101 protein-coding genes and 2 pseudogenes (2 of these 103 cut by a window edge) are annotated in these 115343 nt (G+C 62.1%); 66 read left to right on the top strand and 37 right to left on the bottom strand.

The features are described 5' to 3' along the window. A protein-coding gene (rapA, locus tag GYM54_RS19275) for an RNA polymerase-associated protein RapA (protein WP_197445478.1) crosses the window boundary here: on the top strand, positions 1 to 488 show its final stretch. 2362 nt of this gene lie to the left of the window's left edge; only the last 488 of its 2850 coding nucleotides appear in the window; its start codon lies beyond the left edge, outside the window; its stop codon occupies positions 486 to 488. Positions 489 to 767: 279 nt separating this feature from the next. On the opposite strand, the gene GYM54_RS21800 is transcribed toward rapA, so the two are convergent. Continuing rightward, a complete protein-coding gene (locus GYM54_RS21800) occupies positions 768 to 5525 on the bottom strand; it encodes a DEAD/DEAH box helicase (protein ID WP_231752205.1) in 4758 nt (1585 codons plus the stop codon). Between the two features lie 391 nt (positions 5526 to 5916). Here GYM54_RS21800 and GYM54_RS19260 point away from each other — a divergent pair, with 391 nt between their 5' ends. The 6 genes from GYM54_RS19260 (at position 5917) to GYM54_RS19235 (ending at position 13954) form a co-directional block, all read left to right on the top strand. Next, entirely contained in the window at positions 5917 to 6228 is a 312-nt protein-coding gene (locus GYM54_RS19260; RefSeq protein ID WP_131651109.1) for a hypothetical protein, read from the top strand. Positions 6229 to 6242: 14 nt separating this feature from the next. Then, positions 6243 to 6938 (top strand): SDR family oxidoreductase, encoded by a 696-nt coding sequence (locus GYM54_RS19255; RefSeq protein WP_131651108.1) that lies wholly within the window; start codon positions 6243 to 6245, stop codon positions 6936 to 6938. 301 nt (positions 6939 to 7239) lie between these two features. Further along, the gene (egtB, locus tag GYM54_RS19250) at positions 7240 to 8535 is read left to right on the top strand and encodes an ergothioneine biosynthesis protein EgtB (protein WP_197445479.1); all 1296 of its coding nucleotides are present in this window, start codon (positions 7240 to 7242) and stop codon (positions 8533 to 8535) included. A gap of 2 nt (positions 8536 to 8537) precedes the next feature. After that, complete coding sequence (gene egtD, locus GYM54_RS19245; RefSeq protein ID WP_181101855.1) at positions 8538 to 9503, top strand: L-histidine N(alpha)-methyltransferase; 966 nt, start codon at positions 8538 to 8540, stop codon at positions 9501 to 9503. Continuing rightward, positions 9500 to 11257 carry a S8/S53 family peptidase gene (locus GYM54_RS19240; protein ID WP_197445480.1) on the top strand — a complete coding sequence of 586 codons (1758 nt, stop codon included), beginning with the start codon at positions 9500 to 9502 and terminating at the stop codon, positions 11255 to 11257. Before egtD ends, GYM54_RS19240 begins: the two co-directional genes overlap by 4 nt. A gap of 588 nt (positions 11258 to 11845) precedes the next feature. Next, on the top strand, positions 11846 to 13954 hold the full coding sequence (locus GYM54_RS19235; protein ID WP_197445481.1) for a glycoside hydrolase family 5 protein: 2109 nt from the start codon (positions 11846 to 11848) through the stop codon (positions 13952 to 13954). A gap of 50 nt (positions 13955 to 14004) precedes the next feature. Here GYM54_RS19235 and GYM54_RS19230 read toward each other — a convergent pair whose 3' ends face one another. Next, a complete protein-coding gene (locus GYM54_RS19230; protein ID WP_197445482.1) occupies positions 14005 to 14382 on the bottom strand; it encodes a transcriptional regulator in 378 nt (125 codons plus the stop codon). 152 nt (positions 14383 to 14534) lie between these two features. On the opposite strand from GYM54_RS19230, the gene GYM54_RS19225 reads away from it, so the two are divergent. Further along, a complete protein-coding gene (locus tag GYM54_RS19225; RefSeq protein ID WP_197445483.1) occupies positions 14535 to 14828 on the top strand; it encodes a hypothetical protein in 294 nt (97 codons plus the stop codon). 48 nt (positions 14829 to 14876) lie between these two features. Here the strand turns inward: GYM54_RS19225 and GYM54_RS19220 are convergent, their stop codons facing one another. Beyond that, positions 14877 to 16223, bottom strand: coding sequence for a DEAD/DEAH box helicase (locus tag GYM54_RS19220; RefSeq protein WP_197445484.1), 1347 nt, complete (start codon positions 16221 to 16223; stop codon positions 14877 to 14879). Positions 16224 to 16438: 215 nt separating this feature from the next. After that, positions 16439 to 16768 carry a 3-phosphoglycerate kinase gene (locus GYM54_RS19215; RefSeq protein ID WP_197445485.1) on the bottom strand — a complete coding sequence of 110 codons (330 nt, stop codon included), beginning with the start codon at positions 16766 to 16768 and terminating at the stop codon, positions 16439 to 16441. A gap of 64 nt (positions 16769 to 16832) precedes the next feature. On the opposite strand from GYM54_RS19215, the gene GYM54_RS19210 reads away from it, so the two are divergent. Both GYM54_RS19210 and GYM54_RS19205 read left to right on the top strand, forming a co-directional pair. Further along, the gene (locus GYM54_RS19210; protein ID WP_131651099.1) at positions 16833 to 17777 is read left to right on the top strand and encodes a LysR family transcriptional regulator; all 945 of its coding nucleotides are present in this window, start codon (positions 16833 to 16835) and stop codon (positions 17775 to 17777) included. Continuing rightward, positions 17774 to 18325, top strand: a complete 552-nt coding sequence (locus tag GYM54_RS19205) for a peptidylprolyl isomerase (protein ID WP_131651098.1) — start codon at positions 17774 to 17776, stop codon at positions 18323 to 18325. The genes GYM54_RS19210 and GYM54_RS19205 overlap by 4 nt, the downstream gene beginning before the upstream one ends. A gap of 51 nt (positions 18326 to 18376) precedes the next feature. Here the strand turns inward: GYM54_RS19205 and GYM54_RS19200 are convergent, their stop codons facing one another. From GYM54_RS19200 to GYM54_RS19165, 8 genes are all read right to left on the bottom strand, one after another. Continuing rightward, a complete protein-coding gene (locus GYM54_RS19200; RefSeq protein WP_197445486.1) occupies positions 18377 to 19273 on the bottom strand; it encodes a CHAD domain-containing protein in 897 nt (298 codons plus the stop codon). 52 nt (positions 19274 to 19325) lie between these two features. After that, positions 19326 to 20591: an Hsp70 family protein gene (locus GYM54_RS19195; RefSeq protein ID WP_197445487.1), complete on the bottom strand. Its 1266-nt coding sequence runs from the start codon at positions 20589 to 20591 to the stop codon at positions 19326 to 19328. 148 nt (positions 20592 to 20739) lie between these two features. Next, positions 20740 to 22086: an MFS transporter gene (locus GYM54_RS19190; protein ID WP_197445488.1), complete on the bottom strand. Its 1347-nt coding sequence runs from the start codon at positions 22084 to 22086 to the stop codon at positions 20740 to 20742. Positions 22087 to 22211: 125 nt separating this feature from the next. Beyond that, the gene (locus GYM54_RS19185) at positions 22212 to 22994 is read right to left on the bottom strand and encodes a hydroxypyruvate isomerase family protein (RefSeq protein ID WP_197445489.1); all 783 of its coding nucleotides are present in this window, start codon (positions 22992 to 22994) and stop codon (positions 22212 to 22214) included. Further along, complete coding sequence (locus tag GYM54_RS19180; RefSeq protein WP_197445490.1) at positions 22991 to 23878, bottom strand: NAD(P)-dependent oxidoreductase; 888 nt, start codon at positions 23876 to 23878, stop codon at positions 22991 to 22993. The genes GYM54_RS19185 and GYM54_RS19180 overlap by 4 nt, the downstream gene beginning before the upstream one ends. A 55-nt stretch (positions 23879 to 23933) precedes the next feature. After that, positions 23934 to 24257: a protealysin inhibitor emfourin gene (locus tag GYM54_RS19175; RefSeq protein WP_131651092.1), complete on the bottom strand. Its 324-nt coding sequence runs from the start codon at positions 24255 to 24257 to the stop codon at positions 23934 to 23936. A 14-nt stretch (positions 24258 to 24271) separates the two neighbouring features. Continuing rightward, positions 24272 to 25327 (bottom strand): M4 family metallopeptidase, encoded by a 1056-nt coding sequence (locus tag GYM54_RS19170; protein ID WP_197445491.1) that lies wholly within the window; start codon positions 25325 to 25327, stop codon positions 24272 to 24274. A gap of 99 nt (positions 25328 to 25426) precedes the next feature. Further along, positions 25427 to 25744: a hypothetical protein gene (locus GYM54_RS19165; protein ID WP_181101886.1), complete on the bottom strand. Its 318-nt coding sequence runs from the start codon at positions 25742 to 25744 to the stop codon at positions 25427 to 25429. A gap of 210 nt (positions 25745 to 25954) precedes the next feature. Here GYM54_RS19165 and GYM54_RS19160 point away from each other — a divergent pair, with 210 nt between their 5' ends. The 4 genes from GYM54_RS19160 (at position 25955) to phnE (GYM54_RS19145) (ending at position 29322) form a co-directional block, all read left to right on the top strand. Next, complete coding sequence (locus GYM54_RS19160; RefSeq protein ID WP_197445492.1) at positions 25955 to 26806, top strand: putative selenate ABC transporter substrate-binding protein; 852 nt, start codon at positions 25955 to 25957, stop codon at positions 26804 to 26806. 64 nt (positions 26807 to 26870) lie between these two features. After that, positions 26871 to 27731, top strand: a complete 861-nt coding sequence (locus GYM54_RS19155; RefSeq protein WP_197445493.1) for a phosphonate ABC transporter ATP-binding protein — start codon at positions 26871 to 26873, stop codon at positions 27729 to 27731. Continuing rightward, positions 27725 to 28558 (top strand): phosphonate ABC transporter, permease protein PhnE, encoded by an 834-nt coding sequence (gene phnE, locus GYM54_RS19150; protein ID WP_131651087.1) that lies wholly within the window; start codon positions 27725 to 27727, stop codon positions 28556 to 28558. The genes GYM54_RS19155 and phnE (GYM54_RS19150) overlap by 7 nt, the downstream gene beginning before the upstream one ends. Beyond that, positions 28555 to 29322 (top strand): phosphonate ABC transporter, permease protein PhnE, encoded by a 768-nt coding sequence (phnE, locus tag GYM54_RS19145; RefSeq protein ID WP_197445494.1) that lies wholly within the window; start codon positions 28555 to 28557, stop codon positions 29320 to 29322. The genes phnE (GYM54_RS19150) and phnE (GYM54_RS19145) overlap by 4 nt, the downstream gene beginning before the upstream one ends. Positions 29323 to 29385: 63 nt before the next feature. Here the strand turns inward: phnE (GYM54_RS19145) and GYM54_RS19140 are convergent, their stop codons facing one another. Then, entirely contained in the window at positions 29386 to 29703 is a 318-nt protein-coding gene (locus tag GYM54_RS19140; protein ID WP_197445495.1) for a DUF2288 domain-containing protein, read from the bottom strand. A gap of 199 nt (positions 29704 to 29902) precedes the next feature. Here GYM54_RS19140 and GYM54_RS19135 point away from each other — a divergent pair, with 199 nt between their 5' ends. The 7 genes from GYM54_RS19135 (at position 29903) to GYM54_RS19105 (ending at position 37691) form a co-directional block, all read left to right on the top strand. Beyond that, the gene (locus GYM54_RS19135; protein ID WP_131651084.1) at positions 29903 to 31021 is read left to right on the top strand and encodes a branched-chain amino acid ABC transporter substrate-binding protein; all 1119 of its coding nucleotides are present in this window, start codon (positions 29903 to 29905) and stop codon (positions 31019 to 31021) included. A gap of 255 nt (positions 31022 to 31276) precedes the next feature. Next, positions 31277 to 32200: a high-affinity branched-chain amino acid ABC transporter permease LivH gene (livH, locus tag GYM54_RS19130; RefSeq protein WP_131651083.1), complete on the top strand. Its 924-nt coding sequence runs from the start codon at positions 31277 to 31279 to the stop codon at positions 32198 to 32200. Then, entirely contained in the window at positions 32197 to 33453 is a 1257-nt protein-coding gene (locus GYM54_RS19125) for a high-affinity branched-chain amino acid ABC transporter permease LivM (protein WP_197445496.1), read from the top strand. Before livH ends, GYM54_RS19125 begins: the two co-directional genes overlap by 4 nt. Further along, complete coding sequence (gene livG / locus GYM54_RS19120) at positions 33450 to 34217, top strand: high-affinity branched-chain amino acid ABC transporter ATP-binding protein LivG (protein WP_131651081.1); 768 nt, start codon at positions 33450 to 33452, stop codon at positions 34215 to 34217. The genes GYM54_RS19125 and livG overlap by 4 nt, the downstream gene beginning before the upstream one ends. A 2-nt stretch (positions 34218 to 34219) precedes the next feature. Then, complete coding sequence (locus GYM54_RS19115) at positions 34220 to 34921, top strand: ABC transporter ATP-binding protein (RefSeq protein ID WP_131651080.1); 702 nt, start codon at positions 34220 to 34222, stop codon at positions 34919 to 34921. Positions 34922 to 35258: 337 nt separating this feature from the next. Next, positions 35259 to 36614, top strand: a complete 1356-nt coding sequence (locus GYM54_RS19110; RefSeq protein ID WP_197445497.1) for an 8-oxoguanine deaminase — start codon at positions 35259 to 35261, stop codon at positions 36612 to 36614. Positions 36615 to 36875: 261 nt separating this feature from the next. Beyond that, on the top strand, positions 36876 to 37691 hold the full coding sequence (locus GYM54_RS19105) for an outer membrane protein OmpK (RefSeq protein ID WP_197445498.1): 816 nt from the start codon (positions 36876 to 36878) through the stop codon (positions 37689 to 37691). 75 nt (positions 37692 to 37766) lie between these two features. On the opposite strand, the gene GYM54_RS19100 is transcribed toward GYM54_RS19105, so the two are convergent. From GYM54_RS19100 to GYM54_RS19065, 8 genes are all read right to left on the bottom strand, one after another. Next, the gene (locus GYM54_RS19100; protein WP_197445499.1) at positions 37767 to 38714 is read right to left on the bottom strand and encodes a PDR/VanB family oxidoreductase; all 948 of its coding nucleotides are present in this window, start codon (positions 38712 to 38714) and stop codon (positions 37767 to 37769) included. Further along, the gene (locus GYM54_RS19095; RefSeq protein ID WP_131651076.1) at positions 38711 to 40147 is read right to left on the bottom strand and encodes an amidohydrolase family protein; all 1437 of its coding nucleotides are present in this window, start codon (positions 40145 to 40147) and stop codon (positions 38711 to 38713) included. The genes GYM54_RS19100 and GYM54_RS19095 overlap by 4 nt, the downstream gene beginning before the upstream one ends. Before the next feature lie 252 nt (positions 40148 to 40399). Next, the gene (locus tag GYM54_RS19090; protein WP_177493064.1) at positions 40400 to 41128 is read right to left on the bottom strand and encodes an ABC transporter permease; all 729 of its coding nucleotides are present in this window, start codon (positions 41126 to 41128) and stop codon (positions 40400 to 40402) included. Between the two features lie 85 nt (positions 41129 to 41213). Continuing rightward, positions 41214 to 42053 (bottom strand): ABC transporter ATP-binding protein, encoded by an 840-nt coding sequence (locus GYM54_RS19085; RefSeq protein WP_131651074.1) that lies wholly within the window; start codon positions 42051 to 42053, stop codon positions 41214 to 41216. Continuing rightward, positions 42047 to 43069: an isopenicillin N synthase family oxygenase gene (locus GYM54_RS19080; protein WP_131651073.1), complete on the bottom strand. Its 1023-nt coding sequence runs from the start codon at positions 43067 to 43069 to the stop codon at positions 42047 to 42049. Before GYM54_RS19080 ends, GYM54_RS19085 begins: the two co-directional genes overlap by 7 nt. 1 nt (position 43070) lies before the next feature. After that, entirely contained in the window at positions 43071 to 44096 is a 1026-nt protein-coding gene (locus GYM54_RS19075; protein ID WP_197445500.1) for an ABC transporter substrate-binding protein, read from the bottom strand. 106 nt (positions 44097 to 44202) lie between these two features. After that, positions 44203 to 45228, bottom strand: coding sequence for an aromatic ring-hydroxylating dioxygenase subunit alpha (locus GYM54_RS19070; protein WP_197445501.1), 1026 nt, complete (start codon positions 45226 to 45228; stop codon positions 44203 to 44205). Between the two features lie 74 nt (positions 45229 to 45302). Beyond that, positions 45303 to 46325 carry an ABC transporter substrate-binding protein gene (locus GYM54_RS19065; RefSeq protein WP_197445502.1) on the bottom strand — a complete coding sequence of 341 codons (1023 nt, stop codon included), beginning with the start codon at positions 46323 to 46325 and terminating at the stop codon, positions 45303 to 45305. A gap of 703 nt (positions 46326 to 47028) precedes the next feature. Between GYM54_RS19065 and GYM54_RS21795 the strand changes: the two are divergent. From GYM54_RS21795 to guaD, 18 genes and pseudogenes are all read left to right on the top strand, one after another. Beyond that, positions 47029 to 47145: pseudogene (locus GYM54_RS21795) on the top strand (hypothetical protein); the annotation flags it as partial. A gap of 120 nt (positions 47146 to 47265) precedes the next feature. Further along, positions 47266 to 47967 carry a TetR/AcrR family transcriptional regulator gene (locus tag GYM54_RS19055; RefSeq protein WP_197445503.1) on the top strand — a complete coding sequence of 234 codons (702 nt, stop codon included), beginning with the start codon at positions 47266 to 47268 and terminating at the stop codon, positions 47965 to 47967. A 9-nt stretch (positions 47968 to 47976) separates the two neighbouring features. Beyond that, positions 47977 to 48906 carry a LysR family transcriptional regulator gene (locus GYM54_RS19050; RefSeq protein WP_131651067.1) on the top strand — a complete coding sequence of 310 codons (930 nt, stop codon included), beginning with the start codon at positions 47977 to 47979 and terminating at the stop codon, positions 48904 to 48906. Positions 48907 to 49019: 113 nt separating this feature from the next. Next, positions 49020 to 49976 carry an isopenicillin N synthase family oxygenase gene (locus GYM54_RS19045; protein ID WP_197445504.1) on the top strand — a complete coding sequence of 319 codons (957 nt, stop codon included), beginning with the start codon at positions 49020 to 49022 and terminating at the stop codon, positions 49974 to 49976. Next, complete coding sequence (locus GYM54_RS19040; RefSeq protein ID WP_197445505.1) at positions 49969 to 50718, top strand: alpha/beta fold hydrolase; 750 nt, start codon at positions 49969 to 49971, stop codon at positions 50716 to 50718. Before GYM54_RS19045 ends, GYM54_RS19040 begins: the two co-directional genes overlap by 8 nt. A 47-nt stretch (positions 50719 to 50765) precedes the next feature. Beyond that, positions 50766 to 51743 carry an ABC transporter substrate-binding protein gene (locus GYM54_RS19035; protein ID WP_131651064.1) on the top strand — a complete coding sequence of 326 codons (978 nt, stop codon included), beginning with the start codon at positions 50766 to 50768 and terminating at the stop codon, positions 51741 to 51743. Between the two features lie 4 nt (positions 51744 to 51747). Next, positions 51748 to 52551, top strand: coding sequence for an ABC transporter ATP-binding protein (locus tag GYM54_RS19030; RefSeq protein WP_131651063.1), 804 nt, complete (start codon positions 51748 to 51750; stop codon positions 52549 to 52551). After that, positions 52538 to 53338, top strand: a complete 801-nt coding sequence (locus tag GYM54_RS19025) for an ABC transporter permease (protein ID WP_131651261.1) — start codon at positions 52538 to 52540, stop codon at positions 53336 to 53338. The genes GYM54_RS19030 and GYM54_RS19025 overlap by 14 nt, the downstream gene beginning before the upstream one ends. A 126-nt stretch (positions 53339 to 53464) precedes the next feature. Continuing rightward, positions 53465 to 53935, top strand: a complete 471-nt coding sequence (locus GYM54_RS19020; RefSeq protein WP_197445506.1) for a nucleoside deaminase — start codon at positions 53465 to 53467, stop codon at positions 53933 to 53935. A 225-nt stretch (positions 53936 to 54160) separates the two neighbouring features. Next, positions 54161 to 55711, top strand: a complete 1551-nt coding sequence (locus tag GYM54_RS19015) for an ABC transporter ATP-binding protein (protein WP_197445507.1) — start codon at positions 54161 to 54163, stop codon at positions 55709 to 55711. A 12-nt stretch (positions 55712 to 55723) separates the two neighbouring features. Beyond that, positions 55724 to 56827 carry an ABC transporter permease gene (locus GYM54_RS19010; RefSeq protein WP_131651060.1) on the top strand — a complete coding sequence of 368 codons (1104 nt, stop codon included), beginning with the start codon at positions 55724 to 55726 and terminating at the stop codon, positions 56825 to 56827. 59 nt (positions 56828 to 56886) lie between these two features. After that, the gene (locus GYM54_RS19005) at positions 56887 to 57813 is read left to right on the top strand and encodes an ABC transporter permease (protein ID WP_197445508.1); all 927 of its coding nucleotides are present in this window, start codon (positions 56887 to 56889) and stop codon (positions 57811 to 57813) included. A 184-nt stretch (positions 57814 to 57997) separates the two neighbouring features. Beyond that, the gene (locus GYM54_RS19000; RefSeq protein WP_197445509.1) at positions 57998 to 59080 is read left to right on the top strand and encodes a BMP family ABC transporter substrate-binding protein; all 1083 of its coding nucleotides are present in this window, start codon (positions 57998 to 58000) and stop codon (positions 59078 to 59080) included. A gap of 108 nt (positions 59081 to 59188) precedes the next feature. Beyond that, a complete protein-coding gene (locus GYM54_RS18995) occupies positions 59189 to 60163 on the top strand; it encodes a 2-oxoglutarate and iron-dependent oxygenase domain-containing protein (RefSeq protein ID WP_197445510.1) in 975 nt (324 codons plus the stop codon). A gap of 166 nt (positions 60164 to 60329) precedes the next feature. Next, positions 60330 to 61802, top strand: coding sequence for a xanthine dehydrogenase small subunit (gene xdhA, locus GYM54_RS18990; protein ID WP_197445511.1), 1473 nt, complete (start codon positions 60330 to 60332; stop codon positions 61800 to 61802). After that, entirely contained in the window at positions 61795 to 64191 is a 2397-nt protein-coding gene (xdhB, locus tag GYM54_RS18985) for a xanthine dehydrogenase molybdopterin binding subunit (RefSeq protein WP_181101935.1), read from the top strand. The genes xdhA and xdhB overlap by 8 nt, the downstream gene beginning before the upstream one ends. 169 nt (positions 64192 to 64360) lie before the next feature. Further along, positions 64361 to 65209 carry a xanthine dehydrogenase accessory protein XdhC gene (gene xdhC / locus GYM54_RS18980; RefSeq protein WP_181101937.1) on the top strand — a complete coding sequence of 283 codons (849 nt, stop codon included), beginning with the start codon at positions 64361 to 64363 and terminating at the stop codon, positions 65207 to 65209. Between the two features lie 133 nt (positions 65210 to 65342). Then, positions 65343 to 66647, top strand: a complete 1305-nt coding sequence (gene guaD, locus GYM54_RS18975; protein ID WP_181101939.1) for a guanine deaminase — start codon at positions 65343 to 65345, stop codon at positions 66645 to 66647. 173 nt (positions 66648 to 66820) lie between these two features. On the opposite strand, the gene GYM54_RS18970 is transcribed toward guaD, so the two are convergent. Continuing rightward, the gene (locus tag GYM54_RS18970) at positions 66821 to 67576 is read right to left on the bottom strand and encodes a GntR family transcriptional regulator (protein WP_181101941.1); all 756 of its coding nucleotides are present in this window, start codon (positions 67574 to 67576) and stop codon (positions 66821 to 66823) included. A 368-nt stretch (positions 67577 to 67944) separates the two neighbouring features. Here GYM54_RS18970 and GYM54_RS18965 point away from each other — a divergent pair, with 368 nt between their 5' ends. Further along, the gene (locus tag GYM54_RS18965) at positions 67945 to 69291 is read left to right on the top strand and encodes an NCS2 family permease (protein ID WP_181101943.1); all 1347 of its coding nucleotides are present in this window, start codon (positions 67945 to 67947) and stop codon (positions 69289 to 69291) included. 554 nt (positions 69292 to 69845) lie between these two features. On the opposite strand, the gene uraH is transcribed toward GYM54_RS18965, so the two are convergent. After that, a complete protein-coding gene (uraH, locus tag GYM54_RS18960) occupies positions 69846 to 70199 on the bottom strand; it encodes a hydroxyisourate hydrolase (RefSeq protein ID WP_131651050.1) in 354 nt (117 codons plus the stop codon). A 347-nt stretch (positions 70200 to 70546) separates the two neighbouring features. Between uraH and puuE the strand changes: the two genes are divergently transcribed. From puuE to GYM54_RS18925, 7 genes are all read left to right on the top strand, one after another. After that, positions 70547 to 71479 carry an allantoinase PuuE gene (puuE, locus tag GYM54_RS18955; RefSeq protein ID WP_131651049.1) on the top strand — a complete coding sequence of 311 codons (933 nt, stop codon included), beginning with the start codon at positions 70547 to 70549 and terminating at the stop codon, positions 71477 to 71479. Beyond that, the gene (gene uraD, locus GYM54_RS18950; protein ID WP_197445512.1) at positions 71476 to 71991 is read left to right on the top strand and encodes a 2-oxo-4-hydroxy-4-carboxy-5-ureidoimidazoline decarboxylase; all 516 of its coding nucleotides are present in this window, start codon (positions 71476 to 71478) and stop codon (positions 71989 to 71991) included. Before puuE ends, uraD begins: the two co-directional genes overlap by 4 nt. A gap of 136 nt (positions 71992 to 72127) precedes the next feature. Continuing rightward, positions 72128 to 72652 carry an ureidoglycolate lyase gene (locus tag GYM54_RS18945; RefSeq protein ID WP_131651047.1) on the top strand — a complete coding sequence of 175 codons (525 nt, stop codon included), beginning with the start codon at positions 72128 to 72130 and terminating at the stop codon, positions 72650 to 72652. A 141-nt stretch (positions 72653 to 72793) separates the two neighbouring features. Beyond that, entirely contained in the window at positions 72794 to 74041 is a 1248-nt protein-coding gene (locus GYM54_RS18940; RefSeq protein WP_131651046.1) for a urate hydroxylase PuuD, read from the top strand. Between the two features lie 168 nt (positions 74042 to 74209). Next, positions 74210 to 75559 (top strand): nucleobase:cation symporter-2 family protein, encoded by a 1350-nt coding sequence (locus tag GYM54_RS18935; RefSeq protein WP_197445513.1) that lies wholly within the window; start codon positions 74210 to 74212, stop codon positions 75557 to 75559. A 335-nt stretch (positions 75560 to 75894) separates the two neighbouring features. Further along, positions 75895 to 77394, top strand: a complete 1500-nt coding sequence (locus GYM54_RS18930) for a uracil-xanthine permease family protein (protein WP_131651044.1) — start codon at positions 75895 to 75897, stop codon at positions 77392 to 77394. 75 nt (positions 77395 to 77469) lie between these two features. Then, positions 77470 to 78285 (top strand): outer membrane protein OmpK, encoded by an 816-nt coding sequence (locus GYM54_RS18925; RefSeq protein ID WP_131651043.1) that lies wholly within the window; start codon positions 77470 to 77472, stop codon positions 78283 to 78285. A gap of 130 nt (positions 78286 to 78415) precedes the next feature. On the opposite strand, the gene GYM54_RS22150 is transcribed toward GYM54_RS18925, so the two are convergent. Together GYM54_RS22150 and GYM54_RS22145 are read right to left on the bottom strand one after the other, a co-directional pair. Continuing rightward, on the bottom strand, positions 78416 to 79144 hold the full coding sequence (locus GYM54_RS22150) for a methyl-accepting chemotaxis protein (protein WP_371924087.1): 729 nt from the start codon (positions 79142 to 79144) through the stop codon (positions 78416 to 78418). 129 nt (positions 79145 to 79273) lie between these two features. Beyond that, positions 79274 to 80302: pseudogene (locus tag GYM54_RS22145) on the bottom strand (cache domain-containing protein); the annotation flags it as partial. Positions 80303 to 80535: 233 nt separating this feature from the next. On the opposite strand from GYM54_RS22145, the gene GYM54_RS18915 reads away from it, so the two are divergent. Next, positions 80536 to 81996 carry a diguanylate cyclase gene (locus GYM54_RS18915; protein WP_197445514.1) on the top strand — a complete coding sequence of 487 codons (1461 nt, stop codon included), beginning with the start codon at positions 80536 to 80538 and terminating at the stop codon, positions 81994 to 81996. 17 nt (positions 81997 to 82013) lie between these two features. Here GYM54_RS18915 and GYM54_RS18910 read toward each other — a convergent pair whose 3' ends face one another. Continuing rightward, on the bottom strand, positions 82014 to 82832 hold the full coding sequence (locus GYM54_RS18910) for an ABC transporter substrate-binding protein (protein ID WP_197445515.1): 819 nt from the start codon (positions 82830 to 82832) through the stop codon (positions 82014 to 82016). Between the two features lie 254 nt (positions 82833 to 83086). Here GYM54_RS18910 and GYM54_RS18905 point away from each other — a divergent pair, with 254 nt between their 5' ends. The 3 genes from GYM54_RS18905 (at position 83087) to GYM54_RS18895 (ending at position 87011) form a co-directional block, all read left to right on the top strand. Next, entirely contained in the window at positions 83087 to 83710 is a 624-nt protein-coding gene (locus GYM54_RS18905) for a TetR/AcrR family transcriptional regulator (protein WP_197445516.1), read from the top strand. Between the two features lie 492 nt (positions 83711 to 84202). Continuing rightward, a complete protein-coding gene (locus tag GYM54_RS18900) occupies positions 84203 to 86263 on the top strand; it encodes a bifunctional diguanylate cyclase/phosphodiesterase (RefSeq protein ID WP_231752206.1) in 2061 nt (686 codons plus the stop codon). Between the two features lie 64 nt (positions 86264 to 86327). Further along, positions 86328 to 87011 carry a spermidine synthase gene (locus GYM54_RS18895; RefSeq protein WP_197445518.1) on the top strand — a complete coding sequence of 228 codons (684 nt, stop codon included), beginning with the start codon at positions 86328 to 86330 and terminating at the stop codon, positions 87009 to 87011. A gap of 70 nt (positions 87012 to 87081) precedes the next feature. Here the strand turns inward: GYM54_RS18895 and GYM54_RS18890 are convergent, their stop codons facing one another. Beyond that, positions 87082 to 87930: a GIDE domain-containing protein gene (locus GYM54_RS18890; protein ID WP_197445534.1), complete on the bottom strand. Its 849-nt coding sequence runs from the start codon at positions 87928 to 87930 to the stop codon at positions 87082 to 87084. Between the two features lie 38 nt (positions 87931 to 87968). Continuing rightward, positions 87969 to 88541, bottom strand: a complete 573-nt coding sequence (locus tag GYM54_RS18885; RefSeq protein ID WP_197445519.1) for a LemA family protein — start codon at positions 88539 to 88541, stop codon at positions 87969 to 87971. Between the two features lie 186 nt (positions 88542 to 88727). Here GYM54_RS18885 and GYM54_RS18880 point away from each other — a divergent pair, with 186 nt between their 5' ends. From GYM54_RS18880 to GYM54_RS18850, 7 genes are all read left to right on the top strand, one after another. Next, complete coding sequence (locus GYM54_RS18880) at positions 88728 to 90071, top strand: imelysin family protein (protein ID WP_197445520.1); 1344 nt, start codon at positions 88728 to 88730, stop codon at positions 90069 to 90071. 172 nt (positions 90072 to 90243) lie between these two features. Then, a complete protein-coding gene (locus GYM54_RS18875; protein ID WP_197445521.1) occupies positions 90244 to 91659 on the top strand; it encodes a di-heme oxidoredictase family protein in 1416 nt (471 codons plus the stop codon). 35 nt (positions 91660 to 91694) lie between these two features. Next, on the top strand, positions 91695 to 92768 hold the full coding sequence (locus GYM54_RS18870; protein WP_197445522.1) for an imelysin family protein: 1074 nt from the start codon (positions 91695 to 91697) through the stop codon (positions 92766 to 92768). A 1-nt stretch (position 92769) separates the two neighbouring features. Then, positions 92770 to 93864 (top strand): DUF1513 domain-containing protein, encoded by a 1095-nt coding sequence (locus tag GYM54_RS18865; protein ID WP_197445523.1) that lies wholly within the window; start codon positions 92770 to 92772, stop codon positions 93862 to 93864. Positions 93865 to 94567: 703 nt separating this feature from the next. After that, entirely contained in the window at positions 94568 to 95611 is a 1044-nt protein-coding gene (locus tag GYM54_RS22140; protein ID WP_374105200.1) for a methyl-accepting chemotaxis protein, read from the top strand. 298 nt (positions 95612 to 95909) lie between these two features. Continuing rightward, positions 95910 to 97064: an efflux RND transporter periplasmic adaptor subunit gene (locus GYM54_RS18855; protein ID WP_197445525.1), complete on the top strand. Its 1155-nt coding sequence runs from the start codon at positions 95910 to 95912 to the stop codon at positions 97062 to 97064. A 24-nt stretch (positions 97065 to 97088) separates the two neighbouring features. After that, the gene (locus GYM54_RS18850) at positions 97089 to 100118 is read left to right on the top strand and encodes a multidrug efflux RND transporter permease subunit (protein WP_197445526.1); all 3030 of its coding nucleotides are present in this window, start codon (positions 97089 to 97091) and stop codon (positions 100116 to 100118) included. A 25-nt stretch (positions 100119 to 100143) separates the two neighbouring features. Here the strand turns inward: GYM54_RS18850 and GYM54_RS18845 are convergent, their stop codons facing one another. The 6 genes from GYM54_RS18845 to GYM54_RS18825 all read right to left on the bottom strand — a co-directional run bounded on the left by GYM54_RS18845 (position 100144) and on the right by GYM54_RS18825 (position 104507). Next, entirely contained in the window at positions 100144 to 100443 is a 300-nt protein-coding gene (locus tag GYM54_RS18845) for a DUF2845 domain-containing protein (protein ID WP_181101986.1), read from the bottom strand. Positions 100444 to 100497: 54 nt separating this feature from the next. Beyond that, positions 100498 to 100728: a hypothetical protein gene (locus GYM54_RS21790; protein ID WP_231752207.1), complete on the bottom strand. Its 231-nt coding sequence runs from the start codon at positions 100726 to 100728 to the stop codon at positions 100498 to 100500. 232 nt (positions 100729 to 100960) lie between these two features. Next, on the bottom strand, positions 100961 to 102610 hold the full coding sequence (groL, locus tag GYM54_RS18840) for a chaperonin GroEL (RefSeq protein WP_181101988.1): 1650 nt from the start codon (positions 102608 to 102610) through the stop codon (positions 100961 to 100963). Between the two features lie 58 nt (positions 102611 to 102668). Continuing rightward, positions 102669 to 102962: a co-chaperone GroES gene (locus GYM54_RS18835; RefSeq protein ID WP_181101990.1), complete on the bottom strand. Its 294-nt coding sequence runs from the start codon at positions 102960 to 102962 to the stop codon at positions 102669 to 102671. A 249-nt stretch (positions 102963 to 103211) separates the two neighbouring features. After that, positions 103212 to 103676, bottom strand: a complete 465-nt coding sequence (locus GYM54_RS18830; protein ID WP_181101992.1) for an FxsA family protein — start codon at positions 103674 to 103676, stop codon at positions 103212 to 103214. A 126-nt stretch (positions 103677 to 103802) separates the two neighbouring features. After that, positions 103803 to 104507 (bottom strand): HugZ family protein, encoded by a 705-nt coding sequence (locus tag GYM54_RS18825; RefSeq protein ID WP_181101994.1) that lies wholly within the window; start codon positions 104505 to 104507, stop codon positions 103803 to 103805. Positions 104508 to 104610: 103 nt separating this feature from the next. Between GYM54_RS18825 and GYM54_RS18820 the strand changes: the two genes are divergently transcribed. Continuing rightward, complete coding sequence (locus GYM54_RS18820) at positions 104611 to 105369, top strand: SDR family oxidoreductase (protein ID WP_197445527.1); 759 nt, start codon at positions 104611 to 104613, stop codon at positions 105367 to 105369. A 91-nt stretch (positions 105370 to 105460) separates the two neighbouring features. On the opposite strand, the gene GYM54_RS18815 is transcribed toward GYM54_RS18820, so the two are convergent. After that, a complete protein-coding gene (locus GYM54_RS18815) occupies positions 105461 to 106465 on the bottom strand; it encodes a DUF481 domain-containing protein (protein WP_197445528.1) in 1005 nt (334 codons plus the stop codon). A 141-nt stretch (positions 106466 to 106606) separates the two neighbouring features. Between GYM54_RS18815 and GYM54_RS18810 the strand changes: the two genes are divergently transcribed. Further along, positions 106607 to 106966 carry an MGMT family protein gene (locus GYM54_RS18810; RefSeq protein WP_197445529.1) on the top strand — a complete coding sequence of 120 codons (360 nt, stop codon included), beginning with the start codon at positions 106607 to 106609 and terminating at the stop codon, positions 106964 to 106966. Positions 106967 to 107000: 34 nt separating this feature from the next. Continuing rightward, positions 107001 to 108701, top strand: coding sequence for an AmpG family muropeptide MFS transporter (locus GYM54_RS18805; protein ID WP_197445530.1), 1701 nt, complete (start codon positions 107001 to 107003; stop codon positions 108699 to 108701). A 42-nt stretch (positions 108702 to 108743) separates the two neighbouring features. Here GYM54_RS18805 and GYM54_RS18800 read toward each other — a convergent pair whose 3' ends face one another. Together GYM54_RS18800 and GYM54_RS18795 are read right to left on the bottom strand one after the other, a co-directional pair. Further along, positions 108744 to 109568, bottom strand: coding sequence for a mechanosensitive ion channel family protein (locus GYM54_RS18800; protein WP_181102004.1), 825 nt, complete (start codon positions 109566 to 109568; stop codon positions 108744 to 108746). Between the two features lie 87 nt (positions 109569 to 109655). Then, a complete protein-coding gene (locus GYM54_RS18795) occupies positions 109656 to 110135 on the bottom strand; it encodes a YajQ family cyclic di-GMP-binding protein (RefSeq protein WP_181102006.1) in 480 nt (159 codons plus the stop codon). Positions 110136 to 110279: 144 nt separating this feature from the next. Here GYM54_RS18795 and GYM54_RS18790 point away from each other — a divergent pair, with 144 nt between their 5' ends. The 5 genes in view from GYM54_RS18790 to GYM54_RS18770 are tightly spaced (at most 42 nt apart) and all read left to right on the top strand, a layout consistent with a single transcriptional unit that may run on beyond the window. Further along, complete coding sequence (locus GYM54_RS18790) at positions 110280 to 111245, top strand: response regulator (protein ID WP_131651016.1); 966 nt, start codon at positions 110280 to 110282, stop codon at positions 111243 to 111245. Then, positions 111245 to 112162, top strand: a complete 918-nt coding sequence (locus GYM54_RS18785; protein WP_181102008.1) for a putative 2-dehydropantoate 2-reductase — start codon at positions 111245 to 111247, stop codon at positions 112160 to 112162. Before GYM54_RS18790 ends, GYM54_RS18785 begins: the two co-directional genes overlap by 1 nt. Positions 112163 to 112204: 42 nt before the next feature. Then, positions 112205 to 114208 (top strand): ATP-binding protein, encoded by a 2004-nt coding sequence (locus GYM54_RS18780; protein ID WP_181102010.1) that lies wholly within the window; start codon positions 112205 to 112207, stop codon positions 114206 to 114208. Positions 114209 to 114229: 21 nt separating this feature from the next. Further along, on the top strand, positions 114230 to 114820 hold the full coding sequence (locus GYM54_RS18775; RefSeq protein ID WP_181102012.1) for a cob(I)yrinic acid a,c-diamide adenosyltransferase: 591 nt from the start codon (positions 114230 to 114232) through the stop codon (positions 114818 to 114820). Continuing rightward, positions 114813 to 115343, top strand: the 5' portion of a protein-coding gene (locus tag GYM54_RS18770; protein ID WP_181102014.1) for an ion transporter. Its footprint extends 498 nt past the window's final position; only the first 531 of its 1029 coding nucleotides appear in the window; its start codon is at positions 114813 to 114815; its stop codon lies beyond the right edge, outside the window. The genes GYM54_RS18775 and GYM54_RS18770 overlap by 8 nt, the downstream gene beginning before the upstream one ends.

Here is a 115343-nt window from a genome sequence, read left to right as displayed (position 1 = left end):
AGAACAAGGCCCTCAAGCCCGGCACCGTGTTGCTGGAATTGCTGTTCGTCAGCGAAGTGGTGGCGCCGCGTGCGTTGCAGCTCAACCGCTTCCTGCCGCCGCTGGCACTGCGTTGTCTGCTCGATTCCAACGGCAACGATCTGGCACCGAAAGTAGCCTTCGAAACCCTCACCGATCAGCTGGAAAGCGTGCCTCGGGCCAGCGCCAACAAGTTCGTGCAGGCCCAACGCGACGTGCTGTCGGCGCAGATTTCCGGTGCTGAAGCCAAGATCGCCCCGCGTCACAGCGAGCGCGTAGCCGAAGCACAGCGCCGGTTGAAAGCCAACCTCGATGAAGAACTGGCGCGTCTGACCGCGCTGCAAGCGGTCAACCCCAGCGTGCGGGACAGCGAGATCGAAGCTCTGCGCAAACAGCGTGAAGAAGGTCTGGCCATGCTGGAGAAAGCAGCGCTGCGCCTGGAGGCGATACGCGTATTGGTTGCGGGGTGATTGGTTGACGGTCTTGGGACGCTCAGGTCGTTGGCGTTGAGCTGAAGGCCTGAGGCTGGAGGCTGGAGGCTGGAGGCTGGAGGCTGGAGGCTGAGAGGTTCAAGCCTCCAGCCTCCAGCTCACATCAGACCTTACCGCCTCACATTGTCTGCACCCCGCTTCGCCCCGAGGGCGGGCCTCCTACGAAAGCAGCCGGTGCACACCGTGCCAAGTGGGAGGCGCGACCCGCGGCGAATGCAGACCGCAGGGCTGCGCTTTTAGCCAGAAGCCCAAATCTCACTAACGCCGCGCCACCGCCAGCAGTTGTCGTGCTTTGCGCTGATCCTCTTCGTCCAGTTCCGTCAGTAGTTCTGGCTTGCCGGCGATCAGCAATCCCAGCGGTACACCGTCGCGATAGAGGATGCGATTGCCTGCCACTGCCGGCACGCGCTCGCCCGGCAGCAGGGTACCGAGCTGGTTCAGCGGATCGACCGCCGAGACTGCGATCATCTCGCCCGTGAGCGGCCGCTTGCGTATCTCGCGCAGCAGGCCGACCGCTTCTGGCAAAGCGAACTGTTCACCCGGTACGCCCGCGACGAAACGCCCGCCACGAATCTCGCCACGCGCTTCGAGCCGGTGGTAGACGCGCAGCAGGTCGCGCCAGGGCGGCAGCCAGTCCGCTTCCCGATCCAGTAACCGCCAGAACACCACGCCGTAGCGGCGCAGCAGCGTCATGGCGATGTGTTCCAGCGCTTCGGGATCGAGCGCAGGCGAGCGCGACGTTGCGGTTTCGACCGGCGCCTTCGCACCCTTGCGGACCAGCGCCCAGCGTCCCGCATCGGCCATGCCACCGATGAAGGCACCGCCGCGACTCTGCCGGCCAATGCGTGAACGCTTAGCGGCGGGCGCCAGCAAGGCGCGCAGGCCGGCAAAGCTGTCGGCGTTGACCAGCCCGACCGCGACCAGCTCACCGAGCGCATTTTCCAGTTCGCTGCGCAGCAGATGCGCGTCCTGCTGCAGCTCATCGAAGAACAGCGCGCCCTGCCCTTGCAGCGTCTCGAAAACCCGCTGCGCCCGTGACGAAAGCTCTGGCTGCGGTGCGTCGCCAGCCAGCGCATACCAGGCCACGAGGTGTCGACGCGGCAACAGCACGATAGGTGTGCCACGCACCGGGCCGCTGTTGGCCTTGATCCGCCCGGCCAGGCGCGTCCAGACGATGCGCCCGGTTTGGCAGAATTCGTCCAGCCAGGTGCGACCGTAGTCCTCCAACCGCGCAGGCAGCAGGTCGCTCTCCCAGGCCCCGGCGGCGGCCTGAAACCCTTCTAGTTGTTCGACCACCGTGCCGAGCGCGTCGCGGCCCTGCATCCGCGTCGCTTCGGACAGGTGCTGCCAGTCGAACAGAAAGCGCATGAAATCCGCGCGTTCCACCGGTTCAATCTCGCGGCGCAAGCGTTTGACTGTGTAACGGTGGATGCGCGCCAGCAAATGCCGCTCGCACCATTCGTCTTCGCTCGCGCCGGGTGTGAAGCGACCACGCAATACATACCCTTCGGATTCCAGACGGATCAGGGCCTGGGCGACAGCAGAGGCCGGCATGGCCAATGGCCGAGCGATCAGCGAGACCGGCAAGGGGCCGAAACCGGTCAGCCGCGCGCGGATCAGCTCGGCCAGCGCCTCATCCTCGTTCGACTGCTGATCGAAGCCGGGCAGCGGCGCCAGCGCCGGCTCACAACGAGCGTTGGGATAGATCGACCGCAACAGCGCCAAGCGTTCGATGGGCAACCAGAGCGCACGATCCTGCGCAATCTGCATTCGCGTGGCGCGACCGCCACGGGCCAGTTCACCCAGCCAGCCAAGCCAATCCTGCTCGGCCGATGCCTCGCTCTCGGCTATACCGCCAAGGCCGACCAGTGCCTCATGCAGCTCATCCGGATTAAGCGCGTGCGGCCAGGCTTGCTCGCGCACCGCTTCGATCGCAGCGGCATCCAGCGCGCCCAGATCGTCACTGGACTCGGGATCGGTCCAGCGTCGATTGAGCACCGCCTGGGTGCGGCGCTCTTCCAGCGGCGCGTCGTCGAGGAAGGCATAGGGACGCGCGCCCAGCACTTCCATAGCCAGCGGTGACGGCGCCGGCAGATTGCGCGCGAGCAGCTCGACTTCACCCGCCTCGATGCGCCGCAACAGCGCCAGCCAGCCTTCGCTGTCCATAGCATCGTGCAGGCAGTCGTCGAGCGTCTGCGCCACCAATGGGTGTTCGGGAATCTCGCGTTCGCCGACGATATTTTCCAGGCAGGCGACCTGATCGGGGAAGACGGTGGCGAGCAGGTCTTCGCTCTTCATCCGCTGTAACTGCGGCGCCACCTTGCGTCCGCCGGCCATGCGGGGCAGCGCTAGCGCAGTGGTCGCGTTCCAGCGCCAGCGCACGCCGAACAACGGCGCGTCGAGTAGCGCCTGGATCAGGACCGCCTCGGCGCTGTTTGAATGGAGGTAGCGCCAGACATCGTCGAGGGGAAAGCTGTGGCTGGTGGACAGCGAAAAGATGATCGCATCCTCTGTCGCCGCAGCCTGCAGTTCGAAGTTGAAGGTGCGGCAGAAACGCTTGCGCAAGGACAGCCCCCAGGCGCGGTTGATCCGGCTGCCGTAGGGCGAATGAATGACCAGTTGGGTGCCGCCGGATTCGTCGAAGAAGCGCTCCATGATCAGCCGGCTTTGCGTGGGCAGCCCGCCCAGCGCCGAGCGGGCGCGGGCCAGGTATTCGACGATCTGCCGGGCGGCGGGGTCTGGTAGGCCGAGGGTGTCGGTTAGCCAGGCGATGGCGAAGGTCAGGTCCAGCGTGCGCACCGCCTCCCCCTCACCCCAGCCCTCTCCCGCAAGGGGAGAGGGAGACAAGCCTGCGGCCATCGGGCGCGACGGGAATGCTCCAGCCCTTGCACCAGACCTCAAGTCACTCGCATTCGATTCACCCCACTCGGATTCCCCCCTCGCCCCTTTGGAGAGAGGGCTGGAGTGACGGGCGTCGGTGTTCAGCCGATCATCAACCTCCCCAAGCGCTCCGGCCACTTCAGCCGCCAAGCCAACACCATCAGCTTCACCCCGCTCGGACCGCCCCATCTCCTTCTCGGAGAGAGGGTCGGAGTTAGGGGCAACGGAGCTCAGCCAAGCATCAACCTCCCCACGCGCTCCTGCCACATCAGCAGCCAAGCCAACACCATCAACTTCATCCCGCTCGGACTGCCCCCTCGCCCCGTTGGGGAGAGGGTTGGGGTGAGGGGCGACGGTGTGCAGCCGATCCTCGATCTCCTGCCGCAACCTCGCCACCGCAGCCGATAATTCATCGCTACGCCCCGGCGCTTCGCCCAGCCAAAACGGGATGTTCGGCGGCTGGCCCTGGGCGTCCTCGACCCGTACCCGGCCAGGTTCGATCTTGAGGATGCGGTAGGACGTGTTGCCCAACTGGAATACGTCGCCGGCCAGGCTTTCCACCGCGAAGTCTTCGTTCACCGTACCGATGTTGAAGCCTTGAGGTTCGAGCAGCACCCCGTAGTCGGCGTTGTCCGCAATGGTGCCGCCCGACGTCAGCGCGGTCAGGCGCCCGCCGCGTCGGCCTCGCAGGCTGCGGCTGACCAGATCGCGATGCAGATAGGCGCCGCGTGCGCCGTGGCGGGTGGTGTAGCCCTCGGCGAGCATCGCCAGCAGTGCCTGATAGCTGGCCTCGCTCAAATCGGCGTAGGGCATGGCGCGGCGAATCAGCGCCAGCAGCGCATCCTCCTGCCATTCGCGGCACGACACCTCGGCGACGATCTGTTGCGCCAGCACGTCCAGCGGCGCCACGGGAATCGTCAGCGTGTCCAGTTCGCCACGGCGCACGTTGTCGAGCAAGGCGGCGCATTCGATCAAGTCGTCGCGCGAACTGGGGAATAAACGCCCCTTGGACACGCCGCCAACCTGATGCCCGGCACGGCCGACACGTTGCAGAAACGCCGATATCGAGCGCGGCGAACCCAGCTGGCAGACCAGCTCGACGTCGCCGATATCGATGCCCAGCTCCAGCGAGGCAGTGGCCACCAACACCCGCAATTCGCCACGTTTGAGCCGCTGCTCGGCGTCCAGCCGCTGCTCGCGCGCCAGGCTGCCGTGATGGGCGGCGACCATGGCATTGCCGAGGCGCTCGCTCAGATGTCGCGCGGCGCGTTCGGCCATCCGCCGCGTGTTGACGAAGACCAGCGTCGTGCGGTGTTCGCCAGCCAGCGCCGCGAGTCGGTCATACACCAGTTCCCACACGGCATTACTCATCACCGCTTCCAGCGGCACCGGCGGCACGTCCAAGGCCAGATCCCGCGCACGGCCATGGCCGATATCGACGATTTCACAGCGCCGCCCGACGCCGACCAGGAAGTCCGCCACCGCTGCGATGGGCTTCTGCGTAGCCGACAGTCCGACACGCACCAGCGGACGCTGGCACAGCGCTTCCAACCGCTCCAGCGACAACGCCAGATGGCTGCCACGCTTGTTGCCGGCGATGGCGTGGATCTCGTCGACGATCACGCTGCACACGCCCGTCAGCATCTGCCGACCCGATTCTGAACCCAGCAGTACATAGAGCGACTCCGGCGTCGTCACCAGAATATGCGGCACCCGCTTGCGCATCGCCGCCCGCTCGGCCTGCGGCGTATCGCCGGTGCGCACGGCGGTGCGGATCTGCAGCGCCGGCAGGCCGAAACGCTCCAGTTCGGCGGAGATGCCCAGCAGCGGTTGCTCGAGGTTCACCCGGATATCGTTGGACAGCGCCTTGAGCGGCGAGACGTAAAGCACGGCCGTTTCGTTCGCCAAGCCGCCCTCAGCCACGCTCTGCCGAACCAGTTGATCGATCGCGGCGAGAAAGGCCGTCAACGTCTTGCCCGAGCCGGTGGGAGCGGCGATCAGCGTCGATTGACTGGAACGGATCAGGGGCCAAGCGGCAATTTGAGCCGGAGTCGGCGAAGGGAAGCTGCGGCCGAACCAGCCAGCTACCGCTGGATGGAACGCAGCGAGTGCGTCGTGCACGGGAGTCGGTTTCATACGAACGAATATGCTGCCGCCTTGGCGCAGCCACAAGGGCAGACGCTCGCAGCCCGTCGTTTACTCGGAAACAGCCGCTCGCCATAGGGTCTGTTGACGTTTCGTACGCGGCCGCGCCGGAGCCTGTTTTTGCGCGAGGCAAGGCACGAGGAGTGAAGCTTGGTCGTTCCAAATAAACGACGAGAAACGCCGAATCGCGCAAAAACAGGCCCGGCCCAAAGGGTTGCGCGGCAAATGGCGCCATGCGGCGTTGCGGGACTTGGCAAGGGAACAACCATTACCTGTGTCCCGCGCCTGGCCTGGTGCCATTTGGCGCAGCAACGCGGCTCGCGACGAAACGTCAACAGACCCTAGCGGTCAACTTGGAGACAGCCCGCCAATGGAGAGCACCATGAACACTCAACCCCTGACACTCGACGATGCGATGCAGCTGGTCACCGAAGCCTTTCTGCCGTGCGGCTGCGTGACCAGTGCTAACCCGGACGACGACAGTTTCGGTTTTACCGTGATGTCGAGCAGCGGTGCCGAGATGCTACGCGTGCCCAGCGTGCCGCGTGACGAATACAGCAGCGCGCAGCGGCTCGGCAGCGTCATCGAGCAGGCGCGGCTCGACGTTGAAGACAAGGATCAGCGCCTCGAGCCCTGGACCATGCCGGTACTGGCCGACGACACCGGCATCCCGGAAACCCCACCAAACTATTGAGTCTGGAGGTGACCATGAGCGATCCGGTTCTGCTGATCACCGGTGCTTCATCCGGAATCGGCGCGGCCACTGCACGGCTCGCCGCTGAAGCCGGTTACCGCGTTGCGCTGGCGGCGCGTTCCGAGCACAAGCTCGCGGAACTGGTAAGCGAACTCGGCGGCTCGGAGCGCGCATTGGCGATCCGCTGTGATGTGAAGGAATACGCCGAGCAGCAGGCCATGGTGCGGCAGGTGCTGGAGCATTTCGGCCAGCTCGATGCGGTCTACGCCAACGCCGGAATACCCGGCAGCGAAGGCGGCTTCAGCGGCGCCGACCCTGAAGTCTGGCGCGAGATGCTGCTGACCAATGTCTACGGCGTCGGGCTGACCCTGCGCTGCAGCATCGAGGCGCTCAAGGCCAGTCGCGGCCACTTGCTGTTGACGGGCTCGGCCGCAGGACGCTTCGTCATACCCGGCTCGATGTACAGCGCCAGCAAATGGGCCGTGACCGGCATGGGCCTCAGCGTGCGCGAGGAATTGCGCGGCACTGGCGTGCGGGTCACGTTGATCGAGCCGGGCATGGTCGACACGCCGCTGTTCGACGAACCTCCGGCGTACGCGATGCAACCGGACGACATTGGCCGAGCAGTGGTCTACGCGCTGTCGCAGCCGGCACACGTGGACGTCAACGAGATCCTTATCCGCCCTACTCCGCCGGTCGAAGAACGCTAAGGCCTGTTCCAAACGTTCTGAACGCGCAGGTCCGTAGGGCCGAATTTATTCGGCCGCACATTTTTGCGAAGGCCTAACAAGATCGGCACCACGGCTAGCGCAGCAAAGCGGTAACAGCCGTTAGCCGGACATCGTTCAGTACCTAACGCAATCGGGCTTTACATCACAGGCGAAGCGAAGCCATTGCAGCGCTCTCGCATCCGCATCGCAGAAACTTTTGCGCCTCGCTTCGGGTCGCTATAGAGGCGGTTTTCGGCCGCTCCCGGTCTCGAACTAGCCGGGCATAAACAAGGGGGACGCCATGGGCAACCTGGCAGAACGGCGAAACCAGCAACTGGCGCTCGCCGAACCAGATCACCTGCTGCAACGCTTCCGGCAGGTACGCGCCACCAGCGAAGCGATCTGCGCACCCTTGCAGATCGAGGATTACGTCATCCAGAGCATGCCCGACGTCAGCCCGCCGAAATGGCACTTGGCGCACGTCAGCTGGTTCTTCGAGGCGTTCGTGCTCAAGCCGTATCTGGCTGGCTACACACCGCTCGATCAGGCTTATGACCACCTGTTCAATTCCTATTACGAAACCCACGGCACGCCTTTCCCACGGGCCCAGCGCGGGCTGATTTCACGGCCCGGCGTGGACGATGTCTATCGTTTCCGCCATTACGTCAATCAGGCGATGGGCGAGCTTCTGGCCAATCCACCCCAGCAGCATGACGCTGAAATCCTGCGCCGGGTCGAGCTGGGTCTCGAGCATGAACAGCAGCATCAGGAGCTGCTGCTGATGGACATCAAGCACATCCTGGCGCAAAACCCTTTGCACCCTGTTTACCGGAACGATCTGAAACCGGCACCGACACTGCATAACGACCGCCTGCGCTGGCACGACTATGGCGGCGGGGTGCGCCACATCGGCCACGACGGCAACGGTTTCGCCTTCGATTGTGAGACACCGCGACATCGGCAGTTCATCGAAGATTTCCAGCTGGCCGATCGATTGGTGAGCAATCGCGAATACCTGTCGTTCATCGCCGACGGCGGTTACGCGCGCAGTGAACTCTGGCTGTCCGATGGCTGGGCACATATCCAACAGCACGGCTGGAACGCCCCGCTGTATTGGCACCGCGACGACGGCGCCTGGTACGAAATGACTCTTGGCGGGCTGCGGCCGCTGGATCTGGAGGCGCCGGTCTGCCACGTCGGTTTCTACGAGGCGGATGCCTACGCACGCTGGGCCGGCGCCCGGCTGCCCAGCGAAGCCGAGTGGGAGATCGCCGCTGGGGAACAGCCACTGCGCGGCAACTTCCTGGAGAACGATCATCTGCAGCCAGTCGCGGCGAGCGCCCCCCATGACGGGCCCGCGCAGTTGTTCGGACATGTCTGGGAATGGACGGCCAGCGCTTACCTCCCCTACCCCGGCTTCCGCCCGCTGGAAGGCAGCCTGGGCGAGTACAACGGCAAATTCATGTCCGGCCAGATGGTGCTGCGCGGCGGTTGCTGCGCCACGCCGCAAAGCCATATCCGCGCCACCTACCGCAACTTTTTCCAGCCGGCCATGCGCTGGCAATTCGCCGGGCTGCGCCTGGCCAGGGAGCTATGACGATGGCGTTAGCCGTGCATTTCCATGACCAGACCCAGCAACCTCACGAGGCCTCGCTGCGTGACGAAACGTTGGCCGCCTTCGCCGCCTCGCCGAAGCATATTTCGCCGAAGTTCTTCTACGACCGGCGCGGATCGGAGCTCTTCGAGCAGATATGCCTGCAGCCCGAGTACTACCTGACCCGTACCGAGGAACGAATTCTCGCCGATGCGGCGAACGATATCCGTGAGATCGCCGGACCGCAGACCGACCTGATCGAGCTGGGCAGCGGCGCCAGCCGCAAGGTGCGCCTGCTGCTCGAAGGGTTGCGGCCGGTCAGTTATCTGGGCATCGACATCTCGGAGCAGTTCCTACTGACCAGCACTCAGCGCCTGGCCGCCGACTATCCTTGGCTGGAAGTACATGCCGCCTGTGCCGACTTCTCCGATGAGCTGGCGCTGCCGGACGACTTCACCATCCATCACCCGCTGGTGTTCTTTCCCGGCTCCAGCATCGGTAATTTCACGCCGTTGCAAGCGCGCAAACTGCTTGGGCATCTGCACGATATCCTTCCGCCCAGGGGCGGTGTGCTGATTGGCGTTGACCTGGTCAAGGACCGCGACGTGCTCGAAGCGGCGTACAACGACCGTGCCCATGTCACGGCGGCGTTCAACCTCAACCTGTTGCGACGTATCCGAGAAGAACTGAACAGCGATATCGACCCGTCACGTTTCGCTCACCGCGCCTTCTTCAATGAAAATGACTCGCGAATCGAAATGCATCTGATCAGCCGTGAGGCGCAGGACGTGACCGTCGACGGCCAGCGGTTTCACTTCGATGCCGGCGAAAGCCTGCACACCGAGAATTCCTACAAGTACACGCTGGAGTCCTTCGCCAATCTCGCCAACAGTGCCGGCTTCGATTGCAGCGGCCAGTGGACCGACTCCGCTGAGCTATTCAGCGTCCACTATCTGCAGCGTCGACAATGAAGGCAGCTCATCTCTGCGTATCGATCGGGCTTGCGCTGGGCCTGCTGAACCCAAGCCTGGCGATGGCTGAATCGACTCCGCTGCGGCTCAAGGATATGCAGCGTTGCGGCGATCTCTTCTCGGACGATCAGTTGACCTTCTGTCTGCGTGCGACCGGGCTCGATGACGGCGACGTCAGGCTGATGCTGCGCGGCAAACCGGTCCAAGCCACCCGCTCAGATGACGGCAAGCTGCGGCTGTCATTGCGCAAGTCCGAGCACGAGAGCGGGCCGCTTTGGCTGGAGCAAGGCGAACGCCGCAGCAACCCGGTGTGGCTGACGATGAACGGGAGCCACGTGCTGGCAGCCGGCCCTGACGAAGTGACCAAGAACATGGACGGGCTGAACACCTATGTCGATTTGATCAGCCTGATCATCGAGGAAAACCTCGACGGCCTGGAGAAGTCGCAGCAACTGGCCAAGAAATACGGAGCCGAAGTGGTCGGCGCCATCGCACCGCTCAACATCTATCAGTTGCGCCTGCCGGTAAAGAACCTGACCGAGCGAGACGCCATGGTGCTGCGCCTGGGAAACGAGGTAGGCGTAGACGCGGTGGTGATCGAAGAATCTGGCGCCGAGGAGCCGCTGGAACAGGACAAGGAGCCCAAGCCGCGCCACAGTGAGTGGGTCGCCAATCGATTCCTGGACGCCGTCGACTATTACCAGCACCGCGTGCCGTCCAAACAAGCCCCTGTCGAGGCGCACCCCGTGCGAATCGGCATCGTCGAGCGCAACGTCGACTTCGACGCCCCCGAGTTCGCTCCTTATTTAGGCGATTGCGATCCACGAGAGCCGCGCACATGCGTGTATGCCAGGGATGCCGAGGCGCCGGACGAACACGGCACCACCGTTACTGGAATACTTGCGGCGCGTAGTGTTGAGCCAAGCGACAGCGGTTTTCTAAGTGCCCTGGAGCCAGCCAGCGCCGGCTTCGAGGTGATCGTCGAGCGCAATTCCGATGCCGGCATCACCGCCAATGTGGCCGCATCGGTCAACCTGGTCGAGGATGGCGTACGCGTATTGAACTGGAGCTGGGGCATCCACCGCATCGGCACGCGGGATGTGGAGGGCGAGGAAGTCGACTCGCTGATTCGTTCAGGCATCGCCATGAGCGGCTATGAGGAGTTGCTCGAAGAGTTCTTCCTCTGGTTGCGCCGTGAGCATCCCGACGTACTGGTGGTGAATTCCGCCGGCAACGGTTCGGCGCGCTCCAGTCTGGATGACTACCGCCTGCCGTCCTCATTCATCACCGAGCAATTGTTGGTCGTCGGCGGCCACCAGCGCAACGACAAGCGCGACGTACCGGTGGAGCATCCGGAATACGTCACCAAGCGGCCTTCATCGAACGTCGACATGCGCGTCGACATCACCGCCTCGGCCTGCACGCGCGCCGCAACGCTGGAACCCGACAAGCGCGGCGAGGTGCATTGCGGCACGTCATACGCCACCCCGATGGTGACGGGCATTATCGCGACGATGCTCTCGATCAACCCGCAGCTGGCGCCGGAGCAGGTGCGGGAACTGTTACGTCGCAGCGCACTGACCATCGGCCGAGACAGCGATTTCGAGCCGGTCGAAGCCGACGACCTGACCGCGCCGATTCTGCCTTCCGAGCGCAACTATCAGATGAACAATCAGGACATCGGTCGCTCGGCCCGCCTGGACATGCGCAAGGCGTTGGAGCTCACCGTCGACAGCCTGGATCAGGTGCGCTGACCTAGCGTGATCCGACGCCGCTTCGGCGAGTCAGTCGTCCTGGTCTGATTCGACGTACCTGCATCAGCTCTTCTAGCCGAGCTATCAATCTGCCATCTAACAGCGTTTATCTTTCAATGAACGAGCTAATTACGTTTCGCTTGTTAACCGCGTATGTGTTTTAGAAATATTCTGCAATGAACAGATTAGCTACTTTTATGCGCTGACAAACTAACAAGCGAAACGGTAATTATCTAAACCAGCGCCAAGCCTGTTTCCCTAGGAAATAATAATTACTTATTAATCAACAAGTTGCATTATTTGAAATTAGTAGCTTATTGCTATCAAATAATATCAATATGAAACCACATAACTAAAGCCAAGGTTTATGCCGACTTACCGGCGCCAAAATAATTTTACTGTCTGCTATTCCTTCTATATAAAGCCTATCCATTCAAAGCGAGCCCAACGGTGTTGCCGTTTCGCTGCTTTGTTGTGAGTGGGTGGCGTCGTCGGCAGTGCTTCGTTTGTTGCATCCCCCAATGAATGCTTCCGCAATTTTTTAAAGGGCACGCGTGCCTTTTGTCGTATTAAGTTCCGGAGATATCAATGTTCCTCAAAGCAGTCTCGGGCGCACCACGAGCAGTACTCGGCGCCTTCATGCTTACCGCGATGTTTGGCCTCACTACGGTCCAGGATGCCAACGCAGCAGCTACCTCGTCCGCTGCAAGCGCGACGAGGGCCATCGCCACCGCGCAAGTCAACGACTTCACCAGTCCTGAGTGGAACAAGGGGACCTGGCGTAAATCGGCGGGGTTTTCCATCCCGGCGACAACGGCTAACAAAGCCGCATTCAAAAAAGGCGCACAGGTAAAGCTGGCGAACGGCGAGATTCGTTCGGTGAAGGTCGTCTATTTTTCCGGTGCGCATATGAGCGTGATGCTGTCGGGCGCAACGCTCAACGCCGCAGCCACCGGTTACCCGAAAACGGTTTCGGCGCTGGGCTCGGATACAGGCGCGCCGGCAATCGCCGCACCGCAGCCGGCACCCTCGGCCAGTACGTCCAGCCATAGCAGCGCCATCAACAATTACACCAACAGCGATTGGCAGAATGGTGTGTGGCGCAAATCGGCGGGCTATTCGATCCCACTGACCACGACCAATCGTTCGGCATTCAAGCCTGGCGCCTCGGTGAAGCTCGCAAATGGCGAGACTCGCGCCATCACTGCGGTGTACATCTCCGGCAACAACATGAGTGTGATGCTTTCCGGCGGCAAACTCAGCAGTTCGCTCGGCCATCCCAACAAGCTGTTCACCGCGACCAGCAAGCCGAGCACGCCTGCGGCTCCAGCTCCGGTTGCACCTAGCCAGCCCTCCAAGCCTGTAGCCACCCCGCCGTCGAACAGTTCGTCCCCATCCCTGACGACTGCGCTGAATTCCTTTAACGGTGGCGACTTCGTTAACGGTGTCTACACCACCAGCAAGTTCGTAGGCATTTCAGTCAAGGCGACCGCACAGAACAAGGCAGCATTTCACAAGGGCGCAAAGGTCAGGTTTGCCGATGGCCAGGTACGCACTATCAACCTGATCTATTACTCAGGCGGCAATATGACGGTGATGATGGACGGCGGCGCCATCAACGGGAAGGCCGTGGGCTATCCGCGAACCGTGTCGGTTAGCAGCACCGGTTTCAGTCAGGCAAGCCCGAGCACCGGAACTAACGCTCCAGCCAACGACGCACCAGTGGCAAACCCCATCAACCTGGTCGGCATCAACCTGGCCGGTGCCGAGTTTGGTGCTGACGTCGCCTTGCCGGGGACATACCTAAAGCACTACATCTATCCGGGCGAAGCTGACTTCAAGCGCTACGCCGAACGCAACCTGAAGCTGGTACGTTTGCCATTTCGTTGGGAACGGATTCAACCGAGGCTCAACGGCGAGCTGAACAGCGCCGAGCTGGCGCGAATGATGGCGACGCTTGACTATGCAAAGAAGTACAACATGCAAGTCGTCCTCGACATGCATAACTACTATCGCTACTACGGCAAGATGATCGGTTCCAATGAAGTGCCCGTTAGCGCTTTTGCCGATGCCTGGCGCCGCATTGCACAAAAGGTTGCCAACCACCCGGCAGTTTATGGCTATGGACTGATGAACGAGCCACACACCACAAACGGCAAGTGGCCCACCGCTGCCTTGGCTGCGGCGAAGAGCATCCGTGCGATCGACTCCAAACGCTGGGTAGTCATTGCCGGCGACCGCTGGTCCAGCGCATTCCACTGGCCGTCCTATAACACCCAGCTGGTCAACGACGCTTGGATGCGTGATTCGAAAAACAATCTGGTATTCGAAGCCCACCTGTATTTCGACAAGGATTATTCGGGCTATTACACCAACAGGAAAGAGGTCTACGACCCAATGATCGGCGTCAATCGGGCCAAGCCTTTCGTCGAGTGGCTCAGGAAAAACAAGCTGCGTGGCTTCATCGGTGAACACGGCGCGCCGGACTTCTCGTCCTCAGCAATCGTAGCGACGGACAACCTGTTGAAGTATCTCAACCAGAACTGCATCCCAAGCACCTACTGGGCTGCCGGTCCATGGTGGGGCGACTACGCGCTGTCGCTGGACGTGAAGAGTGGAAAGCCACGTCCGCAGCTGCCAGTTCTGCAAAAGCACGCGGCGAACAAATCCTGCGGGACCATCGGCCCACTGCTCTAATCGGCCTGTATCGCTAACTCTGCGCCCCGCCTTAGCGGGGCGTATTTTTTTCAGCCCGTCGCCAAGGCGTCGAAGATTTCCGGCGTCAGCGCGGCCTCGCCTTTGTCATCCAGGCGCTGGCGGTACGCAGTGCCCGCAATGTCGCCTTCGAGCATCTCAAGTAGCCGTGAACCCCGCTCGGTCAGGACGAAATTCTCACCATTACCGCCCTGCTCTTCCGGGCGCGTCACCAGAAACCCCCCTTCGAACAGCAGGCTCTCGTAGTTCTGCGCTTCAGCCTTGAGCGAATCGAGATTAGGCAGTGGCTGGCCGGCATCCTCCATGGCAATCGCATGCTCATCGGCATATTGACGCGGCGCGAAGGCCTCGTTGCCAGGCTTTTGCGCTTCGCGCAGCAGACGCAGCATTAGATCCCAGTCATAGGTCATGTCGTTCTCCTGTTGCACCGCGTCAGAACGCGGCTCTTGCTAATACGGACCGTGCCGGCTGCGGCATGGTTCGATCATCAGCACAACGGGAAAGGCTGAACCAAAGCGCTCGCATGGCATCCACCGAACAGGTCTTAAAGGAGCGCACCACCATGAAATACCTGTTGATACCCCTCGCTGCCGCCCTGCTGGCCAGCCAGCCGGCACTGGCCGAATGCACCACGGACCAGATAAACGCCAAGGCCCGGCAGCTGGCCGAACGCGTCAATCAGCTAACCGAAAGCGACCCCGAGCGTGCTGCCGAGATCAACGAGCAATTGCGGGAGATGGAGGTCAAGCAGACCGCTGACCAGCTGGGCGACGAATGCCAGGCCTATGACAAGCGCCTGCAGCACGTCGAGGAAGCGGAGAAAAAAGCTGATATCGCACCAGCGGAGAAGCGCTGACGGACACGAATGACCGGGGCTACGACGCCCCGGTGTGTCGTGGAGACCTTATTCGGCGGCGGGCTTCTTGCGGCGCAGCGGTGCCATGCCGTCCTGACTGACGACCTGCGAGGCAGGCGCTTCACGCTTGGCGTTCTTCGGTCGCTTGGCCGTCGGTTTTGATGCCACTTTGGTCTTCTTGTCGGTGGCCTTCTTCTTGTCGTCCTTTTTCTTCTTGGTGCCGGCGGCCTTGCCCGATGCCTTGAGGTTCTTCGGGCCCATGTAGCCGCCCTTCAGCCCTTTGATGACACGATGCTCGAAACGCTGCTTGAGGTAGCGTTCGATACTCGACATCAAGTTCCAGTCGTTATGGCAGATCAGCGAGATCGCCAGGCCGTCGGCGCCGGCGCGCCCGGTACGTCCGATGCGGTGAACGTACTCATCACCCGAGCGCGGCATGTCGAAGTTGATCACCAGATCCAGACCTTCGATATCCAGACCGCGCGCCGCCACGTCGGTGGCTACCAGAACCTTCACGCCACCTTCCTTGACGCGGTCGATGGCCAGCTTGCGCTCCTTCTGATCCTTGTCCCCGTGCAGCACGTAAGCCTTGACGCCCTCGGCCACCAACCGTCCGTAAAGACGGTCGGCCTGCACGCGGGTATTGGTGAAGATCACGGCCTTCTTGTAGGTCTCGTTGGCCAGCAGCCAGTGCACCAGCTTCTCTTTATGCTCGATGTTCTCGGCGGTGATGATCTGCTGACGGGTGCCCTCGTTCAGCTCGCTGACGCGGTTGAGCTGAAGGTGCAGCGGATCGCGCAACACACTTGCCGCCATCTCGCGCAAGGCGGCGCCGCCGCTGGTGGCGGAGAACAGCAGCGTCTGCTGACGCTTGGCACATTCGCCGACCAGCCTCTGTACGTCGTCGGCGAAGCCCATGTCGAGCATGCGGTCGGCTTCATCGAGGATCAGCAGTTCGACGTCCTTGAGGATCAGCGTGCCGGCATTGAGATGCTCGATCATCCGTCCCGGCGTGCCGATGAGGATGTCCGGGACCTTGCGCAGGATCGCCGCCTGGACCTTGAAGTCCTCGCCACCGGTGATCATCGCCGACTTGATGAAGGTGAACTGCGAGAAGCGCTCGACTTCCTTGAGGGTCTGCTGGGCCAGCTCGCGGGTCGGCAGCAGGATCAGCGCGCGCACGTCGGTGCGCACCACCGCATCGCCGATCAGCCGGTTGAGCATCGGCAGCACGAACGCCGCCGTCTTGCCGCTGCCGGTCTGCGCCGTTACCCGCAGGTCGCGCCCTTCCAGCGCCGGGGGAATGGCCGCCACCTGCACCGGCGTCGGCTCGACGAATTTGAGTTCGGCGACCGCCTTGAGCAGGCGTTCATGCAGGGCGAATTGGTCAAACAAGGGGGATACCTCAAGGTCGAAAAACGTCGCATAGATTAACGCGTCCGGCCGGTGGAAAGGCGGCTTTATCAGCGCGACGATCGACCGGATCGTTGATCGAACCCGAGGCGGGCGGATCGACAGTGCGGACGCGACTAACAATTGAACATTAGCGACGCGCTAAGCCGAGCCTTGGAAGCCGGCCACCGCGTCCCGATCGGCTCACCGCGCGAACCTCACTGCGGCTCGCAGGTCAGCTTGATACGCAGCCGGATCACATCGCGCTTGAACTTGGCGGTCAGCGGCTTGCGCTCGCCAGCGTCGAGCGTGGTGCGGCGGGTGCGTGGTACTTCCGGGCCGTTGCGGAACACCGCTGAGCAGCTCACCGGGCGTTCGCCGAAGTTCTGCAACAGCAGACCGGCCATGTCCCGGTCGATGGTTTCGGTGGTAGCCAGCACTTCGGCGCCATTGAGCTCTTGCTCCAGTTCCACCGGATAGCTGACGGCCAGGGCGCTCAGTGGGATGATTGCGAGCGAAGCGAGCGCGGCGAAGCGTATTTTTTTCATTTTATGCGGGCTCCTCGTGAAGGCGTGCCAGCGTACCAGACAGACGCGACAGGAAAACAATGGAATGAAAGTGCCACGCGTAACCCTCGATCAATGGCGAACCCTGCAGGCGGTGATCGATCACGGCGGCTTTGCCCAGGCGGCGGAGATGCTGCATCGCTCGCAATCGTCGGTCAGCTATACCGTGGCGCGCATGCAGGAGCAGCTCGGCGTTCCGCTGTTGCGCATCGATGGTCGCAAGGCAGTGCTCACCGATGCAGGCGAAGTGCTGCTGCGCCGCTCGCGGCAACTGGTGGTCCAGGCCGGGCAGCTCGAAGAACTGGCCCATCACATGGAACAGGGCTGGGAAGCCGAAGTACGCCTGGTGGTGGACGCCGCCTACCCCAACGCCAAGCTGATCCGCGCGTTGACGGCTTTCATGCCGCAGAGCCAGGGCTGCCGGGTGCGTTTACGCGAGGAAGTCCTGTCGGGCGTTGAAGATGTGCTCAGGGACGGCACTGCGGATCTGGCAATTACCAGCCTGGACATTACCGGCTACCTCGGAGCGGAGCTGAGCACTGTCGAATTCATCGCCGTCGCCCATGCCGACCATTCGCTGCACCAGCTGCAGCGCAAGCTGAGCGTGCAGGACCTGCAGAATCAGATGCAGGTCGTGGTGCGCGACTCCGGCCAACGTCAGCCGCGAGACGCCGGCTGGCTGGGCGCCGAGCAGCGCTGGACGGTCGGCAGCCTGGCCACCTCGGTCGCCTTCGTCAGCAGCGGGCTGGGTTTCGCCTGGCTGCCGCGTCACATGATCGACCGCGAACTGGCCGAAGGCGTGCTCAAGCCGCTGCCGTTGATCCAGGGAAGCATTCGCCGCCCGTTGTTCCATCTCTACACTAACCCGGACAAACCGCTCGGCCCGGCAACGCAGATTCTCATCGACCTGATCAAGACGTACGATGCGCAAACTCAACCTGCCGATGGCCGACCGGCCCAAGCTTCCACCCTCAACAGGACTACACCATGAAACGACTCGTACTCGCCGCCTGCTCGCTGCTGCTCGCCGGAAACCTCCTGGCGGCAGACAACCCACGCGTGCTGCTGAACACCAGCATGGGCGAAATCGAAATCGAGCTTGAAGCCGAGAAGGCGCCGATCAGCGTGAAGAATTTCCTCGGCTATGTGGAAAGCGGCTTCTACGATGGCACCGTGTTCCACCGCGTGATCCCTGGCTTCATGATCCAGGGCGGCGGTTTCAACGAAGGCCTGGGCCAGAAGAAGACCGGCGAGCCGATCAAGAACGAAGCCGACAATGGCCTGCACAACGTTCGCGGAACCTTGGCGATGGCCCGTACACAGAACGTCAACTCGGCCACCAGCCAGTTCTTCATCAATCACCGCGACAATGACTTCCTCGACCACGGCGGCCGCGATTTCGGCTATGCGGTGTTTGCCAAGGTGGTGCGCGGAATGGATGTGGTCGATCAGATCGCCCAAGTGCCCACCGGCAACCGCAGCATGATGCAGAACGTCCCGCTGCAGCCGGTGACGATCGTTTCCGCGAAGAAGCTGTAACCTCGATTCTCCTGCCGCTGGCGTACGGTCTTATGACCGTGCGCCAGACAGTCAGACCTCGGCCGTTTCCCAGTAGCGCTGCCAGCGCGCCACCAGATCCCGAGGCGCCTCCAGATAGATCTCATTACCCAGCGCCAACGCTTCGCGCTGCATTTCGCCGCGCCGTTGCACGATCACGCGATCGAGCCGCTCACGCAACGACTGGTCACCGACTAAAGGCGGCTGCGCCTGCATCAGCTGCTGCATCATCGCCAGATCATGATCGTCGCCGAGCAGATCGGCCAGACGCTTGAGCGAGTCGCTGCGCACCTGCATCAGCGTCGGCCAGCTAGGAGTCAGTAGCCGCGTCTGATACCAGTGATCCTTAACCCGTTTGCGCCATTCATGGAACTGCTCGTCGCTCGGTTCGAGTTTGACCTTGGCCAGCTCGGCACAACCGTCGGCATAGGTGCGCTCCACCCCGGCGGCCAACAGCTCGAAACCCTCGGCGCTCAATGGCCAGCTGTCGATACAGGCGCTGGCATTGCTCAGTTCATTGATCGCCTGGGCAATACGGGCATCGAGGTTAGTGGCATCGCCTTCGCCCTGCCTGGCTCTTGCCTGCAGGCGCCGACGGATCTGTTTGAAGCCCGCCTCGGCGAACAATTTGGGGAACCGTGCGCTCAGCAGATCCCAGCTTTCCAGCATGGCGGTGGCGTCGCGAGATTCGGCCAGCGCACGGCCAAGATCGCGCAGGCGCTGATTCTCGCGCTTGAATTCAGCACCCAAGGGCTTTCGCACCAATCGCAGCAACGCGCGCAATTCCTTGAAGCGCTTGCGCGCCTGATGCACACCCTCGGCTCGCTCGGCAGCCGGCACGCTCAGTGCCTCGATGGCTTTGTCGATGCGCTGTCGAGCGACCTTGCGCACCTCGGCGACAGGGTCTTGCGGACGAAGTTTGTAACCCATGAAAACTCCCCAACAGGCCCGCGAGACATGCCGGACAGGCGCTCACGGGAAATCAACCGTAGCGTTTCTTCGCTTCGATGGCCAAGCCGCTACCGATACTGCCGAAGCGGTTGCCTTCCACATGACGGGCGCTTGGCAGCAGTGCTGCGATGCTCTGGCGCAAGGCCGGAATCGCGCTGGAACCGCCGGTGAAGAACACCGTATCGATGTCGTCGTGCTTGAGCCCGGCGCTTGCCAGCAATTGACTGACGTTGCCGCGGATTCGTTCGAGCAACGGGTCGATGGCCGTTTCGAAGCCGTCGCGGGTCAGGCTCGCCTGCAATCCCGCTTCGATCCGCGCGAAGTCGATGAGATAGCGGTCCTGCTCGGTCAGCTCGATCTTGCCCTGCTCCACCTGCATCGCCAGCCAGTGGCCAGCGCGTTGCTCGATGAGACTGAACAGCCGGTCGATCCCGGTGGGGTCGACGATGTCGTAGCGCATGCTCTGCAGCGCACGCAGCGAAGCCGGCGCATAGACCGCGTTGATGGTATGCCAGGTGGCGAGGTTGAGATGGGTGCTGGTGGGCATCGGCGCGTCGCTTTTCATCCGGCTGCCATAGCCGAACAAAGGCATCACGCCCTGCAGGCTGAGCTGCTTGTCGAAATCGGTGCCGCCGATGTGTACGCCCGAGGTGGCGAGAATGTCGCTCTGACGGTCATCGATCTGGCGCCGCTCCGGCGACAGCCGCACCAGGGAAAAGTCGGAAGTACCGCCGCCGATATCGACGATCAATACGCGCTCTTCCCGCTCGATGCGCGACTCGTAGTCGAAGGCTGCTGCGATGGGTTCGTACTGGAACGAGACGTCCTTGAAACCGATCTTCTTCGCCGCTGCAGCCAGGGTGTCGGAAGCTTCCTTGTCTGCCTGCGGGTCGTCGTCGACGAAGAACACCGGGCGACCCAGTACCACCTCGTCGAACGCTCGACCGGCACTGGTTTCGGCGCGCTGTTTGAGCGTCCCGAGGAACAGGCCGAGGATGTCTTTGAACGGCATGGCACTGCCCAGTACCGTCGTTTCGCTCTTCAGCAGCTTGGAGCCCAACAGGCTTTTGAGCGAGCGCATCAACCGCCCCTCGTAGCCTTCCAGATATTCGGCCAGGGCTAGCCGGCCATACACCGGACGGCGTTCCTCGACATTGAAGAAGACCACCGAAGGCAGGGTGTGCTGATCGTCCTCGAGCACGATCAGCGGCTCGCTGGCGGGACGCCACCAGCCGACGGTCGAGTTGGAGGTGCCGAAATCGATGCCGCAGGCGCGGGCGGGAGACGGAGTGTGCATGTGCGGTCCGGACTGCCAAAAACGGCCGCGCAGTTTATGCGAGCCTGCCGGCAATTGCTGGCCAATCGTCGCCCAGTCGGCAAGCAAGTCAGCAGGCGTCAATCGGTGCCGTCGACAGTACCCTGCGGCACTGTCGACGGCGAGGCGATCAGGCCAGAGCGGCCTCGGCGTCGCTGGCGGACTGAGTCATGCCATCGGTCATGCGTTTGGCGTCATGGCAGAACGTCCGCGAGGCCTGGAACAGGAACACCATGGTCAGCAGCAACGATGCCGGGATCAGGTACATCGCCCCATGCAGCCCTTCCGCGCGGAACGCTTCGCTCATCTCGCTGGCCCCTGCGGCGAGCATCGCCGACTCGGCAAAGTGATCGGACAACAGCCCCACCACCACCGTACCCATGCCACCGCCAAGCAGATAAAGCCCCGCGAAGAACAGCGCCATGGCAGTGGCGCGCAAACGTGGCTCGACCACGTCTTGAATCGCGGTGTAGACGCAGGTGTAGAAGTTGTAGGAGAACAGCCAGCCGATGCTGAAAATCGCGACGAACACGCCGACCTCGATGCGCCCGGCGAGTAGCGCGTAACCGGTGGCGAGCGTGGCGATGACCATGCTCACCGCCGCGAAGATCAGCCGGCCACGGGCGAAACGCTGATGGATCTGGTCGGCCACCCAGCCGCCAAAGGTCAACCCAATCAAGCCGGTCAGGCCGACGATCACACCGGTGGCAATCGATGCCTCAACCAGCGGCACCGCGTGATAACGCATCAACAACGGCACCATGAAGGCGTTACAGGCGTAGGTCGCGAAGTTGAACGCCAGGCCGGCCAGCACCAGCCACCAGAAGGTACGGATCGCCAACACCTTGCGCACGGGCTGTTGCACGCGCTCCTGGGACACCTTCACCGTCTCGGCGGCGCCACGCTGCGGCTCCTTGACGAAGAAGATGAACACCGCCAGCACTAATCCAGGCACGGCAGCGATGAAGAACGGCGCGCGCCAGCTGCCGAAATACTCGACCATCGAGCCGATGGTGAAAAACGCCAGCAGCAACCCAAGCGGAAGGCCGAGCATGAAGATTCCCATGGCACGAGCGCGCTTGTGTGCCGGGAACAGATCGCCGATCAGCGAGTTGGCCGCCGGCGCGTAGCTGGCCTCGCCGATGCCGATGCCCATGCGGATCAGCAGGAAACTCCAAAAATTCCAAGCGAAGCCGTTGACGGCAGTCAGCCCACTCCAGGCGGTCAAACCCCAGCCCATGATCTTGCGGCGCGAGCCGATATCGGCCATACGCCCCAGCGGCACCCCGGCTATCGCATAAACGATGGTGAAGGCAGTGCCGATCAGGCCGAGCTGGAAGTCGTTGAGGCTCCACTCCAGACGAATCGGCTCGGCGATGATGGCGGGAATGGTGCGGTCGAAGAAGTTGAACAGGTTGGCCAGAAACAGCAGAAACAGGACACGCCAGGCGTTCGCGGCTTGGTTGGTTGGCTGCATGACGTCGCTCTCGATTTATTGTTATAGGCCGACCATGGTGTCAATCGGCTCTCCCGCGAATGACTCTAGAGCTCCTTCACGCTTCTGTCTGTCAACATCATTCCCGCTTATGCCGGGCGATGGCATCAATGCTGCCGCCACTCCGCCAACCAGCCCAGGCCTGCTGCGGTGTCCTGCCCATCGGGCCGATACTCCGCTGCCAGCCAACCGTCGTAACCCGTCCCACGCAGCGCTTCGATCAGACTCGCGAATGCCACCTCGCCGCTACCCGGTGCGCCGCGCCCGGGGCAGTCGGCGAACTGCACATGGCCGATGCGCGGACCCAGAAGCCTGATCCCGGCGGCGATATCGAGCCCTTGTCGCGCCATGTGGTACAGGTCCAGCTGCGCTTGGCAGTTGGGGTGATCAACGCGCTCCAGCAAGGCGTGCAGATGCTCAGGGGTATTGATCAGGAAACCCGGCATATCCAGCGGGTTGATCGCCTCGCACACCACGCGCACACCGAGCAACGCGAAGGCTTCGGCACTCTTGCGCAGATTCTGAACCAGCGTTTCCAACGCCTGCTCGCGCGTGACGCCCTCGGCCAGCCGCCCCGGCAACACGTTGACGCACGCCGGTCGCGCCATCGCCGCGTAGGTCAGGGCTTCCTGCAGCGCCGCATCGAAGTCCTGCTGACGCGCCGGGGCCGCAGCCAGACCGGCGCCTCCCTGCATGAAATCGCCGGCTGGCAGGTTGATCAGCACCAACGGCAAGCCGGCACGCTCGAGCACCTCCTTGAGGTGGATCGCCGGCAGTTCGTAGGGAAACTGAATCTCCACGCCATCGAAACCGGCAACACACGCCGCCATGATGCGTTCGGCCAGCGGCAGCTCGTTGAACAGCATGGACAGGTTGGCGGCGATTTTCATTGGCTCTGCTCCCGGTACATCCGCACCAGGGTCGCCGGGTCCTGCTCGAGATGACCCTGACTGCCATGCAGGCGCATCAGCTGCGCGGCCAGCCCGGTCATTGGCGTGGCGCTGCCCTCTTCGCGGGAAAGCTGGACGGCGGTGTCGAGGTCCTTGAGCAGGGTGCGCACGTGCCATTTGATCGGCTCGAACTCACTGCTGGCCATCTGCGGGGCGAGAATCTGCAGCGGCTTGGAGTCGGCGAAACCGCCAGCCAGTGCCGGCGCGATCAGACTCGCATCGACACCGGAACGCTCGGCCAGCGCCACGACTTCGGCGATGACCAGCGCATTGCAAGCGACGATCATTTGGTTGCAGGCCTTGGTCACCTGCCCCGCACCGACCCCGCCCATGCGCGTCAGTCGCTGCCCCAGCTGCATCAGGATCGGTCGGACCCGCTCGACGTCCTCGTCACGCCCGCCAGCCATGATCGCCAGGCTGCCCGCCTCGGCGCCAGCGGTGCCGCCAGATACCGGCGCATCGATCCAGCGCATGCCGCCACGCGACTCCAGCTCGGCGGCCATGGCGCGCGTGGCCGCCGGTTCCAGGCTGGAATGATCGACCAGCACTTGCCCCGCTCGCGCCCCTTCAACGATGCCACCCGCGCCGAACACCACCTCGCGCACGACTGAGGTATCGGCCAGACACAGCAACACCACATCAGCAGCCGCGCAGAGCTCGGCCGGCGTGCTCACCTGCCGCGCACCGGCTTCGACGAGGGGCGCGCATTTTTCCGGCGAACGGTTCCATACCGTTAGCGGATAACCGGCGGCAATCAGCCGGCGACACATACGCAGACCCATCAGGCCGATGCCGGCAAAGGCGATGGAAGGCAGTTCGGACATGGTTTGGCTCCTGAATGAGAGAGGGCCGATTCTAGCCCGGGCGGCCAAGTCGCGCTCAGAGCACCTCACCCTTGTCCCAGAGCCGCACCAACTCACCGGGTGCCCGCTCCTCCGGCACCTGGATCACCATTTCGTCGTCGTTGTCATGCTGCCTGAAGCGCAATTCGATCTGGTAATAGCGGCGGTCGCCTTGCCCGCTGGGAGAAGTCGCCAACGGCAGGCAACCTTCGAGAACGGAGCAGATTTGCTGGCGCTGCTGCTCGTTACAACTGGCGAAGTCTATTTCGCGTGGACGGCTGAGCGCCTGTATCGCGGCAAAGCCGCCTTGCCGCGACAGGCGAATGGTCGCGTCCGAATCCAATGCCGGTAACTGTTTCATGCACGTCTCCTCAATCAGGGATTCACGCCCACAGCCGCCCAAGCCTGCACGACAGCCCGCTCTTCGTTACCGCCCGCGCCGAAACGAACGGTCGCGTTGTCCACGGTCAACTGGGCAAATGCGGAAAAATCCGCGTCGTTGGCCAGGCGCCGGTCGCACAGCGTGTCGTACCAGATGCGTCCGGCCTTCTCCCAGGCGTAGCCACCCAGGGCGGTCGCGGCCAGATAAAACGCGCGGTTGGGGATGCCGGAGTTCAGATGCACGCCGCCGTTGTCGTCACGGGTGTCGATGAAATCATTCATGTGCCCAGGCTGCGGGTCCTTGCCCAGCAAAGGATCGTCATAGGCGCTGCCGGGATTGGCCATCGAGCGCAGCGCCGAGCCTTGCACACGATCGGTCAGCAGCTCGGCACCAATCAGCCAGTCGGCCTGATCCGCCGTCTGCTTCAGGCTGAACTGTCGTACCAGCACGCCAAACACATCCGAAACCGATTCGTTCAGCGCGCCCGACTGATTGAAGTACACCAGCCCCGCCTCGCTTTCGGTCACGCCATGGGCTAGCTCATGAGCCACTACATCCAGCGAGAGGGTGAAGCGATTGAAGATTTCGCCATCGCCATCCCCGAACACCATCTGCGCGCCATTCCAGAAGGCGTTCTCGTAATCGACGCCATAGTGCACCGTGCCGATCAGCGGGAAGCCGTGGTTGTCGATCGAGTCCCGGCCAAACACCTGCCAGAAAAATTCGTGGGTCGTGCCGAGCGCATCGTAAGCCTCGTCCACCGCCGCATCGGCGACCGGCGGCTGGCCTTCGATTCGCGCGAGCACACCAGGCAGCACCATCTGTTGCTGGGCATCGTGAACGCTGCGCCGCGGCTCGCCTGGCCGGCCACGCTCGGGCAATACGCTGGCCATCGGCTGGCGATTGGGCGGCCCCGGATTGGGCAACAGGTTGCGCACGTGAGCCAGCGTCCCCAGCGCTCGATCACGCTGGCGCTGCGAGCCGTTGTCGACGATGCGCCTGAGGATATAGGGCGGGATGAAGCCGTGGTGCGAGCTCCGAACGAACATGCAAAACCCCCTTTAATACGACACGAACGCAGGCTGCATCCGTGCATATCTGATCAGGCCCTGTCCGCTACGTTTCGTTGCCTGGATATTTTCTTGAGTCTAGCCGTCGTTCGCCGGCTCCGACGCCATCACGACGGCCTCGTTCTCCAGCGCACGGATCGCTTCATCCAATTGTTGAATGCACAGATCGATCGCCATCTGCCGCAGGGCATCCGGCCACTGGTGATCGGTGAGCGGCTCGACCAGATCGAGCAAGCCGGAATGGCCGACGAGCATCCCGTGCCTGACCTTGAGCGTCTGGCCTTCGCTGACCAGCGTCACCGGATCACGCGCGATGATCGTCGCACCGGTCGCTAGGAGTTCGTCGATGTGTTTGCGAAGAGAGTGAAGCGTACGTTTGTCTCGTTGCTGTTCCATAGCAATAAGCCATCATCCGAGGAGGGCGCGGATTCTAGTGCAACGGAGAACTGAATCACAAAATTTCCTTAGCCAGACAGTCGCGATGCTTACAGGCGGTGCGAGCGACCAGGCTCGTCGCAGCCAGCCAACTGCCAGACACTTGCCCCTGCGCATCGGTCTAGCTCTATAATCCGCGCGCTTTTTCCGCTATTGAACCGGAGAACCACAATGTTGAAGCGCTCCCTGGCAGCCGTCGCCGGCCTTGCCATTTCCCTGTCTTTTGCCACCTCACATGCCGCCGAAACCCTTCGTGTATCGGCGATCCCCGATGAAGCGCCGACCGAGCTGATCCGCAAGTTCGAGCCGCTGGGCCAATACCTCGAAAAACAGCTGGGCATGCCGGTGAAGTTCACCCCGGTGTCCGATTACGCCGCCGTGGTCGAATCCCTGGCTGCTGACCGCCTCGACCTGGCCTGGCTTGGCGGGTTCACCTTCGTCCAGACCCGCCTTAAGACCGGCGATGCGATTCCTCTGGTGCAGCGTGAGCAGGACGAGAAATTCACAAGCAAATTCATCACCGCCGATCCCGAAGTGAAAACCCTGCAGGATCTCAAGGGCAAGACGTTCGCCTTCGGCTCCGTGTCGTCGACGTCCGGCAGCCTGATGCCGCGCTATTTCATGATCAAGGACGGCATCGATCCCGAGCAGTTCTTCAAGCGCATCGCCTACTCCGGCGCACATGATGCCACCGCCGCCTGGGTTGAGGCGGGCAAGGCCGATGCCGGCGTGCTCAACGCCTCGGTCTGGGACAAGCTGGTCGCCGCTGGAAAGGTCGATACCGACAAGGTCCGCGTGATCTCCACGACGCCGCCTTACTACGACTACAACTGGACGGTGCGCGGCAACCTCGATACAGAGCTAGTCGAAAAGATCAAGACCGCATTCCTCGAACTCGATCCGGCGAATCCGGAGCACAAGAAAATTCTCGACCTGCAGGCTGCCAGCCGCTTCATCGAGACCCGCCCGGAAAACTACAAGGGCATCGAGGAAGCAGCGCGCGCCGCTGGCCTGCTGAAGTGAGCCTTGCCGGCCGTTCTGCAACGGCCCTGTGGGCGTTTGGAGAGCGGCAAGCAGGCAGGTCGGAATGAGCCATTCAACATCGAGTTCGGCGCTGCTGACGACATGCACGAGCAGCGCCGAGCCTGTCCTGACGCTATCGGGCGCGAGCTATCGACACGCCAACGGCCATGTCGCGCTGCGTGATCTCGATCTGCAGATCTTCAAAGGCGAGCGAATTGCCCTCATCGGACCTTCCGGTGCGGGCAAAACCACGTTGCTGCGTCTGCTCGCGACTCATCTACCGCCAAGTACTGGCCGGCTGGAGCTGCTCGGATGCCGGCCTTGGTCGCTGTCGACTAGCGCCCGGCAGGGACTCCGCGCCCGTATCGGACTGATTCACCAGGCACCACCGTTGCCGCCGCGTCAGCGCGTCATCACCTCGGTGCTAGCCGGTCGCCTGGGGCAATGGTCGCTGGGGCGCAGCCTGCTCAGCCTGGTCTATCCGCTGGACAAGGAAGGCGCGGCACAGGCATTGGCTCAACTGGATCTGGCCGACAAACTCTACGAGCGCTGCGATCAGCTTTCCGGCGGCCAGCTGCAGCGCGTCGGCATCGCCCGCGCGCTGTATCAGAGCCCGACGCTCATCCTCGCCGACGAGCCCGTCTCGGCGATGGACCCGGTGCTCGCCGCATACTCGCTGAATGTGCTCAACAGCGAAGCCACGCGCCGCCAGGCAACTTTGGTCGCCAGCTTGCACGCGGTAGAGCTGGCGCTTGAGCACTTCCCGCGTGTTATCGGCGTGCGTGCGGGACGCATCCTGTTCGACAAGGCCTCGACGGACGTGACGCCAGCCGAGCTCGAGGCGCTCTATGCCAACGAGCAGCTGGGCAATGAACAAGCGCCTCTGTCCTTGCCCGGCCAGCCGTTGCACGTTCCACGATGCTGAACCCTGCCATCGCACAGCGCGACCCAGCCGCCGGGCCGCGTCTGCTGGTGACTCTGTTGGCTCTGGCCTTGCTGTGGCCGGGCCTGTCGCTGAGCGAGCTGGACCTCAGCGTGCTATTCGACGGCAGCAACGCCGACACCATGGCGGTATTCCTTTCCGGCTTCTGGCCGCCGGCGCACGACGAAGATTTCCTGCTCCTGTTGTGGCAAGCCACGTGGGAGACGCTCGCCATCGCAACCGCTGGCATGACGTTGGCGCTGGTCGTGGCGCTGCCGTGCGCCATCCTGGCCACACGCGCCTTGTCGATCTCGGCCATCAGCCGCGGCGGGCGGCCGCACTGGTGGGCGCAGTCACTGCGCTGGCCGGTGCGTGGTCTGCTGATCGTGCTGCGCAGCGTGCCGGAGATCGTATGGGCACTGCTGTTCGTCCGCGCGGTGGGCCTCGGCCCGACCGCCGGGGTACTGGCCATCGCCATCACTTATGCCGGCATGCTCGGCAAGGTCTATGCGGAAATCTTCGAATCAGTCGATCCGCTGCCCACGCGTGCGCTGCTCGGCGGCGGGGGTTCGCGACTGCAGGCCTTCGCCTATGGCGTGCTGCCACAAGCGGCGGGTGAAATGCTCTCCTACACCGTTTACCGCTGGGAATGCGCGATTCGCGCTTCGGTGGTGATGGGCTTCGTCGGCGCCGGCGGGCTAGGCCAGCAGCTGGACTTATCGATGCGCATGTTCGCCGGTGGTGAAGTGGCCAGCATGCTGTTGACCTTCCTGGCCCTGGTGCTGATGGCGGACCTGATCAGCCAGTTGCTGCGCCGGAGGTTCGTGTGAAGGCACTGTCGCGCTATGCCTTGCCGTTGTTGCTGATCGCAGCGGTGATCGGCTCGTTCGTCTTTCTGCAGCTCGAAGCCAGTGCACTGTTCAGCCGCGACGGTCTGGGACAGATGGCCGAGTATGCGTCGGGCTTCCTCGAACCGGATTTATCACCGGTCCACCTGCGCGCGATTGGCTATGCCGCGATGGAAACCCTGGCGATGTCAGCGATCGGCACGCTGTTGGCCGCAATACTCGGCTTGGCATTGGCGTTACCAGCGTCTGGACGTTTCGGGTTACTCGGCAAGGGTCTCTCCAGACTGCTACTCAACGCATTGCGAGCCATTCCCGAGCTGGTATGGGCGGCGCTGATGGTACTGGCGGCTGGCCTGGGGCCGAATGCCGGCACTCTGGCCCTGGCGCTGCACACCGCTGGCGTATTGGGACGGCTATTCGCCGAAGCCCTGGAAAACACCCCGAGCGCTCCCGCCGAGGCGTTGCGGCTTTCAGGCAGCGATCGCATCAGCGCCTTCTGCTACGGCACTTTGCCCGTCCTGTGGCCGCAACTAATCGCCTACAGCCTGTATCGCTGGGAAAACAACATCCGCATGGCCAGTGTGCTCGGTTTCGTCGGCGCCGGCGGCCTGGGGCAGATGCTTTACATGAGCCTCAGCCTGTTCCAGCAAGCCCAGGCGTCAACGGTCATCCTGGCGATGCTGCTGATGGTGCTGGCGGTGGACGCCTTGAGCGGCTGGGTGAGGATGCGCTGGGTGCGTGGCTAGGCGTTTGGCCGGCGCCGGAGCAGGCTCCGGCGCGTTCCCAGCGAAACGAGAACAGGCTCCGGATCAGTGCAGACTGGGCTTCGCCGCCCGTTCCTGCACCAGCACCCAGGGCGCAACGACCACAGCCCATAGTGGCGGATCCCGCTCCAGCCAGTCCTGCGCCTGCCCGACCTCGAGCTTGGCGATATGGCCTGAAGCCAGCCATGCAGCCACCTTTTCCCGGTCGTCCTGTGCCACGGCCTGCGCGGCCTCGATCAGGTCGAAGTCGCTGGCGACGCGCAACAGAGCGCCCCGAGCGAAAAAAGGCTGTAATTCGTGCCACGAGATCGACGCGGTTTCGCCCAGCAGCTTGGCATAGAGAGTGCTTGGTACTTCGCTCATGAGACTCACCCGTTTCGAAAGGGCGCAATGATAGCGCCCGGGTAAATCTCATCAAACGAGATCGAATTCCTGACTGTGCAAATAGGTGCTGACGCTTCTACACTGTGCCGGTACAGTTGCCGTACCGTTTGGGGACGTTTGCCCCTTAACGACACTGCAGCCAGCAGGATTCAAACAATAATATGCAATTGGAGCGCAAATGATGACCAAGCAGCGTCTGTCCAAACTTTTCATGGCTATCGCTTTGACGGGAGCCGCGAGCTACACGCTTGCCGCCGACACTATCAAGATCGGTTTGGCCGGTCCGGTCACGGGGGCCGTCGCGCAGTACGGGGATATGCAATTCATCGGTGCCCAGATGGCCATCGAGCAGATCAACAAGAAGGGCGGTGTCAACGGGCAACAACTGGAAGGCGTCGTGTATGACGACGCCTGCGACCCGAAGCAGGCGGTTGCGGTAGCCAACAAGATCGTCAATGACGAAATCAGTTTCGTGGTCGGCCACCTGTGCTCCAGCTCGACCCAGCCGGCCTCGGATATTTACGAAGACGAAGGCATTCTGATGATTACCGCGGCCTCGACCAGCCCGGACATCACCTCGCGCGGTTACGAACTGATCTTCCGCACCATTGGCCTGGACAGCCTGCAGGGCCCGACCGCCGGTAATTACATCGCCGACCACGTCAAGCCGCAGAACGTTGCGGTCATTCACGACAAACAGCAGTACGGCGAGGGCATCGCCACCGCAGTCAAGCAGACGCTAGAAGAGAAAGGCGTCAAGGTCAGCGTGTTCGAAGGCATCAATGCCGGAGACAAGGATTTCTCCTCGATGATCTCCAAGCTCAAGCAGGCCGGTGTCGACTTCGTCTATTACGGCGGCTACCACCCGGAGCTGGGCCTGCTGTTGCGTCAGTCCAAGGAAAAAGGCCTGAACGTGCGCTACATGGGGCCTGAAGGCGTCGGCAACTCCGAAATTTCGGCAATCGCCGGTGCAGCCTCCGAAGGCATGCTGGTCACCCTACCGAAATCCTTCGACCAGGATCCTCGCAACCAGGAACTGGTCGAAGCCTTCAAGGCCAAGAAGCAGGACCCGAGCGGCCCGTTCGTGTTCCCCGCTTACGCCGCAGTCCAGGTTATTGCCGAGGGTATCGAGAAAGCTGGCAGCACCGACACCGACAAGGTGGCCGAAGCGCTGCGCAGCAACACCTTCGATACTCCGACCGGCAACCTCTCGTTTGACGAGAAGGGAGACCTCAAGGACTTCAACTTCGTGGTTTACGAATGGCACCAGGACGGCACCAAGACCGAAGCCAAGTGAGCCAGTAACCACCAACCGAAGCCCACGGCACCCGCTGTGGGCTTTGTTTTAGCTGATCGGGGCTGACTCGGCCACAAGCACAGGGCCGCCCCAGCAACATCCTTAACCAAGCGAGCAGCCTGCAGAGCTGGCCCGCGTCGAACAGGTAGGTGCGCGATCCGCACTGAGCCCTTGGCGCTGCATTCTCCATGCAGCGTGTTCGAAGCAGGCCTGCATTGGTAGCGAGCACGGACGCAGGATGTTCAGGAGAATGTAATGCCTGAGCTTTACCACTACTTCCAACAGCTGATCAACGGCCTGACCGTTGGCAGTACCTATGCCTTGATAGCCATTGGTTACACCATGGTCTACGGCATCATCGGCATGATCAACTTCGCTCATGGCGAGGTATACATGATCGGCTCCTACGTGACCTTCATCGCCATCGTCGGGCTTACGATGATGGGGCTCGATGCGCTACCAATTCTGATGATCGGTGCATTCGCCGCCGCCATGATCGTCACCAGCGCCTACGGGTACAGCATCGAACGGGTCGCCTACCGACCGCTTCGAGGGAGTAACCGTCTGATTCCGCTGATTTCCGCGATCGGCATGTCGATCTTCCTGCAGAACGTCGTCCTGCTGTCCCAGGATTCTAAGGACAAGGCGATTCCTAACCTGATGCCTGGCAATTTCATCTTCGGTGAAAGCGCCATGAACGGTGTGGTCGTTTCCTACATGCAGATATTGATCTTCGTCGTCACCATCCTCGCCATGCTGGGCCTGACGCTGTTCATTTCGCGCTCGCGTCTGGGTCGCGCCTGCCGCGCCTGTGCCGAAGATTTGAAAATGGCCAACCTGCTGGGTATCAACACCAACAGCATCATTGCCCTGACCTTCGTCATCGGCGCAGCATTGGCGGCGGTCGCAGCCGTACTGATCAGCATGCAGTACGGGGTAATCAACCCGCATATCGGCTTCCTGGCCGGCATCAAGGCGTTCACCGCCGCGGTTCTGGGCGGCATCGGCAGCATTCCCGGCGCCATGCTCGGCGGCCTGGTACTAGGAGTGGCCGAGGCCTTCGGCGCCGATATCTTCGGCGACCAGTACAAGGACGTGGTGGCCTTCACCCTGCTGATCCTGGTCCTGCTGTTCCGCCCCACCGGCATTCTCGGTCGTCCGGAGGTGGAAAAGGTATGACTCTGCATCTGCGTACTGCCTTTTTCAGTGCCCTGCTGGTCATCGCCGTCGCGGTGCCGGTATTCGGCCTGAAGCTCACCACGGTGGGTATCAAGGTCGAGGTCCATGGCGCCGAAGCTTCCACCTTCTGGATCATCGCCGCCTGCGCCGTGGCCATGTTTTTCTGGCAGCTGGTTCGCACCCGTCTGGCAGCGGGATGGGCAGCCAGCCCCAGCCTGCCGACCATACCCGCCGGTGCCGGCAATTTCTTCACCCTGCCCTCGACTCAGCGTTACATCATCATCGGCCTGGTGCTGGTGGCGCTCGCTTGGCCATTCTTTGGCTCGCGCGGTGCGGTGGATATCGCCACGCTGATCCTGATCTACGTAATGCTCGGCCTGGGCCTGAACATCGTGGTGGGTCTGGCCGGTCTGCTCGATCTGGGTTATGTCGGGTTCTATGCCGTCGGTGCCTACACCTACGCGCTGCTCTCGCACTACTACGGCTTCGGGTTCTGGCTCAGTCTGCCGATCGCCGGCGCCATGGCGGCGTTGTTCGGCTTTCTGCTGGGCTTTCCGGTGCTGCGTCTGCGGGGCGATTACCTGGCAATCGTGACCCTAGGCTTCGGCGAAATCATCCGGCTGTTGCTGCGCAACATGACCGAGCTGACCGGTGGACCAAACGGTATCAGCGGCATCGACAAACCGACGCTGTTCGGCCTGTCGTTCGACCGGCGCGCTGCCGAAGGTATGCAGACCTTCCATGAGTTCTTCGGTGTCGCCTACAACTCGATCAACAAGGTGATCTTCCTCTATCTGATCGCCCTACTGCTGGTCCTGCTGACGCTGTTCGTGATCAACCGCCTGCTGCGCATGCCCATCGGCCGCGCCTGGGAAGCATTGCGCGAAGACGAGATCGCCTGTCGCGCACTGGGCATGAACCCAACGGTGATCAAGCTCTCGGCCTTCACTATCGGCGCGACCTTCGCCGGTTTCGCCGGCAGCTTCTTCGCGGCACGCCAAGGCCTGGTGTCACCGGAGTCGTTCACTTTCATCGAATCGGCCATCATCCTCGCCATCGTGGTTCTGGGCGGCATGGGCTCGCAGCTGGGGGTGATTCTCGCCGCCATCGTAATGATCCTGTTACCCGAACTGATGCGTGAGTTCAGCGAGTACCGCATGCTGATGTTCGGCGCCATGATGGTGCTGATGATGATTTGGCGTCCGCAGGGCCTGCTGCCCATGCAACGTCCCCACCTGGAGCTGAAGCGATGAGCCGCCCGATTCTCGAAGTAAGCGGCCTGACCATGCGCTTCGGCGGCCTGTTGGCCGTCAATGGGGTGGGCCTGACCGTACACGATAAACAAGTGGTCTCAATGATCGGCCCCAACGGTGCGGGCAAGACCACCGTCTTCAACTGCCTGACCGGCTTCTATCAGCCAACCTCCGGCGAAATTCTGCTGGACGGCGAAGCGATCCAGGGCCTGCCCGGCCACAAGATCGCACGCAAGGGCGTGGTTCGCACCTTCCAGAACGTCCGGCTGTTCAAGGACATGACCGCGGTGGAAAACCTGCTGGTCGCCCAGCATCGCCACCTCAACACCGGCTTCATCTCCGGTTTGTTGAAGACCAAGGCGTTTCGCGAGAGCGAGCACGAAGCGATGGATTTCGCCGCGCACTGGCTCGAGCAGGTCAACCTGACGGATATCGCCAACCGACCAGCCGGCACGCTCGCCTATGGTCAGCAACGCCGCCTGGAAATCGCCCGCTGCATGATGACGCGCCCGCGCATCCTCATGCTCGACGAGCCGGCGGCCGGCCTCAACCCGAGGGAAACCGAGGACCTCAAGGCGCTGATCGGCATGCTGCGCGACACCCATGGCGTGACGGTGTTGCTCATCGAGCACGACATGAAGCTGGTCATGAGCATTTCCGACCATATCGTCGTGATCAACCAGGGCTGCCCGCTGGCAGATGGCACTCCGGAGCAGATTCGCGACAATCCGGACGTGATCAAAGCCTATCTGGGGGAGGCGTAACCATGCTGTATTTCGAAAACGTCTCGACCTGCTACGGCAAGATCCAGGCGCTGCATAACGTCGACGTCGAGGTCCGCAAGGGCGAAATCGTCACGCTGATCGGCGCCAACGGTGCAGGCAAATCCACACTGCTGATGACCCTCTGCGGTACGCCGATGGCCTCCGAAGGCAGCATCCGCTTCGAGGGCGAAGAACTGGTCGGAAAACAGACCTGCGACATCATGCGCAAGGACATCGCCGTGGTGCCTGAAGGGCGGCGCATCTTTGCCCGCCTGACTGTGGAGGAAAACCTCGCCATGGGAGGATTTTTCACCAACAAGGGCGACTTCCAGGAGCAGTTGGACAAAGCGCTGCAGTTGTTCCCGCGGCTGAAGGAACGCTACCAGCAACGCGGCGGCACCATGTCCGGCGGCGAGCAGCAGATGCTCGCTATCGCCCGTGCATTGATGAGCAAGCCCAAGCTGCTGCTGCTCGACGAGCCGTCGCTGGGCCTGGCGCCGATCATCATCCAGCAGATCTTCGAGATCATCGAGCAGCTGCGCGAGGATGGTGTGACCGTCTTCCTGGTCGAGCAGAACGCCAACCAGGCGCTCAAGCTGGCCGACCGTGGTTATGTGCTGGAGAATGGACGCATCGTCATGCAAGGCAGCGGTGAAGAGCTGCTGAGCAACCCCAAGGTGCGCGACGCTTACCTGGGCGGTTGATCGGAGAGCGGAGAGGCGTGTGCTTTGTAGGCCTGAAGGCCGCGCTCAGCTTTGCGAGCTGTTGACGAACCCCACCACTTCGGTGGGGTTTCGTTTTTCAGGGCGGCCATTCGCCAAGCAAATCAGCTGGGCAATGCGCTCAGCGTTACCGATGTCCGGTCGTAGGGGAACGCGCATTCCGGGTGACAACCCAACCGCAAGCCACTATCGTGTGTCCGCGCCTCGCGCCCAAGGGGCGTCCCGACTAGGCGCCCCCGACTAGGCGTCCCCCTGGATCAGCAGACAGGGCATAACTGAGCTGGCTTTTCTGAACCCATCATTTCAGGAGGAGCCGGCAATGGCCGCTACCCGCATCTGGATCAAGAACCCCCTCGCTATTTTCACTGCCAACGATCAGGACGCTTCCGGCGGACTGGTCGTAGACAATGGCGTCATCACCGAACTGCTCGCCGCCGGCCAGACGCCAACCGTCCCCGTCGACAGCACCTTCGATGCCCGTGAGCATGTGGTACTGCCGGGCCTGATCAACACCCATCACCACTTCTATCAGACACTCACCCGCGCCTGGGGCCCTGTGGTCAACCAGCCGCTGTTTCCTTGGTTGAAAACGCTCTATCCGGTCTGGGCACGGCTGACCCCGGAAAAGCTCGAACTGGCAAGTAAGGTCGCCTTGGCCGAATTGCTGCTGTCAGGTTGCACCACCGCCGCCGATCACCACTATCTGTTTCCCCAAGGACTGGAAGAAGCCATCGACGTGCAGGTCCAGGCCGTGCGCGACCTTGGCATGCGCGCGATGCTCACACGCGGCTCGATGAGCCTGGGCGAAGCCGACGGCGGGTTGCCACCGCAACAGACAGTGCAGGAAGCCGAGGTGATCCTGGCCGACAGCGAACGGCTGATCGGGCGCTACCACGAGCGCGGCGACGGCGCGCAGATCCAGATCGCCCTGGCGCCCTGCTCGCCCTTCTCGGTGACCCCGGAGATCATGCGCGCCAGCGCCTCCATGGCCGAGCGCCTGGACGTTCGCCTGCACACCCATCTGGCGGAAACCCTCGATGAAGAAGACTTCTGCCTTGAGCGCTTCGGCCTGCGCACCGTGGATTATCTGGACAGCGTCGGCTGGCTGTCCGACCGCACCTGGCTGGCCCACGGCATCCACTTCAACGCCGATGAAATCGCCCGCCTCGGTCAGGCCGGCACCGGCATCTCTCACTGCCCGAGTTCCAACATGCGCCTGGCGTCCGGCATCTGCCCGACACTGGAGTTGGAAGCTGCTAGCGCCCCCATTGGCCTGGGCGTGGACGGCTCGGCCTCCAACGACGCATCCAACATGATGCTCGAAGCTCGCCAGGCGCTGTATCTGCAGCGCCTGCGCTACGGCGCCGAGAGGATCACCCCTGAGCTGGCATTGGGCTGGGCCACCCGCGGCTCGGCGCGGCTGCTGGGCCGCGACGACATTGGTGAGCTGGCTGTGGGAAAACAGGCCGATCTCGCGATGTTCAAGCTAAACGAGCTGCGCTTCTCCGGCAGCCACGACCCGCTGTCTGCGCTGTTGCTCTGCGGCGCCGATCGTGCCGACCGCGTGATGATCGGCGGTCGCTGGCAAGTGGTTGACGGGCAGATCGAAGGCCTCGATGTGGCAGGACTGATCGCCGATCACCGCCAGGCCGCCGCGCAACTGATCAGCGGCTGATCATCGAGCCGATTCGGCTGCCACACCGGCGTGCAGCACACCGCAGCGGTGCGCCAGGTTGAGGCAGCCTGATCGATTGGTCAGCTTGCGTACTGCTCGCGGCCTCTCGACATACGCCAGCCACCTATAAAAAATGATTAAATTCAAGGACTTATATATACATGAAGACCTCCTTGAAAGCTGGCCCGCCGCTTGCTTAGGCATCAATGCCTGACCGTTCGGCCAACTTAAGCCAGCGGATCTACCCTCAAGGAGAGATTGATGAAAGCAAGCCTCACCCTGGCCGGCCTCGCCGCTGGCCTGCTGTTCGCCGGCCAGTCCATGGCTTCCCCTATGCTTTGGCAGAACAACAGCCTCACCTACCTCTACGGCAAGGACTTCAAAGTCGATGCTGGCGAAATACAGCAGACGATCACCTTCGAACATGCCAGTGGCTGGACCTGGGGGGACATATTCCTGTTCGTCGACAACAAGTGGTACAACGGCCTGTCCGGCGGCGCAGGCCATACCTACTACGGCGAGTTCAGCCCACGTCTGTCGTTCGGCAAGATCAGCGGAACCGACCTGTCCTTCGGGCCGATCAAGGATGTGCTGCTCGCGTTCACCTATGAACGCGGCGAAAGCCAGGATGACGGTACTCCCAACCAGAACTATCTGTTCGGACCCGCCGTCGACCTGAGCATCCCCGGCTTTGATCGGTTCAACCTCAATCTCTACTACCGTAAGCCCGACGGCACCACCGGCAAGCCTTCCGGCCAGTGGCAGGTAACCCCAACCTGGGCAATGACCATTCCCGTGGGCAAGTCCGACATTCTCTTCGACGGCTACATCGACTGGATAGTCAACGACAAGAAAAACGGCAACACCGAGCTGAAGAAGAACTTCCACTTCAACCCGCAGGTCAAGTACGACCTGGGCAAGGCGCTGGATTACACGCCTGGCAAGCTCTATGTCGGTATCGAGTACGACTATTGGTCGAACAAGTACGGCATCGAGGACGGCGGCTTCGTCAGCGAAAACTTTGTAGGCCCAACCGACCAGAACACCTTCAGCGCCATCGTCAAGGCTCACTTCTGATCGCCTGCGCCGCCCGATTCCATGGGCGGCGCTGCATCGCTGGAGCGCCACTGTCCTTAAATGTCGGCGCTCGTCTCAGCAGTCCAATACCAGCCGCGCACCTGAACAGCCCGAGACACAGGGCAAGATCCAATTGCCAGAGGCTTTGCGATCAGCATCCAGGTAGTCATCGCAATGCGACGGTACGCCGTCGAGCACCCGGGTCAGGCAGCAACCGCATATTCCCATGCCACACGAAAGCGGAATCTCGACCCCGGCACGAGCTGCGGCCGCAACAACCGATTCGCCCGCTCCAACCTGCACCTGCCTGCCACTGGCAGACAACACCAGTTCAAAGCTCCCTGCTGGGGTCGGCTCTTTAGTGGCCTGAAAATGCTCCTGGTGCAGCGCCGACTCCGGCCAACCTTCAGCTAATGCACGCTCGCGCACCTGTTGCGTGAAGCCCGCAGGACCGCAGAAATACAGACCGGCCTTCGTGGCGTGTTCTGACAGCAATTCGGTTAGGCGATCCTGCAGCGCAGCACGGTCCAGACCCACATGCAGAAACACGTCCGCTTGCCCTTCGAGCTCCCGGTGAAAAGCCAGCCCTGATTGCTCGCGTGCGAAACAATGCAGCCGGACCGGCCTGCCGGTCTCGCGACAGCTGCGGTACATCGCCAGCAAGGGCGTGATACCGATGCCGCCCGCAATCAGCATGACCGCGTCCGAGCCATCATCAAGGGCGAACAGATTACGCGGCGCGCCGACCCGCAGTATCTGGCCCAGGCGAAGTGCCTCGTGCAGCCAGCGGGAGCCACCACGCGATTCAGGCTCGCGCTTGACGGCGAGATACAGATGACCATCGGCCGGCCGGCTGACTAACGAATACTGCCTTACCAGCCCATCCGGCAGACGCAGATCGACATGGGCACCAGGCAACCAGTCGAAGGGCAGCGGCGCGCCATCCTCCACCGCCAGCTCAACGCCAAGAATGTCGCGTGCTTCTTCACGCAGGGCGCGCACGCGCATATCGAACCAGCTCACACCAGTGGCTCCGCGCGCTGCATCAGCCGCGTCATGGCTTCGCGCGCGCTCCGTCCCAGTTCAGCCATGTCGAGGTCCGGGATGACATCGTCTTCGACCACCCGCCGACCACCCACCAGCAGCGCCTGTAAATGGGCGCGACCGCCGCTGGCGATGGGACCGATGGCCGGATCGTGCAGCCCGAAATAGCGCGGGTCGTCGAGGCGGTAGATGGCCAGGTCCGCAGCCTGACCGACCTGCAGCGTACCGATGGCGTCAAGGCCCAGCACCTTGGCACCGCCGGCGGTACCCCAGCGCAGCACGTCCTCGATGCTGGCGGCATCGGCGCCGCCTTCGAAGGTGCCGCCGTCATAGCGCGGCTGCGCACGTTCGCCTTTCCGGGCACGCTGCAACAGCCAGGCGGCGTGCGCTTCGGACTGCATGTCGGCGGCCTCGTTGGACGCGGCGCCATCGACGCCCAGCGACACGGTCACACCCGCCGCTTCCAGCGCAGGCAGGTCGGCGATGCCGCTTCCGAGCCGGCCGTTGCTCTGTGGACAACTGGCGATACCGGTACCCGTCTCGCCGAGCAGCCGGATTTCCTCGGGCAACAACTTGACCAGATGCGCGAACCAGACGTCCGACCCGACCCAGCCTTGCTCGACGCAGAATTGCACCGGAGTCATGCCGAACTTGGCGCGCGCCGCGTCGAGATAGTCGACGGTCTCGGACAGGTGGCTGTGCAGGCGAATGCCCATACGGCGCGCCACGTCTGCGGTCAGGCGCAACTCTTCAGGCGTGGTCGAATGCAATGTCGTGGTCGGCGCCATGACCACCCGGCGCCAGGCATCGGCAGCCGGGTCGTGGTACGCCGCGACCAGGCGCTCCACATCGGCGAGGTAGTTATCGATGCGCTCAGGACGCAGTGCCTGTGGCAAGTCGGCTTCGAGCTGACGGGTTTGCGTCGCGCCGCCACGACAGAGCACGAAACGCACCCCCAAGGCCTCGGCCTCCTCGAACAGGATCGCCGCACTGTCGAACAGCATGCCGGGGTAATACAGGTAGTGGTGGTCGGCTACCGTGCCGCAGCCCGAACGCACCAGCTCGACCAGCCCGACGCGGGCGGCCAGACGGAAGCTGTCTTCGTCGAAGGCACCGCGGAAACGATAAGGCGTGGCGGCTAGCCAGGGCGTCAGCGTCTGATTGAGTCCCTGGGGCTCGCCCTTGAGCAATGACTGGAACAGGTGGTGATGAGTATTGACCCAGGCCGGATAGACCACGCAGTCGCGCGCATTGATGACCTGCTCCCCCGGCTGTGGTTCGAGTTGCCCAAGCACCGCGATGCGTCCCTCGACGATACGGATATCAGGCCCGGCGTGACGTGCTGCATCACCTGCCAGGCCGGTGAGAATGGCGCTGGCGTTGCGGATTAGCCAGTTGGTGTTGGTTTTCATAGGTCCAGAATCCTGTAGACAGTCGATCGCGACGGCAAGCGGTCCCGCGATGCATGAAAGGTAGGGTGGCCGGGCGGTCTGATGGCAGTGATGGGCTGAGGCCCACCCTACTCCGAGCCAACCGAGGGCCGCGATGCAATCCGGCGTGACCTGCGGATGGATAATCGAGGCGAGCTCAGATCCGGCAGTAGGGTGGGCTTTAGCCCACCGGCGTTTTGATGTTTGCGGTGGGCCCGACGGCTCGTGGCTGCGTTACCCCTGCTCGCTCTCGTGCCAGTGCCCAAGGCTGTAGCGCGCCAGCGCGGCCATCAGGCTGAACAGCAGTACGCCGGTCATGGCGATGAGAAGGAGCGCGGCGAACAGGCGCGGAATATTCAACTGAAAGCCGGCCTGCAGAATCTGATAGGCCAATCCCGCCCCGGTACCGCCAGTACCGGCCACGAACTCTGCGACCACCGCGCCGATTAACGCCAGCCCCGAGGCGATGCGCAGGCCGCCAAAGAAATACGGCAAGGCGCTGGGAATGCGCAAGCGCACCAGGGTCTGCCAGCGGCTCGCGCGGTTCAGCCGGAACAGATTGAGCAGGCCTGGATTGACGCTGCGCAGGCCCAGCACGGTGTTGGAAATGATCGGGAAGATCGCCACCAGCGTCGCGCAAATGGTCAAGGCCAGCGTGGTATTGCTCACCCAGATGATGATCAGCGGCGCGATCGCCACGACTGGCGTGACCTGCAGCAGAATCGCGTAGGGGAACAGGCTGGCTTCGATCACTCGGCTCTGCACGAACAGAAACGCGGCGATCACGCCGAGCACCACTGCGAGCGCGAACGACAGGAAGGTAATCTTCAGCGTCACCATCAGCGCGCCGAGCAGTATCGGGCCATCGCTAATCAGCGTTCGGCCGATATCCTGGGGCGTCGGCACCAGATACGTCGGGACCTTCAGCGCGACGCAGAGGAATTGCCAGCCGCCGAGCAGCACCAGGCCGACCAGCAAGGGTGCCGCGATGCGCTGAAAGCGCGGATCGGCCAACAGGGGTTGGGGGCGCTTGTCCATGGTGATCACCTCAGTGGCCGGCATCGGCGTTGGCTTCGACGAGCAACCGGGACAGTTGCGCGCATTGTTCGATGAAGGCGGGGCTGGTGCGGAACGCCTCGTCGCGCACGTCCGGTCCCTCGATGGCCACGTCGGCCAGCACCCGGCCCGGGCGTGCGCCCATCACCACCACCCGCGAGGAGAGAAACACCGCCTCGTAGATGCTGTGGGTGACGAACACCACGGTCAGGTCGCGGTCCCGCCAGAGGTCGCGCAGATCGCTGTCCAGCCGGTTGCGGGTGAACTCGTCGAGCGCACCGAAAGGCTCGTCCATCAGCAGCAGGTTCGGTTGCGTAGCCAGCGCACGCGCGATGGACGCACGCATCTGCATGCCCCCCGAAAGCTCGCGAGGGTAAACCTCGCCAAACGTCCCGAGGCCCACCAACTCCAGCGCTGCCTGAACGCGCGCGTTGCCCTCGGCTTTCGGTACGCCGGCCAGATCCAGCGGCAACCGGGCGTTGTCGGCAACCTTGGCCCAGGGCATCAGCGTCGCCTCCTGGAACACCATGGCCATGCGCTGATCGGTCTGGGTCGCGTTGAGGTCACCCTTGCCCCACCAGCGCACATGCCCGGCCGACGGTGCTTCGAGCCCGGCGAACATTTTCAGCAGCGTGCTCTTGCCGCAGCCGGACGGGCCCAGCAACGAGACGAATTCGCCGCGGCCGATGGCCAGTTTCAGTCGCTGCAACGCATGCGTGCCATTGGGGTAGGTCTTCTCGACCTGATTGGCCAGCAGCACTGGAACCGCCTCGTTGGCGGGCGCACCGGGCGCAGGACGAGCCGTGTCGACGGCTATTGAATGCATCAGCATGGTTGAGTGCTCCGGTCGGGTCCGTGCACGGCCGGGAGATCGGCCGCCGGTGTGGAGATCTGCATGGATTGGTCCAGCTTGGCGCGGATGTAGGCACCCGCCTCCACTGGCGCGTAGCGCGGTGGCTGTTTGGCACTGCAGCAGCTCGGCAGGCAGGCCACTTCGGTGCCTGCTGCTGGCCCAGTGAAGGCCACCAGCGACAGCCGCCGGGTCGAGCCGGTCAGCGTGCGTGGCGGGTTGACAACCCGGTGCAGCGTCGAACGCCAGCGGTCATTGGTCCAGCGTGCCATCAGGTCACCAACGTTGATCACGAAGGCATCGGCCGGCGCGTTGACATCACGCCACTGCCCGTCGAGGCCGCACACTTGCAGGCCGCCCGGCGCCTGGTCGGGGCGCAAGATGGTCAGCCCGCCGTAGTCATGGTGCGCGCCGTAGCGCAGCTGGCCCTCGCGCGGCGCCTCGGGCTGGTCGGGGTAATTGACGAAGCGCAGCGCCAATGAGGGTTCGCGATGACTCGCCTCGAAATAATCGTCCGGAAGCTCCAGGGCCAGTGCCGACAGCTGCATCAGGCGCTGACACAACAGGTACATCGCATCGAACCAGGCATTGACCGACTCGCCCAGCGTCGGCGGCTCGGTCGGCCAGATGTTCGGCAAGCCCTGCCCGGCCCGCTCGCGCTGCAGCGAGGCGAAAACCAATGCCTCGCACAAATCGGGTGGCGTTTCGCCGGCGAGCGTTGCGGCTACGCTCTCGATGCCAAGAGGCAGGTAGCCACGGCCCTTGGTCTGTTCCGGCGGGTTCCAGACCAGCTTGTCGGCGAACGATTGGGCGAAGAAATGCTCGGCCTCGCTGTACATGCGCTCGACCAAGGCGGGGTCGACGCCGTGGTTGACGATGCTGGCGAAACCGAAGGTTTCGAACGCTGCGCCGAACCGACGCGCTACATCATGGCGTGCCGCCGCATCGCCGGTCAGGAACGGGCCAAGGTCGATGACTGGAATGCTGTCCTGGCTCATCTCAGGGCTCCTGCTTGGCCACGGCCGCAGCCGGATTGGCGAATTCCAGGGTATAGGCCTGCTGGTAATCGAGATCGGATCGGTACACGCCCGCGGCGCTCATGGTCTCGAAGAAGCCCTGCCAGCGGGCGTCACTCATCGCCCCGGGACCGTCGGTCACGGCATCGCCGCTATCGATCAATCCGCGCTCGCGCATCTGTTTCATCTTGAAGTGGAACAGCTCCTCGCCATGCTCAGGATTGGCCGCGAGGATCGCCTGCATCGCCGGGCTATAGTCGCCGGTCGCGCATTCGCGCCACCCCTTGCGGCTGGCATCGACGAAGCGGGCAACGGCGTCGCGGTGCTCATCGAGATACGCCTGCGTGGCGAAGGCGGTGGTGGCATAGTTTTCGTAACCGTAGTCGGCCAGCAGGATCGACACCGGCGGCTTGTCCAACGCCTTGCCGAGCAAGTGCGCATCCTCGGTGATGTAGCCCTGTTGCACCGCCTTGGGATTGGCCAGGAAAGGCACCGAGGAATAGGCGTAGGGGCGCAGTTGGCTATCACTGAAGCCGTAACGTTGCTTGAGGAATTGCCAGAACTCGGCCTGCGAAAATTTGGCGACCATGATCGGCCGGCTCTTGAGGTCCTCGAGCGTCTCGACGCCTTGGTCGGCATGGGCGACCAGCGTCTGCGGGTCCTTCTGCAGAAAGGCGGCGACGGTGCGCGCTGGGATGCCCTGCTGAACCATGTTCAAGGTGGTGAAGCTCGAGCCCATGCCCATCTGCAGGTCACCGGTGGCCACCTGCAAAGGAATGTTGCGGTCCGGCCCGCCGGGCACCAACTCGACGGCCAACCCGGCCTGGTCGTACAGCCCGGTGGCCTGGGCCTGGTAGAAGCCGCACATTTCGGCCTGCGGCAACCAGTTGAGGCCGAAACGAAGGGGTTCGGCGGCGTTCGCCGATGCGGCCAGCAGACCCAGCGGCAGGGCCAGAGTGGTCAATACCCGGCGCAGGGGTCGTGAAATCGAAGTCGTAGTGGCGTTCATGCACGGTCTCCATGGCTTATGCAGGTCCGCCGCGTCATTGCGGCGAATCCGTTCCCGCGGGCTGCCTCGTCTGCGCGAGCTGTCCGCGGGGCATTACGGGTCGAACTCAGGCAGTCATGAATACTTCGTTCTCGCCGTGCGCCTCGAGCAGCGCCAGTAGCTGTTTGCGGATCACCAAGCCCGGCTTGTCCGACGGCATGTGTAGTTCCACCCGACGACGGGTATCGACACAGGCGTCGTAGTCGGTGGCTTCGAGAATGTCGCGATCCTCGGCTGTGATGGCTGCATCCCAGTCAATCAGCTCCTGCGTCGAGCATTGCTCTTCGCTGTCGTTGCGATAGAGCCACTGGACGAGCATCAGCCGACCGTCGTCGATGGGCGTGGCGCAGTTGTAGATGATGTGATGGATGCCGCTTTCCGGGTACATGCAGCCGAAGCGCCGCGAGAACGGCAGGTAGTAGCGGTTGATCAGGTGGCGATTAGTGATCGGCTCGGTGGAGCCGGTGATCCGAAAACTCGCATCGGGGTTGCGGATCGGCACCAGCGTTTCAGCCTCGAAGCCATAATCGGTCTCGCGGAACTCGTAGCTCGACGGTTTCGGCTGGTCGAACAGGCCGAAGTTGGCCTTGTGCACAAAGGAGAAGTGCGAGTTGTCGAACGAGTTCTCCATCACCCGAACCGGGCTGGTTTTCCACTCCTCGTAGAACTGGAAGATGCGCCGGTAGCCGGGAGCGCCGTCCTCGGGAAATTCCGGGATCGGCTGCAACGGGTCATCCAGCGCGACCCAGACGTAACCGTAGCGGTCCTGGCAGTGAAAGGACTCGACCTTGGCGCCACGCGGAATCATGCCTTCGGGATTCTGCGGGATTTTCACGCAGGTACCACTGCAATCGTATTCCCAGCCGTGATAACCACAGGCGATGTTGCCCGCTTCGCTGACGAAGCCCTTGGACAGTTTGGCAGTGCGATGGCAGCAGCGGTCCCGCATGGCAACCGGTGTGCCGTCGGGCTTCTGCCACAGCACCAGCTGTTCGCCGAGCAGTGTGAATGGCTGCGGACCTTCGGCGAGCTTCGAGGTGGGCATCAGTGCATACCAGAAGCGACGCAGCACAGGCTGTTGGGTAACTAACATGGTGTTTTCCTCATCAGGTCTTACGCGGCCCGGCGATCAGGCGCCGAGCTCGAAAATGAATGGTCGGGTACGCGTTACGGCAGCACCTTCTGCGCGCCGTTGGCGAAGCGCAGGTCGTAGCCCTTTTTGAAGTCCATGGATTCGCCGAGCAGGCCGGCCTCGACCATGTAGTCGCGGGTCTTCTGCCAACGCGCGTCGGTCATCACGCCGATACCGCCGGTGGCCGCATCGCCGCCCGCGACCAGCTGAAATTCCTTCATGCGCTCAAGGGCCCAGGCGATATGCGCATCCGTCATGTTGGGGTTGTCCTGCTTGATCAGCGCATTGCCCGGCGCCGGGTCGGCGAGATAGCTCTTCCAGCCCTCCATGGTGGCGTCATAGAAGCGTTGCAGCACATCGGGCCGCGACTCGATGAGGTCGTTGCGGGTCACCAGGGTCGAGCCATAGGGCGGATAACCGTGGTCGGCGAACAGGTAGAAGTTGGCGTCCACCCCCTGTTGGCGCGCCTGGAACAGCTCGGAACTGGCGTAGGCCTGCTGCGCGGTGTTCGGATCGGCGAAAAAGGGCTGCAGGTTGAAGGTATAAGGTCGCGTCTGAGTGTCGCTCAGCCCGTACTTGGCCTTGAGCCAGGGCCACCAGGACGTCTGTCCGGAGGTTGCGACCAGAATGGTCTTGTCCTTCAGGCCGTCGAGGCCCTTGACGTCACCGTGGGTGAGCAACCCTTGCGGGTCGCCTTGAAAGCATGCGCCGATAGCCACCACCGGCAGGCCCTGCTCAACGCTTTTGAGAATCTGAAAGTCGTAGCCGACGATCACATCAGCCTTGCGCGCCACCAGCAACTGCATGCCGTTGACCTGCGGACCGCCCATCTTCACGGTCACGTCCAGGCCGTGCTTCTCGTAGATGCCCTCGGCCACAGCCTGGTAGAAGCCACCATGTTCGGCCTGGGCATACCAAGAGGTGAGCAGTGTCAGCTTATCGTTGGCCTGTGCCGAGGCGGCAGCCAAGGCAGTGCCGAGCAGCGTCATGGGCAGCAGCGCCCGGCGAACCAACTTGCACAATCTGGACGCAGGACGTCCTGGTTCCATCGTTTTCATAGGGATAACTCCATCGGCAAGGCACGGTGATGCCGCCGGCTGCCAGAGGCAGCCAGCAGGCGAACGAAGCACAGGAAAGCGAGGCGATAGCATCCGGCCTATCGGCACCGGACGGCTGCAGCAAGGAACGAGCGACGCGACATTGCGCATGGCGGTTGACCTCTCTCCTGTCGAGCCCTTGAGGGGCGAGAACAAGCACCCCGTGCAAAACAGGGCGTGCGGCCATGAGGGCCGCAAGAGCAATGTCCCACGTCGTCGGAAGATTCGATCGACGCTAACCGCTTCTACTCGCTGAGTGACGTAGCACGAGCTGTGCCAGCTTTTTCCGAGACCGGGACGAGGAGCAGGCGAGCCGATGCGAATCGCTCTAACTGACGCATCGGACAGCTTTTTCACTTGGCATGCGGGGGCAACGGCGAGCTCGGCTCGATATACCGCACCGCCTCGCCCACCGCGACAAAAACGGGCAAGCGCGTACCAGCCGGACCATTTTTGGTGCAGACAAGCGCTTCGCCTGGACTCATAGCGCAGGTTCAGCCATGCCGCGGCGCATGAAGGGAAAATCGCCAAATCCGTGCAGCCGCCGCGTAGCCGGTCGCTGCGCACGCGGACAAACCTAAGCGACTGGACAGCTTCTTGCAGTAGGCGAAGACAAGACAGGCGACAAAGCCCGCAATTTTCCCGTGCGCGTCGAGATTACTGCATGCAAGAAAACGCCGAGTCCGACCTGATCTATGGCCTGGACGACCGCCCCGCTCCAACCCCGGCCATCTTCGCCGCCCGGCAGCACATCCTCGCCAGCTTCGCCGGCATCGTCACCCGCTGGCGGCGATCCTACTGCTGCACGAGCGGAGCGAACCCGCCATCGTCGCCAGCACGCAGCGGGCTTGAACCCATGCGGTGGCGTACGGACGTCAACGCGCTCTTCGGATAAGGGACTATGAACAAGAACGAAGCACCGCAGCCGCTGTACACCGCCACGGGCAAACCCGCCGGCCGCATCCGCCAGCAGAACGAGGAAACCATCCTCGCCGCGGCGGCGGAAGAATTCGCCCGTTACGGCTTCAAGGGCACCAGCATGAACGCCATCGCCACCCGCGCCGGGCTGCCCAAGGCGAACCTGCACTACTACTTCAACAGCAAGCTGGGGCTATACGTCGAGGTAATGCGACACATCCTGGAACTCTGGGATACCGCCTTCGACGACCTCACCGTCGATGACGATCCGGCTATTGCATTGGCCGACTACATACGCATCAAGATGGAATTCTCCCGCCGCCACCCGCAGGCCTCGAAGATCTTCGCCATGGAAGTCATCAGCGGCTGCGAATGCCTGTCCGAGCATTTCAACCAGGACTACCGCAACTGGTTCCGCGGCCGCGCGGCGGTCTTCGAGGCCTGGATTGCGGCAGGCAAGATGGACCCGGTCGACCCGATGCACCTGATATTCCTCATCTGGGCCGGTACCCAGCATTACGCCGACTTCTCCGACCAGATCCTGCGCATCAACGGCAAGCGCATGACCAAAAACGATTTCGCTCACGCGACCGACAACCTCGTGCGGGTCATCCTCAAGGGTTGCGGGCTGGCGCTTCCAGCAGCGACAGTTCAAACCACCGGCGAGCGGGCGCGACGGACCTAGGACATCGCCATGCATATTCACGCCCGTGCGCTGAAGTATTTCGACATGATCCGCCGCTGCGGCTCCATTCGCGAAGCGGCGCGGCGGCTGCACGTCGCCTCTTCGGCAGTCAATCGTCAGCTGTTGCAACTGGAAGAGGAAATCGGCTCGCCGTTGTTCGAGCGCCTGCCCGGCGGGCTGCGGCTGACCGCGGCTGGTGAGATCTTCTCGCTGCATGTGATCACCGTTCTGCAGGACGAGCACCGTATGGTCAGCGAGCTGGACGCACTCAAGGGATTGCGCCGCGGCGAGCTGTCCATCGTCTCGGTGGAAGGTCTGAACAGCAGTTTCCTGCCGATGGTTCTGCAACAGCTGCTGACCCGCTATCCGATGCTGCGGGTCACCGTGCGCTCGGCTGGCTCCGAGGAGGCCGCGCGCGCGGTGGCCGGCGGCGATGCGGATGTCGCCCTGGGTTATGCCGTGGAACGCAGCGAGTCATTGCGCCAGTACGCCGTCGGGCGTTTCGTCCTGGGTGCGATCATGCCGCCGGAGCATCCGCTGGCGGCGCAGGCAAGTGTCAGCTTCGCCGAATGCGCACGCTATCCGTTGATCCTGCCGGGGCCGGAATTATCGATCCGCCGTCATCTGCAGCCTTTTTTACTCAACCCGAAAAAGCCGCTGACCGTGCTCCTGGAAAGTGCATCGGTGGACCTGGCCAAGCGCCTGGCGATGCGCGGCATGGGCCTGGCATTCCAGACCCGCCTCGGCATCGAAGAGGAACTGGCTGCCGGACAGCTGCAGCTGGTACCGCTGAAAGCCAAGCAGCCCGTGGTTTCCGAGCTGGGCGTCTATGTACGCAGCGGTAGATCCTTGCCTGCTGCGCTGGATGCCTTCATCCGCCTGGTGGAGGACCAACTGGCGCAGCGCGTGGCCGCCGAAACGCACCTGTACGAAGCATGAGGCGCACCCTTTCGGGCCGATGCCGTTTCGGCATCGGCCCGGCGCAAAATCAGCGCTATCGAGAGCAGCAAGCGCCTCCCTAGGATGGTTTCACACACCACAGGAGGAGCCCGATGCGCCCCGCCCCCAACTTGCCATTGATCGACATCGGCGACCTGCGCCACGACGATCATGCCGCCCACCAGAAGATTGCGCAGCAGCTTCGCGACGCCTGCCAGCGCTGCGGCTTCTTCTACATCCACAACCATGGTATCGACGCTGAACTGATCGCCGCCGTGCAGCAGCAGGCCGAACGCTTCTTCGCCCTGCCAAGCGCGGCGAAGCTGGCGCTGGACAAGGCGCTATCCGGCTGCAACCGGGGCTACGAGCCGCTGCGCGGCCAGACGCTGGAAGCCGGCAGCCCGCCCGATCTGAAGGAAGGCTTCTACATCGGCAACGAGGTAGCCGAGGACGATCCCCGCGTGCTGGCCGGCAAGTTCAACCAGGGGCCGAACCAGTGGCCGCTGGAGCTACCCGAGTTCCGCGCCGTCATGGAGCGCTACTTCCAGGCCGTCAACCAAGTGTGCGAGCGGCTGATGGGCGCGCTGGCACTGTCCCTGGAGCTGTCCGCCGATCACTTCGATCCATTGCTCAAGGATGCCGCCGCCACCCTGCGCCTGCTGCATTATCCGCCCCAGCCAGCACAGTCCGCGCCCGGCGAGAAAGGCTGCGGCGCGCACACCGACTTCGGCGCCCTGACGCTGTTGCTGCAGGATGACGCTGGCGGCCTGCAGGTGCAGGCCGTCGACAGCGGCGAGTGGATCGACGCGCCGCCCATCGAAGGCACCTATGTGGTCAACCTGGGCGATCTGATCAGCCGCTGGACGAACGATCGCTACCGCTCCAACCGCCACCGGGTGATCAACCGCTCCGGGCGCGAACGCTATTCGGTGCCCTTCTTCTACACCGGCAATCTGGATCTGACGGTGGAATGCCTGCCCGTCTGCCTGGCACCGGGAGAGGCGCCACGCTACCCCGCCGTGACCGTGGAAGAACACCTGCGCGAGATGTATCGGAGGACCTATGGCTGACATCGTTCTCATCCACGGCGCCTGGGCCGGCAGCTGGGTCTGGGATTCGCTGCTCGATGGCTTGCGCAGCGCCGGGCACAGGCCCCACGCGGTCGACTTGCCGGGCAACGGCAGCGATGCCACGCCGCTCGCCAAGGTCTCGCTCGAACGCTACGTCGCGCACGTCGGCGCGCTGATCGAGACCCTGGACGGGCCCGTGCACCTGGTCGGCCATTCCGGCGGCGGAGTCACCGCCACCGCGGTGGCCGAGCGCTATGCCGAACGTATCGCAGGCATTGCCTACGTCGCAGGGATGATGCTGCCCAGCGGCATGCGCTTCGCCGAGTTGTGCGCTGAACTGAGCCGAGACTTTCCCGAAGTCAGCGGCATCGGCCCGTATCTGCAACCCGCCGTGGGCGGCAGCCGGGTGCCCGGCGACGCCGCCTGCGCGGTGTTTTTTCACGACGCACCAGCATCGGCCGCCGTGCGTGCAGCCCGCCGCCTGACGGTGCAACCCGACGGTGGACGCGATATCGCCGCGCACTGGACGGCCGGACGCTTCGGCCGTTTGCCGCGCCTGTATCTGGAGGCGGCGCAGGATCGCTCGGTACTGCCGCTGGTGCAGCAGCGCATGCAGCAACTGGTGCCCGGCGCCGAGCGCACGGTGCTCGATTGCGGCCACGCGCCGCAACTGGCTGCGCCGGAAGCGCTGCTCGCCGCCCTGCTGGATTTCTTCGCCCACCACCCAAACCCCGTTCTCTGACGCGTTTATTGCATGGCCCTCACCAGCCAATTTCAAGGAGTTTCCCCATGTTCAAGAAAACCCTGATCGCCAGCGCCCTGCTGGCCCTGTTCAGCCAATCCGTCCTGGCCGCCGACAAGGTGCGCTGGCTCAACGACTGGCTGCCAGCCGGCGACAAGGCGGCGATCTACCTCGGCGTCGAGCAAGGGCTGTTCGCCGCCGAAGGCATCGAGGTGGAAATTTCCAGCGCCCGCGGCGGCAGCGACGTGGTAACCAAGCTGGCCACCAATAGCGCCGACTTCGGTTCCGCCGGCCTGGCCTCACTGCTGCAGGCCAAGGCCCAGGGCGAGGTGCCGGTGGTGGCGGTCGCGCCGATCTACAACAAGCAGCCGGACGCCTTCTTCACCACCGAAGGCTCGGGCATAAACGCCTTCAAGGACATCGTCGGCAAGACCGTGGCCACCCCGACGTTCTCGGCCTCTAACGTGGTCTGGCCGCTGTTGCTGGAGCGTAACGGTATCGACCCGAGCAGCGTCAGGCTGCTCAAAGTCGATCCCGGCGCGCTGGCGCCAATGCTCGCCACCGGCAAGGTCGACGCCACCATCAACTGGCTGACCGTCGCCCCCGGTTTCGTCCGCGCCCTCGGCGAAGCGGACAAGACGCTGAATACCATTCCCTGGTCCGAATACGGCTTCGAAGGCTACGGCTTGTCGCTGGTGGCGTCGCAGCGTTTCGTGCAGAACAACCCCGAAGTGGCGAAGAAATTCGTCAAGGCCTACCAGCAGGCCCAGGCGAACGCCATCGCCGACCCGGCCGCGGCGGCGGCTGCGCTGAAGAAGATGGTTTCCGAGGTCGACGAGCAGCAGGCCGAGGAACAATTCGCCGCCTCGGTGCCGCTGATGCAGAACGAGATCAGCGCCGCCGAAGGCAGCGGCTTCGATGCCAAGCGCCTGGCCACGACCTGGGAATGGGTCGCCAGGGCTCAGGGCACGGCGGTCGACAGCCTTGATCCGGCCAGCGCAATCGACTCCAGCCTCAGCGAGTGATGCCATGAGCACCGCAACCCTGGACGCCACATCGCGCCCCAACATCAGCTTCGACCGGGTCAGCCAGGTCTTCACCTCATCCGACGGCAGCGAAGTGGTGGCGCTGGACAACGCCAGCTTCGACATCGGTCGCCACGAGTTCATCGCGGTGCTCGGCCCGTCGGGCTGCGGCAAATCCACGCTGCTGCGCATCCTCGCCGGACTGGTCAGGCCGACCCACGGCCAGGTCAGCATCTATGGCAGCCCGGTGGATGGTCCCCGCGACGAGGTCGGCATCGTCTTCCAGAAGCCGACGCTGCTGCCCTGGCTGAACATCCGCGACAACCTGACTTTCCCCATGCGCCACAAGTACGGCCGCGTCACTGCGCAGGAAATCATCCGCGCCGAGGAGCTGCTGGAGCTGGTGGGGCTCAAGGAGTTCGGCGGCAAGCGCCCGGACGAGCTGTCCGGCGGCATGCAGCAGCGTGCGGCGATCGCCCGTGCGCTGTTGCACGACCCGGAAATTCTGCTGATGGACGAGCCGTTCTCGGCCCTCGACGCCCTGACCCGCGACGAGCTCAGCCTGGAACTGCTGAACATCTGGAGCAGCCGCCCGAAGACGGTGCTGTTCATCACCCACTCGATTCCCGAAGCGCTGCTGCTGGCCGACCGCATCCTGGTGATGTCGGCGCGCCCCGGTCGCGTGCAGGAAATCATCGACGTCGATCTGCCGCGCCCGCGGTCCATGGAAACCCTGACGGAGCCACGCTTCAATGAGCTCGCCAACCATATCCGCCGCCAAGTCTTCTCGCGCCATGCCGACCATTAATAAGCTCAAGGCGCTGAAATTCCGGGCCGGGGCCGAGCGGTTCGCGCCCTGGCTCGCGCTGCTCGTTCTGCTGCTCGTATGGGAAGCGGCCTGCCGCCTGCTGAAGCTGCCCAGCTTCGTGCTGCCCTCGCCCAGCGCCATCCTCGCCGCAACGCACAAGGTCGGCCTCGCCGCCTGGGCCGAGCATATCTTCGCCACGCTACGGGTAACGCTGATGGGCTACGGCCTGTCGATCCTGATCGGCATCCCGCTGGCGATCGCCCTGGCGTCTTCGCGAGTGTTGTCGCGCACGCTGTATCCGCTGCTGGTGATCGTGCAGTCCACGCCGATCGTCGCGGTAGCGCCGATCATCGTGGTGGTGATGGGCGCCGGCGACCTGCCGCGGGTGTTCATTACCTTCCTCATCGCGTTTTTCCCCATCGTGGTGTCCTGCGTCACCGGCCTCTTGGCGACGCCCGAGGAACTGGTGGAACTGTCGCGCTCGCTAGGCGCTTCCAAGGCCCGCGAGTACCGCAACATCCGCCTGCCCTACGCTATCCCGCACCTGTTCTCGGCGCTGCGCATCTCCATCACCCTGGCGGTGATCGGCGCGGTGGTGGCCGAGTTCGTCGCCGCGGAGAAGGGCCTGGGCTACTTCATCAACTTCTCCACCTCGATGTTCCAGGTGCCGCAGGCCTTCGCCGCGCTGATGATGCTGGTAGTGATCAGCCTGGTGCTGTTCCACCTGATCGGCCTGCTGCAGAAGCTGTGCTTCCCCTGGAGCCTGCCCAAGGCGCAGCAGTCATGAGCGTAATGCGGACCGGCGCTGCTCCTGTAGGGGCGAACTTGTTCGCCCGCATTGGCGGCCCATGGGCGAATGAATTCGCCCCTACAAAAACGGTTCACCTATGACATTGCCAACGATGAGACGCCCATGAACGAACAAGACCTCACCCTGCTGCGCAAGAGCTTCGACGTGGCCCGCCGCGCGCTGGAAAACGGCACCCATCCCTTCGGCGCGATCCTCGTCGGGCCGGACGGCGAAGTGCTGCTCGAACAGGGCAACGCCTACATGCCCGACCACGACATGACCGGCCACGCCGAGCGGGTGCTGATGACCCGTGCCTCGACCCGCTACACGCCGGAATTCCTCTCGCGCTGCAGCATGTACACCTCCGCCGAACCCTGCGCCATGTGCGCTGGCGCCGCTTACTGGGTCGGTCTGGGTCGCGTGGTCTACGGTCTGTCCGAGCGCAGCCTGAAAGAAATCACCGGCAATCATCCGGAAAACCCGACGCTGGACCTGCCCTGCCGCACCGTCTTCGAAGCCGGTCAGCGCCAGGTCGAAGTGGTCGGCCCGCTGCTGGAAGAAGAGGCCGCCGCACTGCATGAAGGCATCTGGTAGCTCGCAGGAGTTTTCCAGGAATCTTCTCCAGCGTCTGCCCCAGGCACCTTAGGGGTGCGCAACCTTCACCGCCCGGCGATTCATGCACCACTAAACAGCACAGCGGCGCGCAGGTCAGCGAAAGCCCCGCGCCGCAGGCTCGCCAAGCGGACGTCGCGAGCAAAACCTGACCTTATGGCCAGATTTTTGCTACTTGCCTGGCAACGTCCCGACGAGCGATTACCCATGCCCACCTCTTCCTCTCACGCGCGACTTGTGCTGCGCGGCATCACCAAGCGCTATCCCGGAACCGTCGCCAACGATGGCATCGACCTGACCATCGCACCCGGCGAGATTCATGCACTGCTCGGCGAGAACGGCGCCGGCAAGAGCACGCTGATGAAAATCATCTTTGGCGTGGTTCAGCCCGATGCCGGTCGCATCGTCTGGGAAGGACAACCGGTGGTCATGCGCGACCCGGCCCAGGCGCGCGAACGCGGCATCGGCATGGTGTTCCAGCATTTCTCGCTGTTCGAGACGCTGTCCGTGGCGGAGAACATCGCCCTGGCGCTGGGCGTGGGCGCCGGCACGCCAAAGCAGCTGGAGCCACGCATCCGCGAGGTCTCTCAGCGCTACGGCATGCCACTGGAGCCGCAGCGCCTGGTGCACAGCCTGTCTATCGGCGAGCGCCAGCGGGTGGAGATCGTGCGCTGCCTGATGCAGGACATCCGCCTGTTGATCCTCGACGAGCCCACCTCGGTGCTGACCCCGCAGGAAGCCGACGAGTTGTTCGTGGTGCTGCAGCGTCTGGCTGCCGAGGGCTGCAGCGTCCTGTTCATCAGCCACAAGCTGAACGAAGTGCGCGCCCTCTGCCAGAAGGCCACGGTGCTGCGCGCGGGCAAGGTTTCCGGTACCTGCGTGCCGAGCCAGTGCAGCGACCTGGATCTGGCACGGCTGATGGTGGGTGACGCCGAGGGTCTGGAAGCGAAGTACCGCAAGGCCGAAGGCCGTGCGCCCTTTCTGCAGGTGGAAGGATTGTCCTGGCGAAATGCCGACCCCTTTGGCGTTTCGCTCGATAACCTGAGCCTGGAAGTGCGCGCCGGCGAGATTGTCGGCATCGCCGGGGTCGCCGGCAACGGTCAGGACGAACTGCTCGCGCTGCTGTCCGGCGAGCGCACCCTGCATGGGCGCGATGCCGAACGCATCCGCTTTCTTGGCGAGCCGGCGGCACACCTGCGCCCGGACGCGCGTCGCCGCCACGGGTTGGCGTTCGTGCCCGCCGAACGTCTTGGCCATGGCGCCGTGCCCGGCATGAGCCTGGCCGACAACGGCCTGCTCACCGCCTTCCAGCAGCGGGGCATGCTTCGCCACGGGCTGATCCAGCGCACGCGCGTTCAGGAATTCGCGACAAAGGTGATCCAACACTTCGCGGTGAAGACGCCGGACACTCAGACGCCGGCGGCGAGCCTCTCCGGCGGCAACCTGCAGAAATTCATTCTCGGCCGCGAAATCCTCCAGCAGCCCCGGCTGCTAGTGGCGGCGCATCCGACCTGGGGCGTGGACGTCGGCGCTGCGGCAGCCATCCACCGCGCGCTGATCGAACTGCGCGATGCGGGCGCGGCGATCTTAGTGATTTCCGAGGACCTGGACGAGCTGTTCCAGATCAGCGACCGCCTCGCCGCGCTCTGCGATGGCCGACTTTCGCCACAACACCGGACCGAAGCCTGCGCCCCCAGCGATGTCGGCCGCTGGATGGCCGGCCAGTTCGACCAACCCTCCCTGTCCACCGCTGCCTGACGAGCCTTCGCCATGCTGTTCACACTGCAACCACGCGGGGCCGAATCCCGCGCCATGCTCTGGCTCTCGCCAGTGCTCGCCGCGCTGCTGACACTGGTCAGCGGCGCCCTGCTCTTCGCCCTGCTCGGCCATCCGCCGCTGCAGACGCTGAAGGTGCTGCTGATCGACCCGGTCAGCGATCTCTACGGGCTCTCCGAGCTGATGGTCAAGGCCTTGCCGATCCTGCTCTGCGCCCTGGGGCTGGCGGTGGTCTACCGCGCCCGCATCTGGAATATCGGTGCCGAGGGTCAGCTGCTGATCGGCGCGCTGGCCGGCAGTGCGCTGGCGGTCAACATCATCGACTGGGATTCCCGCCTGGCACTGCTGTTGACGCTCGGCGCGGGCATTCTTGGCGGGGCCGCCTGGGGCGGACTCTGCGCCTGGCTGAAGACTGCCTTCAACGCCAACGAAATCCTCACCAGCATCATGCTCAACTACATCGCGCTGAACCTGCTGCTGTTCGCGGTGCACGGTCCGCTGAAGGACCCGGACGGCTTCAACTTCCCCGAGTCGGCGATGTTCGGCGATGCCTCCCGCCTGCCGGAGCTGATCGACGGCCTGCGCGTGCACGCCGGTTTCTGGTTCGCGCTGCTGGCACTGGTGGCCGTCTGGGTGCTGTTGCAACGGAGCTTTCTGGGTTTCCAGATCAAGGTGCTTGGCCTGGATCGCAGGGCCGCCGGCCTCGTCGGTTTCCGCGAACGTCGGCTGATCTGGCTCGCGTTGCTGATCAGTGGTGGCCTGGCCGGGCTCGCTGGCGTGGCGGAAGTCACCGGACCCATCGGTCAGCTGGTGCCGCAGGTCTCGCCGGGCTATGGCTACGCGGCGATCACCGTGGCCTTCCTCGGTCGCCTCAACCCGATCGGCATCGTCTTCGCCAGCCTGCTGATGGCGCTGCTCTATCTCGGCGGCGAGAACGCCCAGATGGCCGCCAACCTGCCGCAGTCCATCACCCAGCTGTTCCAGGGCATGGTGCTGTTCTTCCTGCTGGCCTGCGACGTGCTGATTCATTATCGACCGCGCTTCGCGTGGAGCTGGAAGCGGAAAGCTGGAAGCTTGAAGTCGGTGACGCAGCCATGACCTCCACTTCCGCTTTTTCTGCCAGCTTCCAGCTTCTGGCTTCCAGCTAAGGACTTCCCATGGACATCGACCTGCTGACCAACATTTTCTACGCCATGATCCGCACCGGCACACCGCTGCTGCTGGTCGCGCTCGGCGAGCTGGTCTGCGAGAAGACCGGCGTACTCAACCTCGGCCAGGAAGGCATGATGCTGTTCGGCGCGGTGATCGGTTTCATCGTCGCCTACGCCACTGGCAATCTCTGGCTGGGCGTGCTGCTTGCCTGCCTGGCCGGGGTACTGCTTTCGCTGCTGTTCGCCTTCGTCGCCCTCGGCCTGGCGGCCAACCAGGTGGCCACTGGCCTGGCGCTGACCATCTTCGGCGTGGGCCTGTCGTCCTTCGTCGGCGCCACCTGGGTCGGCAAGCCGCTGGCCGGATTCGAGCCCGTCGCCATCCCACTGCTGGCCGATATCCCGCTGATCGGACGCATGCTGTTCGCTCAGGATCTGCTGGTCTATCTGTCGTTCGCGCTGTTCGCGGGGATCGCCTGGGTGCTGCTGAAAAGCCGCATCGGTCTGATCATCCAGGCGGTCGGCGAGAACCCTGACGCGGCCAGCGCCATGGGCCTGCCGGTGTTGCGAGTACGTACCCTGGCGGTGATGTTCGGCGGCGCCATGGCCGGCCTCGCCGGCGGCTACCTGTCGCTGGCCTATACCCCGATGTGGGCGGAAAACATGACCGCCGGACGCGGCTGGATCGCCCTGGCGCTGGTGGTATTCGCCAGCTGGCGGGTCGGTCGGGTGCTGCTCGGCGCCTATCTGTTCGGGCTCGCCAGCATTCTGCACCTGGTGGTCCAGGGCATTGGCCTGGCGATCCCCGGCAACCTGCTGGCGATGCTGCCCTATGTCGCCACCATCCTGGTGCTGGTGCTGCTTTCGCGCGATGCCATCCGCACCCGGCTGTTCGCGCCGGTGTCGCTGGGCCAGCCATGGAAAGCCGGGCATTGAACGCACTGCCGCAGGGCATTCACAGCGGGATGCGCACCAGTTGCGCACCCGCTGCGACAGGCAAACGGCCGGCGTTCCCAGGTTTAACGCGACCTTCGAGGGGAACTGTCCATTTGGTCAGCTTTTTGCACTTGGCAACGGTAGCCATACGGCTTTTCGCATCACGACAACAGGAGCGTCACCCATGCAAGCCAAGATAAGAAAAAACCTGCTACGTACCCTCGCCGCAGCCATCGGCCTGAGCACAGCCTTCTGCGTCTCGGCGGCCGATCCGCTGAAGGTCGGTTTCGTCTACATCGGCCCGATCGGCGACCATGGCTGGACCTACCAGCACGAGCAGGGCCGCAAGTATCTGGAAGAGAAGCTCGGCGACAAGGTTCAGACCAGCTTCGTCGAGAACGTAGCCGAAGGCGCCGACTCCGAACGGGTGATCCGCAACATGGCTAAGGGCGGCTATGACCTGGTCTTCACCACCTCCTTTGGCTACATGAACCCCACGGTCAAGGTCGCCAAGCAATTTCCCGACGTCACCTTCGAGCACGCCACCGGCTACAAGCAGGCCGACAACGTCGGCACCTACCTGACCCGTTCCTACGAGGGTCGCTACGTCGGCGGCTTCCTCGCGGCGAAGATGACCAAGACCAAGAAGGTCGGCTACATCGCCTCCTTCCCGATTCCGGAAGTCATCCGCGACATCAACGCCATCCAGCTGGCGCTAGACAAGTACAACCCCGGCACCGAGATCAAGGTCGTGTGGGTCAACACCTGGTTCGATCCGGGCAAGGAAGCCGATGCCGCCAACGCGCTGATCGACCAGGGCGTGGACGTGGTCTTCCAGCACACCGACAGCCCGGCGCCGATCCAGGCTGCCGAACGCCGCGGAGTCTATTCCGTGGGCTACGCCTCGGACATGCAGCACTTCGGTCCCAAGGCCGTGCTGACCTCCATCGTCAACGACTGGGGCCCGCACTACACCAAGTCCGCCGAAGCCGTAATGGCCGGCACTTGGAAAGCCGAGGACTTCTGGGGCGGCCTGGCAGAGGACAGCATCAGCCTGCCGATCAGCGACCTGGTACCCGCTGACGTGAAGTCCGAAGCCGAGGAAATCATCGCCAGCATCCGCAGTGGCGCCTTCCATCCCTTCACCGGCCCGATCAAGGATCAGTCCGGCCAGGTGCGCATCGCCGAAGGCCAGACTGCAACCACCAAGGACCTGGCATCAATGAACTTTTATGTCGAAGGCGTGAAGGCCGAACTGCCGAAGTAAAACGAGAAACCGCTGGAGGCTGAAAGCTCGAGGCTGAACGAGGCGCTCTTTCGTCCAGCCTTCAGCTTCCGGCACCGGTATCGAAAAGCACACGCACGAGTCCGCAGAATGACCACCCTTCCGATCATCGACATTTCCCCGCTCTATACCGCCGACGAGACCGCGCACCTCAAGGTCGCTCGACAGATCGACCGCGCGTGCCGCGAGTGGGGCTTCTTCTATATCGAAGGTCATCCCATCGGGGCAGAGCGCATCGCCGAGCTGAGCGACCATGCCCGCCGCTTCTTCGCTCTGCCGGTCGAGCAGAAGCTCGAGATCGACATCACCCGCAGCCGGCATCATCGCGGCTACGGCGCTGTCGCCACCGAGCAGCTCGATCCCGGCCAGCCGTGCGACCTCAAGGAGACCTTCGACATGGGGTTTCACATGAGCGCCGAGCATCCGGATGTGTTCGCCGGCAAATCCCTGCGCGGACCCAATCGCCACCCGGCACAGATTCCCGGCTGGATCGAGCTGATGGAAGGCCACTACCGCGACATGCACGAGCTGGCCAGTACCCTGCTGCGCGCCATCGCGCTGGCGCTGGGCATCGAAAGGGACTTCTTCGATAAGCGCTTCGTCGAGCCCATCAGCGTGTTCCGCATGATCCACTACCCGCCCCGCGCCACCGCCAGCAGCGCCGAACAGCAAGGCGCCGGCGCGCATACCGACTACGGCTGCATCACGCTGCTCCATCAGGACCAGGCCGGCGGCTTGCAGGTGCAGAACGTCAGGGGCGAGTGGATCGACGCGCCGCCGATCGAAGGCACCTACGTGGTCAATATCGGTGACATGATGGCGCGCTGGAGCAACGACCGATACAAGTCCACCCCGCATCGGGTGATCAGCCCGCTGGGCGTGGATCGTTATTCGATGCCGTTCTTCGCCGAGCCGCATCCAGATACCGAGATCAGTTGCCTGCCCGGCTGCCACGACGTGGGCAATCCGCCGAAACACCCGGTAACGACCTGCGAGGCCTATATGTTGTCGCGCTTCGCCGACACCTATGCATATCGCCGCGAAACCGACGCCAACGCGGTCTAAACGGGCTTTACTGCAAGCACGATGTCACGTCGGCACATCGCACCACTGTGCCGGGCAAGCGCACCTGTCGGGCGAATTGACTTTCCAGTCAGCTATTTGTTGACCTAAAAGTCAGATAAAGCTAATTTCCACGCCAGAGCCCAGAACAAAAAACCCCGGAGGTTCCGTGATCCAGTTCCTACTCAATCGAGAGCTGCGCCGTGAGCAGACTCTCGATCCGAATACCACCGTACTCGAATACCTGCGTGAATACCGCGGCAAGTCCGGTACCAAAGAAGGCTGTGCCTCCGGTGACTGCGGTGCCTGTACCGTAGTTGTGGGTGAGCTGGACGGCGACCGGCTGCGTTATCGCACGCTCAACTCCTGTCTGACCTTCGTTTCCGCCCTGCACGGCAAGCAACTGATCGTCGTCGAAGACCTGAAGGATCAAGGCCAGCTGCACAGCGTCCAGCAGGCGATGGTCGATTGCCATGGTTCGCAATGCGGCTTCTGCACCCCCGGCTTCGTCATGAGCCTGTTCGCCCTGCAGAAGAATCGCGCCGCGTCAGGCCGGGCCGCGTCAGGCGCCGTCAACGAATACGATCCGGCCCAGACCCACGAAGCGCTGGCAGGCAATCTCTGCCGCTGTACCGGCTACCGCCCGATTCTCGAAGCGGCCGAACAAGCCTGCCGCGGCAAGCAGCCGGACCAGTTCGACGCGCGCGAAGCCGAAACCATTGCTCAGTTGAAAACCATCGAACCGCGCGAGACCGCCGAGCTGAACAGTGGCGACAAGCGCTGCCTGTCGCCACTAACCGTGGGCGATCTGGCCGATATCTACAGCGCCAACCCCGATGCTCGTCTGCTCGCTGGCGGTACCGACCTGGCGCTTGAGGTTACCCAGTTCCATCGCGAGCTGCCGGTGATGATTTACGTCGGCCATATCGCCGAGATGAAGAAAGTCGAGCTGACCGACAGCACCATCGAGATCGGCGCTGCGACCCCGCTGACCGATTGCTACGAAGCACTGGCCAACGAATACCCAGATTTCGGCGAGCTGCTGCACCGCTTCGCCTCTTTGCAGATCCGCAACCAGGGCACCCTCGGTGGCAACATCGGTAACGCCTCGCCCATCGGTGACTCTCCACCGCTCCTGATCGCGCTGGGTGCGCAGGTCGTCCTGCGCAAGGGCGTCAACAGCCGCACCCTGCTGCTGCAGGATTACTTCATCGACTACAAGGTCACCGCTCGCGAGCAAGGCGAATTCATCGAGAAGATCATCGTTCCGCGCGCTCGACCGGATCAGATTTTCCGCGCCTACAAGGTGTCCAAACGACTGGACGATGATATTTCCGCCGTCTGTGCAGCGTTCGATCTGCGTGTCGAGAATGGCGTGATCGCCGACGCACGGATCGCCTTCGGCGGTATGGCGGCGATTCCGAAGCGGGCGGCTGCCTGTGAGGCCGCGCTGAATGGTGCATCCTTCACCATCGAAACGGCCGAGCGCGCCTGCGAAGCCCTGGCCCAGGACTTCACGCCACTGACCGACTTCCGCGCCAGCCGCGAATACCGCCTGCTGGTTGCACAAAACCTGCTGCGCAAGTGCTTCCTGGAACAGCACGCACCGAAAACCGAAACGAGGGTGACCGCTTATGTCTAACCACAGCCTTGCCAAGACCCAGGAAGAAATTGCCGCCCTGTTCAAGCAGGACCTGGTCACCGGCGTCGGTCGGAGTGTCAAGCACGACAGCGCGGACAAGCACGTTTCCGGTGAAGCGGTATACGTCGACGACCGCCTGGAATTCCCCAACCAGCTGCACGTCTATGCGCGCATGAGCGACCGCGCCCATGCCCGCATCGTCAGCATCGACACCTCGCCCTGCTACCAGATTCCCGGTGTGGCCATCGCCATCACCGCCGAAGACGTGCCCGGCCAGCTGGACATCGGTCCGGTAGTCGCCGGCGACCCGCTGCTGGCGGACGGCAAGGTCGAGTACGTTGGCCAGCCGGTGATCGCCGTCGCCGCCGACAGCCTGGAGACCGCACGCAAGGCCGCCATGGCCGCGATCATCGAATACGAGGACCTGGAGCCGGTGCTCGATGTGGTCGACGCGCTGCGCAAGAAGCATTTCGTGCTCGACAGCCACACCCACAAGCGCGGCGATTCAGCGACGGCACTGGCTGCCGCGCCACGTCGCCTGCAAGGCACGCTGCACATCGGCGGGCAGGAACACTTCTACCTGGAGACGCAAATTTCCTCGGTGATGCCCACCGAAGACGGCGGCATGATCGTTTACACCTCGACGCAGAACCCCACCGAGGTGCAGAAACTGGTGGCCGAAGTCCTCGGCGTATCGATGAACAAGATCGTCATCGACATGCGCCGCATGGGTGGCGGCTTCGGCGGCAAGGAAACCCAGGCCTCGATGCCCGCCTGCATGTGCGCAGTGATTGCCCACCTCACCGGACGCCCGACCAAGATGCGCCTGCCGCGCATGGAAGACATGACCATGACCGGCAAGCGTCACCCCTTCTATGTCGAATACGACGTGGGCTTCGATGACGACGGCTTGCTGCAGGGCATTCAGATCGACCTGGCCGGCAACTGTGGCTATTCGCCGGACCTGTCGGGCTCAATCGTCGACCGCGCCATGTTCCACTCCGACAACGCCTACTACCTGGGCGATGCCACGATCCACGGCCATCGCTGCAAGACCAACCTGGCGTCCAACACTGCCTACCGCGGCTTTGGCGGTCCACAGGGCATGGTCGCCATCGAGGAGATCATGGACGCCGTCGCGCGTCACCTCGGCAAGGACCCGCTGGACGTGCGCAAGCGCAACTACTACGGCAAGACCGAGCGCAACGTCACGCCGTACTACCAGACCGTCGAGCACAACATGCTCCAGGAGATGACCGCCGAGCTTGAGGCAAGCAGCGAATACGCTCGCCGCCGCGAGGAAATCCGTGCGTTCAATGCCAAGAGTCCGGTCCTGAAGAAGGGCCTGTCGTTGACGCCGGTGAAATTCGGCATCAGCTTCACCGCTACCTTTCTCAACCAGGCCGGCGCGCTGGTACACGTCTACACCGATGGCAGCATCCATCTGAACCACGGCGGCACCGAAATGGGCCAAGGCCTGAACATCAAGGTCGCGCAGGTCGTGGCCGAAGTGTTCCAGGTCGATATCGATCGCATCCAGATCACCGCCACCAACACCGACAAAGTGCCCAACACTTCGCCGACCGCTGCCTCCAGCGGTGCCGACCTCAACGGCAAGGCCGCGCAGAACGCCGCGCTGATCATCAAGCAGCGCCTGGTCGAATTCGCAGCACGGCACTACAAGGTCACCGAGGAAGATGTGGAGTTCAAGAATGGTCAGGTGCGCATCCGCGACCAGTTCGTATCGTTCGAAGAGCTGATCCAGCAGGCCTACTTTGGCCAGGTGTCGCTGTCCTCGACGGGCTTCTACCGCACGCCGAAGATCTTCTACGACCGCGACCAGGCGCGTGGCCGGCCGTTCTACTACTTCGCTTACGGCGCCGCCTGCTCGGAAGTGCTGGTCGATACCCTGACCGGTGAGTACCGCATGCTGCGCAGCGACATCCTGCACGACGTCGGCGCCTCGCTGAACCCGGCCATCGACATCGGCCAGGTGGAAGGCGGCTTCGTTCAGGGCATGGGCTGGCTGACCATGGAAGAGCTGGTGTGGAACGACAAAGGCAAGCTGATGACCAGCGGCCCAGCCAGCTACAAGGTGCCGGCGGTGGCCGACATGCCGCTGGACCTGCGGGTCAAGCTGGTGGAAAACCGCAAGAACCCCGAGGACACGGTCTTCCATTCCAAGGCCGTTGGCGAACCGCCGTTCATGCTCGGCATCTCGGTCTGGTGCGCGATCAAGGACGCCGTGGCCAGCCTGGCCGACTACAAGGCACAGCCGAAGATCGACGCGCCGGCGACACCGGAGCGCGTGCTCTGGGGCGTCGAGCAGATGCGCAAGCTGAAGCAGAGCGCCACTGCAGCGGTAGCCACGGAAACGACACCGGCCTGACGGGCTGGAAGTCGGGCCCACCCTACAACAGAGTCGGATCGTATCGTAGGGTGGGCTTCAGCCCACCAAAGAGCGAACGTCAATGATGGGCCTCAGCGGAACGCCGCCCGGCCCACCATAACACTACAACGGAAGAAGCGCTGCGCGGCGCTATCCGAAGGACAGAACCATGAGCAACACGGTCTGGATCGAAGCACTCGCTGACTTGCAGCAACGCGGCGAACCCTGCGTGCTAGTGACCATCATCGAGGAGCGCGGCTCGACGCCGCGCAATGCCGGCTCGAAGATGATCGTCAGCCGCGAGCGCCTGTTCGACACCATCGGCGGTGGCCACCTGGAGTACAAGGCACAGAAGATCGCCCGCGAGATGCTGGAAAACCGCGTGCGTGAAACCCGCCTCGAACGCTTCTCCCTCGGCGCCAGCCTCGGCCAATGCTGCGGCGGCGCGACCGTGCTGTTGTTCGAGCCCATGGGCCAACCGCAGGCGCACATCGCCGTGTTCGGCGCCGGCCACGTCGGCCGTGCGCTGGTGCCGCTGCTGGCCAGCCTGCCCTGCAAGGTGCGCTGGATCGATTCGCGGGAAAGCGAATTTCCTTCACAGATCCCTGCCGGCGTGGAGAAGGTGGTCAACGACGAAGTGGTCGACGAGGTGGAGAACATGCCCGCCGGCAGCTACTTCATCGTCATGACGCACAACCACCAGCTGGATCTCGAGCTGACCGCGGCGATCCTCGAACGCAACGATTTCACCTACTACGGCCTGATCGGCTCGAAGAGCAAACGCGCCAAGTTCGAGCACCGCCTGCGCGATCGCGGCTTCCAGCCGGAGACCGTGCAGCGCATGCGCTGCCCGATGGGCATCGCCGAGGTGAAAGGCAAGCTGCCGGTCGAGATCGCCGTATCCATCGCCGGTGAAGTGATCGCCACGTACAACATGAATTTTGGTGAAAAAGCCCAGGACGGCGAAAAGCCCGTCCCGATGCTGGTGCCCGCCTCGCGCCGCTCGCAGATCGGCTGAGCGAACGATCGCGCTTCTTTTGTGAGAGGCGCGCCCCGCGGCGAAGCGGTCCGCTGGTCAGCCAGAGCTAAAAACTTGGCCCCGAGCCGGGCCTTCCACACTATTCCCTCTATAACGATTTCCGAGAACCACCATGTCCCAAACCAAAGCCTACCGTGCCGCCCTGCTTCACAGCCTCGCCGATCCGCGCGAAGTGGGCATCGAGCAATCCCACGAATATTTCGAAGACGGCCTGCTGGTCGTCGAGGACGGCAAGGTAGCGCAGATTGGCAATGCGGCCGACCTGTTGTCCAAGCTGCCGGCCGGTACCGAGGTGATCGAGTACAAGGATGCGCTGATCACCCCCGGCTTCATCGACACACACATCCATTACCCGCAGACTGGCATGATCGCTTCGTATGGCGAGCAGCTGCTGGACTGGCTCAACACCTACACCTTCCCCACCGAGCGTGCCTTCGCCGACCCGGCCCATGCCGGCGAGGTTGCGAATGTCTTCCTGAACGAACTGCTGCGCAACGGCACCACCACGGCGCTGGTATTCGGCAGCGTGCACACGGAGTCGGTGGACGCCTTCTTCGAAGCCTGTGAAAAGCGCAACCTGCGGATGATCGCCGGCAAGGTGCTGATGGACCGCAATGCGCCGGACTACCTCACCGACACCGCTGAATCCGGCTACACCGACAGCAAGGAGCTGATCGAGCGCTGGCACGGCAAGGGCCGCCTGCATTACGCCGTCACCCCGCGTTTCGCGCCGACCAGCACGCCGGAGCAGCTGACGGCCGCCGGCAAGCTGTTCAAGGAATACCCGAACCTGTACATGCACACCCACCTGTCCGAGAACCGCCAGGAGATCGAATGGGTGCGCGAGCTGTTCCCCGAGCGCAAGGGCTACCTGGACGTCTACGACCATCACGGCCTAATCGGCGCGCGTTCAGTGTTCGCCCACGGCGTGCACCTGTGCGACGACGAATGCAAACGCCTCGGCGAAACCGGCTCGGCGGTGGCATTCTGCCCCACTTCCAACCTGTTCCTGGGCAGCGGCCTGTTCGATCTGGAGAAAGTCGAAGGCTTTGGCGTGCGCGTGGGCCTGGGTACCGACGTCGGCGCTGGCACCAGTTTCTCCCAGCTACAGTCGCTGAACGAGGCCTACAAGGTGATGCAGCTGCAAGGGAAGAAACTGGACCCATTCAAGTCGCTCTACCTCGCCACCCTGGGCGGCGCCCGCGCGCTGTATCTGGACGACCGGATCGGCAACCTGCAACCGGGCAAAGAAGCTGATTTCGTGGTGCTGGATTACAAGGCCACGCCGCTGATCGAGTACCGCCTGAAGCAGGCACGCAGCCTGGAAGAGCGACTCTTCGCCCTGATGATCCTCGGCGACGACCGCGCGGTGAAGGAAACCTACGCGGCCGGGGTTTCGGTGCACCGCAAGGCGTGATCTCCAAGGGTACGCCTGGCACAGTACCAAAGCGGCGGTGCGCGGAGCGCACCCTACATGGAGCCCCATTCCAACTGCATCGTAGGGTGGGCTTTAGCCCACCAAGGCATACTTTGCTGTGGGCTGAAGCGGAACGCCGCCCGGCCCGCCCTACATTTAACGCAATACAGCCTTCAGCGCTTTTTCGCGGCTTTTCCCGCCTTCCCCAGAATGTGGGAAAACACCGCATGTAGATCATCCGAAGCGCTGTCCTCGTCGAGGTTGAGCTTGCTGTCGATGTGATCCATGTGGTGCAGCATCAGGCTCACCGCCTTCTCGCTGTCGCGAGCGGCGATGGCGTCGATCAGTTGGTTGTGTTCGTCGTACGAGCAATGCGAGCGGTTGCCACTTTCGTACTGGGCGATGATCAGCGAGGTCTGAGACACCAGACTGCGCTGGAAGCTCACCAACGGGGCATTCTTCGCCGCCTCTGCCAGTTTCAAGTGAAACTCGCCCGAGAGTCGAATACCGGCGCCGCGATCACCACGAGCGAAGCAATCCTGCTCATCGAGCACCATCTGTCGCAATTCGGCGAGTTGTTCGTCAGTAGCATGCTGTACCGCTAGCTCGGTGATTGCCCGCTCCACCAGGCGCCGCGCGAAGAAGATCTGCCGGGCTTCCTCGACGCTCGGGCTGGCGACCACCGCACCGCGGTTCGGGCGCAGCAGCACAACCCCTTCATGAGCCAGCCGCGACAGCGCGCGCCGGATGATGGTGCGACTCACGCCGAAAATTTCCCCCAGCGCTTCTTCGCTGAGCTTGGTGCCCGGTGCCAGCCGTTGTTCGAGAATAGCGTCGAAAATATGAGCGTAAACGATGTCGTCCTGGGTTCCGGTCCGGGCCTTGCCGTTTCGTGTCGGCTTTTTCAGAGGCTGCAGCTGTTCGTTCATGGTGACTCGCGTCAGAAATTTCGGCAGACCGAACTTTACTGCCTTCGGGACGTTGCTGGCAGTAGTCGATAGTCAAACAGGCAAATAAATAACTGTTTATTGTGCACAATCAAGAAGAAACGTCGCCTCTTGGGAGTCCCCTCGGCCAGCAGCAAAAGTCGCCGCACGGCTGAGAAGGATTCTGCGGTGACGATTAACAGGCGGAAATTCTGCAAATCGAGTTGCAATTCTTGTATACAAAAGCATAATCGCGTCAAGCCTTCCTGACCTCTCGGTCAAAAAAACCGACAGGACGAGCCTAACCATCACCTGCCCTCGAGAGTACCGCGCTCTGGGTGATAGACAACAAGAACGATGAGGAACACCTTGTGGACACCACTAAGCAGGAACAGCAGACCGCCGCGCTGCAACCAAACAACCCCGGCTGGCTCGATCGATTCTTCAAACTCAGCGAACACCGCACCAGCGTCAAAACGGAACTGCTCGCTGGCCTGACAACATTCGTCACCATGGCGTACATCATCTTCGTCAACCCGAACATCATGGCGGCTGCGGGCATCGACCACGGCGCGGCGTTCGTCGCGACCTGTGTCGGTGCCGCACTGGGCTGCCTGCTCATGGGGCTCTACGCCAACTGGCCGGTGGGCCTCGCACCGGGAATGGGCCTGAACGCCTTCTTCACCTACACGGTGGTCGGCGAGATGGGCTACAGCTGGGAAATCGCGCTGGGCGCAGTGTTCCTGTCAGGCGTCCTGTTCATGATCATGAGCCTGTCACGGCTACGCGAATGGCTGCTCAACAGCATTCCGATGAGCCTGCGCTTCGCCATGGGCGCTGGGGTAGGGCTGTTCCTCGGTCTGATCGGCCTGAAGACCGCCGGCATCGTCGTCGACAACCCGGCCACGCTGCTGTCCATGGGCTCCTTCGGCGAGCCCTCCGCTCTGCTGGCGGCGATCTGTTTCTTGATGATCGCTGTGCTCAGTCACCGCAATGTGTTCGGCGCGATCCTGGTCAGCATGCTCGCCGTCACTGGCATCGGTTTGGCCATGGGTCTGGTCGAATACAACGGGCTGGTGTCGATGCCGCCAAGCCTGGCGCCGACCTTCCTGGCGATGGACATTGCCGGTGCCTTCAATGTGGCGATGATTAGCGTCATTCTGGCGTTCCTGTTCGTCAACATGTTCGACACCGCCGGCACGCTGATGGGCGTCGCACATCGGGCGAATCTGGTGGACGAGAACGGTCAGATCCAGAATCTCTCCCGCGCGCTGAAAGCCGACAGTACCTCCAGCGTCGCCGGGGCCTTTGTCGGTTGCCCGCCGGTTACAAGCTACGTGGAGAGCGCTGCGGGTGTGGCGGCCGGTGGCCGCACCGGTCTGACCGCGATCACTGTTGGCGTGCTGTTCCTCGCGGCCATGTTCTTCGCCCCGCTGGCCGGCATGATTCCCACCTACGCCACCGCCGGTGCGTTGATCTACGTCGCGATGCTGATGATGAGCGGTATGGCGCACATCGACTGGAAGGACCACACCGACACCATCCCGGCCATCGTGACCGTGGTGATGATGCCGCTGACCTTCTCCATCGCCAACGGCATCGCCCTGGGCTTTCTGACCTACGCGACGCTGAAGATCCTGACGGGCCAGCGCGACAAAGTGTCGGTCAGCCTGTACGTGCTCTGCGTGATCTTCATTGCCAAGTTCGCCTTCCTCTAAATCTGGCGGATCGCACGGCCCCATCGCTTCGGCGGTGGGGCTTTTTTGCGTTTTGGCTGGGGGATTTTCTATCAAGCAATGCTGTTCGCTTAGTAAGCCCATAAAAGCAGCAGCCTCGTAGGGTGGGCTTCAGCCCACGACTGCGGCCAGAAGGTTCTGGTGGGCTGAAGCCCACCCTACGGAGCTGCACCTCATCGCGCACGGGTCGGCCCTGTAGGCATCGAGGCCGAGCGCGCCGCCGGTGGTTGCGCCCTGTCAGCATCATCCCTCCGTTCAACTAGGCGCCCTTCAGCCAGGATTAGCCTCGAGCCTCCTCCGGATTCACGGTAATCCGCGACACCCCTGCCTCCGCTAACAACCCTTTGCCGTTATGTAGAGGGCTCTACATAACCGGCTCGCCACCACAGCGAATCGAACAACACCAGTGACGGCGCAACGCGCCATGCCTGGCGCACGCACAAAAAAACCCGCCAAAGAGGCGGGTCGAAGACTCAGAGAGTCAAGCTTTACGCATGGGAGAAAGCACTGCCGCAGTAGTCGCGGCAGCCAGCCGATCAGCTACCGCGATACGTGGAGTAGCTGTACGGAGAAATCAGCAGTGGCACGTGGTAATGATCCTGCTCGGCGCTGATGCCGAAGCGCAGCACGACCACATCCAGAAACGCCGGCTCGGGCAGTTGCACGCCACGGCCACGGTAATAGTCACCGGCACTGAATTGCAGCTGGTAAACACCGGAACGGTAGTCGTCCCCTTCCAGCAATGGTGAATCGCAACGGCCATCAGCATTCGTCTGGCGCGTGGTGATCAGCTCGAGGCGCTCGCCTTCGACCCGATAGAGTTCGATGCGGATGTCGCTGCCAGGGCAGCCGTGAGCGGCATCCAGTACATGAGTAGTCAAACGTCCCATAGATTCTGGCATCGCGGATCAACACCGCTGATGCCCGCCTCCTCTTGTGATTGGTGTGGACTGGGTTCGAGCATAGCATGCGTACAGGCTTTTGAAAGACAGGTTTCATTAAAATTGTACACAATCTAACGCCCTTTCATCCTGCCTGCCGCTCTGCCCGTTGCAGAGCCCCTATCTAGAGCGTACGCCTTTGAAGAACGAGCGTGGCAATCGCTACCACCGAACGACACACGAGAAAAATTAAAGATTGATGATTTACAAACTGCAAAACGTTTTGTATACAATCAACTCATGACGGTCGTACAGCAATTCACGGTGGCGACCCGTATTCAAATAAGGAATAACAAGTGAGCGCCGACTACCCTCGTGACCTTATCGGCTATGCCGAAAACCCACCCCATCCGCAATGGCCGGGCAATGCCCGCATCGCCCTGTCCTTCGTGCTCAATTACGAAGAAGGCGGCGAGCGCTGCGTATTGCATGGTGACAAGGAGTCCGAAGCCTTTCTCTCCGAGATGGTTTCTGCCCAGCCGTTCCAGGGCGTGCGTCACATGAGCATGGAGTCGCTCTACGAATACGGCAGCCGCGCCGGCGTCTGGCGCCTGCTCAAGCTATTTCGCAAGCACGATATTCCGCTGACCATTTTCGCCGTGGCCATGGCTGCGCAACGGCATCCGGACGTGATCAAGGCGATGGTCGCCGATGGTCACGAGATCTGCAGTCACGGCTATCGCTGGATCGACTACCAATACATGGACGAAGCCGAAGAGCGTGAGCACATGCTCGAGGCGATCCGTATCCTGACCAACCTCACCGGCGAGCGTCCGCTGGGCTGGTACACCGGCCGCACCGGGCCGAACACCCGCCGCCTGGTGCGTGAGGAAGGTGGTTTCCTCTACGACTCCGACACTTACGACGACGATCTGCCCTACTGGGACCCGGAATCCACGCCGGACAAGCCGCACCTGGTGATCCCCTACACGCTGGACACCAACGATATGCGCTTCACCCAGGTGCAGGGTTTCAACACCGGCGACGACTTCTTCAAGTACCTGAAGGATGCCTTCGACGTGCTCTACGCCGAAGGTACCGAGGGCGCGCCCAAGATGCTGTCCATCGGGATGCACTGCCGTCTGCTGGGTCGCCCGGCACGTCTGGCCGCACTGCAGCGCTTCGTCGAGTACGCCAAGAGTCACGAGCAGGTATGGTTCGCCCGCCGTGTTGATATTGCTCGCCACTGGCATGCCACCCTCCCTCTCAGACAGGAACCCGCCGCATGAGCCGTTTTCAGACATTGCAGCCTTCCAGCCTCGACCGCGACGCGTTCGTCGCTGCCTTCGCCGACATATACGAGCACTCGCCCTGGGTCGCCGAGCAGGCTTATGACAAGGGAGTCGATGCCAGTCTCGACGACATCGAGACGCTGCATGCACGCATGGCCGACATACTCCTGAGCGCGCCGCGTGAAACGCAGCTGGCGCTGATCAATGCTCACCCTGATCTCGCCGGCAAGGCCGCGGTGCGTGGCGAGCTGACCGCATCGAGCACCTCCGAGCAGGCCGGAGCCGGCATCCATGAATGCACCGCCGAGGAATTCACCCGCTTCACAGAGCTGAACGAGGCCTACAAGGACAAGTTCGGTTTCATCTTCATCATGGCGGTCAAGGGCAGCAACCGGCACCAGATTCTGGCGGCGTTCGAGGAACGTCTGCACAACACCCCCGAGCAGGAATTCGACCGGGCAGTGAGCGAGATCAACAAGATCGCGCTGTTCCGTCTGCAGACGATGTGAGCAGGCAGACGTAGGGTGGGCTTCAGCCCACCATGCATACAGCCGGCCTTGTTACGGTGGGCTGAAGCGGAGCGCCGCCCGACCCACCCTACGGATAGGGCCCCGACCATACATAATTCAACAACGAGCACCAGCCATGCGCACACTCAAGATCGAACCGTTGACCAAGGAAGCCTTCGCCCCTTTCGGTGATGTGATCGAAACCGAAGGCAGCGACTACTTCATGATCAACAACGGTTCCACCCGCCGCTATCACAAGCTGGCGTCGGTAGAGACCGCGCAGCCGGAAGACCAGGCCATCATCAGCATCTTCGCCGCCGACGCGTTGGAGATGCCGCTGGCCATTCGCATGCTCGAACGACATCCGCTGGGCAGCCAGGCGTTCATTCCGCTGCTCGGCAACCCCTTTCTGGTCGTGGTCGCGCCACTTGGCGATGCACCTGTACCGGGACACGTCCGCGCCTTCCGCAGCAACGGCAGGCAAGGCGTCAATTACCACCGCGGCGTCTGGCACCACCCGGTGCTGACGATCGAAAAGCGGGATGAATTCCTGGTGGTCGATCGCAGCGGTTCTGGCAACAACTGCGACGAGCATTTTTTCACCGAGGACGAGCTGGTTCTCCTCGACCCCCACCGGGACTCCGAGCAAGCGACCGATTGATCGTCCAAGCGCCACGCCGGCACGGTTGCCGCGCACAACCGACGCCGGACATACGCGCCGCCGAACAAGCGGAACACTTGCAACGAGTCGAATAAGAAGAAACAACCGGCTGGTACGCCAGCCGTGCAAGAGGTAATTATCGTGGAAGCACATCTGACCGAATGGCTGAACCTGAGTATTCGCTGGATTCATATGATCGTCGGTATCGCCTGGATCGGTGCCTCGTTCTACTTCGTCTGGCTGGAAAACAACCTTAACCGTGCCAACCCCCGAGAAGGCCTGTCCGGCGATCTCTGGGCGATCCACGGCGGTGGTATCTACCACCTGGAAAAATACAAACTCGCACCGCCGCAAATGCCGGAGAACCTGCACTGGTTCAAGTGGGAGGCCTATACCACCTGGCTATCGGGCGTCGCCCTGCTGATGGTGGTCTATTACCTCAACCCCAGCCTTTATCTGGTTCTGCCAGGCAGCGACCTCTCTCCCGCTGCAGCGGTCGCCATTGGCTTCGGTTCGCTGATCGTCGGCTGGTTCATCTATGACCTGCTCTGCGACTCGCCACTGGGCAAGACGCCAGCGCTGCTCGGCCTGGTCCTGTTCGTTCTGGTGATCGCCGCTTGCTGGGGCTATTCGCAGATCTTCAGCGGTCGCGCTGCCTACATCCATACCGGCGCACTGATCGGCACCATCATGGTCGGCAACGTGTTCCGTATCATCATGCCGGCCCAGCGCGCACTGGTCGCCGCCATCGAGCAGAACCGCACACCCGATCCGCTGTTGCCGGCCAAGGGCCTGCTGCGCTCGCGTCACAATAACTACTTCACCCTGCCGGTGCTGTTCATCATGATCAGCAACCACTTCCCGAGCACCTACGGCAGCCAGTACAACTGGTTGATCCTGGCCGCACTCGGCGCGTTGTCGGTACTGGTACGCCACTACTTCAACACCCGCCACGACAGCAACCGCTTCGCCTGGGCCTTGCCCGCCGCCGCAGTCGGCATGATCTGCCTGGCTTTCGTGCTGTCGCCGAACCGCCAGCCCGCTGCACCCAACCTGGCCGCCACCTCCCCGGAGCAAGCGAGCATGTCCGCGCAGCAAAGCGGCACCGCGAGCGCCGAAGCCGGCAATAGCGAGTTCGCCGAGGTCAAGCAGGTGATCAACGAGCGCTGCACCGTGTGCCATGCCGCCCAGCCGAGCAGCCCGCTATTCAGCGCGCCACCCGCCGGGGTCATGTTCGACACGCCTGAGCAGATCAAACTGCAGGCCGCGAAGATTCATGCGCAGACCGTGGCCAGCCAGATCATGCCACTGGGCAACATGACCAACATGACTCAGGAAGAGCGCGACTTGCTCGGTGCCTGGATCGACAAGGGCGCGCAGATCAACTGATCGTGCCCGCAGGCCGCGCTTTCGAGCGCGGCTTTTTTTTATCCATTACTACCTCATGAATAGCCGTAACAGGGTTCTGCCCTAGCAGAATCACAGCTCGAATATCAGTCCCGCACGTTCAGCGGGGCCACGCGACATCCAATAACAAAAGCGTCCGAGGTGTTTTGCATGAACGATGTAACCCAGCGGGAAACCGCGCCCGTTACAGAAAAGCAGTTGCCTTTGTTGCAGATGCTGCTGGTGAGTTTTCAGCACGTATTGCTGATGTATGGCGGGGCTGTCGCCGTACCGCTGATCGTCGGCCAGGCTGCCGGCCTTTCTCGCGAGGAAATCGCTTTCCTGATCAATGCCGATCTACTGGTGGCGGGTATTGCCACGATCGTTCAATCCATGGGGATCGGTCCGGTCGGCATTCGCATGCCGGTGATGATGGGCGCCAGTTTCGCTGCGGTCAGCAGCATGGTTGTCATGGCCGGCATGCCCGGTGTAGGCATGACGGGTATCTTCGGCGCGACCATCGCCGCCGGCTTCTTCGGGCTGCTGATCGCACCCTTCGTCTCCAAGATCGTCCGTCTTTTTCCGCCGCTGGTGACCGGCACGGTGATTACCGCCATCGGCCTATCGCTGTTCCCCGTAGCAGTGAACTGGGCCGGCGGCGGCAGCACCACCGGCCAGTTCGGCGCCTTGCCCTATCTCGGCGTGGCGGCTGCGGTGTTGACTGTGATTTTGCTGATCAACCAATTCATGCGCGGCTTCTGGGTCAACGTCTCGGTACTGGTGGGCATGGCGTTGGGTTACGTGCTGGCGGCCAGCCTGGGAATGGTCGACCTGTCGGGCATCAACTCGGCGCCGGCGTTCCAGGTGGTCACACCGAATCACTTCGGCGCACCGCAATTCCTCCTCGCGCCGATCCTCTCGATGTGTCTGGTGGTGGTGATCATATTCGTCGAGTCGGCCGGTATGTTTCTCGCGCTGGGCAAGATCACGGGACAGGAAGTCGACCCCAGGCAGCTGCGCCGCGGCCTGCTGTGCGATGCCGGTGCGACTTTCTTTGCCGGCTTCATGAACACCTTCACGCATTCGTCGTTCGCGCAGAACATCGGCCTGGTGCAGATGACCGGCGTGCGCAGCCGCTACGTGACCGCCGTTGCCGGACTGTTCCTGATCAGCCTTAGCCTGCTTCCAAAGGCCGCGTTCATGGTCGCCTCGATTCCTGCGGCGGTCTTGGGCGGCGCCGGCATCGCCATGTTCGGCATGGTCGCAGCCACGGGCATCAAGATTCTGCAGGAAGCCGATATCGGTGACCGTCGCAACCAGCTGCTGGTCGCGGTGAGCATCGGTCTGGGCATGGTGCCTGTAGTCCGTCCCGAGTTCTTCGCGCACCTGCCGCACTGGATGGAGCCCATCACCCACAGCGGAATCGCCGTAGCCACCATCAGCGCAGTGACGCTGAACCTGCTGTTCAACGTGCTCGGCGGGCCGGAGCGCAATGCGCTGACCGGTGCGGCTCAACACTGATCCATGACGGAGCGCGCCGCGACGGAACGCGGCGCCGAACCGACTCCGCTGCCTCCGCCCCGCCGACGAAAGCTCGCCACCAAACTGCACCACCCTGCCGGACACTAACGCCAGCGCTAAACCAACCGCACTACCCACCCGATCGGGCGCCGCTCGTCTTCTATTTGCGCTCGTCGAAATTGTGCACAATATTGAAATTAATTGTTTAACCGCATGTTCACAGGTTGCTATAGTCAGCTCATCCTGACCGCCGGAACAACTTTCGGCGACCAGCGATCGGGGTCCGTGCAGCCCCAAAGCCCATGACCGAACAATAACTAATGGCAGGCTTGACCATGACCGCAACCGAATCCAGGAGCGGTGACGCTCCCAACCAGGACCTGATCTATCAACTCGAGGATCGCCCGGGTCCGCTTCCCGCCACATTTGCCGCCATCCAGCACGTGCTGGCCAGTTTCGTTGGCGTCATCACTCCGACCCTGATCATTGGCAGCGTGCTTGGTCTGGGCGAATACGTGCCCTATCTGGTGAGCATGGCGCTGTTCGTGTCCGGCCTCGGCACCTTTATCCAGGCCAAACGGGTTGGCCCGGTCGGCGCTGGCATGCTCTGCTTACAGGGCACCAGTTTCGGCTTTCTCAGCGTGATCCTGGCGGCAGGCTTCATTGTCAAAGGTCGCGGCGGCAGCCCCGAAGAAATCCTGGCCACGCTGTTCGGTGTCGGTTTCTGCGCCGCCTTCGTGGAGATCGGGGTAAGTCAGTGCATCCATCGACTACGCAGGATCATCACGCCGGTGGTTACCGGCACCATCATCTGTCTGATGGGCCTGTCGCTGATCAAGGTTTCGATGACGGATATTGCCGGCGGCTACGGGGTTGAAAACCCAGGCGAGCTGCACAACCTGGCGCTGGCTGGGCTAGTGCTTGGCACTATCATTCTGCTCAACCGCTTCGGTATGCCACTGCTGCGGCTGTCGGCAGTGATCGTCGCCTTGGCGGTAGGCTACTTTGCCGCCTGGATGATGGGCATGGTGGATTTTTCAAGTCTCGCGGCGCTCCCGGCGGTTAGCGTGCCGCAGCCGTTCAAGTTCGGCTTCGCCTTCGACTGGATGGCCTTCATTCCGATCGCAGTGATTTTCCTGATCACACCTCTGGAAACTGCGGGTGACCTGACAGCCAACTCGATGATTTCGCGCCAGCCGGTCAAGGGTCCCCTTTACATGAAGCGCATCAAGGGTGGCATCCTGGGCGACGGCTGCAGTTCGCTGCTGGCGGCAACCTTCAACAGCCTGCCGATGACGACTTTCAGCCAGAACAACGGTGTGATCCAACTGACCGGCGTCGCCAGCCGCCATGTCGGGCTGTATATCGCTGGCATCTTGATTCTGCTGGCGCTGTTCCCGGCAGTGGGCGGCGTACTGCAGTTGATGCCCAAACCGGTCCTCGGCGGTGCCACGCTGATCATGTTCGGCACGGTCGCGATCGCCGGGATCAAGATCCTCGCCGAAGCAGGCCTGAACCGCCGCAACATGCTCATCGTCGCCATCTCATTGGGTCTCGGGCTGGGCGTGGCTGCGGTACCAGATGTGCTGAACAATCTGCCCGAGGTATTGAAGAACATCTTCGGCTCGCCGATCACCATTGGCGCCTTCAGCGCAATCCTGCTCAATTTCATCCTGCCTCGCGAACCGGAGGAACTGGACGACTATGACCCCGACAACCTGATCGAGGATTCGGTCGGCACCAATACCCTGGCGGTCAATATCCCGGATTATTCGAAGGTTGCACCGAAGGCGACCAGTAACGATCCCTCAGCGCACCTGACACCAACGGGCTGATCAGCCCTTGCGCCAGGGCACAACGGTGCCCTGGCAGCACTGCATTCACAACAACAAAACCAAAGGGCACTCCGCATGAACTTCAAACTCGCTCCTCTTTCGCTGGCGCTGGCTGGCAGTCTGCTTGCCGCTCCGGCCTTCGCCGAGATGCATTGGCAGAACAACAGCCTGACGTACCTGTACGGCAAGGATTTCAAGATCAACCCAGATATCCAGCAGACGATCACGTTCGAACATGCCAGCGGCTGGAGTTGGGGCGACATGTTCTTGTTCGTCGATAACATCTGGTACAACGGCGTCAGCGGCAGTGATGGGCATACCTACTACGGCGAGTTTGCCCCGCGCCTGTCATTGGGCAAGATCACGGGTCAGGAAATGTCCTTCGGCCCGATCAAGGATGTGCTCCTGGCAGCCACTTACGAGCGCGGCGAGAGCACCGACGGGGTCCCGAACCAGAACTACTTGCTTGGCCCGGCCGTCGACCTGGATGTGCCAGGCTTCGATCGTCTGGCGATCAACGTCTACTACCGCAAGCCCGACGGCACCACAGGCAAACCGTCCGGCCAATGGCAGGTCACCCCGACTTGGGCCATGACGTTCCCGGTAGGCAAGTCCGACATACTGTTTGATGGTTATATCGACTGGGTAGTCAACGATGCCGGCTCCGAGAGCCGCGGCGATTTCATCTCGAAAAACCTACACATCAACCCGCAGATCAAATATGACTTGGGCAAGGCGCTCGACGGCGAGCCCGGCAAGCTCTACGTGGGTATCGAGTACGACTACTGGTCCAACAAATATGGCATCGAGGACGGCGGGTTCGTTAGTGAGAATTTCGTTGGCCCAACCGACCAGAACACCTTCAGCCTGCTGGTGAAAGCGCACTTCTGACGATAGGTTAGGTTGATGAATACAAAGAAGGCAGCCGATGGCTGCCTTTTTTGTTTCTGCACGATTCATTTGCCGGACATACTCATCCTGTAAATGAAGGGCGCCAGTTCTCCCCGGCGCCCTTCGCTCATCACAGCTTGAAACTGCCCATCTGCCGGCTTAGATCGTCCGCCAGGCGACTCAGCGCATGACAGTCCTCGCGGCAACCCTGCACATCGCTGGCGGTCGCTTGGGCGAGGTCGGCGATACCCTGGACGTTGCGAGTGATTTCTTCGGTCACGCTGCTCTGCTCTTCGGTCGCCGCAGCCACCTGAGCGTTCATGTCGCTGATCGCTTCGACCTGCTCGGTGATGGCGTTCAATGACTGGCCGGTGAGCTGGCTGGCTTGCACACCGGTACCGGTGGCAGCCTGTCCGGCATGCATCGAGCTGACCGCGTTATCCGCACCGCTCTTGAGGCCTTGAATCATCTGCTGAATTTCATCTGTCGATGCCTGGGTGCGACTGGCCAGGGTGCGCACCTCATCGGCGACGACCGCGAAGCCACGTCCCATTTCTCCGGCACGTGCCGCTTCGATGGCGGCATTAAGCGCCAGCAGGTTGGTCTGTTCCGAGATGCTGCGGATCACGGCCAGCACCTTATCGATGGACGCCACCTGCTGAGCCAGATCGGTGACCGATTCAGCGGCATGACCAATCTCACCGGACATCTTCTCGATGTGCGCGATGGACTCTCCAACCACCTTGCCCGCCTGCAGCGCCTCATCACGCGCACCTTGGGACGCATGCGCGGCGCTGCTGGCGTTGCGGGCGATCTCCTGCACCGTCAGACCCATTTCGTTGACGGCCGTGGCGACCATGTCGGTCATCTCGTTCTGGCGCTCGGCACGAGTTGCGGTGTTGTCGACCACTTCCGCCACCTGTCCCACCGCGGTACGCAACTGCTGGCTGGTACTCAGCACGTCGCCGATAAGACCGCGCAGGCTGCCAATGAAACGGTTGAAGCCACGCGCCAGGTCACCCAGCTCATCGGCACGGCTCTCGTCAAGCCGACGGGTCAGGTCGCCACCACCGCCACCGATTTCCACCAGCGCCGAGGTCACCTGGCGAATAGGCCGGACCAGCCCGCGTGCCAGCAGTACCACCAGCCCCAGGAAGAACAGCGCGATACAGGCGGCGATCAGGCTGATGGTCCACAGCGTACGTCGCGCTTCACCGAAGATCTCCGCCTCGGGAACCTCGCTTACCAGTAACCAGCCCAGGCCTTCGATCGGTTGGGCCACTGCAAGGATGACCTCGCCGTCACGCTCGAAACGTATCGCCTTGTTGGCGCCGGCAAGCAGTTCCTGGGCCGCTTGCGCGCCGGTCAAGGTGCGAAGCTCGGTACGATCATTGTGCTCGGTAGCCGGATGGACCTTGACCCGGCCATCGCTGCCGACCAGATAGACATTCCCACGCTCGCCGAAACGGAAATTGCTGATCAGCTCGGACATGCTTTTCAGGCTGTATCCAAGCCCCGCCACGCCTAGGATCTTTCCACCGGAACTGATGCGTTGATTGATGAACAGCGTTGGCTGGCGCGAGGCCTTGTCGATGTCGATCTCGATGCGCTGTTCGATGTTGCCGTCGATCAGGCTGTAGAACCAGCTGTCGGCAGCAGCACTGCGGTTGAGCGTACGTGACAGGCCCGTCTCGGAGTAGTAGTTGCCGCTCTCCAGCACCACGACAGAGGTCGTCAGCGCGTTCTGCTGCATCTTCACACCGTCGAGGTAGCGGCTGATCGCGGCCGCCTGGTCCGCGCTCTCGCCATCGCGCATCCACTCTTGCACGAAGATGTTGCCGGCAATGCCGCTCGTCGCGGTGATCGGCTCAGCCAGGGTGCGTTGGATATCGTTACGGATCGCTGTGACATTGGCTGGCAGCGCTTCTCCGATCAGATAGCGTTCCGCCAGGCGATTGACCGCCGAGGAATAAACGGCGATGACGATCAGAATACTTGTGAGCAGGGCCGCCCCCATACTCACGATCAACTGCCACTGAATACTGCGTCGCATGAAAGGCATGGAGGTATCTCGCTTTGTTTTTTCTTAACGTACACACTTCATTGCTGAAATGTATACGAAATATTAGCTTCTAGAGCTTAAATGGCTATCGGCCAGGTTTCCGATGCCTTTAGATACCGTCCGGCGGCTCGGCAATCGCGCTCAGGCAAAGCGCCTCGCCAGCATTAGTCGGGCTACAAGGGGAATGGATGTATCAACCGAATCTGAAGCAGACCACGCTGTTGACGCTGCTTGCCTTCATCATCGGGCTAGGCTTCTTGATCGCGACCATCGCCAATTACTTCGCGTCGCGCGACACCATCCGCCACAGCATCATCGGCACCGAGCTTCCCTTGACGGCAGACGTGATCTCCCTGGAACTGCAAAAGGATCTGGTCAAGCTGGTCCAGGTCGCCTCCGCCATGGCCGAAGATCCGTTGCTGCTCGACTGGGTGGATCAGGGTGAGCGCAACACGAAGCTGATCACTCGCTACCTTCAAGCCATCAAGAAGCGTTACGACACGTCAAACGCCTTCTTCGCCTCTGATCGCTCGCAGATCTACTACACCGATGATGCACACCAGCCCATGCGGCCCGATGAGCCGGCGCACCACTGGTTCTACCGTTTCGAAGGTGCGGGGACGCCTTGGGAAGTTGTCGTGGACATCCGGCGTCTGACCCTGTTTCTCAACTATCGAATGACAGCAAGTGATGGCTCGTTCCTCGGTGTGGCCGGGGTCGGTATGAGTCTGGATCGCATGCGTCATCTGATGGATACCTATCAACGGCGCTATCAGCGCACCATTTACTTCGTCGACAGCCAGCAGAACGTCGTCGTAACCGGTAGCGAAGCTGGGTCGGAAGAGATTCCGCGCGGTGCTCATCTGAGCGATATCCCCGCACTGGCCGACCTCAAGCAGCAGTTACCCGAGCTGCGGACCGGTTCGTTCCTTTACCGAAGCGATGGCGAGCAGCATTTCATCAACATCCGATACATCCCCGAGTTGAAGTGGTATCTGATGGTGGACAAGCGCGAAAGCAACGTCATGGCGCCGGTACAGCGCACCCTTTGGATCAATCTGCTGATCGGGTTCAGCGTCATGCTGATAGTGCTTGGGCTGGTCGGTTCGATCAGCCGCCGCTATTTGCAACGTATCGAAGCCATGGCCATCCACGATGCGCTGACCGAGTTGCTCAACCGGCGCGGCTTCGGCCTGGTCGCCGAGCAGGCGATGCTCGAAGCAAAACGCCAGCGTAGCGACCTTTGCGTACTGATCCTGGATCTCGACCACTTCAAGACGTTCAACGATACCTACGGCCACCTCGGGGGCGACTTTCTGTTGCGCAGCTTCGCCAGGCTACTGGCCCGACAAATACGCCAGAGCGACTTGATATCGCGCTGGGGTGGCGAGGAGTTCGTGATCATGTTCAAGGACACCGATCTGGCCACCGCGCTGGCGCTAGCGGAGAAAATCCGTGCAGCCACCGAGGCTGCGACATTCGATTTCGAAGGCACGCCATTACGAGTGACGGTCAGCATAGGCGCGGCCCAACTATCAGCGGGCGGTAACCTGGAGTCTCTGCTGGGCGCCGCCGATCGGGCCTTGTATCGGGCGAAAAATGGCGGACGCAACCAGGTCTGCAGCGCAACGGGCATAGCTGCCAATTGATCGTCGCTACCGATGCGCTAGTTGCTGGCGGCTTCCTTGGCCTTCTGTCGCTGCAGAAACTCGATTTTCCACTGCTCCATGCCGATGTATTCCGATGACAGGTTCGCCTCCACCTGATGCTTGGCTTTGAGCGCGGCGACGGCGGGCTGCTGGATTTTGAGGTAGCGGTCGAGATGCTCGATCAGTTCGGGATGATTGAGGCTGGACAGGTTAAAGGTGCTACGTGTGTGCGGTAGATCGGCGTCGAAGACCAGCGCTCCCGGCTTGGCGCGCACGTTGTTCAAGTAATGCGCCGCCACCACTACGTTGTAATAGGCACCGTCGCTATCCTTGAGCAGTGCCTGACGCACCATGCGCGGCAGGTTCTCGCTACCGACCAGCAGGATCTGGTTGGCCGCGACCCGGTCCTCGTAGCCCCAGGGCGTCCAGCCATCGACCACCGCCAGCCGCCTGAGCTCATCGATACCTCGCCCCACACGCCGCGGCGCCACCATCACACCGTCGACATAATTGACCACCGCCTGGCTGTAGTGCAGACGATGTCCGGCTTTAGCGGGTCCGGACCAGTTGGGGTTATCGGGATACTTGGCATCGACACGCCCGTTCAGCAGCGCCGGCAACAGCTCGTCCGCTGGCAACACCTTGTATGTCAGGCGCACGCCGCTATACGCGGCGAAACTATCCAGCAGCTCACGGGCGAAGCCCCCGTAATTGCCTTGCGCATCGCCGCTGTAGTGCGGCATGAATGCTGCCTGCTCGACGCCGATTACGTAGGTTTGCTCGGCGGCTACAGGCACTGAAAGCGCCAGCAAGGCGACCGCAAGAAATTTCTTCATTTGGAACTCCTTGTAAGTTGGACGACCCGTTCGGCAGGCTTGAGGCGAGCCGGCAGGAAAATGCGAAAGGCGATATCCATGACGCTGCACTGATGGCAGTAGCGTAGCAGCGTTCTTTTAGAATTGCGTACAAAGACTTAAGTATTTGTTCACAAATGGGCGGATTGACGGGCCCGTCTTGAGACGGTCTGGAGGCCGGTGCTAGCATGCCGCGGCTGGCCACCAGGCGGGTGGTCGTGAATTGAACAGGCCCTATGTCCAGTATCCGCGAGCGCAACAAAGAATTGATCCTGCGCGCTGCCAGTGAAGAGTTCGCCGAAAAGGGCTTCGCCGCCAGCAAGACCAGCGACATCGCCAATCGCGCCGGGCTGCCCAAGCCCAACGTTTATTACTATTTCAAGAGCAAGGAAAACCTCTACCGCGAGGTGCTCGACAGCATTGTCGAGCCGCTGCTGCAAGCATCCGCCCCCTTCAATCAGCCCGGCGAACCCGCCGATGTGTTACGTGCCTATATCCGCACCAAAATCCGGATTTCACGCGAGCACGCCTGCGCCTCCAAAGTATTCGCAAGCGAAATCATGCATGGCGCGCCCCATCTGCCAGCCGAACGGGCGGAGCAGCTCAACGCCCAGGCCAGCCACAACGTGGCTCGCATCCAAGGCTGGATCGATCAGGGACTGATGGCGAAGGTCGACCCCAATCATCTGTTGTTCAGCATCTGGGCGGCGACCCAGACCTATGCCGATTTCGACTGGCAGATATCCACCGTGACGGGAAAAGCCTCTCTTGACGATGCAGATTACGAAGCTGCTGCCGATACGATCATTCGTATGGTCATCAAGGGTTGCGAGGTAAAGGAAACGTCCGCAGTCAGCTGAACCAACTATGCTGTCGAAGCCTCTAGCATGCCGCTTGCTCGACATATCGCTATGTCCTGAGGTGGTCGACGGAAGGTTCGGCGGGGCATCGAGGGTTCTGATAACGTTTTGCCCCATAGGCATGCCTAGCTTTTGACGTTTCCTTCATGACTACCAATACTTGCGCTAGGGTCTGTTGACGTATCGTTCGCGGCCGCGCCGGAGCCTGTTTTTGCGCGAGGCAAGGCACGAGGAGTGAGGTTTGGTTGTTCCAAATGAGCGACGAGAACCGCCGCATCGCGCAAAAACAGGCTCGGCCCGAAGGGTTGCGCGGCAAATGGCGCCATGCGGAGTTGCGGGACTTGGCTGGGGAACGACGCGGCCGGCCCAGGCCATTGTCTGCGTCCCGCGCCTTGCGGAGCACCGCCCGGCCTGGCGACATTTGGCGCAGCAACGCGGCTTGCGACGAAACGTCAACAGACCCTAGCATCGGCCTGGAAAAAGGAAATTCTTTTGACTGCATTGCGCAACAGCCTGTCGAGGAAATTACTCCGTATCGTTCTGCTGTCAGCGCTCGCCGTTGGGCTGGTATTGAGCTGTGCACAGATCGTTTTCGATGCCTATAAAACTCGCCAACTGATCAATGCAGAGGCCCAGCGAATCCTGCGCATGACGCGCGACCCCTCGGCACAGGCGATCTACAGCCTGGACCGCGAAATGGGCTCACAGGTCATGGAAGGCCTGTTTCAGCACGAGTCGATTAACGAGGCATCAATCGCCCATCCCGGCGAAGAGCCTCTGGCCGATAAATCCCGCCCACTCATATCCGCACCGACACGCTGGCTAACCGACCCGATACTCGGTCGCAGTCAGGAATTCTCGATTCCGCTGATTGGTCGTCCTCCTTACAACGAATACTACGGCGACCTGCGCATCACGCTCGACACCGCTCCCTACGGAGAGGAATTCATCAGCGACTCGATCATCATCTTCTTCGTCGGCATTCTCCGTGCGCTGGCCCTGGGTCTATTGCTTTACCTGATTTACGAATGGCTGTTGACGCGACCGCTGACCAAGCTCACCGAGCACCTGTCGCGCATCAATCCAGGCCGTCCCGGCGAGCATTCACTACCGATGCCAAAGGGGCACGAGCGAAACGAGCTGGGCCTCTGGGTAGAAACCGCCAACGGCTTGCTCGCCTCCATCCAGCACAACATGCAGCTGCGCCATGCCGCGGAAAGCAGCCTGGAACGCATGACCCAGTACGACTCGCTCACCGGGCTGCCCAATCGGCAACAGTTGCAGCAACAGCTCGACAATATTCTCGGCGAGGCCGCCCGGCTGCAACGCCGTGTGGCTGTGCTCTGCCTGGGATTGGATGATTTCAAGGGGGTGAACGAGCAGTTCAGTTACCAGTGCGGCGACCGTATGTTGGTCGCGCTGGCCGACCGCTTGCGAAGCCTGAGCGGACGTGTCGGTGCCCTTGCCCGCCTGGGTGGCGACCAGTTCGTGCTGGTGCTGTTCGGCTGCGAACAACCTTACGAGGCCGCGGAACTGGCGCAGAAAGTACTCGACGATCTGGAGCGGCCGGTCACCCTCGATCAGCAAAGCATCCGCCTGCGCGCCACCATCGGTATCACGCTGTACCCGGAAGATGGCGACAGTACCGAGAAGCTGTTGCAGAAAGCCGAACAGACCATGACCTTGGCGAAGAACCGCTCGCGCAACCGCTACCAGTTCTATGTGGCGAGCATCGACAGCGAAATGCGAACGCGCCGGGAATTGCAGAACGACCTGGCCGAAGCAGTCAAACGCAATGAATTTCATCTGGTCTACCAGCCGCAGATCGACTATCGACTGAAGCGCATCACCGGCGTCGAAGCCCTGCTGCGCTGGACGCAGCCGAGCGGAAAGATGATTCCGCCGGACATTTTCATTCCGCTCGCCGAACAGAACGGCAGCATCATCGCCATCGGCGAATGGGTGCTCGATCAGGCCTGCCAACAGCTGAGCGAATGGCATCTGCAGGGGTTCAGCGACCTGCGCATGGCGGTCAACCTCTCCACGGTCCAGTTGCACCATGCCGAACTGCCGACGACGATCAACAACCTGCTGAAAAACCACCGGTTGCCGCCTGAAACCCTGGAGCTAGAGGTAACCGAGACCGGGCTGATGGAAGACATCGCCGCCGCTACACACAACCTGCACAGCCTGCGCCGCTCCGGAGCGCTGATCGCCATCGACGACTTCGGCACCGGCTATTCCTCGCTCAGCTATCTGAAAAGCCTGCCGCTGGACAAGATCAAGATCGACAAGAGCTTCGTGCGCGACATGTCCGCCGACGAAGGCGACACGACCATCGTCAGAGCGATCATCCAGCTGGGCAAGAGCCTCAATATGCTGGTAATTGCCGAGGGCGTGGAAACCGCCGAGCAAGAGCGCTATCTCATCGATGAAGGCTGCAACGAAGGCCAAGGCTATTACTACAGCAGGCCCCTACCGGGCCCCGAACTGACCGCCCTGCTTCTCCAATCCAGACGTTTCGAGCGCACGTTCAATTCAGAACCGCTGTGAGCGCACTCTTCCGTGGCGCAGCTCTTTCACTGCGCTTCCTTATTTTCCCTTCGATGAGCCTTGCATGAAGCGTTTCGTATTGATCGACACCGCCGATATCCCCGGCGGCGGTGCCCTCTGCCTGTTCGAGTACGGTGACGATTTTGTCATCAAAATTCAGGGTGGCAATGGCAACCAACTGATGAACACACGTATGCACGGCTCCGAAGATGCCCTTGCGCGAATCCCCTGCGAACGGATCGCCCAGCGTCCACGCCCCCGCGTGCTGATCGGTGGGCTGGGCATGGGGTTCACTTTGGCCTCGGCGTTGAAACACCTCGGCAAGGATGCCGAAGTACAGGTCGCGGAACTGGTGCCCGGCGTGATCGAGTGGAACCGCGGATCGCTCGGAGAGAAGGCCGGACTGCCGATCAACGATCCGCGCACCCGCGTGCTCAACCATGATGTCGCCGATGTGCTACTGCGCGAACCTCAAGGCTTCGACGCGATCATGCTGGATGTCGATAACGGACCGGAAGGGCTGACCCAGAAGCACAACAGCTGGCTCTATTCAGCAGAGGGTTTGGATACCTGCGCGCAAGCTCTGCGCCCGAAAGGCCTGTTGGCGGTATGGTCAGCGAGCGCGGACCAAGCCTTCTCGCAGCGCTTGGCCAAAGCGGGCTTCAAGGCCGAAGAGGTCCAAGTATTCGCCCACGGGAACCGCGGCACACGGCATACCATCTGGATAGCAGAGAAAAAATCCCGTTAGGCCGGACACCAACAGGCCCGGGATGCCCCTAACCAATGACAGTGCGCGGCCGAGATCGCCAAGCTGTGGATCAGATAAACGCCAGCTGCGTTGTCAGCAACCAGGCACCGCCAGCGCACAGCGCAGCGCCACCGATCGCCTGCCAGCGGTAGCGGCGCGCAAGGACTTCCTCGCCATGGCTGGAAAGCACGAATGGCAGCGTTTCGGTCGGCCGTGCAAGCCGATACTCTGCCGGACGACTACTGGCAAGGCGGTGCCGCTGCTCCGCCTCAAGACCGGCAGCGAGTCGAACCCGCGCCCATTCCGTGTCGTCGAGCTTGCCGTCGCGATTGTTATCGAAACGCCGCAGCAAGCCGGCGTAATCACCCTTCCACTCCCGCACGACCTGTCCTTGCGCCGCATGGAGATCGAGCCCCTGCCGGCCGCCCGCGGTGGTCCGAAAATCGCCGATGGCGTACAGCGGCTCGCCGGCGTGCAGGCGTTCTTCGGTGTAGCGGTAGCGGCGATTTCCGCTTAACCAGGCGAGAAGTCCCGTCGACGGCAGCCCTCTGGGATGACGCAAGTCGCCGGTCCAGACGTCGCGTCGCGCAGGCAATACCTCGGCGCCCTTCGGGTCGATCAAGCAGTCACCGGTGGCATCGCTCAAGCGCAGCGGGCGGTCGCTGCATCCGTGTTCGACGACCCGCCAGCTGCTGCGCTTGCCTGCGGAGCGGTATTCCTCGATCCGATAGCGCCACCAGAGGCAAGGTTTGGCGGTCAGCGGCGCCAGCATGACCGGCAGATCGGCAACCTCGCCCAACATACCGGCGAGTTCGACATAGCCCTGCGCGGCAGAGCGTATTTTCGACGTCGGCGTGTCCAGCAGGTGGCGAACCTTCGTCCATCGGCTGACCCACAGCCAACCGCCGCCCAGACACATCGCCACGCCAACGCCCGCTAGCAGCACGCTGATAGCCCTCAGCCGAACAGTGGCTTCAGGTCGACGTCCGCCTTTTCCGCCTCGCTGAACTGCAGCAAGGGCGCCTCGCGGAAACCGAATGCGCGCGCCAGCAACACGTCGGGAAATTGCTCGATGCGCACGTTGTTCAGATTGACCGACTCGTTGTACAGCTCGCGGCGGTCGGCGATACCGCTTTCTAATCCGCTGATGCGCTGCTGCAGATGCCGAAAACTCTCGTTGGCGCGTAGCTCCGGATAATTCTCAGCCAGCGCGAACAGCCGCCCAAGCCCCGCGCGCAGGCCTGTTTCCGCCTGCCCGAGCGCACCGACATCGCCCTGCTCGCGCGCATCGGACACGGCGTTACGCGCTCTGATGATCTGCTCCAGCGTGCTGCGTTCATGCTGCATGTATTGCTTGCAGGTCTCCACCAGCTTGGGCAGCTCTTCATGCCGCTGACGCAACAGCACATCGATATTCGACCAGGCCTTGCTTACGCCGTGCTTGAGGCGCACCAGACCGTTGTAAAGCACCACCGCATAAGCGATAACAAGAAACAGCACGACCCACGTAAGCACGGCGCCCAGGCTCATCGAATATCTCCATAAAGGTCCGGATTCGGAGATGCATTCTAGCCACACAGCCGAATCGCAGACGCGACCTGCTCCACGCAATTTCTTTGCACAAAATGCAAATCTTTCGCATTATGCCCTGCAGCGAATAGCCGCACCTCGTCGGTCGGCATTCCCTTTACTCACCTGCAAGCAAAGGAACCCGCCATGCTACGCACCCCCGTCTGGGCCACTGCCAGCCTTCTCGCTGTCGCCATTTCACTCGCAGGTTGCGGCGAAGACAAAGCGCCAGCCGAACAGGCCGCCGCTCCGCAAACCACCCAGAGCGAGTCGGCAGCTGCGAGCGCGCCAGAAGCGACCCTGAACGAAGAAGCCGCACAGGCGGTGGTCAAGCATTACGCGGACATGGCGCATGCCATCTTCAGCGATGCGCACAGCACTGCAATGAAGCTCCAGGAAGCCATCGACGCTCTACTCGCTGATCCGACGGAGCAAACCCTGCAGGCTGCTAAGGACGCCTGGCTCGCCGCACGTGTGCCCTACATGCAGACGGAAGTGTTCCGCTTCGGCAACGCCGTGGTCGATGACTGGGAAGGCCAGCTCAACGCCTGGCCGCTGGACGAAGGGATGATCGACTACGTCGAGGGCGACTATCAGCATGCCTTGGGCAACCCCGGCGCCACTGCCAACATCATTGCCAACAAGGAATTGCAGATCGGCGAAGACAAGCTCGACGTCAGTGAAATCACCGGCGAGAAACTCGCCAGCCTGAACGAGCTGGCCGGTTCGGAAGCCAACGTCGCCACCGGTTATCACGCCATCGAATTCCTGCTCTGGGGCCAGGACCTGAACGGCACCGGCCCTGGCGCAGGTAACCGTCCCGTAAGCGACTATATCGAAGGTGAAGATTGCACTGGCGGTAACTGCGATCGTCGCCGCACCTACCTGAAAGCCGCGACCGATCTTCTGGTCACCGATCTCGAAGAGATGGTCAACGAGTGGAAGCCCGGTGTCGCGGACAACTACCGCGCCAGCCTGGAAAGCGAATCTGCCGAGAATGGCCTGCGCAAGATGTTCTTCGGCATGGGCAGCCTTTCGCTCGGCGAACTGGCAGGCGAGCGCATGAAGGTCGCGCTGGAAGCCAACTCACCGGAAGACGAGCACGACTGCTTCAGCGACAACACCCACAACTCCCATTTCTACAATGCCAAAGGCATTCGGAACGTCTATCTGGGCGAATACACCCGTGTCGACGGCAGCACGCTCAGCGGGCCGAGCCTGGCGTCGCTGGTCGATGGCGTCGATCCAGAAGTCAACACCACATTGAAGACCGACCTGGAAACCACCGAAGCCAAAATGCAGGTACTGGTCGTCAGCGCCAACGAGGGTGAAGCGTTCGATCAGTTGATCGCACCTGACAATAATGAAGGGCAGGAAAAAGTCCGCGCCGCCATCGGGGCACTGGTACAACAGACCGGTTCGATCGAGAAAGCCGCTGCCGCACTGGGTATCAGCGACCTGAACCCAGACACTGCCGATCACCAGTTCTGATCCTGTGTTTCAGGGAGCGGTGCAAGGCCGCTCCCTGAATGCCGTTCATGGTGCGCTCTTTCGCTAACAGCCAAGCTGTAGCAACCAGAGCCAGACCAAATGCAAACTGCTCTTATTCACACTCCATTAGGCTGCTAAGATTGCCGCCCTGTCACACGCCCAGGTACACCTGATGCACCCGCTTTCTCGCTCTGCTATCGCCCTGCTGCTGGCCATGAGTCTTGCCGCCTGCGGCGAGCAGGCGCCACGCTTCGAGCAGGCCGAGCCGGGCGAAGCGCTTTCCGCCGGTGGCGCGACCGTGATGAAGTTCGATCAGAACGCCTTCTCGATGCCCTCTGCCAATCTATCGCCTGTGAGGCGACTGGATTTCAGTGTCGGCAACAGCTTCTTCCGAAATCCCTGGGTCATTGCGCCGGCTTCGACCACAGCGCGCGACGGCCTCGGTCCGCTGATGAATACCAACGCCTGTCAGAGCTGCCACATCAAGGACGGTCGCGGCCATCCCGCCGATGCCGAGCGCGGCAATGCCGTTTCCATGCTGGTACGGCTATCGATTCCCGCCGGTGCCGAGCACGCCGAGGTTGTCCGCGAGCGCGGCATAGCACCGGAGCCCGTCTACGGTGGTCAGTTGCAGGACATGGCCATCCCCGGCGTGATGCCGGAGGGCAAGGTGCGGCTCAGCTACACCACCCGAACCGAGCGATTCACCGACGGATTCGAAGTCGAGCTGCGCGAACCAGAGCTGACCATTACCGAGCTCGGCTACGGCCCCATGCATCCCGATACGCAATTTTCCGTCCGGGTGGCACCGCAAATGATCGGCCTGGGTCTGCTGGAAGCCATTCCCGAAGCAGCGCTACTGGCTAATGCCGACCCGGACGACAGCAACGGCGACGGCATTTCCGGCCGCCCTAACCGGGTGTTCGATCAGGTCACGCGCAACACCGCAATTGGCCGCTTCGGCTGGAAGGCCGGCCAACCGAGCCTCAACCAGCAGAATGCCGATGCGTTTTTCAACGACATGGGCCTGACCACGAGTCTGTTCGCCGGCAACAGCTGTACCGATCGGCAAACGGATTGCTTGACCATGCCCCACGGGGGCGAGCCGGAAGTCAGTGACAACATCCTCCGTCTGGTGTCGTTCTACACGCGCAACCTAGGTGTACCGGCACGCCGCGACGTTGACGCACCGCAGGTCCTGCAGGGCAAAACATTGTTCCACCGCGCCGGCTGCCAGAGCTGCCACGTGCCCACCTTCACCACCGGCGATGCCGCCGAGCCCGAACTGGCCAATCAGGTGATACACCCCTATACCGATCTCTTGTTGCATGACATGGGCGAAGGGCTTGCCGATCACCGGCCGGAATTCGAAGCCAGTGGCAGCGACTGGCGCACCCCACCGCTGTGGGGCATCGGCATGACCGAAGCGGTCAGCGGCCACACCCAGTTTCTACATGACGGACGGGCACGCAACCTGCTCGAAGCCATACTCTGGCACGGCGGCGAAGCGGAACGAGCCAAACAGGCCGTGCTCGACTTCGACAGCGATGAACGCAGCGCCCTGCTGGCCTTTCTCGAATCACTCTAGCGATCAACCGGCGTCCCGCCTTGCCGAGGAGCACCATGTCTTCCAACCGTTACCTTTCAATCCTTTCCGCCACAGCGCTGGGCCTGATGTTGAGCGCCTGCGCGCCGTCCGACCCTTTCACCGAAACGAGCAAGAGCCTGGCTGATGAGGTCTTGCTGCCCTCCTATACCCAGTGGGCCGAAACCAACCGGCGCATGGCCGCGAGCGGTATCGCCTTTTGCGCGGGCAACGAAGAGTTGGACGATGCACGCAAGGCGTTCGTACAGGCCCAATTTGCCTGGGCAGGCCTACAGCCGCTGCTGATCGGGCCGATGGGTGAAGGCAACCGGGCCTGGCAGGTGCAATTCTGGCCCGACAAGAAAAATCTCGTGGGCCGGCAGGTCACCGCCCTGCTGAAGAAGAATCCTCAGCTGACCCAGGCCGATCTGGAAAATGCGAGCGTCGTGCTGCAGGGCCTTTCGGCGTATGAATACGTGCTGTTCGACAAGGCCGTCGACCTGCAGGACGCCGAGGTCAAGGCGCGCCACTGCCCGTTGCTCGTTGCTATCGGTGAACACCAGCAAAAGCTCGCTGCGAACATGCTCGAGCAGTGGCAGGCCGAAGGCGGCATGGTCGCGCAGCTCAGCGAGTTTCCCAATGAGCGCTACGCCGAATCGCAGGAAGCCATCGCCGATCTGTTGCGCGTACAGGTCACCGCGCTGGACGGTCTGAAGAAAAAGCTCGGCGCCCCGCTGGGTCGCCAGACCAAGGGCTTTCCGCAGCCTTTCCAGGCCGAAGCCTGGCGCAGCGATGCGACGCTCGGCAGCATCGACGCCGCCCTCGCCGGCGCACAAAAACTCTGGCAAGGCGCCGATGACAACGGCTTCAAACGCTTGGTGCCTGCCGATCAGAGCGACTTGGTCAAACGCATCGACGTCGCCTACGCGACGGCCCGCCAACACCTGACGGACATCATGCTGCCGTTCAGCGAACTGATCGCCGACGAGGCCGGTCGCGAACGGTTGAACGCGCTGTACCAAGACATCGACGTACTACACCGCTTGCATCAGACCGAACTGGCCCGCGCGCTGGGCGTGCAGATCGGCTTCAACGCTCACGACGGAGACTGATATGAAACGTAGAGCCTTTCTCGGACTGGGCGGTGCCGTGGTCGCAGCCTCCGCCGTCGGTGGCTGGACACTGACCCGCCACAGCGCGCAACCACTGCTGCTCTCGGCGCGCGACGATGCCGATGGCCGTCATTACGCGGTCGGCTATCGGCTCGACGGCAGCCGCGTGTTCGCCACGCCGGTCAATGAGCGTTGCCATGACGTTTATGTCCATCCGCATCTGCCGCTGGCGGTCTTCGTCGGGCGCAGGCCGAGCCGCGAAAGCTATCTGATCGACAGCCGGGACGGCACCCTGCTACAGGTCATCGCCTCGCCACCCGACCGCCACTTCTATGGGCACGGCGTGTTTCATGCCAGCGGCGACCTGTTCTACGCCACTGAGAACGACACCACCGATGCCGGTCGCGGAGTGATTGGCATCTACCGCGTAGAGGAGCGCCGGCTGGTCCGCGAAGGCGAACACTCCAGCCATGGCATCGGCCCGCATCAGCTGCTGTGGATGCCCGACGGCGAGACCCTGGTGATTGCCAATGGCGGCATCCGCACCGAGGCCGACAGTCGCGAGATGATGAATCTCGATGCCATGGAGCCGAGCTTGGTGCTGCTCCATCGCGACGGTACGCTGATCAGCAAGGAGCAGCTGCCCGAGCAGATGAACAGCGTGCGTCACCTTGCGGTTGGCGAGGACGGCACTGTGGTTTCCGGCCAGCAGTACGAAGGCGATCCCATGGATGCGGTCCCGCTGCTAGCGATCAAGCGTCCCGGTGAGGCGTTCCAGGCGTTCCCGCTGGGTGAAGCGCAGCGCCAGACGATGAACCAGTACACCGCCAGCCTGGCGATCAATGACCCGCTGCGCCTGCTGGCCGTGACGGCGCCGCGCGGCAATAAGGTCTTCATCTGGGATCTGGACAGTGCTGCGCTGCGCGAAGAAATTCACCTGCCCGATTGCGCCGGCGTCGCGGCGGTCGAACAGGGCTTCGTGGTGAGTTCGGGACAAGGTCGTTGCCGATTGGTCGACTGCCAGGGCGAGCGCTTCGTCAGTAGCCCGCTGCAACTACCGGCAGGGCTCTGGGACAACCATTTGCGCCTGGTCTGAAAGTCCTCAAGTATCGAGACGATGCGCCGAAAAACAAAGCGACCGGGCGGTCACCCTTGTGAGCGCCCGGTTAGTTCTTGCCATTAGTGCAAGCGCACCTACTCGATACGAGAATGCTCTGATGTTTCTGAAAAAATCCCTACGGGCTCAGTTACTGGGTCTGATCGGCGCCAGCCTGCTGGTGATGCTCGTGATCGCCCTCGCCAGTTTTTTCTTCCTGTCCAAGGATATTTCGGCATACCAGACTCTGCTGAAAGGGCCGGTCGAAGCGTCGCGATTGATTGACGAAGCCAATCTGGAATTCAAGGTACAGGTGCAGGAATGGAAGAACATCCTGCTGCGTGGAAAATCGTCTGATGCCATGAATAAGTATTGGCAGAGCTTCGAAAAGCAGGAGCGCAAGGTCCAGGAGCTACTGTCCACGCTCGTACAACTGAGCAGCCACAGACCGGACCTGTCGAGCAAGATCGAAACGCTACGAGCAGAACATCGCGCTCTCGGTGTCGAGTATCGAGCCGGGCGCGATGCTTATATCGCCGCTGGTAACGATCCGGTAGCAGGCGATGAATCCGTTCAGGGCATCGACCGCGCCACCAGCGAACAGCTGAGCGCTCTGGTCGAACAGCTGCGTGAGTCAGCGCTGCACAGCTCCGATGAAATCGGCCACGCCGCCGACCAGGCCATCATCTCCGGGTCGCTGATCATGGTCATCGCTGGCGCGCTGGTCGCGCTTCTCAGCCTGTGGCTAGTCAATCGCCAATTGATTAACCCGATCCGTCATCTGATCGACCACATCGCCAAACTCAGCCAGGGCAACTTCAGCGAACACGTCGACACCAGCCGTACCGACGAACTAGGACGTCTAGCAGCGGCCGCGAACATTCTGCGTGACTTTCTCGCTGATACATTCACCCGCCTGCAGCGCAGCACCTCGGACCTAGACAATGCCAGCGGCGAACTGAACGCCATCGCGGCGCTGATGGGCCAAGGCACCCGCGAACAGTTCTCTCGCACCGATCAGGTCGCAACCGCCATGCACGAAATGTCCGCTACGGCTCAAGAAGTGGCACGCCACGCCGCTGACGCCGCGCGCGCCGCAGACGCTGCCGACCACTCGGCGCAGCAGGGCGAAAGCATGATGCGCTCGACCATTCAGACGATCACCCACATGCGTGGCGAGATCAGCAATACGGCCGACGTCATTCGCCGTCTGGAGGCTGACAGTGGTCGAATCGGCAAGGTATTGGAGGTCATACGCGGCATCGCCGATCAAACCAATCTGCTGGCCCTGAACGCCGCCATCGAAGCGGCACGGGCTGGCGACGCGGGCCGTGGATTCGCCGTCGTGGCCGACGAAGTGCGCACGCTGGCCCGGCGCACGGCCGACTCCACCGCCGAGATTCACCAGATCATCGATACAGTGCAGACCGGCGCGGTGGATGCAGTGCGCGCGATCGAAAACGGCCAGAGCCGTAGCGATGAAGGAGTCGAGCGGGTGACCGAAGCGGGCAGCATGCTTCAACGCATCACGCTGGAAGTCGAAGCGATTCGCGATATGAACCGGCAGATCGCCACCGCTGCCGAGGAACAAACCTCTGTGGCGGAAGACATCTCACGCAACCTCACCGAGATCACCGCAATCGCCACCACCAATCAGAGCAACGTCGAGCGCACCGAAAAAGCCAGCCAGAACCTGCACGGCTTGTCGGCGCAGCTCAGTGAAGTGACTCACCGTCTCGCAGGCTGACGCAAACCTGCCCTGACCCACCGGCCTCGCCAAAAAGCGGGCCGGTGACGGCGGATGCTGGACGCACCGCTCTACCCCTCTTGTTTGCGCGCCCAAGACTGCACGTCGGGCCTATCTATCGACTGCTTTACATACATTCGATTCAGGACTAATTTCGCTGTTCTCCGACCCCACCGGTCGGAACAGTAAAAGGCCGAGCATCCCGTCAGGGCGGCATTCGGTGATCCAGTGTTTACCCGCACGGCTGCCTCGTTCATGGCAGTAGTCAGCCGGCCCACCACTCCAGGGAATACGGAAAATGTTGCGCCGCATGCTGCTCATGCTGGGCGCGGTGATTGTCGTTGTATTGATTCTCGCCGCCATCAAGTTCAATTCCATCTACACGCAGATCCAACAGTTCAAGGCCCCGAAGCCGCCCGTCAACGTCGAGGTCGTGGAGTCGCGCCGACAGCCGTGGCAACGCCAACTTTCGGCGATCGGCACGCTCACGGCTTTCCAGGGCATCGATCTATCCGTAGAGGTCGTCGGCACCGTCAGCGACGTACAGTTCCGCTCGGGCGAAAAGGTCAACAAGGGTCAGCCAATCGTTCTGCTCGACAGTGAAATCGAACAGGCGAGCCTGATTGCCGCCGAAGCCGATCTGCATCTGGCGAAAGTGGAGTTCGAGCGAGCGCGCAGCCTGGTCGACCGCCAAGCCATATCACGCAGCGAATACGATCGGCTCAATGCCGAATCGCAGAAAGCAGCGGCCACGGTCGCACAGCTGAAGGCCAGCCTGGCGAAGAAACGCACTCTTGCGCCCTTTTCCGGAACCATCGGCATTCGACAGGTGGACGTTGGTGACTTCGTCGCCGCCGGTACGCCGATCGCGACGCTACAGGACCTGTCCACCTTGTTCGTCGACTTCTACGTGGCCGAACAACAGGTGCCCTCGCTCGCCATCGGCCTGCCTGTGCACATCCAGGTGCCGGCTTTTCCCGGCGAGCGGTTCACGGGCAACCTCGTCGCCCTGAATCCCAAGGTGGACGTCACCACCCGCAACATCCAGGTGCGCGCGGAGCTGGCCAATCCCGGTGAGCGGCTGCTGCCCGGCATGTTCGCGGACCTGCAGGTGCTGTTGCCGGACGACGAGCCCCAGGTCGTTGTGCCGGAAACTGCCATCACCTACACGCTGTACGGCAATTCGGTGCTGCTGGTAAAGGAAGGCCAGGCGCCCGAACCCGAGGAAGGCGACGAAGCGCCCGAGCGCAACGAACCTTATCTAGTGGTAGAACGTCGCTTCGTCGAAACCGGTGAGCGGCGCGACGGCCGCGTGGTGATACTCGACGGACTCGATGCCGGCGAACAGGTGGTGATTGCCGGCCAGCTCAAGCTGGACACAGGCACTCACGTGGCCATCGCCGACAAGCGCACGCTCGAACTCGAGCCGAACAACGGCTCCGACGCCCGCTGACGTCGACACAGGAAAGACATCCTCATGGCTTTTACCGACCCATTCATTCGCCGCCCGGTGCTGGCCAGCGTGGTCAGCCTGCTGATCGTGCTGCTCGGCTTCCAGGCGTTCAACAGCCTGGTGATTCGTCAGTATCCGCAGATGGAAAGCGCGCTGATCACGGTGACCACCGCCTATCCCGGCGCCAACGCCGAAACGATTCAGGGCTATATCACCCAACCACTGCAGCAGAGTCTGGCCAGCGCCGAAGGCGTGGATTACATGACCTCGGTGAGCCGGCAGAACCTGTCGGTCATCTCGGTTTATGCGCGCATCGGCGCCGACACTGACCGGCTCTACACCGAGCTGTTGAGCCAGGCCAACTCGGTAAAGAACCAGCTGCCGCAGAACGCCGAAGACCCGGTGCTGAACAAGCAGGCCGCCGACTCGACCGCGCTCATGTACATCAGCTTCTACAGCGAGCAGCTGAGCAATCCGCAAATCACCGATTACCTATCGCGGGTGATTCAGCCGAAGCTGGCCACCCTGCCCGGCATGGCCGAGGCGGAGATTCTCGGCAATCAGGTCTTCGCCATGCGGCTTTGGCTGGACCCGGTGAAACTCGCCGCCCATGGCCTGTCCGCAAGCGACGTGAACGAGGCGGTGCGTCAATACAACTTCCTTTCCGCTGCCGGCGAGGTGAAAGGCCAATATGTCGTCACCAGCATCAATGCCAACACCGACCTGAAGACGCCGGAAGCCTTTGCGGCGATTCCGCTGAAAACCCAGGGCGACAGTCGCGTGCTGCTCGGCGATGTCGCACGGGTCGAAATGGGCGCCGAGAGCTATAACGCCATCAGCTCGTTCGACGGCATCCCATCGGTCTACATCGGCGTCAAGAGCACGCCGAGCGCCAACCCGCTGGATGTGATCCGCGAAGTGCGTGCAGTGATGCCGGAGATCGAATCGCAACTGCCACCGAATCTGAAGGTTACTATCGCCTATGACGCCACGCGTTTCATCCAGGCGTCCATTGATGAAGTGGTGAAAACCCTCGCCGAGGCGGTGGTCATCGTCATCATCGTTGTCTTCCTGTTCCTCGGCTCGCTGCGTTCGGTACTGATTCCGGTGGTGACCATTCCGCTGTCGATGATTGGCGTGATGTTCTTTATGCAGACCATGGGTTATTCGATCAACCTGCTGACGTTGCTAGCCATGGTGCTGGCGATCGGCCTGGTGGTGGACGACGCCATCGTCGTGGTCGAAAACATCCACCGACACATCGAACAAGGCAAGACACCCTTCCAGGCAGCCATCGACGGGGCGCGCGAGATCGCCATGCCGGTGGTCAGCATGACCGTCACCCTGGCGGCTGTGTATGCGCCCATCGGCTTTCTGCAAGGACTGACCGGCGCGCTGTTCCAGGAATTCGCACTGACGCTGGCCGGCGCGGTGCTGATTTCAGGCATTGTGGCGCTGACGTTGTCGCCCATGATGTGCTCGCGGCTGTTGCGTCATGAAGAGAACTCGACGGGCCTGGCGCACCGGCTGGACATGCTGTTCGACCGGCTGAAGCTGCGGTACCAGCGCGCCCTGCATGGCACGCTGAATACCCGCCCGGTGGTGCTGGTGTTCGCGGTGATCGTGCTCGGGCTGATTCCGGTTCTGCTCACATTCACCGAAAGCGAACTGGCTCCAGAAGAGGATCAAGGCATCATCTTCATGATGGCCAGCGCACCGCAAACGACCAACCTCGATTATCTGAACGCATATACCGACCAATTCCTGGAAATCTTCAAATCCTTCCCCGAGTACTACTCCTGGTTCCAGATCAACGGGTTCGACGGTGTCCAGAGCGGCATTGGCGGGTTTTTGATGAAGCCTTGGGATGAACGCGAGCGTACCCAGATGGAGGTATTGCCGGAGGTCCAGGCCAAGCTCGACAGCATTCCTGGCTTGCAGGTGTTCGGCTTCAACCTCCCATCCTTGCCCGGCACTGGCGAAGGCCTTCCCTTTCAGTTCGTGATCAACACCGCGAGCGACTACGAGTCGCTTCTGCAGGTCACCGAGCGCATCAAGGAAAGAGCCGAAGCGTCCGGCAAGTTCGCCTTCCTCGACGTGGATCTGGCGTTCGACAAACCCGAAATCGTCGTCGATATCGACCGCGAAAAGGCCGCGCAAATGGGCGTAACGATGGAAGACCTTGGCGTGACGCTTGCCACCTTGCTCGGCGAAAGCGAGATCAACCGCTTCACCATCGAGGGTCGCAGTTACAAGGTGATCGCCCAGGTCGAAAGAGCCTACCGGGACAATCCCGGCTGGCTGAAGAACTACTACGTGAAGAACGACCAGGGCGAGATGGTGCCCTTGTCGACGCTGATCAAGATCCATGACCGGGCCCGGCCGACGCAGTTGAAGCAGTTCCAGCAGCTCAACGCCGCGACGATACAGGGCTTCCCGATCGTCAGCATGGGCGAGGCCATCGACACGCTGCTCAGCATCGCTCAAGAAGAAGCGCCGCAGGGATTCACCTTCGATTACGCCGGTGCGTCGCGCCAGTACATTCAGGAGGGGACCGCCCTGTACACGACTTTCGCTCTCGCGCTGGCCGTTATCTTCTTGGTGCTGGCGGCGCAGTTCGAGAGCTTCCGCGATCCGCTGGTGATTCTGATCACGGTGCCGCTGTCGATCTGTGGCGCGCTGGTGCCGCTCTTTCTCGGCCTGTCGACCATGAACATCTATACCCAGGTCGGACTGGTGACGCTGATCGGGCTGATCAGCAAGCACGGCATCATGATCGTCGAGTTCGCCAATCAGCTACGCCGCGAGCAGGGTATGAGCCGCCGCGAAGCGGTAGAAGAAGCGGCAGCGATTCGACTGAGACCGGTCCTGATGACGACGGCAGCAACGGTATTCGGCATGGTTCCGCTGATCCTGGCCAGTGGTGCCGGAGCCGTCAGCCGCTTCGACATCGGAACGGTGATCGCCACGGGCATGACCATCGGCACACTTTTCACGCTATTCGTTCTGCCGGCCGTCTATACGGTATTGGCAAGCCCGGAAAGGACAGCTTGATTGAGCAAATAGCCTGATGTGGGGCCTATAACCGCCGGGTTTCGATCTTGACTAATTGCCCGTCGATAAAGCGCAGGAAGCGATGCGCCCCATTATTTGGACCATAAATCCATGTCTCCACAGTCACAGATCCCCTTGCCGGATTCCCGTCAGGCCGGGTTGCAGGCGCCACGATTTCCTTGTCGTAAGGCTCGCCGCATTTGGTCAGCACTTCAAACGAACCTGCGCCTGTGGCAATGAGTCCGCCGTCACAGCGCATGGTTGCTGCATAGGCTTGTCCAAGAAAAAACGCGCCTAACACTGGGATAAGCGCCGCGCGTTTCATTGCAGTCTCCTTGAAGGACACCGCCCCGTCAGCGATAGCGCGGAGCTTGTCCGTTCAACCCCGCCCGATCAGGCTCTGAGATAGGCCGTACATGAACAGCAGCAGATCGTGATCTGGCCGCACGTCGATCGAAGAAGCTCGAGCGACTCGCGGCACTGCACAATGATCACTGACATCGCTGCGCGACACGACGCGAGCGTCGGGCTCGCTCCAGGCAGCAGCGCACAAGGAAGCAACGCTGAGTGCGCCGACTAGAAAAAGTCCTCGAGCAATTTCAAGCTTCATCGCGCAAGCCCTTGTTATTAGGTGAGTCGAGAAACTCACCATAGATCACAATTTAGCCTGCTGCCCAGCCAGACGACCAATGGTCGCTTTCGCTCGCATGGGCAACGAACGGCAAGGCGGCTCACGCTGCCACCAAAGCATGACAGCGTCATGAATGTCGCTTCAGTTACGAAAAAAAAGGCCCCGCACGAAGCGGGGCCTTTTCATACAGCTACAGCGGGAGCCGGTCGGCTTACATCATGCCGCCCATACCACCCATACCACCCATGCCACCCATGTCCGGCATGGCTGGAGCAGCCTTGTCGTCGATGCTTTCGGCGACCATGGCTTCGGTGGTGACCATCAGACCGCCGATGGAGGCAGCAGCCTGCAGCGCGGAACGGGTAACCTTGGCCGGATCGAGGATGCCCATCTCGATCATGTCGCCGTAGGTGTCGGACGCCGCGTTGAAGCCGTAGTTGCCTTCGCCCTGCTTGACCTTGTCAACTACGACGCTTGGCTCACCACCAGCGTTGGCAACGATCTGGCGCAGCGGCGCTTCAACAGCGCGACGCAGCAGTGCGATACCGACGTTCTGGTCTTCGTTCTCGCCCTTGAGCTCGGAGATGGCCTGCAGCGCACGCACCAGGGCCACGCCGCCGCCAGGTACCACGCCTTCTTCAACGGCTGCACGAGTGGCGTGCAGGGCGTCTTCGACGCGGGCCTTCTTCTCTTTCATCTCGACTTCGGTACCGGCACCGACCTTGATCACGGCAACACCGCCAGCCAGCTTGGCCAGACGCTCTTGCAGCTTCTCTTTGTCGTAGTCGGACGTGGTGTCTTCGACCTGCTTGCGGATCTGCGCAACGCGGGCTTCGATGTCGACCTGCTGACCAGCACCATCGATGATGGTGGTGTTTTCTTTGTTCAGCACGACGCGCTTGGCGTTACCCAGGTGCTCCAGGGTAGCGGTTTCCAGGCTCAGGCCGACTTCTTCGGAAATCACGGTACCGCCAGTCAGGATGGCAATGTCCTGCAGCATGGCCTTGCGGCGGTCGCCGAAGCCAGGCGCCTTGACGGCAGCAACCTTGACGATGCCGCGCATGTTGTTGACGACCAGCGTAGCGAGGGCTTCGCCTTCGACGTCTTCAGCAACGATCAGCAGCGGACGACCGGCCTTGGCCACGCCTTCCAGTACCGGCAGCAGTTCGCGGATGTTGGAGATCTTCTTGTCGACCAGCAGCAGCAGCGGGCTGTCGAGTTCGGCAACCATGGTGTCCGGCTTGTTGATGAAGTAAGGGGACAGGTAACCGCGGTCGAACTGCATGCCTTCTACGACGGACAGTTCGTTTTCCAGGCCCGAGCCTTCTTCAACGGTGATGACGCCTTCTTTACCGACCTTTTCCATGGCTTCGGCGATGATGGCGCCGATGGAGCTGTCGGAGTTGGCGGAGATGGTGCCGACCTGGGCAATGGCCTTGAAGTCAGTGCAAGGCTTGGCCAGGTTCTTAAGCTCGGCAACAACGGCGATGGTCGCCTTGTCGATGCCGCGCTTGAGGTCCATCGGATTCATGCCGGCAGCGACGGCTTTCAGGCCTTCGTTGACGATGGCTTGAGCCAGAACGGTAGCGGTAGTGGTGCCGTCACCGGCTTCGTCGTTGGCCTTGGACGCAACGTCCTTGACCAGCTGCGCGCCCATGTTCTCGAAACGGCATTTCAGCTCGATTTCCTTGGCAACGGAAACGCCGTCTTTGGTGATGGTCGGAGCGCCGAAGCTCTTTTCCAGAACGACGTTACGGCCTTTCGGACCGAGGGTCGCTTTTACCGCGTCAGCCAGGACGTTGACGCCGGTGAGCATCTTCTTGCGAGCGGAGTCGCCGAACTTAACTTCTTTAGCAGCCATGTTGATTCTTCCTCAAATTCTGTTGATGGAGCGCAGTTCGCTATGGAGCGGGCGCTGATCAGGCTTCGACGACGGCGAGGATTTCGTTCTCGCTCATTACCAGCAGGTCTTCACCGTCGACCTTGACGGTGTTGCTGCCGGAGTAAGGGCCGAATACGACCTGATCGCCAACCTTGACGGCCAGCGCACGTACTTCGCCGTTATCCAGAACGCGGCCAGTACCAACTGCGACGATTTCGCCACGGTTCGGCTTTTCGGCAGCGGAGCCCGGCAGCACGATGCCGCCTGCGGTCTTGGTTTCTTCTTCGCTGCGGCGAATCACGACGCGGTCATGCAGAGGACGAAGCTTCATTGTCGATCTCTCCTAGTACAGTGGTTTCCATGCCGATGCATTTTCATCGGCGGGTTGGGCAAATCCGGCGGTGCCGGTTGCGGCCCGCAATGCGAGCCGCAGAAGACGGACTGTCGAAACACGACAGCGACCTTGCGGTGACCGCTACATGCGGGCGCGCAAAATGATTTCAAGGGCGCGCGTTGATTTTTTGCATTGAAAAATGAAAAAGGCATGCTTGCGCATGCCTTTTCGCTCGGGCAGCAAGCATTACTTGTCGCGACGCTCCCATTCGCCCTCGATGACATTGGGACGCTGTGGCCCGGCTTGACGCTCCTGCTGCTGGCGCAGGTCATCGGCAAAGGCTCGACGACGCTGGGCCTGGGCCTCGACACGGCGGCCAACGAAGGCGAGAAACAGCTTGCGCGATGGCGGAAACAGCACCAGCAACGCGATGATGTCACTGAGGAATCCGGGCAGGAACAGCAAACCGCCCGCGACGGCCATCATCAGCCCCTGAAGCATTTCACGCTCCGGCAGCTCGCCACGCGCCAGCCGCTCGCGCGCACGCCAGGCGGTGGCGAAACCTGCCAGACGCAACAACAGAATGCCGGCCATACCGCTGATGATCAGCAACAGAATGGTCGGCAGCACACCGATCGAGCTGCCGACCTGAATCAGCAATGCCAGCTCGGCTAGCGGGAATAGGAGAAACAGCAGTAAGAAAATACGCATCGATAGTCCTTGGCGGAAGAACGGCTTCCGATCTCGTGTAGATGACGGCAGCTTGTACCGAATTCAACCCGCCCAAAGAGCAGGCTGTAACCGGATTATTCGCCCCTGTGCTTACCTCAGGCTGAATCAGCGGCGCGCCATGGCGACCAGTGCCTGGCGCACCGCACCCGGGTTGTCGCAGGTGTCTGGAAACGCCAGCCAGTGAATGGCCTGGCCGATGCGAAGGTGAAAACCTTCGCTGTCGATGCCAACCATCTGCGCAGCAGGCGCGGATGGCAACCCAGCCCGCTCAACGTAATGGGCGATGGCTGCGGCATGGTCGTCATTCATATGCTCGAGCATTCCGCTCTCGGCGTCGCCGGCCCGAGCGAACGGATTGCTCAGCGCCACATCGTCCAGCCAGTGAATCGCACCAAAGCCGCCAATGTAGCGCCAGCGAACCGGCTGCAGGCTCCAGAAATCGAAGTCGTGCGCCCTGTGGTAGTCGCGCGATTCGGGAAAGTAACGGTAGTAACGCGCCGCCGCTGCGTCGATGGCTGAAGCATCGTCGAGCTGGCGCGCCTCGGCCAATACGGTGAGGCGCCCGTTGGCCTGTACATCTTCGACGCCGCGCTCGGCCACCAGCAACGAACAGCGCGGATCAGCCTTGAGATTTTTCGTGTGCTGGGCGATTCGGCTGATCAGAATCAGCGGCCACCCGTTCTCGGTCAGGCAATAGGGCACCGAGGAGCCGAAGGGAAATCCGGGCATCGCTACGGAGTGCGTCGAGAGCACGCCACGGTATTCCTTGAGCAGGAGTTGTCGGGCATGCTTGACGGCTTCAGTGCTCACAGGGGGTCCTCGATAGCTTTGTTCGATTCGACGGGGCGTTCAGCATAACGGTTTCACCGGCGGGCGTCGTTTCCCGCGGCAAGAGCCACAAGAGGAGATTCGCATGCAGCTCAAAGACAAAGTCATCATCATTACAGGCGGCGGACAAGGCCTGGGACGCGCGATGGGAGAATACCTCGCCGGCAAGGGCGCGCGATTGGCGCTGGTCGATCTCAATCAGGAAAAGCTGGACGAAGCGGTGGCGGCCTGCAAGAGCGCGGGCGGCGATGCGCGGGCCTACGTATGCAACGTGGCCAATGAAGAACAGGTCAACCACATGGTCAGCCAGGTCAGTGACGACTTCGGCGGCCTCGACGGGCTGGTCAATAACGCCGGCATTCTCCGCGATGGCCTGACCATCAAGGTGAAAGACGGCGAGCTGTCGAAAATGAGCCTGGCGCAATGGCAGGCCGTGATCGATGTAAACCTGACCGGCGTGTTTCTCTGCACCCGCGAAGTAGCCGCGAAGATGATCGAGCTGAAGCGTCAGGGTGCGATCGTCAACATCTCTTCGATTTCACGAGCCGGCAACATGGGCCAGGCGAACTACTCCGCCGCCAAGGCGGGCGTAGCGGCGGATACGGTGGTCTGGGCCAAGGAGTTGGCACGCTACGGCATACGTGTGGCGGGTGTTGCGCCAGGATTCATCGAGACCGAAATGGTCGCCAGCATGAAACCCGAAGCGCTGGAAAAAATGGCCGCCGGCATTCCACTCAAGCGGCTCGGCAAACCGATGGAAATCGCCCACTCGGTCGCCTACATCTTCGAGAACGACTACTACACAGGACGTATTCTGGAGCTGGATGGCGGGCTGCGGCTGTAAAGGCAGTTGGAAGATCCGCGAGTTTTAAGCTGCAAGTAGAAGCATCCCACCGCTTTTCTTCTTGCAGCTCATAGCTTGACGCTTGAAATTTTTACCAACCCACGCCGAAACCGATGCTGTAGCGCGTTTCATCCATGTCGCTTTCCGCGCCGCTGACGATGTCCTTTTCAGCCTTCATGTTCAGCGACGCCCAGTCGGTCACCTTGTAGCGCAGCCCCACCTCGGCATCGAGTTCATAATCAGCGACGTTTTCCAGCGGCTTGCCGATTTCACCGTTACTGAACAGTTCGAACGTTTTGCCCACCAGATAGCGGTTGTACTTCCACTTCATCGCCAGCGAATAGAAATTCTCCGTCTCTCCGCTGGCAAACTCGTAGTCACTGCGGTTGATCAACGAGGCAAGGGAGAAAGCACCCAGTTCGTTATCCCAGAACTGATAACCCGGACCGGTACCCAGTGAGCGCTGGCGGCGGACGTCCTCGACCTTGTCGCGCTTGTATTCGAAGCGCCCTTGCCAGAACCAGTGTTCGTCGATAAAGCGATCCAGCGCGTATTCGGCATCCCAGTTATCGGTCGCGGTTACGCCGTCGCGGTATTCGCGGTTGTAATTGGCCGCCCCGCTATGGCGCCAGAGCCCGTGACGGGCAGAGGTATCGAAGGAGATGTCGTAATCATCCGTATCGGTTTCCGCACGCTTGTAGTCCAGCGCCACGTCCACGTTGCCTTTCCAGGTCAGATCCTGGATCAGCGGTTTCGGATGGATGATCTGAGTGATGCTGGCCAGCGGAACCGTACGCGGCACACTACCGTTGCTCAGGGTGACTTTGCCGTCATCTGCAGCCCGCAGCGATTTGGCCACTTCGCCGGTCACATCGTCCTGCTTGATCAGCAACTGCTGGTTGCTCTCCAGCGTTGCGACCTGGCTCCACTTCACGGGGATCGAGCCGCCGTAGTCGGTTTCGATCAGCAATTTACCGCCATCCATCACGCTGATTTTGCCGGTCAGGCGATCACCGTTCTTCAACCATACGGTATCGGCGAACGAAGGCAGGGAGAGTACGGAAAGAGACACGCAAAGCAGGGTTCTAGAGAGCATAGATGACTGAAATTCTGGGTAGATGCGGTTAAAAGGCAGGCATTATCCCTATGCTTTTGGTCACAGCAAGCACTGACCGCTGAACGGGAAACGAGTTCAGCGCCGCCCAATCGGTCCCGGCTCACGAAGGAAGCATTCCGTATGATTGACCAGCCACCTTTATTACCTCCGGGTGCCGACGCCGAAGCGCGTCGCGCCGCCGTCTACCTCGTCATGGCCCAGATCCCGACGGGCAAGGTGGTGAGCTATGGCGAGGTGGCCGCCATGGCCGGACTCGGTCGTGCCGCGCGCTGGGTTGGCCGGCTAATGTCACAACTACCGGATGGCACCAGCCTGCCCTGGCACAGAGTCATCGGCGCCGGCGGACGGCTCAGCTTGCCAGCAGGCAGCGCCGCGGGGCATGAGCAACGCATGCGGTTACGCACCGAGGGAGTGACCATCATCAACGACCGCGTCGACATACGTCGGCACGGCTGGCATTCGTCGGAGCACAGCGGGTAGAGTGCGCGCTCCATATTCCTGTCCGTCCCGTCATATGTCCCGTGAAACATGGCGCGCCGCACTCGCCGCCTATGCCAGCCCCGCTTCCCTGACCCTGCTGGTGCTCGGCTTCGCCGCAGGCTTGCCCGCAATCCTAGTGTTTTCCACGCTTTCGGTATGGTTGCGGGAAGCGGGCGTATCGCGCGAAACCATTGGATTTGCCAGCTGGATTAGCCTGGCGTACGCATTCAAATGGGTCTGGTCACCGATGCTCGACCAGTGGCGCCTGCCCTGGATCGGCGTTTTGGGGCGCCGCCGTTCCTGGCTGGTGTTGTCGCAGGCGGTGATTGCCGTCGGCTTGATTGGCATGGCGCTCTGCAACCCGCAGCACAACCTGACCATGCTGATTGCCTTGGCTGTCGCGGTGGCCTTCGCTTCGGCCACCCAGGACATCGCCATCGACGCCTATCGTTTGGAGATCGCCGAGGACAAGCTGCAAGCAACGTTAGCCGCGAGCTACATGACCGGTTACCGGATCGCCATGCTGCTGGCCAGCGCTGGCGCACTGTTTCTCGCCGAATGGCTGGGCTCGACCAATCTCGAATATAGCCAGAGCGCCTGGGCCACGACCTATATAGCCTTCGCGCTGTTGATACTCCCGGGCCTGGTCACCAGCCTGCTGATTCCCGAGCCAGAGGGCGCCGCGCCGCTGCCCAACGAGCCCTCGAAATACAGCTTCAACCACCAGTTGGCGGGCGTCGGCTTGCTGCTGGTCCTGCTGATATCCGTACCGGCGATGATCAACGCGCTGATCGCGCAAGCCTGGCCCCGCGCAACGCTGTATTTGCTGTTCATTATCGGCTCGCTGTCGCCCTGGGGGCGGGCTTTGCTGTTCCCCGTTAGGCAGATGCTGCACCAGGCCGGACAGCGCCAGCGCCCGGCGCGATTCGATTTCGTGCATCAGGCGGTCTCGGTAATCGTGCTGATCATCCTGATGGTTTCGACCACTGGCATGTTCCAGTCCTACTGGGGTGGTTACTGGCCACGCGGCACCATGTATCTGCTGATCTGCTGGGGCTGCTTATCCGGTCCCGGCCGTATTCTGATGGGACCGGTGCTGACGCCGATCACGGATTTCATCCTGCGCTATCGCTGGCAGGCGCTGCTGCTGTTGGGGCTGATCGCCACGTACCGGATGTCGGATACGGTGATGGGCGTGATGGCCAACGTCTTCTATATCGACCAAGGCTTCAGCAAGGACCAGATCGCCAGCGTCAGCAAGCTGTTCGGACTGATCATGACGCTGCTCGGCGCGGCGTTTGGCGGTCTGCTGATCGTTCGTTTCAGCATTCTGCCGATCCTGTTCATCGGCGGTGTCGCATCAGCGGCCACCAACCTCATGTTCATGCTGTTGGTGGAAATGGGCGCCAACCTGAACATGCTGATCGTCACCATCTCCTGCGACAACTTCAGTGGCGGCCTGGCCTCCACGGCGTTCGTCGCCTATCTGTCGAGCCTCACCAACCTGAAGTTTTCGGCCACCCAGTACGCCCTGCTGAGTTCATTGATGCTGCTGTTGCCGCGCCTGCTGGGCGGCTACTCCGGCGTCATGGTCGAACACCTTGGTTACAGCGATTTCTTCCTGGTCACGGCACTGCTCGGCGTACCGACTCTGGTGCTGATTGCCTGGCAGTGGTCCCGCAGCCGCCGGCCACCGGAAGCATCCGATCCCGTCCCGTCTACCGAGCGAAGCTGAAAAAAAAGCCGGCGAAATCGCCGGCTTCTTTTTTACTGAGCGTCAGCTTTGAACCAGATGCATCACGCGCTGCGGATACGGAATGCCGATGCCCGACTCGTCGAAGCGTTCTTTCAGCAGTTCGGTGAAGCCGAAGGTCACAGGCCAGAAGTCGCCGGTCGCTACCCAGACCCGCAGCGACAGATTGACAGAACTATCGCCCAGCCCCGTCACGAAGACCACCGGTTCAGGGTCACGCAACACGCGCTCGTCCTCTGCGATTTCCAGCAGGATCTTGCGCGCCAGCTTGATATCCGCGCTGTAGTCGATTCCTACGTTGATATCGGCGCGACGACGCGGTTCGCGCGAATAGTTGGTGATGTGACCGTTAGACAGGCTGCCGTTGGGCACCACAATGGTCTTGTTGTCACCCGACTTGAGGATCGTGTGGAAGATCTGGATCGAATGCACGGTGCCAGCCACACCCTGGGCTTCGATCCACTCGCCAACGCGAAACGGACGGAACACCAGGATCAGCACCCCACCGGCGAAATTCGCCAGACTGCCTTGCAGTGCCAGACCGATAGCCAGACCGGCCGCACCGATCACCGCGATGAAGGAGGTGGTTTCCACCCCGATCATCGACGCCACGCTGACCAGCAGCAGGACCTTCAACACGATGCTCGCCAGGCTCTCGATGAAGCCGTGCAGCGAAGCGTCCACCTGGCGCCGCTGTAGCAGGTTGCCAATCTTGCTGACGAACGTGTTGACCAGCCACCAGCCAATCAGGAAAGTCGCCAGCGCCAGCAACAGCTGAGCACCGTATTGCAGGACGATCGGCAACCATGCCTCGGATAGATCGACCAGATAATCGACACTGAAATCCATCAGTGGACGTCTCCTCAGGGAAAAACCGAGCGTGCCGTCAGGCAGGCCGCTCGGCTAAAACGGAAGGCACCTAAAGTGCCGGGGAAATCAGTCGCGGAAGTTGTTGAACTGCAGCGGCATGCCGAACTCCTTGGCCCGCAGCAAGGCGATGGCCTCCTGCAGATCGTCGCGTTTCTTGCCGGTCACTCGAACCTGCTCGCCCTGAATGGCCGCCTGCACCTTGAGCTTGGCCTCCTTGATATACGCAACGATCTTTTTCGCCAGCTCCTTGTCGATGCCTTCGCGCAGCACCACGTCCTGCTTGACCGACTTGCCGGATGGGTACGGATCCTTGAACTCCAGGCACTGAATATCGATCTTGCGCTTGACCAGGCTCAGCTTGAGGATCTCCAGCATCTGCTCCAATTGGAAGTCGGCATCGGCGGTCAGATGGACCGTCAGTTCCTTGAACTCGAAGGTACCTTTACCGCGCAGATCGTAGCGCCGGTCCAGTTCCTTGAGCGCATTGTCGACGGCGTTGGTGACTTCGTGTTTGTCCAGTTCGGACACCACGTCGAACGAGGGCATGGCCTTCCTCCTATAAATACGGCGCAACGGTGTGACCCAGCGCGCTTAGCTTGACGATTCAAATGGGCGATCATTATAACGGTTCAGGCCAATAACGCCCGGCCCCTGGCCTGTTACGGCAACCCTCCTTAACCGAGCGCATGAATGCCCAACCCCCAACTCAGTATCCTGGTGGTCGACGACGCCAAATTTTCCAGCGTGATGATCGGTCGCGCCCTTTCGAAGGCCGGGTACGAGGACATTCGCTTCGCCAACAGTGCCAGCGCTGCGCTGGAGCTCATTGAGCAACGCCCGGCTAATGTTCTGCTCGCCGACTGGCTGATGCCCGAAATGGACGGGCTGGAACTGACCACTCAGGTCCGTCAGCAGGACGAAATGTCCCATCACTACACCTACATCATTCTGCTGACCGGGCGAGACGGTCAGGACGTACTGAGCAAGGCATTCGATCATGGGGTGGATGATTTCATCGGCAAGTCGGTGATGAACGAGCAGTTGGTACCTCGCGTGTATGCCGCCGATCGGCTTTGTGGCTCGTTGCAGCGGCTGATGCGGGAAAACCGTCTGCTGACCGAGAACATCGCCAGCCTAGAAAATCGCAACTTGATCGACCCGATTACCGGGCTGGGCAACATGCGCCATCTTCGTCAGCGGCTCGGCGACAGCCTGAGTCATATCGAGAGCCGTGGCGGCGCGTTGTGCTATCTGGTGATCGGCCTGCCGGAACTCCTCGGTCAGCGAGAGCGCTACGGCGAGCTTCTTCATCACGAACTGCTGAGAGGCATCGCTCGGCGCCTGGGGCAGTTGGTGCGGCCGCTGGATACCCTCACCCGCCTGGATGATCACCACTTCGGCCTGCTCGCCCTGGTCGACGACTTGCGCGGTTGTTCGCCGAGCAGCTTCAAACGCTTGCACGAAGGGCTCAACCTCAAGGCGTTCAAGACCAGTGAAGGCTTCATTTCGATCAAGGCCGGCATCGGTCTGGTCAGCCTCGATGCGAGTACCCTGCCGGTCGAGCCCCAAACGCTGATCGAAAGCGCCGCGGCTCTGCTGCCCGACGCATACACCACTGGACGTATCGTGCCCCTGCGTTTCCGGCAGCCAGCCTGATGATCGATACCTGGCATGTTCTGGGCGCTGGCAGCCTCGGCGGGCTCTGGGCGACGCGCCTGCACCGCGCCGGCGTACCGGTGCAAGTCATCCTACGCAACCCGCAACGACTCGCTGATTACCGCGCCGCGGGTGGCCTGAGCCTGACCGAGGCCGGCGTCACCGCTGTCTATCCGGTACCCGCGGAGCTGCCGGATGCAGCCACGCCGATAAACCGGCTGCTGGTTGCCTGCAAAGCATACGATGCGCAAGACGCAATCGCCGAGGTGGCATCGCGTCTGGTCAATGGATCGCAAATTCTTCTGTTGCAGAACGGCCTGGGCAGCCAGCAGGCCATTGCGGCACGCTGGCCCGGCAGCCGCTGCATATTCGTTTCTAGTACCGAGGGCGCCTATCGTCAGGCTGACTTCCGAATCGTCCATGCCGGCCAAGGACAGAACTGGCTGGGCGAACCCGACCATCGCAATCAGCCATCCTGGCTCGCCGATCTGGTCGCCGCGGGCATTCCGCACGGCTGGACGGAAGACATCATGGGCAAGCTCTGGCGCAAGCTGGCGATCAATTGCGCCATCAATCCCCTGACCGTCCTGAATGATTGCCGCAACGGCGACCTGCGCGCATTCCCAAAGCAGCTCCACCGACTCTGCAATGAACTCGCGGAGGTGCTCCGAGCCTGCGATCAAGGTGACGCAGCTTATGGGCTCGAAGGCGAAGTGCTCTCGATCATCGAGGCAACGGCCAACAATTATTCCTCGATGCACCAGGACGTGCGAAACGGACGCCGGACCGAAGTCAGCTTCTTGCTCGGCCAGGCTTGTCTGGCCGCGGGACAGCACGATCTGCACGTGCCGGCGCTGTTCAGCCTGCAGCAACAGCTCCAGGCATTCCTGCGTGCCCACGGATTGCCCGCGGACTGAGGCACCGCTACCCTGCTGAAACACCCTAAGTCAGTGCCTGCCATGACTCTGCGCCAGCACCTTGAAAATCTCCCGGTCGGCCGCAAACTGCTGATCGCCCTGCTCGTACTGCTTGCCGCAGTGCTGCTGGTATCGAATCTCGTCTTCATCAGCGCGGCCTACTGGATCTCCCGCCAGAGTGTTGCGCCGCAGGCCATGCATACCCTTGGGGCGCTGTTCTCTACGCCCGAGTTGAGCAACCGCGCCCTGGCATCCGAAGCAGCCGCCGACGGGCTCCTGCGGAAGCTGAACGATTATGCCCCGCTGCGCGCAGCAGCGATCTACGACAGCGAGGGCCAGAGCCTGGCACAGCTGTATCACGGCGATTCGTTGGGCCTGCCGCAGCAGGTAAGCGAGCTACCCGCATGGCAAAAGACTGAGATGCGCGCCAATTTACTGGTGGAACTACCACAAGCCGAAGGGCCTCCGGGCCACCTGCTGATCGTGGCCAGTAGCGAATTGCCGGGGGCCTTCTACACCGGCACCCTGACTGCCAGCGTCGCCATCCTTCTGACCAGCCTGCTGCTCTGGATACTGGTCGCTCGGCAGATCCGGCAGATGATCACCCGCCCGATCCATGACCTCGAGGCCCTGTCCCGCCAGGTCACACGCGAAGAAAACTACTCGCTTCGCGCGACGCCGAGGAACCGCGACGAAATCGGACATCTGGCCGATGCCTTCAACACCATGCTGTCGCGCATGGAGGCACGGGAACAACAGCTCAAGCGTGCGCGCGACGATGCTCAGGAAGCGTTCGACCATGCCCAGGGACTGGCCGAGGAAACCCGCCACACCAACCGCAAGCTGGAGCTGGAAGTACAGGTTCGCAGCAAGATCGAGAAGAAGCTCACCGGCTTTCAGAACTACCTGAACAGCATCATCGACTCGATGCCATCGGTGCTCATTGCTCTGGACGAGCAGCTCTACGTGACCCAATGGAACCAGCAGGCCAGCGAACTCTCCGGCACCTCCATCGACGACGCGCTGAACCAACCCGTGTTCATCGCCTTCGAGCCGCTAAGACCCTTCCTGACTCAGATTCGCCGAGCTTCCGAACGGCATCAGGTGGAAAAGATCGAGCGCGTCACCTGGACCTTCAACGACGAGCCCCGACATTACGCGCTGACGTTCTATCCCCTGATGGGCGGCGGTGGCGTGGTCATTCGCATCGACGACATCACCGAACGCATCAATATGGAAGAGATCATGGTGCAATCGGAAAAGATGCTTTCGGTGGGCGGTCTCGCCGCAGGCATGGCGCATGAGATCAACAACCCCCTCGGGGCGATCCTGCACAACGCACAGAACATCCGTCGGCGGCTGTCACCGGACCTGGAGCGAAACCGCGAAGCAGCCGACGACACCGGCGTTCGGCTGGAAGCGGTGAATCAATACCTGCAACGGCGAGAAATCCCGCAGCTGCTCGACGGCATCCAGCAGGCCGGCTCGCGCGCGGCCAAGATCGTCAGCCACATGCTGAGCTTCAGCCGCATGAGCAACCGCCAACTGGCCGAATGCCAACTGCCCGTACTGATCGATCAGGCGCTGGAGATCGCCGGTAACGACTTCGCGCTGATGGAGGGGTTCGACTTTCGCTCGCTGGAGATCATCCGCGACTTCGATCCACAAGTGGACCGAGTCCCCTGCATCGGCAACGAGCTGGAACAGGTGCTGCTGAATCTTCTGAAAAACGCGGCCCAGGCCATCCACCAGAAACCGGGGCGCAGCCGTGGGCAGATCATGTTGCGGACGCGTCTGAACCCGCCATGGGCTGAAATTCATGTGGAAGACAACGGCGGTGGCATCCCCGAACACATCCGCAAGCGAATCTTCGAGCCCTTTTTCACCACCAAAGAGGTGGGCCAGGGAACCGGGTTGGGTCTTTCCGTTTCGTATTTCATCATCACCAACAATCACAAGGGCCAGATGGAAGTGCAAAGCAAGCCGGACCAGGGAACGACCTTCACCCTGCGCCTGCCGCTACCATCCACGTCCGACGCCAACTGAAGCACCACCAGGAACCTACAGATGGGCAATCGACTGTCAAAGATCTATACCCGCACCGGCGATGCCGGAGAAACCGGCCTGGCCGATGGCCGCCGCGTCCCCAAGAACCACCCGCGGGTCGAAGCCATGGGCGAAATCGATACGCTCAACAGTCAACTGGGCCTGTTGCTTGCCGAACTTGCCGAAGCGCAGGCGCGCTGGCCAGATCTGGCTGAGCTGATCGAAGTATTGGGCCCCTGCCAGCACCGCCTATTCGACTTGGGCGGCGAACTGGCGATGCCGGATTATCAAGCGCTGACTCCTACCGAGGTAGCGCGCCTTGAGGCAGCGATCGACCGCTGGAATGCGGAGCTCGGACCGCTCGAAGACTTCATCATGCCTGGCGGCACCCGGCTGATCGCGCTCGCGCATCTATGCCGCAGCATGGCCCGCACCAGCGAAAGGCGCTGCCAGCAGCTCAATGCCATCGAGCCGTTGCGCCCGGTCGGCCTGGCTTATCTGAATCGCCTGTCGGACCTGTTCTTCGTCGTGGCTCGCCTGATCGCGCGTCGCCAAAGCTGTGCCGAAATTCTCTGGCAACCCGCCAGCGCACCTGCCAACGCCGATGCCTGAGCCAGCCGCAGGCCAGCGCGAACGCTTGCACGACGGGCTGCACGCCGCGTGGGAAGCGTTCATCGTCATGCTGGTGTGCATCAATCTCGGGCTGATCTTGTTCGATAGCCTGTTCATGGTGCAGCCGATCAACCAGGCCCTCGCCGGATGGTTGCCCGAGCTGCATCGGCGCTACGACACGCTGATCCACCGCAACTTCCAGCTGATCGATCTCGGCTTCGTCGCGGTATTCATTTTCGACGTGCTGCTTGGCTGGACCATTGCGCTGTTCGAACGGCGCTATGCACGCTGGTATTACTACCCATTCGCTCACTGGTATGACGTACTCGGCTGCATCCCTCTGAGCGGTTTCCGCTGGCTGCGCGTACTGCGGGTCGGCAGCTTGCTGATCCGTCTGCAACGGTTGGGCCTTATCGACATGCGCCGGTGGCCGGTCTACGGGCTGGTCCGCCGCTATTACTTGCTGCTGCTGGAAGAGCTGTCCGATCGCGTCATGGTTCGGCTGTTCAGCCGTATACAGCAA

The sequence above is a fragment of the Pseudomonas sp. MTM4 genome (genome assembly GCF_019355055.1).
GTDB lineage: Bacteria > Pseudomonadota > Gammaproteobacteria > Pseudomonadales > Pseudomonadaceae > Stutzerimonas.
Note: the sequence above shows the minus strand (reverse complement) of the source record. Positions and strands in the feature narration are given on the sequence as shown.

Excerpts from the sequence above, each read along its gene's own strand:
- livH (WP_131651083.1), top strand. The coding sequence starts at position 31,277 with ATGCCTGAGCTTTACCACTACTTCCAACAGCTGATCAACGGCCTGACC.
- egtD (WP_181101855.1), top strand. The coding sequence starts at position 8,538 with ATGGCGTTAGCCGTGCATTTCCATGACCAGACCCAGCAACCTCACGAG.
- GYM54_RS18855 (WP_197445525.1), top strand. The coding sequence starts at position 95,910 with ATGTTGCGCCGCATGCTGCTCATGCTGGGCGCGGTGATTGTCGTTGTA.
- GYM54_RS19225 (WP_197445483.1), top strand. The coding sequence starts at position 14,535 with ATGAAATACCTGTTGATACCCCTCGCTGCCGCCCTGCTGGCCAGCCAG.
- GYM54_RS18895 (WP_197445518.1), top strand. The coding sequence starts at position 86,328 with ATGAAGCGTTTCGTATTGATCGACACCGCCGATATCCCCGGCGGCGGT.
- GYM54_RS19025 (WP_131651261.1), top strand. The coding sequence starts at position 52,538 with ATGCCGACCATTAATAAGCTCAAGGCGCTGAAATTCCGGGCCGGGGCC.
- GYM54_RS19080 (WP_131651073.1), bottom strand. The coding sequence starts at position 43,069 with ATGAGCCAGGACAGCATTCCAGTCATCGACCTTGGCCCGTTCCTGACC.
- GYM54_RS18885 (WP_197445519.1), bottom strand. The coding sequence starts at position 88,541 with ATGAGCCTGGGCGCCGTGCTTACGTGGGTCGTGCTGTTTCTTGTTATC.
- GYM54_RS19085 (WP_131651074.1), bottom strand. The coding sequence starts at position 42,053 with ATGCTGATGCATTCAATAGCCGTCGACACGGCTCGTCCTGCGCCCGGT.
- GYM54_RS22140 (WP_374105200.1), top strand. The coding sequence starts at position 94,568 with ATGGTCATCGCTGGCGCGCTGGTCGCGCTTCTCAGCCTGTGGCTAGTC.
- GYM54_RS19040 (WP_197445505.1), top strand. The coding sequence starts at position 49,969 with ATGGCTGACATCGTTCTCATCCACGGCGCCTGGGCCGGCAGCTGGGTC.
- GYM54_RS19235 (WP_197445481.1), top strand. The coding sequence starts at position 11,846 with ATGTTCCTCAAAGCAGTCTCGGGCGCACCACGAGCAGTACTCGGCGCC.
- GYM54_RS19065 (WP_197445502.1), bottom strand. The coding sequence starts at position 46,325 with ATGAAAACGATGGAACCAGGACGTCCTGCGTCCAGATTGTGCAAGTTG.
- GYM54_RS19010 (WP_131651060.1), top strand. The coding sequence starts at position 55,724 with ATGCTGTTCACACTGCAACCACGCGGGGCCGAATCCCGCGCCATGCTC.
- GYM54_RS19165 (WP_181101886.1), bottom strand. The coding sequence starts at position 25,744 with ATGGAACAGCAACGAGACAAACGTACGCTTCACTCTCTTCGCAAACAC.
- GYM54_RS19075 (WP_197445500.1), bottom strand. The coding sequence starts at position 44,096 with ATGAACGCCACTACGACTTCGATTTCACGACCCCTGCGCCGGGTATTG.
- GYM54_RS19030 (WP_131651063.1), top strand. The coding sequence starts at position 51,748 with ATGAGCACCGCAACCCTGGACGCCACATCGCGCCCCAACATCAGCTTC.
- GYM54_RS18805 (WP_197445530.1), top strand. The coding sequence starts at position 107,001 with ATGTCCCGTGAAACATGGCGCGCCGCACTCGCCGCCTATGCCAGCCCC.
- GYM54_RS18970 (WP_181101941.1), bottom strand. The coding sequence starts at position 67,576 with ATGAACGAACAGCTGCAGCCTCTGAAAAAGCCGACACGAAACGGCAAG.
- GYM54_RS18865 (WP_197445523.1), top strand. The coding sequence starts at position 92,770 with ATGAAACGTAGAGCCTTTCTCGGACTGGGCGGTGCCGTGGTCGCAGCC.
- GYM54_RS18800 (WP_181102004.1), bottom strand. The coding sequence starts at position 109,568 with ATGGATTTCAGTGTCGATTATCTGGTCGATCTATCCGAGGCATGGTTG.
- GYM54_RS19160 (WP_197445492.1), top strand. The coding sequence starts at position 25,955 with ATGTTGAAGCGCTCCCTGGCAGCCGTCGCCGGCCTTGCCATTTCCCTG.
- GYM54_RS19190 (WP_197445488.1), bottom strand. The coding sequence starts at position 22,086 with ATGCAGCCAACCAACCAAGCCGCGAACGCCTGGCGTGTCCTGTTTCTG.
- GYM54_RS19095 (WP_131651076.1), bottom strand. The coding sequence starts at position 40,147 with ATGAAAACCAACACCAACTGGCTAATCCGCAACGCCAGCGCCATTCTC.
- GYM54_RS18850 (WP_197445526.1), top strand. The coding sequence starts at position 97,089 with ATGGCTTTTACCGACCCATTCATTCGCCGCCCGGTGCTGGCCAGCGTG.
- GYM54_RS18810 (WP_197445529.1), top strand. The coding sequence starts at position 106,607 with ATGATTGACCAGCCACCTTTATTACCTCCGGGTGCCGACGCCGAAGCG.
- guaD (WP_181101939.1), top strand. The coding sequence starts at position 65,343 with ATGTCCCAAACCAAAGCCTACCGTGCCGCCCTGCTTCACAGCCTCGCC.
- GYM54_RS18775 (WP_181102012.1), top strand. The coding sequence starts at position 114,230 with ATGGGCAATCGACTGTCAAAGATCTATACCCGCACCGGCGATGCCGGA.
- GYM54_RS19005 (WP_197445508.1), top strand. The coding sequence starts at position 56,887 with ATGGACATCGACCTGCTGACCAACATTTTCTACGCCATGATCCGCACC.
- GYM54_RS19175 (WP_131651092.1), bottom strand. The coding sequence starts at position 24,257 with ATGAAACAGTTACCGGCATTGGATTCGGACGCGACCATTCGCCTGTCG.
- GYM54_RS19000 (WP_197445509.1), top strand. The coding sequence starts at position 57,998 with ATGCAAGCCAAGATAAGAAAAAACCTGCTACGTACCCTCGCCGCAGCC.
- GYM54_RS19205 (WP_131651098.1), top strand. The coding sequence starts at position 17,774 with ATGAAACGACTCGTACTCGCCGCCTGCTCGCTGCTGCTCGCCGGAAAC.
- GYM54_RS18925 (WP_131651043.1), top strand. The coding sequence starts at position 77,470 with ATGAACTTCAAACTCGCTCCTCTTTCGCTGGCGCTGGCTGGCAGTCTG.
- GYM54_RS18995 (WP_197445510.1), top strand. The coding sequence starts at position 59,189 with ATGACCACCCTTCCGATCATCGACATTTCCCCGCTCTATACCGCCGAC.
- GYM54_RS19170 (WP_197445491.1), bottom strand. The coding sequence starts at position 25,327 with ATGTTCGTTCGGAGCTCGCACCACGGCTTCATCCCGCCCTATATCCTC.
- xdhB (WP_181101935.1), top strand. The coding sequence starts at position 61,795 with ATGTCTAACCACAGCCTTGCCAAGACCCAGGAAGAAATTGCCGCCCTG.
- GYM54_RS19070 (WP_197445501.1), bottom strand. The coding sequence starts at position 45,228 with ATGTTAGTTACCCAACAGCCTGTGCTGCGTCGCTTCTGGTATGCACTG.
- GYM54_RS19110 (WP_197445497.1), top strand. The coding sequence starts at position 35,259 with ATGGCCGCTACCCGCATCTGGATCAAGAACCCCCTCGCTATTTTCACT.
- uraH (WP_131651050.1), bottom strand. The coding sequence starts at position 70,199 with ATGGGACGTTTGACTACTCATGTACTGGATGCCGCTCACGGCTGCCCT.
- GYM54_RS18790 (WP_131651016.1), top strand. The coding sequence starts at position 110,280 with ATGCCCAACCCCCAACTCAGTATCCTGGTGGTCGACGACGCCAAATTT.
- GYM54_RS18830 (WP_181101992.1), bottom strand. The coding sequence starts at position 103,676 with ATGCGTATTTTCTTACTGCTGTTTCTCCTATTCCCGCTAGCCGAGCTG.
- GYM54_RS18780 (WP_181102010.1), top strand. The coding sequence starts at position 112,205 with ATGACTCTGCGCCAGCACCTTGAAAATCTCCCGGTCGGCCGCAAACTG.
- GYM54_RS18795 (WP_181102006.1), bottom strand. The coding sequence starts at position 110,135 with ATGCCCTCGTTCGACGTGGTGTCCGAACTGGACAAACACGAAGTCACC.
- GYM54_RS19180 (WP_197445490.1), bottom strand. The coding sequence starts at position 23,878 with ATGTCCGAACTGCCTTCCATCGCCTTTGCCGGCATCGGCCTGATGGGT.
- GYM54_RS18910 (WP_197445515.1), bottom strand. The coding sequence starts at position 82,832 with ATGAAGAAATTTCTTGCGGTCGCCTTGCTGGCGCTTTCAGTGCCTGTA.
- GYM54_RS18845 (WP_181101986.1), bottom strand. The coding sequence starts at position 100,443 with ATGAAACGCGCGGCGCTTATCCCAGTGTTAGGCGCGTTTTTTCTTGGA.
- GYM54_RS18935 (WP_197445513.1), top strand. The coding sequence starts at position 74,210 with ATGAACGATGTAACCCAGCGGGAAACCGCGCCCGTTACAGAAAAGCAG.
- GYM54_RS18905 (WP_197445516.1), top strand. The coding sequence starts at position 83,087 with ATGTCCAGTATCCGCGAGCGCAACAAAGAATTGATCCTGCGCGCTGCC.
- egtB (WP_197445479.1), top strand. The coding sequence starts at position 7,240 with ATGGGCAACCTGGCAGAACGGCGAAACCAGCAACTGGCGCTCGCCGAA.
- GYM54_RS19230 (WP_197445482.1), bottom strand. The coding sequence starts at position 14,382 with ATGACCTATGACTGGGATCTAATGCTGCGTCTGCTGCGCGAAGCGCAA.
- GYM54_RS19035 (WP_131651064.1), top strand. The coding sequence starts at position 50,766 with ATGTTCAAGAAAACCCTGATCGCCAGCGCCCTGCTGGCCCTGTTCAGC.
- GYM54_RS18930 (WP_131651044.1), top strand. The coding sequence starts at position 75,895 with ATGACCGCAACCGAATCCAGGAGCGGTGACGCTCCCAACCAGGACCTG.
- GYM54_RS18785 (WP_181102008.1), top strand. The coding sequence starts at position 111,245 with ATGATCGATACCTGGCATGTTCTGGGCGCTGGCAGCCTCGGCGGGCTC.
- GYM54_RS19260 (WP_131651109.1), top strand. The coding sequence starts at position 5,917 with ATGAACACTCAACCCCTGACACTCGACGATGCGATGCAGCTGGTCACC.
- phnE (WP_131651087.1), top strand. The coding sequence starts at position 27,725 with ATGCTGAACCCTGCCATCGCACAGCGCGACCCAGCCGCCGGGCCGCGT.
- GYM54_RS19240 (WP_197445480.1), top strand. The coding sequence starts at position 9,500 with ATGAAGGCAGCTCATCTCTGCGTATCGATCGGGCTTGCGCTGGGCCTG.
- GYM54_RS19020 (WP_197445506.1), top strand. The coding sequence starts at position 53,465 with ATGAACGAACAAGACCTCACCCTGCTGCGCAAGAGCTTCGACGTGGCC.
- GYM54_RS18915 (WP_197445514.1), top strand. The coding sequence starts at position 80,536 with ATGTATCAACCGAATCTGAAGCAGACCACGCTGTTGACGCTGCTTGCC.
- GYM54_RS18815 (WP_197445528.1), bottom strand. The coding sequence starts at position 106,465 with ATGCTCTCTAGAACCCTGCTTTGCGTGTCTCTTTCCGTACTCTCCCTG.
- GYM54_RS19255 (WP_131651108.1), top strand. The coding sequence starts at position 6,243 with ATGAGCGATCCGGTTCTGCTGATCACCGGTGCTTCATCCGGAATCGGC.
- GYM54_RS19185 (WP_197445489.1), bottom strand. The coding sequence starts at position 22,994 with ATGAAAATCGCCGCCAACCTGTCCATGCTGTTCAACGAGCTGCCGCTG.
- GYM54_RS19055 (WP_197445503.1), top strand. The coding sequence starts at position 47,266 with ATGAACAAGAACGAAGCACCGCAGCCGCTGTACACCGCCACGGGCAAA.
- GYM54_RS21790 (WP_231752207.1), bottom strand. The coding sequence starts at position 100,728 with ATGAAGCTTGAAATTGCTCGAGGACTTTTTCTAGTCGGCGCACTCAGC.
- GYM54_RS18835 (WP_181101990.1), bottom strand. The coding sequence starts at position 102,962 with ATGAAGCTTCGTCCTCTGCATGACCGCGTCGTGATTCGCCGCAGCGAA.
- GYM54_RS22150 (WP_371924087.1), bottom strand. The coding sequence starts at position 79,144 with ATGGTCGCCACGGCCGTCAACGAAATGGGTCTGACGGTGCAGGAGATC.
- GYM54_RS19155 (WP_197445493.1), top strand. The coding sequence starts at position 26,871 with ATGAGCCATTCAACATCGAGTTCGGCGCTGCTGACGACATGCACGAGC.
- GYM54_RS19200 (WP_197445486.1), bottom strand. The coding sequence starts at position 19,273 with ATGGGTTACAAACTTCGTCCGCAAGACCCTGTCGCCGAGGTGCGCAAG.
- GYM54_RS19135 (WP_131651084.1), top strand. The coding sequence starts at position 29,903 with ATGATGACCAAGCAGCGTCTGTCCAAACTTTTCATGGCTATCGCTTTG.
- groL (WP_181101988.1), bottom strand. The coding sequence starts at position 102,610 with ATGGCTGCTAAAGAAGTTAAGTTCGGCGACTCCGCTCGCAAGAAGATG.
- GYM54_RS18875 (WP_197445521.1), top strand. The coding sequence starts at position 90,244 with ATGCACCCGCTTTCTCGCTCTGCTATCGCCCTGCTGCTGGCCATGAGT.
- GYM54_RS18945 (WP_131651047.1), top strand. The coding sequence starts at position 72,128 with ATGCGCACACTCAAGATCGAACCGTTGACCAAGGAAGCCTTCGCCCCT.
- GYM54_RS18820 (WP_197445527.1), top strand. The coding sequence starts at position 104,611 with ATGCAGCTCAAAGACAAAGTCATCATCATTACAGGCGGCGGACAAGGC.
- GYM54_RS21800 (WP_231752205.1), bottom strand. The coding sequence starts at position 5,525 with ATGAAACCGACTCCCGTGCACGACGCACTCGCTGCGTTCCATCCAGCG.
- GYM54_RS19215 (WP_197445485.1), bottom strand. The coding sequence starts at position 16,768 with ATGAAAAAAATACGCTTCGCCGCGCTCGCTTCGCTCGCAATCATCCCA.
- GYM54_RS18880 (WP_197445520.1), top strand. The coding sequence starts at position 88,728 with ATGCTACGCACCCCCGTCTGGGCCACTGCCAGCCTTCTCGCTGTCGCC.
- xdhC (WP_181101937.1), top strand. The coding sequence starts at position 64,361 with ATGAGCAACACGGTCTGGATCGAAGCACTCGCTGACTTGCAGCAACGC.
- GYM54_RS19125 (WP_197445496.1), top strand. The coding sequence starts at position 32,197 with ATGACTCTGCATCTGCGTACTGCCTTTTTCAGTGCCCTGCTGGTCATC.
- GYM54_RS18870 (WP_197445522.1), top strand. The coding sequence starts at position 91,695 with ATGTCTTCCAACCGTTACCTTTCAATCCTTTCCGCCACAGCGCTGGGC.
- uraD (WP_197445512.1), top strand. The coding sequence starts at position 71,476 with ATGAGCCGTTTTCAGACATTGCAGCCTTCCAGCCTCGACCGCGACGCG.
- GYM54_RS19050 (WP_131651067.1), top strand. The coding sequence starts at position 47,977 with ATGCATATTCACGCCCGTGCGCTGAAGTATTTCGACATGATCCGCCGC.
- GYM54_RS19195 (WP_197445487.1), bottom strand. The coding sequence starts at position 20,591 with ATGCACACTCCGTCTCCCGCCCGCGCCTGCGGCATCGATTTCGGCACC.
- GYM54_RS19140 (WP_197445495.1), bottom strand. The coding sequence starts at position 29,703 with ATGAGCGAAGTACCAAGCACTCTCTATGCCAAGCTGCTGGGCGAAACC.
- GYM54_RS19115 (WP_131651080.1), top strand. The coding sequence starts at position 34,220 with ATGCTGTATTTCGAAAACGTCTCGACCTGCTACGGCAAGATCCAGGCG.
- GYM54_RS19045 (WP_197445504.1), top strand. The coding sequence starts at position 49,020 with ATGCGCCCCGCCCCCAACTTGCCATTGATCGACATCGGCGACCTGCGC.
- GYM54_RS19210 (WP_131651099.1), top strand. The coding sequence starts at position 16,833 with ATGAAAGTGCCACGCGTAACCCTCGATCAATGGCGAACCCTGCAGGCG.
- livG (WP_131651081.1), top strand. The coding sequence starts at position 33,450 with ATGAGCCGCCCGATTCTCGAAGTAAGCGGCCTGACCATGCGCTTCGGC.
- GYM54_RS19015 (WP_197445507.1), top strand. The coding sequence starts at position 54,161 with ATGCCCACCTCTTCCTCTCACGCGCGACTTGTGCTGCGCGGCATCACC.
- GYM54_RS19105 (WP_197445498.1), top strand. The coding sequence starts at position 36,876 with ATGAAAGCAAGCCTCACCCTGGCCGGCCTCGCCGCTGGCCTGCTGTTC.
- GYM54_RS18890 (WP_197445534.1), bottom strand. The coding sequence starts at position 87,930 with ATGTGTCTGGGCGGCGGTTGGCTGTGGGTCAGCCGATGGACGAAGGTT.